Raw genomic sequence first — 108941 nt, forward strand, 5'->3', positions numbered from 1 at the left:
CGCCACGAACGCCGTCCCGGCGGCGGCGAGGGCCAGCCCGCCGTCCGACCGGGGGCCGACCCGTCCGCGCAGGCCCGCGTACACGAGGGCGAAGATCCCTCCTACGGCCAGCCCGTACAGGCCCGTGGCCAGGAAGAGCCCGGCCTTCTGTCCCGGCCTGCCGACGAGTGCCTCCTCGCCGTGGTCATGGCCGGGCGCTTCCTGGGCGGCATGGGCCTCCTCCAGCGCGATGGCGCTGTCCACCCCCGGTTCCCCGAAGGCGAAGGCGAAGCCGCCCGCGATCAATCCGGCCAGCAGGCCCAGAAGCAGGCCCCTGACCAGCAGGGTGCGTACCATGCGCGTGCCTAGTGGCAGGGAACGCCGAGCAGGTGGCGTCCGTCGTGCATGAGTTCGTGCAGGTAGGCACCGGTTTGCGAGATGGCCCCGTTGTCCATCAGCACCAGGTAGGCGACCAGCAGCAGCACCGGAACGGCGAGCAGCCACAGCCGCAGACGGGGGAAGGGGATTGCCGAAGGAGTGGACAGACCACTCATACATGCCTCCTCAGGGATGACGCGTCCCGACCAACGAGGTCACGGAAGTCCAAGCGACCTGGCTCCCGGGATCTACGTCCCGGATACAGTGGCGCGTCCGCACCGGCATCTCACCGGATTTCCCTTGGACAACCGTGAAATCTACCGGAATGTATCCCTTACTCCCGTTCGAGTCAATGACGCGAGCGCCGCGTAGGGTACGGGGGATGAGGCGGTTCCTGGATGGGCCGGCCGCGGCGATCGTGGTCGGGATGTTCTGGTTGCCGCCGACGTTCGCCTCCGCGGACCGGTCACGGCTGGTGGCCGGGCTGGTGCTGGCCTGCGTCACAGGCGCGGTGATGGCCCTGCGACGGCGACTGCCGACCGTGTCGCCGCTGCTCGCCGCGGGCGCGACCATCGCCGGGAGCGTCCTGGGGGTGTGCCAGGACCCGATGCTGGCCGCGGCGTGGTGCCTGTATCCGCTCGCGGTCGCGCGCGCCGGCCGCACCCGTACGATCGTCCTCGTCCTCGCCGGCCTCCTCACGGCGCTGGCGGCGGTGGCGGCGGTCCCGGGCGAGGACGCGAGCGGCGCCGGGCAGCGGCTGACGCTGGCCGTGGCCGCGTTGAGCGTGTCCTGGCTGCTCGGCACGGCGGCCGGCAGGCAGATCGCGGCCGCCCGGGAGGCGGAGCGGGCCCGGGTGCAACTGGCGGTGGCGCGTGACGTGCACGACGTCGTCGGCCACGCGCTCGGCGTGATCAGCGCGGAGGCGGGGGTGACCCGGAGCCTGGCCGACGCGAGCGAGCAGGAGTTACGCGACACGCTGGCCGGCGTCGAGTCGCACGCGAGGAGGGCGCTGGAGGAGATGCAGGCACTCGTACGCGGGCTGCGGTCCGAGCCCGGCGCGCCGGAGGGTGTCGCGGGGATCGCGCGGCTGGACGGACTCGTGGCGGCGACCCGCGCGGCGGGCGTGGGCGTCGAGGCGAGGATCGAGGTGAACGGCCCGGTCGATGACGTGGCCGGGGCGGTGGCGTACCGGATCGTCCAGGAGTCGCTGGGCAACGTGGTGCGGTACGCGGCGGGCGCGGCCTGCTCGGTGGACCTCCGGCAGGTCGGCGGGGAGATCGTCGTGCGGGTGCGCGACCACGGCCCCGGCGCCCGACCGGCGCGCGGCGGGGACGGGTCGGGGCGCGGCGGGGACGGGTCGGGGCTGCGGGGGATGCGTGAGCGGGCCCGGCTGGTGGGCGGCACGGTGACCTGGGGAAACCATCCGGAGGGCGGGTTCGAGGTGCGCGCCAGGCTGCCGGTCCGGAGCGCGTCTTGAGCGGGGCCGTCAGCGTCTTCCTGGCCGATGACGACGACCGTTTCCGGGCCGCGTACCGGAAGTTGTTCGACCGGACCGAGGGATTCCGGGTCGCCGGGGAGACGGGCGACGGGGAGACGGCCGCGCGGCTCGTCGGCGCGCTCAAGCCCGCGGTGGCGCTGCTCGACGTTCAGATGCCGGGCCTGAGCGGCCTGGAGGCGGCGCGCCGCATCCTCCCGGACGCGGCCACCCGGGTGATCATGCTGACCACCTTCGACCTGGACGAGTACGTCTATGAGGCGCTGACCCTCGGCGCGTCGGGGTTCCTGCTGAAGAACGCGTCCCCGCAGGAGGTGCTCCAGGCCGTCCGCACGGTCCACGCCGGCCACGCCATGCTGGCGCCGGAGGTCACCGCGCGGCTGATCCGCCGCTTCGCGCCGCAGCCGCCCGCGCGGCGGCACGCGTTCGCCGGGCAGGTCCTGTCCGAGCGCGAGGTGCAGGTCGTGCGGCTCGTCGCACGCGGGCACTCCAACCAGCAGATCGCCGACGAGCTGTTCCTGAGCGTGGAGACGGTCCGCACGTATCTGCGGCGCATGTTCGCCAAGCTCGGCGTGAACGACCGCACGCACCTGGCCGTGCTCGCCCACGAGGCGGGACTGCTGTACGAACCCCGGTAGGTGTCTCCTTTCGGGGGACGCGAGCAGGTGCCCTCCCGCCCCAGGCTGGCGACGTCCATCCGAGGCGAGGCAGGCGATGATCGAGATCTCACAACTCAGCAAGCGTTACGGGGCCAAGGCGGCCGTGGAGGAGGTCAGCTTCACCGCGCGTCCCGGCCGGGTCACCGGCTTCCTGGGCCCGAACGGCGCCGGCAAGTCCAGCACGCTGCGCGTCCTGCTGGGCCTGGACGCGGCGAGCGCGGGCACCGCGCTGGTCAACGGGATGCGGTACCGCGACCTGAGGCATCCCCTGCGCACGGTAGGGGCGCTGCTGGACGGAGCCGGCCCGGTGCCCGAGCGCCGCGGCGTCGATCACCTCACCTGGATCGCGCAGTCCAACCGGATCCCGCGGCGCAGGGTCCGGGAGGTGCTCGAACTCGTGGGGCTGGGCGAGGCGGCGCGGCGGCGGGTGAGGACGTACTCGCTGGGGATAGGGCAGCGGCTCGGCATGGCCGCGGCGCTGCTCGGCGAGCCCGAGATCCTGGTGCTCGACGAGCCGGTGAACGGGCTGGACCCGGAGGGCATCCGCTGGATCCGGCGCTTCCTGCGGGATTACGCGGCGGCCGGGCGTACGGTGCTGCTCTCCAGCCACCTGATGACGGAAATGTCCGGCACCGCGGATGACGTGGTCGTCATCAACCGCGGGCGCGTCGTCACCCACGGCTCGCTCGCCCAGGTCACCGCCGGGCACCGCTCGCTGGAGGAGGCGTTCTTCGCGCTGACCGGCGACCCCGCGAGGCCGGGGTGGTGAGCGCCGTGCGGGCCGAGCTGACCAAGATCCTCACCCTGCCGCGCGTGTGGATCGCCACGGGCGTCGTCCTCGGTCTCCACACGCTGGTCCTGATCCAGTCGGTCCGGCTGAACGCCGAGGCGGTCGCGGACATCACCCCCGACGGCGTCATCGAGATCTTCATCGGGACGCCGCAACCGGCCACCGAGGCGATCCTCGGTCTCCTCGCCGCGTCCTCGCTGCAGATGGGCCTGCTCGTACCGGTCCTCGCCGCGATGATCGCCGGGCAGGAGTTCCGCTCGAACCAGCTCGGGGTGACGGTGCTCGCCATGCCGCGGCGCGGGCGGCTGATCGCGGCCAAAGCCCTGGCGACCGCCACGTACCTGCTCCTCGTGGCGGTCCTGATCGCGGGGATCAGCACCGCCTTCATGTACGCCGCCGTCGAGGACTGGAACCCGGGCCTGCTCGTGACGGGCGCCGCGTTCCTCGGCCACGGGAAGTTCGTGGCCTTCGCGGTCCTGTCCGGGCTGACCGGCTTCGGCATTACCGTCATCGCGCGCAGCACGCTCGTCGGCGTCATCGTCACCATCGCCCAGATCGCCGTCACCATGACACAGGCACTGGCCGGGGCCGCTCCCGCCCTGGACGCGCTCCTCCCTGTCAGCGCCGCCCGGAACCTGCTGCTCGACCCCGGGATCAACCGGCTCACCGCCGGCCCCGTGCCCGCCCTCCTCGTGCTGGTCGCGTGGGCGGGGGTCACGACGGCGGCCGCCGGGATCACGCTCGGCAGGAGGGATGCGCGATGAGCGCCATCCGGCTCGCGGATCTGCTGCGCGCGGAGCTCACCAAGACCCGCACGCTCCCGGCGACCTGGGTCGCCCTGGGCGTCGCCTCCGCCGCGAACACCGTGCTCGGCCTCCTGGCGGCGACGGACTCCGTACGGCTCGCCGGGCCGGCCGGGCCGGTCTCGATCGGGCAGCTGGGCACCCTCATGGTCGCGCCGGTCTACGTCTTCGTCGCGATCGCCGTCTTCGCGGCGGGCAGCGAGTACCGCGCCGGGCAGTTGCGCGTCACCCTGGCCGCCGTCCCCGGCCGGCACCGGCTGGCCGCCGCCAAACTCGCCGCGGTCACGGCGGCCTGCCTCCTCGCGGCGGGCCCCGCGGTCCTGCCCGGCCACCTCGTCCAGCCGGTCGCCGATCCGGCCGCCCTCCTGACGGTGTATCTCCTGCTCAGCCTCATCGGATACGGCTTCGCCGTCGTCGCGAGGGGCGTCGTGACGCCGCTCGCCGTGCTGTTCGTCACGCCGGTCCTCATCTCGCCGGCGCTGCGCGGCAGCATGCCGGACGCGGTGCGGCTCCTCCCCCACGAGGCGGCCCTCAGCCTCCTCGGCCTGCCCGCGGACCCGGCCACCGCCCTGGACCGCACGGGCGGGCTGCTGACGCTGATCGCCTGGGCCGGCCTGTCCGTCGGCGCCGGCTGGGCGGCCCTCGTCAGGCGGGACGCCTGAGGTGTTACGTTACGTTCCTTGCTCTTTGATCGGTTGAGGACTGCTGATGAGACAGGACGTGCGCGTACCGCTGCCGGACGGCGGTTCGCTGGAGGCGACGGTGGCGCTGCCGCAGGGGACGGCGCCCGCGGCCGGGTGGCCGGGCGTGGTGGTCCTGCACGAGATCTACGGCATCGAACCGGACATGCTGGACGTGGTGGACCTGTTCGCCGAGCACGGGTACGCGGCCGTCTTACCGGACCTGTACAGCCACGGCACCAGGGTCGGGTGCCTGACGCGGGCCATGCACCAGTTCGTCACGGAGAAGCCGGGTCAGCCGGCCGCCGACATCGACGCCACCCGGCAGTGGCTGGCCGGCCGCGACGACGTCGACGGCGGCCGGCTCGGCGTGATCGGCTTCTGCATGGGCGGCGGGTTCGCCCTCGCGTACGCGGCGAGCGCGCCGCCCGGCGTACGGGCCGCGTCGGTCAACTACGGCGCGGTCCCCCGCGACCAGGAGCGGCTGCGGTCGGTGTGCCCGGTCGTGGGCTCCTACGGCGGCCGCGACCAGGGCTTCGGGCGGCACGGCACGCGGCTGCGCGAGCACATGCGGGCGCTCGGCCTCGAGCACGACGTCGAGATCTATCCGGACGCCGGGCACTCCTTCATGACCGACGGCCATCACCCCGTCGCCAAGCTCGCGCTGTTCCCGCTGCGTCACGGCCTCGTCCGCGCGGCGGCGGACGACGCGTGGCGGCGCACGTTCGCCTTCTTCGACAGGTACGTGGCAGGCGGCGCGTAGCGCATGACATGCGGGAGGCCGCACGGCCTCCCGCATGTGGGGTCAGACCAGCGGCAGGCGCCGCACGCCGGTCATGGTCGGCATGGGCATGAACACCACGGGGTCCTCCGGATCGGTGCGCAGGTGGTCGAACCGGTCGAGCAGGATGTTGAGGGCGACCCGGCCCTCCAGCCGGGCCAGGGGGGCGCCCAGGCAGAAGTGGATGCCGCGGCCGAAGGCGAGATGCGGGTTGGGGTCGCGGTCGGGGTCGAAGACGTCGGGGTCGGCGAACTGCCGGGCATCCCGGTTGGCCGCCCCGAGCCAGAGCAGGACCGTCTGATCGGCCGGTATCGTCACGCCGCCGAGCTCGGCCTCGCGGGTGGTGCCGCGGGCGATCAGGGCGAACGGGGTGAAGAAGCGCAGGGACTCCTCGATGATCGCCGGGATCGCCGCGCGGTCTGCCCGCGCCCTCTCCTGGTGCTCGGGGAAGGCGTCCAGGGCCAGGACCGTGTTGCCGAGCAGCATCGTCGTGGTGACGTGCCCGGCCAGCAGCAGGACGATCGCGAAGTTGACCACCTGCTCGTCGGGCAGGTGCTCGCCGTCCACCTCGGCCTCGACCAGCTTCGTGAGCAGGTCGGCGCGCGGCCGGCGCCGGCGTTCGGCGGCGTGGCCGGCGAGGTAGGCGGACATCTCCCACCACGACTTCATCGTGGTCTCCGTGTCCTGCTCCCGCCGTTCGAAGAGGTCGTCGAACGAGACCTTGGTGTCCTGCCGGAACAGCGTGTCGGCCCACTGCTTGAACAGCTCGCGATCGCTGCTGGGCACGCCCAGCAGCTCGGCGATGACGATGACCGGGAGCGGGTAGGCCAGGTCGCGCACCAGCTCGAACCCGCCGCGCTCGCGCGCCGCGTCGAGCAGTTCGTGGGTGACGGCGGCGATCCTCGGTTCGAGGTCCGCGACGACCTTGCGGGTGAAGGCGCTGCTGACCAGCTTGCGCAGCTTGCCGTGCTCCGGCGGGTCGATCTGGGTGATGAAGCCCTCCAGTGACAGCCCTTCCGGCTTCTGGTCCTCGGGGGCCAGGCGAAGGGTGTCGGAGGAGTACGTCGCGGGGTCGCCGAAGATCTCGTGCGTCTCGGGGTAACCGTAGACGTTCCACATTCCGGCGGCGGCGTTGTGCTCGACCGGCCCGCCCGGCCGCGGGCCGTGCAGCCAGAAGTGCTGTTCGGGGATGTTGTACCGCTCGACGATGTCAGACATCGTCACTCCCTTGATCGTTGGATGATTGTTCGGTTGAGCGGATCGCACGACCCGGCAGGGGACGCGGTGGCGTCGTGCCGGGATCCTGCGGTGAACGGCACGTGCTCCTCGACGATCATGTTCACCCGGAGCCCTGATCGTCGTCTTTCAGCCGTTTGCGATACTCCTCCCAGCGCTGGAGCGACTCGTCCGCGTCACGCATGAGGAACTCGAAGAAGTCCCTGGTGTCCTGCAACAGCGCCCGCTGCTCGGCGCGGTCGTCACCGATGATCGACAGTCCGAGGCTCAGCGCCTCGGCGATCGGCTCGACGCCGGCCAGCCGGCCCCGCATGATCTGGGCCCATCCTCCGCGAACGACCTGGTAGCGGTGCTCACGAGCCGACGTGGGGACACGCTCGACCATCCCGCCGGCCTCCAGCTGCCTGGCGACCGTGCTGACCATGGTCTTGCTGACGCCGAGCTCGGCGGCCAGATCGGTGAGCGACTGGTCCGGCGGGTCGCAGATCAGCAGCCACGCGTACAGGCGGCCCATCGTCCGGCCCCCGGCGATGCGCTCCATGACGAGCCCCATCCGGTCGACGAACTCGGTCTCCTTCTGATCCACCTTGCCAACTCCGTGAGCGTCGTAAAGCACGTACTTGATGAAGTCTACGTCGCTGACTCGTCCCTCGCGTTGCCGGGCGCTCGCAGATCGAGATACCGTGAACATCCAGATGATGTCATCATTCAATTCAGGGAGCGGATATGACCGATGTGCCCGAGGTCGACCTGACCGATCCCGCCGTCCTGGCGGACCCGTTCACCGCGTACACGAGCGCCAGGGAGCGGTCGCCCGTGGCGCGGCTGGTGGCGCCCGGGTTCGGCCCGTTCTGGGCGGTGACCCGGCACGAGGAGGCCAGGGCCATGCTGAGCGACCCCAGGCTGACGACCAACGAGCACAGCTACCAGCGGCCCGACGTGCCGGAGCACTGCCTGCCGTACCTGCGGACCATGTCGGAGATGAACGGCGCCGAGCACGCCCGGCTGCGCCGGCTGGTCGCGCCCGCGTTCACGCGGCGCAGGGCCGCCGAGTTCGGACCGCGCATCGAGGCGATCGTGGAGCGGCTGCTCGACGAGCTGCCCGCGGAGCCGGATCTGCTGGCGCACTTCGCCGCCCCGCTGCCGATCGAGGTGATCTGCGAGCTGGTCGGCATCCCCGTCGCCGACCGTCCCCGGTGGCGCGAGTACGGCGCCGCCATCGTGGCCGGGCACGGCGAGAGCTTCCGTGACGCCATCCCGCGGATCCTCGAGGGCGCCACCGCCGCGGTCGCCAGGGGCCGGGCGGAGCCGGGCGAGGACCTGATCTCCGACCTGGCCCGCGTCATGGAGGAGGACGGCGACCGGCTCTCCGAGACCGAGCTGATCACCATGGTCTGGACGCTCGTCATGGCCGGCCAGACGCCCACGAACCTCATCGCCAACTCCGTCGCAACCTTGCTGTCCCACCCCGGCCAGCTCGCCGCGCTTCGCGCCGACCCCGCCCTCATGCCGCGGGCGGTGGAGGAGCTGATGCGCTGGTGCGGGCCGCAGCTGCTGACCATCCCCCGCTTCACGGCGGAGGACGTCGAGATCGGCGGCGTGACCGTTCCCAAGGGCGTGCCGGTCACGGCCTCGATCGCCTCGGCGAACCGCGACCCGCGCGCCTTCGACGAGCCGGACCGGTTCGACCTGCGGCGCGAGGAGTCGGGGCATCTCGGGTTCGCGCACGGGCCGCACTTCTGCGTCGGGGCCTCGCTGGCCCGCGTACAGGCCGGGATCGCGATCGGGGCCCTGCTGCGCCGCTTCCCCGGCCTGGCGCTCGCCGGCGAGGTGCGGCACATGCCCGACCCCGGCACCTGGCGCCTGACGTCGCTGCCCGTGACCCTGTGAGACGGCGGTTCAGTAGCCGACCGTGAACCTGGCGCGGTGATGCCGGGGGCGCTCGGCCTCGTCGAGCAGCGCGACGGCGAAGTCCTCCATGGAGATCGCCGACCTGCCCTCGGCGTCCACCAGCAGCTCGTCGCCGCCGAGCCGGTAGCGACCGGTACGCTCCCCCGGCTCCAGCAGCGCGGGCGGGCTCACGTAAGCCCAGTCGACGCCCGGCTCGGCCCGGCAGACCTCAAGCTGGGCGTTGCAGGCCAGCGCGATGGGCCGCCACGAGGGCGGGAAGTCCGGAGTCTCGACGACGGTGAGGCCGCCGGTGCCCGGCACGGTCAGCCCGGCCGCGCCGCCGACGAGCAGCAGCCGCACGCCGGTCCTCACCACCCCGGCCAGCAGCGCCTTGGCGGTCGTGACCAGGTCGGCCTCGTGGCCGGGCGCGGGCCGGGTGGCGCTGACGACGAGGTCCTGCCCGGCGCTGAGCGCGGCCACGTCCCCGACGTCCGAGGCGTCGCCGGCGCGGGCGTGCGCGGCGGGAGGCAGCAGGGGGAAGCGGGCGGGGTCGCGGACGACGGCGGTGACCTCGTGACCGCGCGCCAGCGCCTCGGCCACGACCCTGCCGCCCACGGCTCCGGCGGCTCCGAAGACGGTGATGCGCATGTCAGGACTCCTTTCCAGCAAGGACGCGGGGCGTCTCGGCCGGCTTGCGGGCGGGCTGGCGCTGGGCCACGACCAGGGCGGCCAGGACGACGAGCGCCCCGAGCGCCTGGGCCGCGGTGAGCTCCTGGCCGAGGACGAGCCAGCCGAGCGCGGTGGCGACCACGGGGCTGAGCAGGCCCAGGAACGTGACCTTGGTCGCCGACAGCAGCCGCAGGCCCCGGAACCACAGGACGTAGGCGAGCGCGGATCCGATGATCGTGAGGTAGGCGTACCCGGCGAGGTTCGCGCTGGTCAGGGTGGCCGGCGGCGCGCCCTCGACGAGGAACGCCACCGGGAGCAGCAGCAGGCCGCCGGCCACGAGCTGCCAGCCGGTGGTGGCCAGCAGCGGCGCGGGCGACTGCCACCGCTTGCTCAGCACCACGCCCAAGGCCATCACGACGGCGCCGCCGAGCGCCGCGGCCACGCCGAGCGCGTCCAGCCGGGCGTCGGCCCGCAGCACGAGCAGGCTCACCCCGGCCACGCCCGCCACGGCGGCCAGCGTCGTACGCATGGACAGGCGTTCACCCAGGAGCCCGGCCGACAGCAACGCGACCAGCAGGGGCTGGATGGCGCCCACGGTGGCGGCCACCCCTCCGGGCAGCCGGTACGCCCCCACGAACAGCAGCGCGAAGAACACCCCGATGTTCAGCGCGCCGAGCACCAGCGCGCGCCACCACCAGATGCCCGCGGGCAGGCGGCGGGTGATGGCGACCAGGAGGAGACCGGCGGGCAGCGCGCGGATCACGGCGGCCAGCAGCGGGCGGCCGGGCGGCAGCAGTTCGGTCGTGACGAGGTACGTGGTCCCCCAGATGGCGGGGGTCAGCGCGGTCAGCAGGACGGTTCCCGATTGATTTCTTAGCACTAAGACAAAGTATCTCAGCGCTAAGTTACTTGGCGAGGTGATTTACCTCACCGCTAAGGCATCGTTAGGCTGGAGTGGTGGCTGATCACGTCGACCTGATACTCAAGCAATGGGACGCCCAGCGCCCTGACCTGGACGTCTCGCCGATGGCGGTGATCGGCCGGCTGTCGCGGCTGATCCGGCTGATCGACGTGGAGCTGGGCCGTACGTTCGCCGCGCACGGGCTCGACCGGGCCTCCTTCGACGTGCTGGCCACCTTGCGCCGCAGCGACCCGCCGCACCGGCTGACGCCGGCCGAGCTGATGCGGGCCTCCATGGTCACGTCGGGGGCGATCACGCAGCGGCTCGACCGCCTGGAGTCCAGGGGGCTGGTGACCCGCACGCCCAGCGAGGCCGACGGGCGGGTGGTCTACGTGACGCTCACCGGCGAGGGGTACGCCCTGATCGACCGGGCCCTGCCGGACCATGTCGCGACGGAGGACCGCGTGCTCTCGGCCCTGCCGAAGGAGCGCCGGGACGAGCTCGCCCACACGCTGCGCGACCTGCTGGAGTCCCTCGGGGACACCACCACGCTCACCTGACCAGGGGTGCCATCAGAACCGGCCTGCGAGGCGCCTCGCCCGCCTGTCCCGGGGCTCGGCTGTTATCGCATTGCGCGCCTGTGGGCCGGCCGACGAAGATCGCGCCATGGAACGAAATGGGATCAAAGCAGGCTGGCTTGCCCTGCGGCCGTTCAAACCGGCGGACATCCCGTGGGTCTATGAGGTGTCCCTGGATCCGGCCTTGCAGCACTTCGTGGAGTTGCCGGCGCCCTACCGCATGGAAGATGCGGCGTTCTTCGTGGAGCAGCTGGCCATCGCCGGCGCGCAGAGTGGACAGCGTCTGGAGTTCCTCGCCGAGGAGGCGTCCACGAGAGAACGCCTTGGCCGCGTGGGTCTGTGGTTGGGCGCACCGGGTACGGCCGAGATCGGATACTGGGTTGATCCGAAAGCCCGCGGACGTGGCGTTGCGACCAATGCGGTGCGAGCTGTGTGTCGGTGGGCCTTCCGCGTTCATGGTCTGGAACTGATCGAGTGGCGCGCCGAGGTAGGCAACTGGGCTTCCCGCCGAGTTGCGGAGAAGGCGGGCTTCACCGTGGAGGCCACGCTCCGGAAGCGACTTCTGCACCGAGGAATCCGGGTGGACGCATGGGTCGGCTCCCTGCTCAAGGGCGAGGCTCTGTGAACTCGGGCCGGCGGTTCCACCCGGTGCGCCTTGATGGCGTCTGGTTCCCGATCGGATCGTTCTCGTCCAGCACACGCGCCATGAGGCACCCGGCCTTCCTTCCCTTACGAAGATCATCAGCCTGTGCGGGCCGGCGTGCTCACCGCCACCACCAGTCGATCGCTGGAACGCTGGGAGCGCCCGTCGCGGCGGGGATGGCCGAGACGGTGGCCACGGTGCGGACGGCGCCAGGGTGGTCGCCGTCGGGATCGGTGTAGCGCTCGGCGATCAGGCCCCATTCGAAGTTGCCGCGTAACAGGCAGGTGAGGTTGTCCAGGTACCGGAACAGCGCGGGTGAGGCGGACGGCATGACCTGGTCTCGCACCTCGACGAAGCGGGCGACGATCCGGTCTCGGAGGACGGCGGCGGCATGCAGCGCCCGGTCGCGGGGCAGGGTGTGGTCGCGCATGTAGAGGTCGATGAGGTTGCTGATCACGGGCCGGCTTGAGAGAGTCCGCTGCTGGGCGAGCCATCGCTCCTTGCCGTGCGAGTAGAGGTCGTTGTCGAGGGCGGCGGCCATGCCGGCCATCTCGGTCAGTGCCCGTACGCGTGCGCTGGTGATCTCGCCTTCGCTGATCGTGTCCGGCTCGGCCAGTTGGAAGAACTGCAGGGTGGGTTCGGCGACGGAGTACATCAGCCGTAGGGCGAGGTACTCGTTCGCGTTCAGCGGGGCGGCGCGGGCGGCGGCGCAGAGCTCGCAGGCGGCGCCGAGCAGCCATTTGAGGTGACTGTCGGCGAGGCGGCGCACCTGTTCGGGGCCGGCTGCCTGGTGGATGCGGCGGGCGAGGTCGATGACGGGTGCCGTCATGGGGTGCCCGGGCGGCAGCAGGCCCGCGTCGGGGGTTTCCAGGGTGCGGATGATGCGTACGGCCATGTCAAGGAAGCCAGAGTCGGCCCCGGCGGTGGCGTCCCAGGGGACGTCGTCGAAGACGAACATGAGATAGCCCCAGTCGACGGCGATCTGGAGGCGGTCGGGGTCGGCCCGGGGACACAGGTAGCCGAAGAAGTGCGCGGTGCGGGTGCCGGTGATGCGGCGGGCCAGGGTCGGGTCGTCGCACAAGCCATGGCTTGCCATCCAGTCCAGGCCGCGCCGCTGCATCACCTCGATCTGCGGGTGCCGGCGCAGGGGAGCCGGGAAGTACATCGGGGGCAAGTGCACGGTGATGGCCGGATCGGCGGCGTTGGCCATTGCGGGTCCCTCGCGGTGGATGGTGAGCGTCAAGAGTGGGCGGGAGGTGGGTCGTCGCGGCGGATGGTGGGCGTCAGGGGCGGGCGGGAGGCGCGGCGTCGCGGCGGCTCAGCGGCAGGCTCAGGTGGCGGGGATGCAAGGTGGGGCGTCGCGGCGGCTCAGCCGCAGCCTCAGGTGGCGGGGATGCAAGGCGGTGCGCGCCAGCGGCCTGACCTGCTGTCCCGGGACCGGGTGCAGGTGCCAGCGGCCGGTGATGGTGGCCAGGGCGAGGATGAGCTCGATGGTGGCGAACTGGTCGCCGATGCATCGGCGGGCGCCGTCGCCGAAGGCGAGGAAGTTCTTCGGCGACGGGGGCTTGGGGGCGCCGGAAGGGGTGAGAAAGCGTTCCGGGCGGAAGGTGTCGGGGTCGGGATAGTGGGCCGGCAGCCGGTGGATCAGGTAGGGGCTGTAGATGATCGTGGTGCCTGCGGCCAGGCGGTGGCCGCCGAGGTGGGTGTCGGCGGTGGTGTGGCGGGTGAGCAACCAGGCCGGTGGATACAGCCGCAGGGTTTCGCTGACCACGGCACCGGCGTAGCGCAGCTGCGGCAGATCCTCGCCGGTGGCGGCGCGCCCGCCGAGGACGCGCCGGCTCTCGTCGGCCACCCGGTCCTGTACGTCGAGGTGCTCGGCCAGCAGGTGCAGGGCCCAGCTCAGGGCGGCGCTGGTGGTCTCGGCGCCGGCGAGGAACAGGCTGGCGACGAGTTCGCCCAGCTCCCTGTCGGTGCGTGGCCGGCCCGTGCCCGACGGGGTGGGCGAGTCGGCGGTGGGGCTGTTGGCCAGCAGCACCGAGAGCATGTCGCCGTGGTTGTGGCCGGCGCTGCGGTAGTCACGTACGGCTTGGGTGGTGATGTCGTGCAGCCGCCGCTCAGTACGGTGATAGGCGCGATTGGCCGGGGTGGGCAGCCGATCCAGCGGGGGCGGGGTGATCATGCGACGGAAGATGCCGCGCACCATCGCCGGAAGCGCCTGGCGGATCTCAGCAAGGGATCGACGGCTCGTGGAGGCGGGGAACAAGGTTCGCGTCATGGCCTCACAGCTGATCCGAAGAGCTGCCGTGGGGACATCGAGGATCTGGCCGTCGCGCCAGGAGTCGGCGACGTGGGCCAGATACCGCCCGAAGATGGTGGCGTAGCCGGGCAGGCGGGTGCGTTGAAAGGCGGGCTGGGCCAGGGCGCGGAGGTCGACGCGGAGGTCCGCGCGGTGGGGCACGTCGACGGCTTGGCGCGGCGACTCCAGCGCGGCGTGCAGGAGGGTGTGTTCCCGGGCTCCGCCGGCCTCGACCAGTTCGGCGGCGTGCCGCGCCTGGGTGGCGTTCAGGGGGTACGGGTCGGCGTACAGGTGGGCCAGTCGGCGGCCGAGCGGTCCGGGCGTGGACGGGGCCGCGATCACCGGTGCGGTCATCTTCCGTTCGAGAAGGTCCTGCTGGGCCGGTTTGCCGGTGTGGGCCGGATCCCCCCAAATTCCGACGGCGGCTCGTGTGGAGCATCCGCAGCCGGTGCTGCCGCACCCGGCTGTGGGCCGCGAAGAACTCGGACAGGCGATGCCGGCGGGTGAGCATTCCCCCGGAGAAATCACATCTTTTCTCTACCAATCCCTACGTACTGTAATCTCCCCTGCGTGACAGGTAATCATCGCTGGCAGTGCTGCCGTTCTCGCCTGTTGCGGCGTAACGCCGATCCGCTCGGTGAGGGCGACCGTTCCGCCTCGCCCAGGCACCGCTGACCAAGGAAAGGGCGACGGTGAGCTGGAGTTCGGCGGCTGGATGATGTCGTCGGCCACGATGACCATTGCCGGTCGAGAGCCACCCTGGTCGTCTGCGTTCACGTTCATTTCCCACTGATCTTGCCGTCGTGATGTCGAGACGGCCGGATCGGCTCCGACCTTCTCGTGACGGCACCGGGTGGCGGCGCCGCCGGATCGGAGGAAGGCGCGCGATGAGCAAGGTAGTGCTGGATGTGTCGATATCCCTGGACGGGTTCACGGCGGGACCGAACGTCCGGAAGGAGGAGCCCATGGGGGACGGCGGTGAACGGCTGCACGAATGGATGGCCGGGGAAGGGCCGGACGGCGGGGTCGACCTCGGCATCCGCCGGCAGGTGGACGCGGCGGTGGGAGCCGTCGTCATCGGACGGCGCACCTTCGACCTCGGTGTGGTCCCGTGGGGTGGCACGCCGTGGCCCGGCGTCCCGAGTTTCGTGGTCACCCACCGGACCAGGGAGGACCTCCTCGGCGACAACGGCGGGACGTTCGCCTTCGACGGGCTGGAGGCCGCAGTCCGACGTGCCAAGGATGCCGCCGGGGACAAGGACGTCCTGGTGCTGGGTGCGGACGTCGCCCGGCAGTTGCTCACGGCGGGGCTGCTCGACGAGGTGTGGCTCCACCTCGTCCCCCTGCTGATGGGGGCGGGCACGCCGCTGTTTGCCGGGGAGCGGGCCGAGCTGATCCCGGAGGGGGAGCCCGTCGCGGGAACCGGGTCCGTGACCCACCTGCGCTACCGCGTACTGAAGCCCTGACGCCCTTGACGCCCGCTGCCTCGCGGCGTGACGAGGAGGTGAGGTGTCCACGGCGGCTGAGCGCGGGCGAGGACGGACCCGGCCGGCGCATCGGTCTCCTGCGCGTCCAGATCGTCCGGAGCCGACGACGAGGACCTGGCAGGCGGCGGCCGGGCCAGGTCCGGGTGCAGCGTGGCCGGTTCAGCCCAGGTCGAGTTTGGCCAGTTCCGCCCAGTACCAGGGCACGACCTCGCGCCCGGCGTCGGAGCGGGGGTCGGACCAGTCTCGGATCCATTCGCCGAGAATGCCGAGGAAGGAGTTGGGGATGCTGCCCGCCTGGATCACGCGCTGGATGCCGGCTTCGTGCGCGGCCGGGCTGGTGCCGCCGACCGCGTCGGTGACGACCATGGTCCGATAGCCGTCGCGCTGGGCGTGCACGACGGGGAAGGCGAGGCAGATCTCGGTCCATAACGCGGCGAAGACGACGTTGCGGCGCCCGGTCGCCTTGATGGCACGGCGTACGGGTTCGTCCTCCCAGGCGTTCATGGTCATGCGGTCGTACTCGGTGAGGGTGGGCACCTCCTCACGCAGGGAGGGGATGGTGGGGTGGTTGACCCCCGCTTTGACGCCCACGGTGGTGAGCACGGTGGGGATCTTGAGCAACCGGGCGATCCGGGCCAGGGCCTTGACGTTGAGCTGGAGCAGGTCCTTGTTCATCGAGGTGACGCCGTTGACCATCTCGGGCTGGTAGTCGATCAGCACCAGCATGGAGTTCTCCTGGCTGAACAGCGGGTTGGACTCGCTCGTGCCGCTCTCGGCGGACGCGGTGCCGGCCAGGGCGGGGGCGATCGCCGCGGCGGCCCCGACAGCACCGACAGCGCCTGCGGTGAGTGCCTGCCTGCGGGTTGGATTGCTCATGCCGAAATCCTTTACTTGGGGAAGATTGAATCTTTAAGTAGAAGGTAATGCGCAGGCATCCAGAAGCCGTAGACGACACGTATACGTGCTTTCAGCCGACTCGTCGGTGATCTCGTCCTCGTTGCCGACCCCGAGGTAGGGCAGATCGAAGGGCTCGGGGTGGCCGAGCGCGGCCCGGCGCGCGCAAGCTGCATTCGCGGCGTCTGGCGTAATGGCCCGTGATCGGCCCGATCTCCTCGAACGGCACGCTGAGCATGCCGTGCAGCCGGGCGCCGGCCGCTCCGCTGGCCTCAGCGAGCCCGGCACCACGAGCAGCGCCAGGCCCACCGAGCCGGCCAGGAGCGGCTCCTCGTGTTCAGGCGGGCGCGGTGTTCAGGCGGGCGCGGTATTCAGCCGGGCGCGGGGTTCAGCCGCGGCGCCGGCGGCCGGTGCCGCGGCCCGAACGCCGCCCCGAGCCGGAATCGGAGCCGCGCCCCGAGCCGGAAGCGCGGTTGGAATCGGAGCCGGTCCCTCGTGCGGAGGCCGTGCCGCGTGCGGAGCCGGGGTCGCGGCGGGGGCCCGTGCCGCGGGACGGCCGTTCGTAGCGGGTGGCGGGCCAGTGGGCGGGACGGGTGAGCGCGGCCGGGAGGCGGGTGGCGGCGTCGCCGGTGGCGGCGTTGAGCTGGGGCTGGGTGAGGAAGAGCGCACCCGACAGGTCCGCGCCCGCCAGGTCGGCCCCCCGCAGGTCAGCCCCGATCAGATCCGACTCCCGGAGGTCCGCACCCCGCAGATCGGCGCCGATCAGGTACGCCCCGCGAAGGTTGGCACCCCGCAGGTCGGCGCCCGACAGCTTGGCCCCGATCAGATCCGCTCCCCTGCGCTCCTTGCCTTTGCGCCCGGCCCGGACCAGCTCACTCGTCCGCAGCAGCAGCACGTTGACCTCGGCCCGGTGCGCCGGCACGTCCAGCTCCTTCAGCGCGTCCGGACTTTCCCGGGTGAGCCGCTCCGTCGCGTCGAACGCGCCCTGCAGCTCGGCGTGGACGGGCCTGGCTGCCTCCAGCGTCAGCGCCTCCGCCAGATACCACAGCAGCTCGTGCAACTGCCGCACGACGGGGAAGATCGCGTACATCTCCCCGGCCGTGCCCGGCGCCTGCCGCCAGCTCGTGCCCTGGAAGGTGACCTGCGAGACCTTCTGGCCCGCCCCGAAGCAGTCGTACACGGTGCAGCCGGGAAAGCCGCGCTCCCTGAGCTCCGCGTGAATGGAGCAACGGAAGTCGTCACGCAGGTTGCGGCAGGGCTCCCCGGCCTTCTTGTCCACCGCGAAGTCGGCCGACGCCGCGAACGGCAGCGCGACGCAGCAGAGCCCGAAGCAGCTCTCGCAGTCGGCCAGCAGGCCGAGCTCGCGCGGGTTCGTTCCAGGCAACGTGCGGGCCTCCTCCGGCGGATACGGTCAGGCCATCAAGGGTACTCACTCGTGGACGTACGGCGTCGTCGTGGTGATCGCCTCGAACCCCAGCCGCAGCAGGATCGGACGGCTCTGGCTGGAGGCGTCCACCTGCAGATGGTCGTAGCCACGGGCGATCGCCTCGCGGGCCCGGTAGGCGACCAACGCCCGGTAGATGCCGCGCCCGCGCCACTCCGGCACGGTGCCGCCGCCCCACAGGCTCGCGAACCGGGTGCCCGGGTGCAGGTCCATGCGGGCCGCGCTCACCGGCACGTCACCGGCCATCGCGAGGAGGGCGACGACCTCGCCCCCCGCGAGCTGGTCGAGCAGCCGTTCCCGGAAGTGCGCGTCAGGGGTGCCGAAGGCGCTCTCGTGAACGTCGGCCATCAGCTCCACACCGTCGGAACCGGTCACCGGCACCAGCCGCACCCCCTCGGGCGGTTCCCCTCCGAGGGGCAGGCGCGGGATCTCGGCGATCATCAGCGTCTCGGCGGGCTCCGGGGTGAATCCGGCGGCCAGGAGGCGCCGGTCGAGGTCGCCGGGCCGGTCGTAGCCATACAGCTTCCACTCGAACGGCCGCCCCAGCTCCCCGAAGTAGCGCACCTGCTCGGCGATCTCCGCGTCCGCGTTCCGCTCGTCGAGGCCGGACCAGAGCACGCCGTTCCAGCCGTGCTCGGGCGCGACCTGCCGCACCACGTTGCCGGCCCGCTCCACTTTGGCGTCCGGCCCGTCGGCGCGGGCCTCCTGGCGCAGCTGCCGGTCGAAGAGTTCCAGCATCTCAGCCCCCGAACCGTCGCTGCCGGGCGGCGAAGCTGCGCAGCGCCCGCAGGAAGTCGATCTCGCGGAAGGCCGGCCAGTACGCCTCGCAGAAGTACAGCTCGGAGTAGGCGGACTGCCAGAGCAGGAAGTTCGACAGGCGCTGCTCGCCGCTGGTGCGGATCACCAGGTCGGGGTCGGGCTGACCGGCCGTGTAGAGGTGGGGCGCGATGTCGTCCACGCTCAACGTCGAGGCCAGCTCCACCATGGACTGCCCGGTCTCGGCCCGCTCGTACAGCAGCTCGCGCAGGGCGTCGATCACCTCCTGGCGGCCGCCGTACCCGATGGCCAGCGTGAGGTGGAAGCCGGTGGCACACGTACGGGTGGCCTCGACGGCGCTCTTGAGCGCGCGGGCCGTGGTGTCGGGCAACATGTCGAGCAGGCCCGCCACATGGACGCGCCAGCGCGCGTCCGGCCGGTCCAGCCGCTCGGCGACCATCTCCTCGATCACCCGCAACAGGTAGGCGACCTCCTCGTCACCGCGGCGCTGAAGGTTCTCCGTCGAGCACAGGAACACCGTCACGTGCTCGATCCCCAGCCCCTCACACCACGACAGCACGTGGTCGATGTGCTCGGCGCCGTACTTGTGGCCGATGCTCGGGCTGGCCAGACCCTGCTGCCTGGCCCAGCGCCGGTTTCCGTCCATGATCAAACCGACGTGGCGGGGCAGCGGACCCGCCGTGGCCTGACGGCGCAGCCGCCGGGCATAGAGGGAATGAAGAAGATCAGTCGTCCACATCCTCCAAGGATGGCCCACCCGCCGAACCGGAACCGCCCCCTTACCCATTTCCGTGACCGAGCCGCAAGCCGTCGTCGCCCCAGCCGTCCCCCCAGTCGGCGTCCCTGGCCGCGCGGTAGAGGTCGCCCTGCCGCTTGGACACGATCACGTCGCGGATCCCCTCCTCCCCGGCGCACAGGCGCAGGGACACCACGCCCTTGCGTTTGACCGGGTGGCGCAGGATCCGGGTGTCGGCCCGCTCCCCCGGGACCGTCGTGGCGGCCACGTAGGAGAACTTCTCGTCCTCGAAGCTGAGCGTGCCCGCCTTGATCCGGCGGTGCAGGGACGTCCTGGGCAGCCTGACGGAGAAGTGGCACCAGTCGCGTCCCTGCTCGATCGGGCAGCGCCCGTCGTGGGGGCAGGGGGCGGCGACGCTCAGCCCCTGGTCGACCAGGACCTCTCTGGCCTCGGCGACGGTGGCGTAACCCGCCGGGGTGCCGGGCTCGATGACGATCACCATGGCCGCGTCCGCGGCCAGCCAGCGGACGATCTCCCGGCGCTTGTCCTGGGGGAGCTCGCCCAGGGCGTACGACATGGTCACCAGGTCGGCCGCGGGCCGGTCGAGGCCGGGACGCACCGACGCCTGCCGCCAGGTGGCCCCGCGCAGGGACTCGGACGTACGGGCGAGGCGTTTGCCCAGGTCGATGATCTGCGGGTCGTGCTCGATGACCGTGACCCGCTCGATGGACGACCAGGTCTCGCCCGCCGCCCAGATCGCCGCCCCCGTGCCGCCGCCGACGTCGAGGTGGCTCCCCGGCCGGAAGTCCGGGGTCATGGCGGCCGCCTGGCGCATGGCCGTGGCCGCGGCGGCGTAGGTGGCGGGCATCCGGTACGCGGCATAGGCCGCCACGTCGGCCTGGGACCTGATGTGGGTGCCTCCGCCGGTGGCGGCGTTCGTACGGTAACGCTCGGTGAGCCGCGCCACGGAGTCGGACAGCTCCTGCGGCGCGTAGCCGGACAGGGCCTTGTCCAGGGCGGCTCTGAGTTCTTCTGGAAGCATGGATGGGTTCACCTGTGGTCCGTACGTGGCTTGCCTGCGTCAATGATGCTCGCGATTCGACGGTGCTCGGAACTCATGCGGCCCGTGTGGCTGCGCCCCTGGCGAACAGGCCGATCCTCCGGCCCGCACGGCTGCGCCGCTGGCGAACAGGCCGATTCCCGGCCCCGCGCGGCGGTAGCGTGCCGAGCATGCTGATCATCGACGACGTCAAGATCGCGTACGAGGAGGCCGGCCCCGCGACCCCCGTGGGCACCGTCGTGCTCGTGCACGGCGGGACGACCGACATGCGCCTCTGGGAGCACCAGTTCCGCGCCCTCTCGGAGCGCTACCGCGTGATCCGCTACGACTGGCGCGGCCGCGGCCGGTCGGGCGACGCCGAAGGCGAGGTGTGCCATCACGAGGACCTGCTCGCCGTCATGGACGCGCTGGGAGTCGAGCGGGCGGCGCTGGTCGGCAACTCGATGGGCGGCGCGTACGCGACCGAGGTCGCCCTGGCCGCCCCCTCCCGGGTGGCCGCGCTCGCCCTGATCAGCTCGGGTCTGGCCGGCCACCCATGGCCGCAGGAGATGCTGGACCAGGCGCGCGAGCGCGTCCACGGCTCGGTGCCCGCCGACCGCCTGGCCCGCTACCGCGCCGGCACCGCCGACCACGTGGATCCCGCCGACGTACGCGCGATGGCGGAGGCCCACACGCTCTGGCAGACCGCCGGGCCCGACCGTGGCCGCGACGCGCTCTCCGACGAGGTGTGGGAGTCGGCGGTGGAGATGTGCCGCCTGGTGTTCGAGCGCTCCTGGAGCGGCCCCCGATCCACGGAACGCCACCTGGTCCCGCCCGCCGTGACGCGCCTGCCCGAGATCACCGCGCCCACCCTGGTGATCAACGGCCTGTCGGACGTGCCCGGCATCCAGCAGATGTCCGACCTGCTCAGCGCCGGCATCCCCGCCGCCCGCCGCATCGACCTCCCCGAGACGGGCCACCTGCCGCCGCTCGAACGCCCCGCGGAGGTGACCGAGGCCCTGACGGCATTCCTCGCGACCGTCTTCACCTCCTGACCCACGCCCCCCCGCCCGACGCCCCCGCTTCCAGCTCGTCCCGGCCTTCCAGGGGCGCCACTTCCCCTGCCCCGATCGACGCCACCGCACTTCAACGGGCCCCTCTCGACCACCGCGGCATGGCGAGCGCGGGCGTCACCGGGTCGGCGACCGGCGGGCATGTCAGGTGGGCGAAGCCGGGGCGCCAGGCCGGTGACGGTGGAGGCGGAGGTCCAGCCAGTCACGACGGGGGCAGGGGCCAGGCCAGTGACGGCAAGGCGGGTCAGGGCCGTGACGGCGGGAGTCGGGCCGGGGATGGCGGGGGCGGGGCCAGGCCAGTGACGGCGAGGCAGGTCAGGGCCGTGACGGCGGGGGCCAGGCCAGTGACAGCGAGGCGGGTCAGGGCGGTGACGGCGAGGCGGGTCAGGGCGGTGACGGCGAGGCGGGTCAGGGCGGTGACGGCGAGGGTCAGGCCGGGGATGGCGGGGGTGAGGGTCAGGTCGGTGTAGCCGGGGTGCGATCGGGCTGGGGGCGGGGGCGGCCGGTCGTGGAGGCGTACTCGGCGAGGATCCCGTCGATGGCGGACGCCAGCAACTCCCGGTGCTCCGCCGGCAATTCCCCCGTCAACGCCTCCAGCCGCGCCTCGACCCCGTCGTGCGCCAGCGCCCCGACGCGCTCCCCTTCGGGGGTCAGCTCGACGAGCCAGGCCCGCCGATCCCGGGAATCACGCGTGCGGGCCACGAGCCCCCGCTTCTCCGCCCGGTCGACGAGCCCCGTCAGGCTCGACTTCTCCAGGTGCAGCGTACGCGTCAGCTCCGTCATCCCCACCGGCCCGCCGACCAGCAGGCACAGCAGCTGCGCCTGCTGCGGCGTAAGGTCCTGGTCCCTGCCGACGTCCCCGAACACCTGCTGCACCAGGTGCCCCAGACGTACGAGGGCGGTAGTGAACGTCGCGACCACGGCATCGAGTCTAGTTGACAATGGTTCATAATACGAACTAATTTAGTTCTTGTTACCAACTGTTCGCACTACCAACCAAAGTCCGGCGGCGAACGGCACATCCAAGGAGCCCCCATGCCCGACTACGGCCACGAGCTGCTCTTCAGCGTCAGCTTCGCGCCCTCCGCCCACCAGGCCGACACCGTCGTCGCCCTCTCCCAGCTCGCCGAGCGCGCCGGACTCGACCTCGTCACCTTCTCGGACCACCCGTACCAGCCCACCTTCCTCGACACCTGGACCCTGCTCGGCTACGTCGCGGCCGCCACCGAGAGCATCCGGCTGGCCGGCAACGTGCATCCGCTGCCGCTCCGGCCGCCCGCCATGCTCGCGCAGGCCGCCGCCAGCCTCGACATCCTCAGCCACGGACGCTTCGAGCTCGCCCTGGGCACCGGCGGATACCGGGACGCCATCGCCTCCATGGGCGCCCCGCGCCTGTCCCCCGGCCAGGCCGTGGACGCGCTCGAGGAGGCCATCCCGATCATCCGCGCCGCCTGGGACACCGACGCCCCCGGCGCCATCGACCACCACGGCGAGCACTACCAGGTCACCGCCCCGCGAGGCCCGCGCCCGGCCCACGACATCGGCATCTGGCTCGGCGCGTACAAGCCGCGCATGCTCCGCGTGACCGGCCGCCTCGCCGACGGCTGGCTCCCCTCCCTCCCCTACCTCCAGGACATCGGCAAGATCGGCGAGGGCAACGCCGTCATCGACGAGGCCGCCGCCGAGGCGGGCCGCTCGCCCCGCGACATCCGCCGCCTGCTCAACCTCGGCGAGGAACTGCCGGCCGCCCAGCTCGCCGAGATCGCCCTCACGTACGGCGTCAGCGTCTTCATCCTCGCGGCCGACGACCCCGGCCGTCTCCAGCGCTTCGCCCAGGAGACCGCCCCGGCCGTACGCGAACTCGTCGCCGCGGAACGCACCCAGGCCGCCCCGCCGCCACCCACCGCCGCGGCAAAAACCGCAAGCCCGACGACGGCCGCCTTGGGCGCCACCCCGACCCCCGACGACGGTGTACGGCTCACCGACGTACGCGTCTGGGACGAGACCACCCGCCCCACCGGCCCCGCCCCCGACCCCACCAGGCGCTACACCCCCGCCGAACAGGCCAACGGCCGGCACCTCATCGACGTGCACGACCACCTGCGCGCCGAACTCGCCCAGCTCCGCGACCTCATCGACCAGGTAGCCTCCGGAGCGATCGACGCAGGCGCCGCCCGCTCGCACATCAACACCATGACCATGCGCCAGAACAACTGGACCCTCGGCGCCTACTGCGAGTCCTACTGCCGCCTCGTCACCATGCACCACACCGCCGAGGACGCCATGGTCTTCCCGCATCTCCGCCGCACGGAGCCCGCCCTGGCGCCCGTGCTCGACCGCCTCCAGGAAGAGCACCACGCCATCCACAAGATCATCGAACGCGTCGACCGCGCCCTCGTCTCGTTCGTCGGCGACCCGGACGGCCTCGGCCACCTGCGCGAGACCGTGGACCTGCTCACCGACAGCCTCCTGTCCCACCTGTCGTACGAGGAGCGCGAACTCGTCGAACCCCTGGCCAGGAACGGCCTCTAGGCCCGGCGGGCGGGGAACGCGCGACGGCGCGCCGCGACCACGACCGCCAGGGCCACCGCCACCAGCGGCAACGAGGTCCACGGCAGCGCACCCGCCCCGGCGCCCTCCAGCACCAGCCCGCCGGCCAGCGACCCCGCGGCGATCCCCGCGTTGTACACGGTCGTCTGCATGGAGGTGGCCGCGTCCGCGTTCCCGGCTCCGGAGGCGTCCACCAGCGCCGACTGCAGCAACGTCGGCACCCCGCCGAAGGCCGCCCCCCACAGCGCGACCGCGCCCAGCGGCGCCCAGCCCGGCCCACCGGAGACGGCCAGCACCGCCATGGCCCCCGCCACCACGGCCAGCACCACCACGAGCGTCACCCGCGGGAACCTGTCGATCACCACCCCGGTCACCCAGATCCCCGCCACCGTCCCGACCCCGAACACGAGCAGCACGACACTCGTCCGCCCCAACCCGGCGAAGGCCACGAACGGCGCCAGATACGTGTACATCGCCTGATGCCCGACCAGCACCAGCACCGTCACCCCCAGGATCGTCCGGACACCGGGCAGCGCCGCCACCCGCCGCAACGGGACCCGCACCGTGGCCGCCTCACCGGGAAAGTCCGGCACCTTCCACAGCACCCACCCCACCAGCGCGACCGCCACGACCGCCAGCCCCAGAAAAGCGGTCCGCCACCCGAACGCCGAGGCCAGCGCCGCGCCCGCCGGAATCCCCGCGCACAGCGCCACCGTGATCCCCGCCGAGACGATCGCGATGGCCCGCCCCCGCCGCTCGACCGGCACCATCCGGGCCGCGTACCCGACCAGCATCGCCCACAGGATCCCGCCCATGACGCCGGCCAGGACCCGCGCCCCGAAGGTCACCGCATAGGACGACGAGAGCGCGGTCACCGTGTTGAACAGGGCGAACCCCGCCAGCGTCCCCACCAGTACGGGCCGCCGCGGCAGCCCGCGCAGCAACGCCGTCAGCGGGATCGCCGACAGGGTCGAGGCCACCGCGTACGCCGTCACCAGGAACCCGGCCCGCCCTTCCGGCACCCCCAGCGCCGCGCCGAGCTGCGGCAGCAGCCCCGCCGGAAGCAGCTCCGTCATCACCGCCGTGAACGCCGCCGAGAACAGCGCCAGTAGCCCCGACCAGGGCATTCTCCCGACGCGTACGGCGTCGGCGATCGTCGCACCTGACATGTCGAATATGCTGAAACGTTCACATCAATGTGAAGGCAAGCCGGGAGGCCCCGCCGTGAGAATCGGTGAACTGTCGCGACTGACGGGCGTGCCGACCCGCATGCTCCGCTACTACGAGGAGCAGGACCTCCTCCACCCGGAGCGCGCCGACAACGGCTACCGCCATTATCCGGAGCCGGCCGTCTACCGGGTTCAGCAGATCCGCGGCCTGCTCGACTCCGGACTCACCACGGAGATCATCCGCCGTATCCTGCCGTTCCTGAACAAGCCCGACGTGATCCACCTGCACCCGCAGTGCCTCACCCCGGAGCTGGCCGACCTCCTGGAGGCCGAGGCCGACCGCATCCAGCAGCGCATCGAGTGCCTCTCCCGCAACCGCGACGCGATCCACGCGTACCTGGCGGCCGTGCGATCTTCCTGAGCCCGGCGCCTTTACAATGTAGATCACTTGTACATCCGGGTTACTGATCAACGGCGGCCTGTTGATCGAAAACGGGGTGTGGCGCTGCACCTGCCCTCCAAGATCGCTACGTATAGTGATCTCCGATGTCACTTCGTGATTACAGGGGGAGATCATGAGGAATAGCCTCATCGCCGTCGGCGGTGCGCTACTCGCCGCGACCGCACTGTACGGAAGCGCCACGCCCGCCACGGCCGACGACGACGGCAAGCACCACAAGTCGAAGCACTGCGACCTCGGGGTGGGCGACGACATTACCTATCACCACGTCACCGACCACGGCGTGTTCGCCGGGACCCGCAAGACCAAGGCCTGCAAGGACGACGGCGGCGCCGGCTGGGACTGGTCGTGGGACCCCCACTGGCATCACCGCAACTGGCCCACCAGCGGCAACGGCAACTGGGCCGGCTCCTGGCCCGACCACGGCTTCCACCACGACGACTGATCAAGCCCCGCATCACGCGCTCGTCCCGGTGCCCGCCACGCAGGCACCGGGACGAGCGCGTTCAGGGCCCGCCGCCGTCCAGACCCCCGGCGCCGTTCAGACATCACCGCCGGAACGGGCGCGTTCAGGCGCTCGCCGCCGTGCCTTCCCCGGCCGGTTCGGTGTTCCGGGGACGTTGCCGCCATGCTGGGGCGATGGATGATCCACTGAGCTGGTTGGCCCAGGACGCCGCATCAGGGCCTCTCCCCGTCCGCGAGGGGCAGTTCCATCGGGTCGTGATGGGCTCGGACCGGGTCGTGTGCCTGCCCCGCACCGAGGCGGCGGCTGCCCGGCTGCCGCAGCGGGCGGCCATGCTGCGCGTGCTCGCCGGGCTCGGTTTCGGCTTCCGCATCCCCCGGCCGCTGTCCGAAGGCGCGGGCGAGGCGCCGTACCTGGTGCTCAGCCGCGTCCCCGGCGCGCCGCTGGAGGACGGAGCGCTCGACGACCCGGCGGTGGCCGGGGCGGCCGCGGAGCAGTACGCCGAGCTGCTGGCCGCGCTGGCCCGGGCGGGGGCCGACGAGCGGGCGCGGGCGGGGTTGCCGTGGACGCCGGAGGATCGGTGGCGGCGGTTCGAGGCGGATGTCCGCGCCGAGTTGTTCGGGCTCATGTCGGACGGCGGACGCCGGCGGGCCGAGCGGGAGCTCGCCGCGGCCGCGGGTCTCCCCCACGTCGCCACGGCGGTGGCGCACGGCGACCTCGGCGCCGAGAACGTGCTGTGGGAGATCGACGGCGGGCTGCCCCGGCTCAGCGGCGTGATCGACTGGGACGAGGCCACCATCGGCGACCCCGCCGAGGATCTCGCCGCCATCGGCGCCGGCCACGGCGACACGTTCCTGGGCCGGGTGCTCGCGCTGGGCGGCTGGGCCGGCGACGAGACGGCGGCCCGCATCGCCGCCATCCGCGGCACGTTCGCCCTGCAACAGGCCCTCGCCGCCCACCGGGACGGCGACGCGGAACAACTGGCGGACGGCCTGACCGCCTACCGCTGAGCACCACCGCACGGTCCATCCGAGGGGCCGCTACCCGACCCACCGCTCATCCCGCCCGCGGGCTGGCCGCCGCCTTCGCGCACCACAGCCGGGCAGGCGGCAAACCGCAGACGGCCGAGGCAGCCGAGGAGGCAGCTGAGAGCCGGAGGGCCGGGAGACCGGAGGGACAGGAGACCGGAGGGGCGGGAGACCGGAGGGGCGGGAGACCGGAGGGGCGGGGAAGGCAGAGGCGCGGAAGGCCGGAGGGGTGGGAGGGGAGGTCAGGGTCTGAGGCGGGAGGAGGGGGTGGCCGCGGAGGTCGGGCGGCCGACTCGGGCCACGTGGAGGAGGGTCCGGGGGTCCGTGACGCCCAGCCGGTCCGCGAGGACCTGCCTGGTCGGCCCGCAGTCGATGATCTGGCTCAGCGGGTGCGTGGCATAGCCGTGGGCGGACAGGGTGAGCCAGTGCCGCATCAGCACGCGCCCCAGCTCCAGCTCGTCCTCGACCGCCCCCACCAGCACCAGGACGTCCCCGTCGTAGTCGAGCAGATCACGCGAGGCCCCGGCCAGCACCCTCGGGAGGCCCAGGGGACGCAGGGCCGGGTAGAGGGCCAGCGAGGCGCGCAGGCCGATGGCCTCCGCCCTGCTGAGGGACAGGGCCCGGTCGGTGAGGCCGTCGAGCAGGTAGCGGCGGTGGCGGCGGGTGAGACGCAGCCAGGCGCGCAGCTCCCGCGTCACCCCCTGGTCGCCGAACTGGTGCAGGTCGGCCGCGTGCAGCAGGTCCGCGAGGTCGCGGCAGGCCAGCCGCCGCATCCCGGTGAGCTCGGCGACCAGCGGGTCCGGCAGGCGTCCCGGGTGGTACTCGCCGCGGTTGGCGCCGCGCGCCCGGACGTCCGCCGTCGTGAAGGGCGTCCGGTATGGCTGCGCGGCGGCGTACAGGACGCCCACCCGATGCGGACCCGGATCGGGACGGAAGCCGACCGGCAGGCCGGCGTCGGCGCAGACGATCAGGCAGCACTCCACGAACGCGCCCAGGCTCAGGCGCAGGTCGCGGCCCGTGGGGTCGCTGATGGGCAGGGCGCGTGACGGGTCCCAGCCGACCTCGGCCCGGTCGGCCGTGTAGGTGAGGGTCCAGGGCTGGGTGTTGTGGGCGCTGGGGGCACGCCAGAAGTCCGGCTCCAGCGGCAGCAGCCGGTCTTTCACGCCGTCAGGCCCTTCTCGTAGAACGTGTAGCCGTGCAGGGGTCGGCCGCCCATCGCGGTGTACTGGGCGGCGGAGCCGGGGTTCGTACGCTCGACGTACGTGCTGCGCAGTGCCCGGTAGCCGCCCCGGCGCAGCCCCTCGTGCAACTCCCTGGCCAGCAACCGCATGTAGCCGTGGCCCTGCTCGCCGGGGACCGTGCCCTTGATGATGAGCACGGCCTCGCTGCGGTAGCGGGACCGGGTGGCCAGCAGGCGGAGCTGGTTCAGGAGGTGGAGATTGCCACGAATTTTCGCGATAAATCGCGAAATGTCGGGCAAGCACAGCACGAACGCGATCGGCCGCTCCTCCTTCGTCAGGTACAGCAGCAACGACTCGTCCAGCAGGTACGCCAGCCCGTCCGTCTGCGCCGCGAGCTGCTCCGCCGAGATCTCCGTGTAGTAGCCGAGCTGCGCGAAACTGGCGTTCAGCATCTCCCGCAGGATCGGCAGCTGCTCCGCCACGCGCCGCCGGTCGCCCCGGTGCACGCGCAGCCCCTCGGCCGCGATCCGCCCGTCGTCGAACGCGAACACCGGCTCCTCCGGCACCGGGCAGATCCAGGTGTCGGACTCGAAGCGGCGGGCGAAGCCGCACGCCTCGTACGCGACCGGATAGTACGGGTGGTTCCAGGCGCTGTCGATGAAGCCGCGCTCGTCGAAACCGGAGGTGATGACCCCGCCCGCCTGGTTGGGCAGCAGCGACACCGGCCCGAACACCGCCTCCTTCCTGGCGTCGCGCCCGGCCGCGAGGATGCCGTCGAACAGCTCCTCCGCCGCCTCCTCCGCGAACTCGGTCAGCCCGAACAACTGGGTGGCCCGGCCCAGCTTGGCGTCCAGCGCGGCGTCGGTGTGCAGGGTGGTCCGCGCGATCACCCGCCCGCGCCGCCTGAGCAGGAACAGGCGTACCCCCTGCCGGTGCCACGTGCGTACCTGCGCGTGCAGCGGCGGGATGAAGCGCGGCTCGCCCGCGTAGACGCGGTCGGTCAGCGCGAGGAAGTCGCGCAGGTCGCGGCGGCTCTCGACGGGATGCAGCGTCACCCGCGCCTCACCCGGGGACCCTCGCCATCCCCCGTGGACAGCTCCGTGGACAGCGGCGTGAACGTCTCGATGTGCGCCATCGGCCCGCCCTCCGCGCGCCAGACCCCGTTGCTGTAGCCCTCCGGCTCGGCGTTGTAGAGCCGGATGTAGCCGCCGGTGGCGTTCCTGGTGCCGTCCGTCACCCACTGCATGAGCTTGCGGTGGTGGCGGCTGCGGGCGAAGCGCAGCAGCGCGTCGCGGTCCTCGAAGAACGCGAGCGTGCCCAGCGTGAACGGGAACTCCCAGTAGACCTTGTGCCAGCAGTAGCCGCGCATCCGCTTCATGTCCCGCACCATGCGGAACCAGGTCAGGGTGAGCGTGACTATCGACAGCGGCCCCCGGTAGCGGGTCGCGCCGACGAACATCGCCGTCGCCCGCCCCTGCGCCGGGGCCTTGCTGAAGTCCGTGGTCCTCATGCGTCCTTCACCAGGTAGACATTCTTCATCTTCGTGAGGCCGGCGAACGGCCCCTCGCCCGGGCCGAAGACCTTGACCCGAAGGTCGGCGGCCGTCGGGTCTTCCTTGAGCGACTCGGCGAAGTCGCGCGAGACGGCGCTCAGGTGGGCGACCACGCCCTTGCGGCAGATCTCGGCGAGTTCGTCGCGGTCGGCGGCGTCAGGGCCGCGCAGCTCAATGTTGATCACCGGTCGGTACTCCAGGCCCGGCAGCTCCTCCAGCGACAGGCAGAACCGGTTGATCGCGGCCGCGTACGGATTGCCCTGGTAGAGGCCGTACTCGACGTCCTGCGGATACAGGTTGGCCCCCATGTAGGAGATCGTCGAGTCCTTGCGGCCGAACAGGAACAGCAGCGGCAGGTTCATCCGCTCGTCGGTCCACGCGCGCTCGTATTCGGCGGCGCCGAGCGCCCGCCTGACGTCGGCGAGGGTGTGCAGCCTGGCCTCGTCGCCGACGTTGTAACGCAGCTTGGGCTGCAGGCAGCTCTTGGTGTTGATGGTGCACAGCAGCTCGCCCTCGCCGTTGACCTCCAGGAACGTCTCCAGCGGGTTGTAGTGGAAGATCATCGGCAGCCGCTGCTCCCCCGGTCCGAGTAACAGCTCGCGCAGCCGCTGGTCGGTGGCCAGGCGCTTGCGCAGCCACACGCTGAACCCGCTCTCCGCGCCCATCCCGATCGTCAGGTCGCTGGCGCCGTAACCGGAGCGGACCTCCTCGAAGCGCTCCTCCAGGTAGTCGCGCAGCGCCTCGGTCATGCCCTCGCCGCCGACCATGCCGCGGATGCGGTAGTCCCGCCACGGGAAACCGCTCTCGTCCAGGCGGTCGCGCAGATGCTTGAGGAACGGCGGGTACGCGGCCACCACGTAGTCGTAGCCGGGCCCGAAGTGCTCCAGCGTGTCGGCGATCTTCTCCAGGTCGGGGCCGGTGTTCTTGACCATCGCCACGCGCGCCATGGCGGTGCCCGTGGTGGTGCCGGTGGCCCAGGCGCCCATCGAGTACGCGTTGATCACGAACAGCCGCTTGCCGGGGAAGACCAGCTCGATGTAGCCGGCCGCGTTGCGGTAGATGCCCTTGAGCTCGCGCGGCCCGCGTACCCAGTTGTACGGCTTGCCGCTGGACCCCGACGACTCGTCCACGATCACGCCTGGCCGGTGCAGCCTGCCTTCCTGGCAGCGGCTCTCCTCGTCGTACACGGCGGCGTAGTTCTGCTTGCCGGTCTCGGGAAAGTCCGCCAGCCTCCTGGCGTGCCCGGCGCCGTTCGCCCCCAGGAAGTGCCGGTAGGCGGGCACGTCCACGGCGGCGAACTGGCAGGCCAGCCTGGCGTGCCGGGCCGCCAGCCAGTCGAAGGCCGGGTGGTAGCTCCGGGCGACGAGCCGCCAGATGGCGGGGTGCATCGCGCCCAGCCGGTACGCGCCGGTCAGGGACCAGGAGTAGGCCTGGAGGCGGACCCTCCGCCAGCGCTGGCGGGGGGTGAGCGGCCCGAGAGCCGGGCTGAGGCGGGTCATGAACGGTGAGACTAGTGGGCCGAATAGAAGATCGCTTTACGCCCACTTTCATCGGTTTTATCCACTCCCTATCCTTCCCTATTGTGTGCCATCATAGGGAGCGATATGGAGCATTACACCGTCGAACAGGTGGCGGCCCTGCTGGGGTTGCACGTCAAGACCGTCCGCAACTACGTACGCGACGGGCGGCTGCCGGCCGTGCGCATCGGCAAGCAGTACCGGATCGCCAAGGAGGACCTGGCGGCCTTCACCGGCACGCCGCTCGTCACGCCCCGCCGCGCGGAGGCGTCGAGCATCGTGCAGGTCGACGGCATCGCCAGGGGCGACATGGACCGGGTCAGCACGATGGTCCTGGGGTCGCTGGCGAGCCGCCCCCATGGCCTGCGCGTGGAGTTCGTCTACGACGAGGAACGCGAGCACCTGAAGGTCATCGTGCTGGGCGCGTTGGAGGAGAGCGCCCAGGTCCTGAGGATCATCGACGCGCTGGTGAGGGAGTGAGGCCCGTGGTCGCGATCTACGCCTCACCGGAGGGCGCGGGGGCCGTCGAGCGGCGCTACCGGGAGTTCCTCGAACGCTGGCCGGTGCCGTACGAGCATGTGCGGGTGCCGACCGGGCACGGGGAGACGTTCGTGGTGGCGTGCGGGCCCGCCGGCGCGCCGCCGCTGCTGCTCCTGCACGGGTCGGGCACCAACAGCGCCATGTGGCTGGCGGATGTCGCCACGTGGGCACGGCGGTTCCGGGTCCACGCGGTCGACCTCATCGGCGAGCCGGGGCTGAGCGCGCCGTCACGGCCGCCGCTGGAGCCCGGCGTCTACGCCGGCTGGCTGGCGGAGGTGCTGGCCGGGCTGGGCGTCGAACGGGTCTCGATCGCCGCGGTGTCGCTGGGCGGGTGGATGGCGCTCGACTACGCCACCTGCCGGCCTGACCGGGTCGAACGGCTCGCGCTGATGTGCCCGAGCGGCATCGGCCGGCAGCGGTGGCTGCCGCTGCTCGGGGCGCTGCCGCTGCTGGCGTTCGGCGGGGAACGGGGCCGCCGCCGGGCGATGCGCCTCGTCCTCGGCCCCGCCACCGGTCCCGCGCCCCCGGACGACGACTTCACCGAGTTCGCGCTGCTGATCCACCGGAGCTTCCGGCCCCGCCGCGGCAAGCTGCCGATCTTCCCCGACGCGGCCCTGAGCCGCCTCACGATGCCGCTGCTGGTCATCGCCGGAGGCCGCGACCGGATGCTCGACTCGTACGGCACCCACCGCCGCCTGCTGCGTGCCGCGCCGGACGCGGACGTACGGCTCCTGCCCGGCACCGGCCACCTGCTCCCCGCCCACACCCAAGAGATCATGGACTTCCTGGAGACCGCACATGCTTGACGACCGCGTATACGTCTGCGAGCCGCACGGCGAGCCGCTGCGCGAGACCCGCGACGCGCTCGACCTGCTCGGCGAGGCCTTCGGCAGGGGCGCGAGCTGGGTGGCCGTCCCCGCCGGGCGGCTGCACGACGACTTCTTCGCGCTGCGCACGGGCGTGGCGGGCGAGATCGCGCAGAAGTTCGTCAACTACCGCGTCGGCCTGGCCGTCGTGGGGGACATCTCCCGTTTCACCGCCGCCAGTTCGGCGCTGCGCGACTGGGTGTTCGAGTCGAACCGGGGCGAGCACATCTGGTTCGTCGGCGACCTGGAGGAGCTGGCGGCCCGGCTGCCGGCCCGCGAGGATCCCGCGAGCCGGCCCTGAGGCGAGCCTGCTCTGAGGCGCCTCAGGTGCGGCGGGCGGCCACGGCGGCGAGCATCTCCCAGGCCGCCTCGGGGTGCAGCGTCTCGTCCGGGTCCGAGTGGAACGGGTCGAGGACGACCGTCTCCGCGCCGAGCAGCCGCAGCTCCTCCAGGTCGGCCATGACCTGCTCGATCGTGCCCTCGCCCGCGCGCCGCTCCGCCGGCGGCGCGTCGGTGACGCGCAGCAGGATCCTGGGCGTCAGGGCGGGCACCGGCCGGCCCTCCTCGGCGGCGATCTCCTTCAGGCGCGACCAGTTCTCGCGCAGGGAGGGCAGGGTGTTCCTGAGCGGGTGCCACCCATCGCCGTAGCGCACCGCCCTGCGCAGCCCCGCCTCGCTGCCGCCGCCGACCCAGATCGGCACGCCGCCGGAACGGTAGTCGCCCTCGTCGGCCCAGGCGGCGCGGATGGCGGCGAGGTATTCGTCGGTCACCTTGCCGCGCCGCTCGTACACCGCTCCGAGCGCCTCGAACTCCTGCCGAGCCCACCCGATCCCCACGCCCAGCACCAGCCGCCCGCCGCTGAGGTCGTTGAGGTTGGCCGCCATGCGGGCGGTGAGCAGCGGGTGGCGGTACGGCACGATGAGCACCGTGGTGCCGAGCCCGATCCGGGTGGTGGAGCCGGCGAGCCAGGCCAGAGTCGTGAACGGCTCGTAGAACGGCGCGGGATACTGCTTGGCGACGTCCGAGGTGATGGCCACGTGGTCGGAGACCATGAGCAGGTCGTATCCGAGCCCCTCGACGGTCTGCGCCCAGCTGCGCAGCACGTCGGGGTTGGTGCCGGGGCCGAAATTGGGAACATTCACGCCTATTCGCACCGGGTCAGGTTATCCCAGCGATCATCGCGTCAGCCGCAGGCGGCACGCACGTCCGCCATGAGGCCCGCCGCGGCGTCGAGCGTACGGGCGATCTCCTCCGGGGTGCGCCCCACCTCCGCCAGCAGAGCCTGGGCCCGCTCGCCGAAGCCGGGCGGGGCCGAGGGGAGCCGGGCGGCCGCGGCGACCATGCCCTTCTCGTTGATCAGCCAGGCGCCGTCGGCGGCGTGCAGGGCGTGGCAGGCGACGCCGACGGCGCGGAAGAGCGCACCGGCCGCGTACGCCGGGTCCTGGCCCTTGGCGCCGTAACCGCCGATCGTCAGGGCGAAGTCGGCCTCCCACAACCCGCTGATCAGCGCCTGGCGCAGCGCGGGCGGGTATCCGTCCGCGACCTCCCGCCGCAGGGCGGCGAGCTCGCCGGTGGGGTCGGCGAGAACCTGGCACAGGGCGACCTCGCCGGCGTAGGCGTGGGAGTAGAAGCCGAGAGGGTGTCCGGGCTGGAAGCCGATCTCGTAACGGCCCTGGCGGCAGTCGTCCCAGACGCGGTGGACGCGGTCGAGGTCGCGGTAGATCCAGTCGACCCGCAGGCCGTCCACGGTGAGCCAGCCGCCGCCGTCCACCCACGGCCCCCAGCCGCCCGGCTCGGTCACCTCGGTCGACTCGCCCGTCACCTCCCGCGCCAGGGCGCGCAGGGCGGCCACGTCGAGCGGGCCCCGGTAGTAGAGGCCGAGGTCGATGTCGGAGTCCGGCCGGTGCGTGCCGCGTGCCCGGCTCCCACCCAGGACGACGGCCACCACCCCGCGCACTTCGACCAGTCGGGCGGCTATGGCGTGAATGTCCGGCTCCTGCACGGGTCGATCTTAGAGCGGGGCGAGGTACCGCGAGCGTGGAGCGGGCAGGGAAAGGTCGTGAGAGTCGTCGCGTTGTCGGACACGCACGCGCCCAGGCGCTGGCGTTCCTGCCCGCCCCGCGTCGCCGCGCACCTGCGCGGCGCGGACGTCATCCTGCACGCGGGCGACGTCTGCGTGGCCTCCGTGCTGGACGAACTGGCCGCGTACGCCCCCGTCCACGTCGTGAAGGGCAACAACGACGGCCCGGACGTGGTGGCGCCGGAGACGCTGGAGCTGACCCTGGACGGGCTGCGGATCGGCATGATCCACGACAGCGGCCCGGCCAAGGGGCGCCTCGACCGCCTGCGGCGCCGCTTCCCCCAGGCGGACCTGGTCGTCTTCGGCCACTCGCACATCCCGCTGGACGAGTCGGGCGACGGCCTGCGTATCTTCAACCCCGGCTCCCCCACCGACCGCCGCCGTCAGCCGCACGGCACGCTGGGCCTGCTCACCATCGAGGACGGCGTCCTGACCGGCGCCGAGATCGTACCCGTCACCTGACCGCTCCAAGGACGGCGGATCAGTCCGGCCGTACGACCGTCGGTGTAGTACGGGGGGCGGCGACGCGCGAGACCCTACGTCCCGTGGCGTACCGGAGACGGAGACGGCCGGCGGATTTTGTCACCGCCGCTTGCGAGGATCCTCGGGACTTAAGGGCCGCGGTAAGTCGACGGGAATGAAGCCGTAAGCGCCCTCCAGCACAGTGATCTCAGATCACAGGAGAGAAGGGCCGAGAGATGAGCCAGCCGTACACCATCCAGGACGAGATCACGCTCCCCGGGTTCGCCGGGGCCGTCCACCTGCCGGGCGAGGCCGGGTACGAGGAGCTGCGCCGCTCGCTCAACCCGCGCGTGGACGCCCACCCGGCCCTGGTGGCCGAGGCGTACGGCGTGGCCGACCTGCGCGGCGCGCTGCTGGCTGCGCGGCAGCACGGGGTGCCGTTCGCGGTGCAGGCGACCGGGCACGGCACGCACGAGGCGTGCGACGGCGGCGTCCTGGTCAGGACCTCCCCCATGGCCTCGGTCCTGGTGGACCCGGACCGGCGGATCGCCCGGGTGGGGCCGGGGGCGCTCTGGGGCGAGGTGGTCGCGGCCGCCGCGCCGTTCGGGCTGGCGCCGCTGTCGGGGTCGTCGCCGTCGGTCGGCGTCACCGGCTACACACTCGGCGGCGGGCTCGGGTGGCTGGCGCGCAAGCACGGGTTCGCGGCCGACAGCGTGGTGCGCGCCGAGGTGCTGCTGGCCGACGGCCGGCACGTCGTGGCGAGCGCGGACAGCCACCCCGAGCTGTTCTGGGCGCTGCGCGGCGGCGGTGGCGGGTTCGGCGTCGTCACCTCGCTGGAGTTCCGCCTCCACCCGGTCGAGCGGGTGTTCTCGGGGTTCGCGTACTTCCCGATCGAGGCGGCGGCCGAGACGCTGACCGCGTACCGGAGCTGGATCGAGGACGCCCCCGACGAGATCAGCACGGCGGTGGTGCTCAGGCGGATGCCCGAGGACGCGCCGGAGGCGGTGCGCGGCAGGCACGTCGTCATGGTCAAGGTGGTGCACGCCGGCGAGGCCGAGGAGGCCAGGCGGCTGCTCGCGCCGCTGTGGCGGGCGGCCGGCAGGGCGGCGGGCGGGGCGCTGCTGGACGAGACGCGCTCCAGCACGTACGCGGCCACCTCCATGGGCGGCACGCCCAACCGGCACATGGACATGTTCGAGTCGGTGCCCGACGAGGTGATCGGCACGCTGGTGCGGGCCGCGGAGCACGCGCAGACCGTGGAGATCCGCCACTGGGGCGGCGCGATGGCCCGCCCGGGTCAGGACGCCGGCCCGGTCAGCCACCGCGGCACGAAGCTGTCGGTCATCGTGGACACCGTCGTGCCGGGGCTGGCGGAGGAGCTGCGCCCGTACGCCAACGGCGGCACGTTCCTCAACTTCCTGGCCGACCCGGCAAGGACGGCGGCGGCGTACACGACCGGCGACTTCCGGCGGCTGCGCGAGGTCAAGCGGGCCTACGACCCGGACGGCTTCTTCCGCGTCGGTCACGTCACCCGTTGATCGAGCGGGTTCATGACCGCGCGGTGAGGCCGGACATGACGAGCGCGAAGAGGTGGTCGCGGCGCGAGGCGAGGGACGGCGCCTGGTCGGTGATCCAGCTGAGCGCGTTGGCCAGCGCGAACACGTCCGTCCCGTCGACGTCGGCCCGGATGCGCCCGGCCGCCTGGGCGCGTTCCAGGAGGTGGCCGGCCGCCGAGCGCATCGCCGCGCACGAGGCGTGCAGCGGGGACTCCTCGTCGTTGATCGTGGCCATCATGGACGCGGCCAGCCCCCGGTAGGCCGCCGCGCCCCCGATGAGGTCCTCCAGGAACGCCACCAGCGCCTCGTACGGCGCCTCGCTCTCGCCCAGGGCCTGCGCCCGCGCGGCGAGCCGGTCGAAGCTCTGCCGCAGCAGCGCCTCCAGCAGCGCCTCCCGGGTGGGGAAGTGCCGGTAGAGCGTCCCGAGCCCGACCTGCGCGCGCCGGGCGATGTCGCGCAGGGACGCCTCGGTCCCCTGCTCCTCGACGACGACCCGCGCCACGGCGAGGATGCGCTCCCGATTGCGCCGCGCGTCGGCGCGCAGCTCGGGGGAGGTTTTCGGCGCGGCGGTATCCGGTGATTCGCCCGGCATGCACGGTCCTTCCATTGACAAGCGGAGCAGTGCTCCAGTTATGATCCGGAGCACTGCTCCACATCATAGTGGGGCCGATTCCGTTGGGAGAAGCCATGCCCACGACCATGCATGCCGTGCGCCTCCACGCTCCGGGTGGCCCGGAGGTGCTCGTGTACGAGGAGATCGCCCGGCCCGAGCCGGGGCCCGGCGAGGTCCTGGTCCGCGTCCACGCCGCCGGACTGAACCCGCCGGACTGGTACGCCCGGAAGGGCTTCGCCAACATCCCCGAGGGCATGCGGCCGGAGCTGCCCCTGCCGTACACGCCGGGGACCGACGTGTCGGGCGTCGTGGCCGCGCTCGGGCCCGGCGTCACCGAATGGCAGGTGGGGGACGAGGTGTTCGGCCTGCTCCGCTTCCCGAGCCTGGGCGCCCGGGCGTACGCCGAGTACACCACCTCGCCCGCCGGGGACCTCGCCAGGAAGCCCGAGTCCGTCGATCACCTGCGGGCGGCGGGCGTGCCGATGGCGGGGCTCACGGCGTACCAGTTCCTGTTCGACTACATCAAGCTCGAGCCGGGCAGCCGGGTGCTCGTGAACGGCGCGGCCGGCGGCGTGGGACACTTCGCCGCGCAGCTCGCCGTCGACGCCGGCTGCCACGTGATCGGCGTCGCCTCCGGGCGCCATGAGGCATTCCTGAAGGATCTGGGGGTGACCGAGTTCGTCGACTACACGCGGGCCGCCGTCGGGGAGGTGGTCCGGGACGTGGACTACGTGCTCGACACCGTCGGCGGGCCCCAGGCGTACCGGCTGCTGCCCGCGATCAGGAACGGCGGCGTCTACAGCCCCGTCTTCCTCGGGGAGTACGGCGAGGAGGAGATGGCCCGGCGGGGCATCGAGAAGCGCGGGGGCCAGGTGCGCTCGGACGGGACCCAGATGGCGGAGCTGGCCCGGCTGATGGACGAGGGCCGCCTCCGGGTCGGCGTCGACTCCGTCTTCCCGCTCCGGGACGCGGCCAAGGCGCACGAACGGGCCGAACAGGGTCACATCCAGGGCAAGATCGTGTTGCAGGTGACCGCCTAGCCGGGCCTGCCTCTAGCATTTCGCAGGTGACCACCTTCGACGATCCTGACGCGTTCGAGTATCTGGACTTCTCGGCCCTGCCGCCGCGCCAGCAGCGGATCCTGGCCATGATCCGCGATTGGGTGGTCAGGTACGGCTATCCCCCGGGCACGCGCGAGATCGGCCACGCGGTCGGGCTGCGGTCGTCCTCCTCGGTGTCGAAGCACCTGAAGAGCCTGGAGGAGAAGGGGTTCCTGCGCCGGGGCGCGACCATGACCCGGCCGATCGACGTACGCCTGTTCCTGCGGGCCTCGGCGCCGGAGCCCGCCGGCGACGTGGTGAGCGTGCCCGTGGTCGGCGACATCGCCGCGGGCACCCCCATCCTGGCCGACGAGCACGTGGACGACACGCTGACCCTGCCCCGCGACCTCACCGGGCGCGGCACCGTGTTCGCCCTGCGCGTGCGGGGCGATTCGATGATCGACGCCGCGATCTGCGACGGCGACATGGTCGTGGTGCGGCAGCAGCCCGAGGCCCACTCGGGCCAGATCGTCGCCGCGATGATCGACGGCGAGGCCACGGTCAAGGTGTTCCGCCGGCGCGGCGGGCACGTGTTCCTCGAACCGCGCAACCCCGCCTACGACGTCATCGACGGCGACGGCGCCGTGGTGCTGGGCATCGTGGTCTCGGTCCTGCGCAGCGTGTGAGCACCCCCGTCAGGCGAGGACGACCGGCTTGAGCACCTCCTCGCACCACTGGCGGAAGCTGGTGGGGGTGCTCGTCCGAGGGGTGCGGACGGCGCCGTTGTCGAGGCCGGCGTCCTTGGCCAGCGCCATGTCGAGCATCCCCTGAGCCATGACTTCGGACATCCCCGACCCCACCAGCCCGGCCTTGAACGCTTCGCCCGACAACTGCTCGAAGCGGATCGGGCGGCCCAGCACCTCGGACATGATCCGCGCCATGTCCTCGAAGGAAAGGTCCTCGGGGCCGAGCACCGGGACCTCCTCGACACCGCTCCAGGTGTCGTCGAGCAGCAGGCCGGCGGCGACCGCGGCGATGTCGCGGGTGGCGCAACGCGGAGCCTTGTGGTCGCCGGAGATCGGCGAGGTGAACATGGACCGGTTCCTGATCAGCTCGGCCTGGCGCAGCAGGTTGTCCATGAACGAGGGCATCGCCAGCGCCCGGTAGCTCACGCCCGTGCTCGCGATCAGGTCGTCCATGGCGAGGGACGCCGTCACGTACCCGGCGTTCCCGGCCACCGCCGTCCCGCGGCCCAGGGCCGAGACTCCGACCACCCGCTCGACCCCCTGGGCCGTGATGGCCTCGCACGCGGGGCGGCTGAAGCCGGCGTAGGCGGCATCGACACTCGCGGAGCGAGGGTCGGACGGCACCAGCCAGAAGACGGTGCGGGCGCCGGCGAACGCCTTGGTGACCACGTCGAGCTCGCGATGCGAGCCCTCGACGACCTCGGCGTACGCGCGCACCGCGGCGGGCAGCCGGTCTGGCTCGCGCGCGATCACCCGCGTGGGTGCGCCGGCGGCCATGAGGCGGTCGAGGACCTGGCGGCCGATCTTACCGGTGGGCGTAGTGACGACGATCATGAAAACCCCTGGAGGGAAGTATGGACGGGAAGGACGAGAGCCCAGTCAACCCGGCGCCGCGCCAGACCTGAAGGACCGATTCGATCACCATTGATACTGTCGAGGTATGAATGACCTGGAGGTCCGGCAACTCCGCTACTTCGTGGCCGTCGCCGAGGAGCTGCACTTCGGGCGCGCGGCCGAGCGGCTCGGCATGGCGCAGCCGCCGCTGTCCCGCGCGATCCGGGCCCTGGAGCGGCAGCTGGGCGTGCCGCTGCTGGAGCGCACCACGCGCCACGTCGCGCTCACCCCCGCCGGCGAGACCCTGCTGCGCGACGCCCGGATCGCGCTCGACGCGGTGACCGCGGCCGCCCGGCGGGCCCGGCACGCCGGCCGGTCCGATCCCGGGCTGCGCCTGGCGCTGAAGGCCGACTACGACGGCGGGCTGCTGCCGCGGATCCTCGCCGCGTACCGGAGCGAGGCGGCCGCCCTCCCGGTGGAGCTCGTGCTGGGCGGGAAGGGGGAGCAACTGTCAGCGCTGCACGACGGCCGCGCGGACGTCGCCCTGGTGCCCGCTCCCCTTGACGAACCCCTTGACGCACGTGGCCTGGACGTCGAACTGCTGCTTACCGAGCCCCGGCTGGTCGCGCTGGCCGCCTCCGATCCGCTGGCCGCCCGCTCGCGCCTGCGCCTGGCCGACCTGACCGGCAGGGTCCTCCCCGACGGGACACCCGCCGACGGTCAGGAAGCCTGCCCGGCGACGGCAGGGACCCGGCCGAGACGCCTGGACCTGGCAGAGATCTTCAACCTGGTCGAGGTGGGCAGCATCGTCTGGTTCCCCCCGGCCTCGGTCGCGCCGCGCCACCCCCGGCCCGGCATCGCGTACCGGATCGTCAGCGACCTGGCGCCGCTCACTCTCACCCTGGCCTGGCCGCACCACAGCCGCTCACCGGCCGTCGCCGCCTTCGTCCGCACGGCCACCGCCACTGCCACTCACTCGGCGGACGCACCGGAGCCCCAGCCCGCCCCGAGCTGAACAACGCCCGCCGCTCCGCTACGCCGCCGGGCGGAGGCGGGCGGCGGTCGTGACGCTCAGGAGGGTGCGGGCCAGGGCGTCCGTCTGGCGGAACAGCGGGGCGTCGACGCCCGGGCGGGCGAATCCGGCCGTGCCGGGGCCGCCCGCCGTCCACGGGCCGAGGGCGAAGCGGCGGGGATGGACGGCGCCGGTGCGGGCGACGAGGCGGCGGTCCGGGAGGCGGACGTCCAGGAGGCCGGACTCCTCGCGGCACTCGCCCTGGGCGAAGAGCGCGCCGAGAAGCGGGTCGGTGCTGCGGGCCACGGTCGGCTCCGGTAACCGGGCCTCCACCAGCGCCCGCGCGTCCACCGCGCCGGGCACGCTCGTGCTGACCGCCCGCCAGACCCCCGCCCGCTCGTCCCGCCCGACCCGGATGCCCTCGCCCAGGAACGTGACCACCCCGGCCCGCGCCAGCGCCCGCAGCTCGGCCAGCCGGGACGCGGGCGGGCCGCTGGCGAGGTAGTTGTACAGGCCCTGGAACCAGGGATCCGCCGGCACCACCCCGCGCAGCGCGTTCAGGCCGTGGATCAGGGCCAGGTCCGCGCTGTGCGCCGGGTCGGCCCGGCGCTCCAGGTCGGCCGTCAGGTAGCCGCGCATCCAGCGCCCCAGCCCGGCCAGGTCGCCGAAGCGCATCCCATGCAGCGGCCGCTCCAGCCGGTCCAGCCGCAGCCGGTCGGCGAAGCGCGGCACCGACCTGGTGACGAGCGCGCGCATCTCCTTCCCGCCCCACTCGGCCTGCGCGAAGGCGGGCTCGAACGCGTCCCAGCCGATCCGGGTCCGCGACGGGTGCCCGTTGAACAGCTCGAAGTAGTACGCGTACGCCAGCTCCTTGGCCACCGCCCGCCGCAGCTCCCCGGCAGGCGTGCCCGGGGTGACGAACCCGGGCAGGCCGGGCGGCGGCGCGGCGAGCCGGTAGCCGGCCTTGGCGTGGTACGGCACCCCCCTGCGTGACCCCACGTACAGGCGCGGCTCGGACCCGCCGGGCACGTAGTGCAGTTCGCCGCCGTGTTCGGTGAAGCGCCCCCCGCGTCCGGACGTGAGCAGCGCCAGCAGGTCGGCGAACGCCAGCCCGGCACCCCGTACGAGCACCGGCTCCCCGGCCGGGATCACGCCCGGGTCGAGGTCGGCGGCGTACCCGGCGGGGAGGTAGGACAGGCCGTGCCGGGCGGCGAAGGCGAGCTCCTCCGCCTCCGGCGGCGAGGGCAGCGCGCCCTGGTGGCCCTGCGCGAGCACCACCGCGTCCACCTCCAGCGCTCCCCCGCCGGACAGCTCCACCCGCTGGCCCCCGCGCACGTCGGCCAGGCCGACGGCGGTGGCCCGGTGCAGGCGCACCCGTACGTTGGGCGGCGCGGTCCGCACCACCTGACCGAAGGCGAAGGAGAGATAGCGGCTGAGGACCGGGCGCGGCGCGAAGTACCCGGGCTCGCTCCCGAGCCACTCGGCCAGCGACGGCCCGGGACGGAGCGGGCCCTCGCAGCGCACCGACCCGTCGGTGAAGACCGTGATGTCGGCCGCCGCCGAGTTGGCCCACAGCAGGTCCGGCTGGCCCGCGCGCCAGACCCGGCCCGCGCCGTGCGGGTACGGGTCCACCACGTGCACGTCCAGCACGTGGTCTCCGAGCAGCTCGGGAGCGTTGGCGCAGATCCGCTCCACGACGGACGTCCCCGTGGGACCGGCCCCGATCACCGCGACAGCGCTCACCCCGCCCCGCTCTCCCGTGACAATACCTACATTAACAGTAGGAATTACGGGAAAGATCGTCAACCCGGCTGCCGCTCGTCCAGAGGCAGGCAGACCGTGAGCGCACCCGCGGCGGCCTCGGCCTTGAGCCGGCGGGTGGGCTCGCGTTCCCCGCCGTCGAGCTCGTACATCAGCGGCACCCCGAACCGGGCCGACACCTTCCTGGCCCGCGTGATCCGGACGAGCGGCGAGTCGTCGGAGCGCCCCGCGGCCATCCTGCCGATCACCCGAGCCCATTCGAGCGGCCCCTGAGCGGTCGAGACGCCGACCTCCAGCCAGCCGTCGTCCGGCCGCGCGTCGTCGAACGCCTGGACGCCGCCGGCGATCGTGCTCACGTTGCCCAGCAGCAGGCAGCTCGCCCGGCCCTCGAACCAGGTCGTCCTGTCGATCTTGATCTTCATCGGCACGAGCGGCTCGCCGACGTGCCGGACGGCCGCCTTGACATAGCTCAGCTTGCCGAGCCGCTTCTTGGCCCGCCCGCCGGCGTCGGCGACCATCTCGGCCTCGAACCCGGCCCCCGCCATCACCGCGAAGTGCTCGCCGTTGAGCACCCCCAGGTCCAGCTTCTCCCGCCTGCCGTGGAAGCCGATCCGCACCGCCTCGTCGAGGTCGGCGGGGATGCCGAGGTTGGCGGCGAACAGGTTCGCCGTCCCCGCGGGGAGCACGGCCATCGGCACGCCGGAGCCGGCCATCGCGTCGGCACAGCGCTGCACCATGCCGTCGCCGCCCCAGACGAACACCAGCTCGGCGCCCTGATCGAGGGCTTGCCGGACCTTCTTGGGGGCCTTCTTGCTCTTGGGCACCTCGTACCAGAGGAGCTCGGCGACGCCCTCCTCGGTGATGAGCACGCGTAGTCTGTCCAGACCCGCGCCGAGGGTCTTCTTGCGGTGCGCGACAACGGCCACGATGGGGGACATGCGTCCCGGACTACCCCGGGCGCCGGATTTCAGGCGGAGGAATCAATCCCGCGTGCCGGGGTAGCCGTGCGCGAATGAGTATCCACGGCGACCGCGCACTGGGACTGGGACTGCGACTGACGCTGGCCGGCCTGGCGGTGGCGCTCATCATGGTCCCGTTCACCCTGCTGCTCGTCGTGGCCAAGATGCCCGTCGACGGACTGGACGCGGGAGCCGCGCGATATCTGCACGTGTATGCGCTCACCCATCCCGAGGTGACGAGGTTCCTCATCGTGTGGACGGATCTGTTCGGGCCGTGGCCGTGGCGCGTCGCGGTCATCGCGTACGCCGTCTGGCTGCTGTACAAGGGCGCGCCGAGGCTGGCCGTCTGGGCGGTCACCACCATCACCGTGGGCGGGCTGCTCGGCCTGGCACTCAAGATCGTCGTGGCCCGGGCCAGGCCGCACCTTCCGGACCCCGTCGCACTGGCGCCGGGCGACTCCTTCCCCTCGGGCCACGCGGTGAACGTGACGCTCGGCGCGGGAGTGCTCGTCCTGCTCGTCCTGCCCATGCTGCCTCGGTGGGGACGGGTGGTGGCGTGGGCCGTCGCCTGCTTCCTGGTGTTGTCCGTCGGCTACACGAGGATCGCGCTCGGCGTGCACTGGGTGAGCGATGTGGTCGCCGGGATCGTGCTGGGCGTGGCCGTGATCGCCGCGACGGCGGCGGCGTTCGAGACGTGGCGGCGCGAGCAGGGACGCAGGCCCGCCTCGCCGCCGATCGAGGGAGTGGAACCCGAGTTCGTGAAAGCGGGCGATGAGAAGAAGTGAAGCGCTACGCGTTATCGATCGTGCTGCCGATGGTCCTGATGGCCGCGGTGACGTACGGCGTGGGCAGGGCGATCCTCGCCTGGCCCACCGGTGAGGCGTCGGTGAGCCGGAGCCTGGCCGCCGGCCGCACCTCGCTGTGGAACACGCTCACCGACTTCGGCAGCAGCCTGTCGGACACCCCGTACATCGTGGCGCTCACCGTGATCGCCGCGATCGTCTTCAGACTGGTCTACCGGCGCTGGCGCGAATCGATCTTCATCGTCGCGGCCGTCTGGAGCCAGTCCCTCATCTTCCTGGCCACCACCGAGGCCGTCGGCCGGCACCGGCCGCCCGTGCGGCACATCGACCCGGCCCCGCCCACCTCCAGCTTCCCGTCGGGGCACGTCAGCGCCGCCGTCGCGTTCTACTGCGGGATGGCGCTCGTCCTGACCACGCACGTCCGCAACAGAGCGCTCCAGGTGCTGATCTGGGTGCTCGGAATCGCCGCTCCGCTCGCCGTCGGCCTGTCGCGCCTGTACCGCGGCATGCACTTCCTCACCGACGTGGTCTGCGGCGCGCTGCTCGGCGTGGGCTGCGTCGTCATGGCCGCCCGGGCGATCCTGCACGCACGGAGGCGGCGGCGCTCAGAACTCGTTCGACCTGCGTAAACGCGAGGGCCGCCCGTCGGGGTCCACGACGATCCGGTACAGCGGCATGGCCAGCGCCCGGCGGACGCGGTCGAGCCCGGGCCGCGGATGCGGGCGCAGCCGGCCCGGCGGGCGGGGCCCCCGGCAGCCGTCCCGGTGCCAGGCCTCGAGCCGCGCGGCGGACTCGGCGAACGCCTCGTACGCGCTTTCCGGGTCGAGCAGATCCTCCAGGTCGCCGGGGTCGCGGTCCAGGTGCTCGGCGGCGAGCGTGAGCCGCAGCTCCCTGGCGAACCTGCGGGCTCCCGAGGGCGGACGCGGGTCGGGCTGCGCGTCGAGGACCGCGCAGCTCAGCTCGGAGTCGAACGTCCACGAGCGCAGGTTCACGTTGTCGGAGCCGACGCTCGCCCACACGTCGTCGACCACGCAGACCTTGGCGTGCACGTACACCGGCGTGCCCCGGTGGTTCTCCAGATCGTAGATCGCGACCCGGCCGTCGCCCGCGCGCATCAGCCGGGCCAGCGCTTCCGACCTGCCGATCAGGCTGGCAGGGCCGGCCAGCCAGCCGTCCTGGTCAGGATGGCGGGGCACCACGATGATCATGCGCAGGCCGGGCTCCCGCTCCAGCGCCTCGGCGAACGGCTCGATCACCTCCGTGGACCACAGGTACTGGTCCTCCAGGTAGACCAGCGAGCTCGCCCGCGTCAGAACCTTGCGGTACGCCCTGGCCACGCTGCGCTCCCCCTCCGGCGCGAACGGATAGGCGTGGCGCAGGTGGGGATAGGTCCTCAGGAGCTGCACGGCATGCGTCCCGGCCGCCGGCGGCGCGGGGCCGGCCGCCGGCAGCGGCGGCACGTCGGCCATCCGGGTCATGCGGTCACGCAGCCGCCTGAACGGCTGTCGGGTCTCCGGCGCCGGGTCCTCCCAGCGCTCGCAGAAGACCTTCTCCACCTCGGCCACCGCCGGGCCGCTGATCGCCACCTGGACGTCGTGCCACGGCGGGCGATCGCCGTACGCGCCGGGCATCGGCGCCGCCTGCGGGTCGCCCAGGTGCTCGGCGTCGTCGCGGCGGCTGTGGCACAGGTCGATGCCGCCGACGAACGCCACGTCCCGGCCCGGTCCCCGGTCATGGCGCAGGACGACGAACTTCTGGTGGTGCGAGCCCCCACGCCGCACCCGGGTGTCGAGCAGCGCCTGCCCGCCGGCCGCCTCGATGTCCTCGCCGAGGTGCCGGTTCTCGGCCGAGCTGAAGCGCAGGAAGTCCAGGTGCGAGCGCCAGATCAGCCCTCGGACCAGGGCTCCCCTCTCGGCCGCCCGCGCCATCGCGGCCGCCACCTCGGGGCCGTCCGGCGTGAGCCGCTCGTCGGGGTCGCCGCGCCAGTCGGAGAACAGCAGCAGGTCGTCCTCGCCGAGGCCGGCCAGCCGCGCGGCGAGCTCGGCGAAGTAGGTGGCGCCGTGGACGAGCGGGCGCACCAGGTTGCCCTCCGTCCAGGGCGCGAGCTTGGTCGCGTCGTTCCCGCGTTCGGGGCCGGTGAGGAACCAGTCGTCCAGCCTCATGTACGCCGCCAGCGGGCCTCTCCGAAGCAGTATCCGGCGAACAGCAGCAGCCCGAGGGCCACCACCGCCAGCAGCCAGGGCCCGGCCGGAGTGTCGGCGAACGCCCTGAGCGTGGCGTCGATGCCCCCGGCCTTGTCCGGGTCGAAGGTGACGGCCGCCTGGATCACGAAGACGCCGGCCAGCCCGGCGATCAGCCCGCGCGCGAGGTAGCCGGCGAGCCCGAGCCGGTCCATCACCGCGCCGGCCCGCCTCGGCATCGGCCTGAGCTCCTTGCGGAACTCCTTCTTGACGCCGAACCGCAGCCAATAGACGCCGAGCGCGACGAGACCGAGCCCGATCGCGCCCACGAGGACCTGCCCCGCGGGCAACTCGAGCAGCTTTCCCGTGAGGTCCTGGGTCCGCTGGTCGTCGGAGGCGGTCTTGTGCGTCAGCACCATGGTCAGCAGCGCGGAGCACACGAACACGTAGACCGCGACCCGGCCGGCCGGCTCCACCCGGTCCTTGAGCTGATGGGCGCCGAAGATCGCCTCCGACGCCTGCCACAGTGCCAGGGCGGCGAACCCCACGACCATGATCCACAAGATCACGGCCCCGAACGGCAGCGACGCGACCGTGCTGATCGCCCCGCTCTTGTCGGCCTCCCGCCCGCCGTCCCCGAACGCGATCTGCACCGCCAGTACCCCGATCAGGCCGTACAGCACGCCGCGGCAGACCAGCCCGACCCGCGCCAGCTTGTCCATGGCAGGGCTGTCGGCCGCCTGTCTCGCCTTGGCTTCGGCTTCGGTCATGACTTCTCCCAAGAGCTCGTCAAAACCGGCGAACTGCCCTGAATCGCGCGTCCTAGACCTTCACCCGGCGCGACCGGCGGATTTGAGCGTCGGGATCACTCGCCGAGGTCGAGATCGGCCGGGCAGTCGATGGGCTCGTAGGAGCCATCGGCCTGCTGCATCTCGCACTGGGTCTGCCGGTCGCCCAGTCGCTCGCTCTCTCCGAAGCCGGGGCCGGAGGAGGCGGAGAAGCTGGAGAAGGCCGCGAAGAAGGCCAGGCCGATGACGACGGCGACGCATCCGACGATGATCCCGCCGTAGCCTCCGCCGGGGTCGGCCGCGGGCACGGCCCTGGTCGGGTTCTGCGGGTCGTAGAGCACCTCGGTCTCGTTGCCGACGCCGAGGCCGGAGGTGGTCGCCGCTTCGGTGGTGATCTCCTGCCCCTCCAGGGTCGTGAAGGTCAGGACCGGCCGCTGCCTCGCCCTCAGGTGCTCCCCTTGCCCCGTGAACGTGGTCCGGACGTCGCTGACCACGCCCGGCACCCGCTGCGCCCGCCGGACGAACTGCCTGCTGTCGACGGTCCCCTTGATCGAGCCCAGAACGATCACTACGCCCACCGCCACGAACAGCAGCGGGAAGTACTGGAACAGATTTTCCACCGCGGATCTCCTTGGGTCGGCCTGCACTTTAGAACGTCCGGGCGAGCCACAGGTTCCCGGCGGGAGATCTCGGTGGGGGCGGCGCGGAGTACGGTTGATCGACGGGCCGAGTGGCCTGGCGGCGGGACTGACGGGGGCGGCATTGACCGAAGGCGAGCTCGAACAGCGCTTACGCGGGCATCCGGCGGTGACCGAGTGTGTCGTGGTCGAGGGCGAGCAGCTGATCGCCTACGTCGTGGCCGACGTGAAGGACCGGGAACGGGTCACCGAGTTCCTGACGGAGCTGGTGCCGCGGCGGCGGCTGCCCGAGGTGGTCGCGGTGGTACCCGCGTTGCCGCGCACGCCTGAGGGCGAGATCGACGTCGCGGCGCTGCCCCTGCCGGTGGCGGAGGGGCAGCGGCCCGCGGGCGGCAAGGGCGGCGGCGCGACGGCCGGGAGCGGGTCGATGGTGGTCGGGGGCACGCTCCTGTTCGGCTTCCTGGCTTTTTCGACCACCAACGTCTTCTGGCCCTATTCCACCGACCTGTCCGGTGTGCCGCTGCCGTGGGCGGCACTGTTCTTCGGGCTCTACCTTTTCGAGTGCGCCTCGTTCGGGCTGGGCGTGATGGTCCTGCTGCGGGGCCGCTCGGCGCTGGCCCGACGGGGCCGCTCCGCACCGCTGACCACGGCGGCCTGGCTGGCGCTCGCCTGGCTGCTGCTGGCGTGGTGGCCGCAGGACAACTTCTACCGCCTGGCCGCCAAGACCGACTGGCCGCAGCAGGCCGCCCTGGTCTACGGGTTCAACGTCACCCTGATGATCGCCGCGGCGGTGCTCGTCGCCTTCGTCACCAACGGACGGCGCTGAACATGGCGCGGAGCGCCTCGTTGGCGGCCCGCACGGCCCGCTCCGCCGCGTCGAGCTCCCGGATCGTCCGGGCGGCGAGCGCGATCCCCAGGTAGGGAAAGGGGTCGAACGCGGCGGTCGGGATGGTGACCAGGAGGATCGCGCCGAGCTCCCGGCAGTGCGCGGCCAGCCGCGTGACGTGCTCGCGCAGCGCGGTCGACGGCAGCCGGGCGCCCAGCGGCAGGCAGTCCAGGGTGCGCACCAGGTGCCCGGCGCCGTGCAGGCCGTCCAGCGCCGTCTGAATGGTGAACGCCGCGCAGGGTCCGGTGAGCCGCAGATTGATCTCGGTGGGCGCCAGCAGGCCCGCCCGGTCGGCCACGAAGTCCACGTCGTACCAGCCGCGGTAGCCGTGGCGGGCCAGTGCCGCGCCCACGTCGGCGCCGAACGCTTCCGCGGTCCGCGCCTGCTCGCCGGGCAGCGTGCCGGGGCCGACGGTGACGCCCTGGTAGCGGGTGCCGTCGATCGCCATCGCGCCCGTACCGACCGGGTGCACCCGCCCGTCGGCGGCGACGACGGCGTCGAACGTGGGGTTGGCGACGCCCGCGATGTACTCCTCCAGCAGCAGGCCGCGCACCCTGCGGGGCGGCGGGGACGTCGTCACGACCTGGGTGCCGGTGCCGCCCACTCCGTACTCGGTTTTCAGCACGTACGGCATGGCCGCCCCTCGCAGCTCCCGGCGTGCGGCGATCCGGCGCTGTGCCGCGATCCGGATCCCGCGATGGCCTGGAGCCAGCTCGCGGAAGAGCTCGTGGGAGCCGCGTTTGGACTCGAAGCGGCGGACGCACTCCAGCACCCCGGCGGGAGCGGGCCGGATCCGGTCGAACGCGGGCGTACGGCCCCAGGACAGCACCGCCATCCCGGGCGGGACGAGCTCGGGCAGGCCCGCCAGAGCCGCCGACACCTGCCCGTCCGCCGCGATCCCGCCGCGTACCCGCACCTCTCCCCAGCCCAGCGTCTCGGCCAGGTGCCGGACCCACCACTCCGGCACGGGCAGCGGCAGCACGACGAGGGCGGGCCGCGGACTGGCGAAGGCCGCCAGGCACGAGTAGTGGTCAGGCCCGGCCGGCATCCCGCCGAAGGCGGCGTTGAACTCGGCGGCGTTGCCGACATGAACGGCGGGCAGCCCACCCGTCCAGGCCTTCACCCACGACGGCTCGGCACTCATCCGGTCAGGAAATCCCATGCATCACCCGACGTGCAAGTGACCCGCAAGCGCGCGGAAACGGCTTGTGGGGATAGTCACGGTTCGTGAGCGCGATCGTCCTCGACCCCGGCCTCCCTGAGGGGCACCGCCGGCTGATGGCCACCCGGCCGGAGCTCCTGCCGCCTGCTCCCGAGCGGCCCGCCTGGGGCGGGCGGACGCTCGGTGACGTCCTGGCCGTCCTGCCTCAGTCGGCGCTGTGGGGTTTCCTCCCCCTCGTCGTCGGCCTGGCCCACCGTGGCCGGATCGTGCTCCTCACCGGGCTGCTGCTGCAGGGGGCCACGCTCGGCGTCTGGATCCGGTACGGCTTCACGACCTTCTTCCTCGCCGGATCGGCCGTGCAGGCATTGGCCTTCCTCGCGCTCCTGGCGCTGGCGGGCGAGTCGCCGGTGGCGGGGTACGGCCGCCGCCACCGCGGCAGGTACGTGACCGCCGCGATGCTGGAGCCGCTGGACGCCGCGCTGCTGGAGCGGACGGTGGCCGCCACCGCGACGGTCCTGCGGTCCAGGCTCGATCGGGACGGCCTGCTCGACGGCATCGCCAACCGGGTGATCCTGCCCCGCCAGGAGTGGGACATCGCCGAGACGCTGACCGAGCTGACCCGGCTGCGGCGCGAGCAGGCGGGCGCGCGGTCGGGACGTGTCACCGAGCGCATCTCCGCCATGCTCGAATCCCAGGAGGAGGCGCTCGACGTGGCGACCCGCGCGCTGGCCCGGCGGATCTCCTCCCTGGAGGAGTACGCGCGGCGTACCGAGGAGGCCGAGGAGGTGTACGCGGAGTGGCGGACCCTGCGGGACCTGGCGGATGACGGCGACGCCTACCGCGAGCTGCTCTCCAGGACCGTACGCGACGACCTGGCGGCCGGCGAGGTCGGCGAGCTGGCCGAGCGCGCCGAACGCCTCGAGGCGTCCCTGCGCGAGAGCGTCGAGCAGGCCCGGCTCGCCGGCCTCACCCTGATCCCCCGGGAGGGCTGACCCATGCCGAGCACCTCCGACCGCATGAAGCGGCTCCTGGCGCCGTTCCCGAGGTGGGTCCCGCTCCTCGGCTCCGCGGTCCTCCTCGCCGAGCTCGTCATCGGCCTCCCCATGGCGGTCGGCGGCGGATCCGCCCGGGAGCCCCGTTCGACGCCGAGCCCTCCCCCGAGCGTGACGGCCGTTCCGCCGAGTCCCGCGTCCGCCGAGCCGGCGCCCACCCCCACCCTCGCGACGGCCACCCCTTCGCCGAGCGGGCTCGCGGTCACGCGGATCCCCGAGGGGAGCGTCGTCAAGCTCCCCCGCCGGCCGGGCCAGGGCTCGCCCGTCATCGGCAGGGTGACCGACCCCAAGACCGGCCTGTCGTTCGCCGAGCTGGGCTCCCCGTGGCGGCCGAGCCGCCCGATCGGCGACGGCCCCATCCAGGACGGCCGCTACAACCTCCGCCAGACGCTGCTGACCGAGACCTACGGAACGGACGGCGATCGCGAGTGGTGGGCCGACATCGACTCCCAGCACCTGTGGTCCGACCTCGACGCCGGCGACAGCCTCTACGACGCTGCCCGGGCGATGCTGGACTACAAGCAGGGCAGCGCCTTCCCCTCCGGGACGACGGGCCGTGACATCGCCTCGCAGCCGGTACGGCGTGGCTGGCTGCTCGCCCGGATGATCCGGATGCCGCCGAGCCCGGACGGCCGCAAGGCCAGGCAGGAGCTGTCGGTCGTCATCGCGGTCGACACGGGACGCCCCCGGCCCGCGATCCTGTGGATCACCATTCCCGACACGCACCGGCGCCTGTGGCCGGACGTCGACACGCTGGTGAAGTCCCTCAAGATCGTTCCCCGGCGCTGAGCCGCCGGCCCGGCAGAAAGTCCGTTGAATGCCCTGCTGCTGCCCTGGTCGGCCCTGTTCCCCGTGCCGAGAATCAGTGCGGGAAACCTGAGGAGGCAGACATGGCACAGACCGGATCGCGATCGAAGAAGCCGACCATCGTCCTGAGCACGGCGGCAATGCTGAGCACGGCCATCGCGCTGCTCGCGGGCGGGACGGCGCGCGCCGACCAGACGTCATCGGGCGTGGCGCTCGCGGTCACCTGCGGAGACGGCTCGCTGTCGGCCGACTGGTACTTCGACTCCTCGCACAACAACCCCAACGCGTGCGCCAAGTGCCAGGAGGCGGGCGCCAGACTCGAGGCGACAGGTATCTGGCGCGCCTACTGCAAACGGCGGTACAACCCGGCCGGCACGCTCACCCGGGTGGACCTCTATCGCTACTGCGTGGGTTGCCGGAGCACCGAGGCGGCCCTCACCACGGAGCCGTCGCTCCAGCGGGCCAGCCGTCCGGTCCCCGCCTGACGAGAACGAGCACCAGGACCAGCACGGCCCGGCCCGCGACCTGCGCGAGCCACGTGCCGGCGGGCAGCGCCAAGAGCGCGCTGACCCCGCTGACCAGGTCCACCAGCGCGAGCCCCTCGCCGCGCCGCTCGGCCGGCACGAGCGCGCCGCCCGCCACGACCGTGACCGCGAAGCCGACGCCGCGCAGCGCGCCGACGGCGATGATGGCCGGGGCGTCCGAGGACGTCAGCAGCACGAGAGTGGGCCCGCCCAGGGCGACGAGGCCCGGGCCGAGCGCCCACCGGTAGCCGAGCCTGGCCACCAGGGCCGGTGCGGCAAGTTCGACGGCCACGGTGGTCACCGGCAGCGCGGCGTTCGCGGCGCCGGCGACGGTGGCGCCCGCCGACCGCTCGGCGTACTCGGGGACGACGGCGAACGGCAGGAAGAACCCGATCGACGAGGCCACCACGGTGGCCATCCGCGCCGGCAGCGCCCCGCTGACGATCGGCGTCCGCGCCGCCGCGCGAGTGCCGGCGATCACGGCCGCCGCTCCCCGCCGGGGAGGGGCCCGGCGGCGTCCCGCCGGGCGGCCGATGGCGCCGGCCCGCCAAGCAGGCTGGCGGCGTCCTGCCGGGCGACCGGTGGCGCCGGCCCGCCCAGCGGCCTGGCGGCGTCCCGCCCGGTGGCCGATGGTGCCTGCCCGCCCAGCTCCGCCTCCAGCGACTTCAGCGCCTCGCGCATCTGCTGCTCGAGCAGGGAGGTGTCGTCCTCGGTGAGGAAGGCGGCCTGCTCGGTGTGGACGAGCCTGGTGCCCGGCCCGTGCCGGGCGAACTCGATCGTGGCCAGCGAGACCAGGACGCGTACCTGGTCGAGCAGCACGTCGTAGCTGTAGACGATGCGTTTGCTCGGCACGATGTCGAGGTAGCGGGCCTGGACCGTGTGCGCGGGACCGCCGGCCCGGGTGCCGTGGTACCGCTCCACTCCGTCGACGCGGAAGTCCAGGTCGAGGCGCGGGTTCCAGCCGGGGGGACCGCCGGCCCAGCGGGCCTTGACGGCCGGGTCGGCCCAGGCGGAGAAGACCTCGACCGGCGGGACGGCGTACACGTGCTCGGCCACGAAGGTGGCGTGCCTGATCATGGGAGCCTCTCGTCGTCGGTTCGCTGCCTGCGACTCTGGCCTGCCACGACCGGCCGCGACATCCGTGGGGACCCCCTGATCGCCACGGAGGAGGTACGGATCCGCCGCGGAAAGAGCACGGAGCCACCGGTCCCCCGATGAGGAGGACTACTCGTCGATGATCCCCAGCTCGGTCAGCGCCGGCGTGCCCCTGCCTGCCCTCTGAGCCTCGTCCCCGAGCTCGGCCCGTACGAGGTCCCGCTCAGCGCTGATGCCTGGTGGCAGCGACGTGGACAAGATCCTCAACCCCGGTGCGGACGCGGGCCTCGGCCATCCTGGCCAGCGCCGCGCGGGCCTCGGACCGCCTGCCTTCCGGCCGCACGGGCAGTACGGGGGCGGACAGCGTCACCTCGACGACCAGGTCGCGGGTCCCGGCCACCCGGACCATGGAGGCGAGCAGCGAGTCGTCACCGACGTAGCAGGCGCGGGTCGAGGTCACCGTCCCTTCGCGGTAGCGCAGCGTGGCCGGGCGGACCGGGGCGCCCGTGTCGACGGCCGCCTGGAACACCGCGGGCCGGAACCGGCCCATCCCCCGCCCGCACCATGTGGTGCCCTCAGGGAAGGCGACGACGGTGTCGCCTTCCCTGAGCGCGTCCGCGACGGCCGCGACGGCCGCGGGCAGCGCGGAGAGCCGTTCCCGGTCGATGAACAGCGCCCCCGAGCCCCTCGCCAGCGTGCGGATGACCGGCCACTCGCCGATCTCGCGCTTGGCCAGCGGCCTGGACGGCAGCGTGGCCGCGACGACCAGCGGGTCGAGCCAGGACACGTGGTTGGCCACGACCAGGGCGCCCCCGTCCGAGACGGCCGGGGCGCCGGTGACCTCGAGCCGGATCCCGAGCGCGCGCAGGAGCAGCCGCGCCCAGGCCATGGTCAGCTTCGCCCGCCACGCCGTCCGTACCCGCCCCACGAGGGACACCGGCACCCCGGCGAGCACCACGAGGAGCGCGGCGCACAGGCGGGCGACCAGGAGGAAGAGCCTGGTCGCGCGGGCGGCGGGCGCGAGGCAGGCCTGCGCGGTGCACGGGGCGAACGGGTGCCAGGGGCCGGGGGCGGCCGCCGGAGCCGGCGCCGAAGCGGGGGCCGAAGCGGGGGCCGAAGCGGGGGCCGAAGCGGGGGCCGGGGCCAGGATGTCGACGGCCGTGTTCACAGCGGCTCTCCCAGGAAGTGGCGCAGGTAGCGGGTGTTCACGTTGGCCATCGAGAGCAGGACGAAGAAGTCGGCGGTGCCGAAGTCCCGGTCGTGCGCGGGGGCCCCGCACACCCACGACCCCAGCCGCAGGTAGCCGCGCAGGAGGGCGGGCGGCACGAACCGGTCGGAGCGCACCGCGCCCCGGGGACGCCACGGCACGCGCGGCGTGACCCGGTACTCCTCCGGCCCGAGCGGCACCCGCTCCACCACGGCGGCGGCCACCGCGCCCCCGTCGTCGAGCGGCACCGAGCAGCAGCCCGCCAGCCACTGGTGACCGCCGGAGACCATGTAGCGCGCGATGCCCGCCCACATCAGCGCGACGACCGCGCCGCCCCGGTGGTCGGGGTGCACGCACGTGCGGCCCGCCTCGACCAGCCCCTTCCTGATGGGCGCGAGGTTGGCCAGGTCGAACTCCCCGTCGGAGTAGAGCCGCTCCGTGCGCCCCGGGGGAAGCAGCCGGTAGGTGCCGACGACCTCGCGGCCGTCGCGCACGAGGAGGTGGTCGCAGTACGCGTCGAACCTGTCCACGTCGAGGCCGGAGACCGGGCTGTCGAGCCGCGCCCCCATCTCCTCGGCGAAGACCTCGTGCCGCAGCCGCTGCGCGGCCTGGACGTCGGCGGGGCCGGTGGCCATGCCGATCGTGTAGCGACCGGTGTCAAGAGAGATCGTCATGGGCGCGGGTCCTTCCCTGAAAGCGTCTCACGCCTATGTCGACATGCGGAAATGACGGCTGAGCCGCACATCGGGGTCAGCGAGGCGACCGCGTGGTGAACCTCGCACGCACGCGATAAATCGCTTTCTCCACCCGCCGCCGGTTCACTACACTCGCCACTGATCATCGACGAGGGAGAGGAGTACGGCCGTGCGCAACAGCACCGCTGCCGTCATTCCCCCGTCGCGCTACGAGGTGATCCTGGTGTCTCCGTCGTCCCGGTGCCGGCTGCGCGGCCGCCACTGGACGACGCCCTGACGACACCCGCCTCCTGGCCTTTCGTCAGGGGAATCGCGCTGTCCCGCTGAAGAATCCTCCCGAAAGGGTCTTGGGCCGTGCGTCCCCGAATACCTGACAATTCCCTTGCCATCGTCCGCAACCTCGGCATCCTCGCCCACGTCGATGCCGGCAAGACCACCGTCACCGAGCGCATGCTGTTCCTGGGCGGCGCCACGTACAAGCGCGGTGAGGTGCACGACGGCACGACCGTCACCGACTTCGACCCCCTGGAGCGCGACCGCGGCATCACGATCTTCGCCGCCGCGGTGAGCTTCGCCTGGGACGGGCACCGCGTCAACCTGATCGACACCCCCGGCCACGTCGACTTCTCCGACGAGGTGGAGCGCTCGCTGCGGGTGCTGGACGGGGCGATCGCGGTGTTCGACGCCGTCGCGGGCGTCGAGCCGCAGAGCGAGTCCGTGTGGCGGCTGGCCGACCGGTACGGCGTGCCGCGCATCGCGTTCGTCAACAAGCTCGACCGGGCCGGCGCCGACCTTTACACGGCCGTCGAGTCGATCCGCCGCCGGCTGCACAGGGCCCCGCTGGTGGTCCAGCTGCCGATCGGGCAGGAGGGCCGGTTCACCGGGGTCGTCGACCTGGTGCGGATGCGTTCGCTGGTGTGGGCGGGCGGGGGCTGCTCCGCCGGGCCGGTGCCGGAGGACCTGCTGGCGGAGGCGCGGCGGCGACGCCGGCTGCTCGAGGAGTCGGTGGCCGAGCTGCACGCCGGCGCGCTGGAGGAGTTCTGCGTGCGGCCGTCGATCTCCGACGAGACGCTGGCCGGCGCGCTGCGCGACCTCACGCGCAGCGGTGCGGGCCTGGTGGTGCTCTGCGGGTCGGCCTACCGCGACCGCGGGATCGAGCCGCTGCTCGACGCCGTGGTGGCGTACCTGCCGTCGCCGCTGGACGTGCCGCCGGTGCGCGGCGAGGACGGCGCGGAACGGGCCGCCGACCCGGAGGCGCCGCTGGCGGCGCTGGCGTTCAAGGTGAACGCCACCGCCACCGGGCGGCTGACCTACGTGCGGATCTACTCGGGAACGATGCGGAAGGGGGACACGGTACTGGTCACTGGGCCGGCCACCGGCGCGGGGCGCACCGAGCGCGTCAGCCGCATCCTGCGCGTGCAGGCCGACCGGCACACCGAGGTGGACCTGGCGGCGGCCGGGGACATCGTCGCGGTCGTCGGCCTCAAGTCGGCCCGCCTCGGGACCACGCTGTGCGCGCCCGGCGCGCCGCTGGTGCTCGAACCGCCGAGCACGGCCGAGCCGGTGGTGTCCGTGGCGGTCGAGGCCCGCAGGAGCACCGACGCCGAGCGGCTGGTCTCCGGGCTGGCGCGGATGGCCGAGGAGGATCCGTCGCTGGCGGTCCGTACGGACGCCGAGACCGGGCAGACGCTGCTGTCCGGGATGGGCGAGCTGCACCTGGAGGTCGCGGTGGACAAGCTCCGGCGCGAGCATGTCCTGGACGTCGCCGTGGGCCGGCCGCAGGTGGCCCACCGGGAGACGGTCGTGCGCGGCGTGTCCGGGCTGCTGTACCGGCACGTCAAGCAGGACGGCGGCGCCGGGCAGTTCGCCCACGTCGTGCTGGACGTGGAGCCGCTGGACGGCACCTTGGACGGTGCCTTGGACGGAGGCGGTTTCGCGTTCGCCTCGACCGTCGTCGGCGGCCGGGTGCCGCGCGAGTACGTGCGCGCGGTGGAGGCCGGTTGCCGGGACGCCCTGGCCGACGGCCCGCTCGGCGGCCACCCGGTGACCGGCCTGCGGGTCACGCTGACCGACGGGGCCACCCATCCGAAGGACTCCTCGGACCTGGCGTTCCGCACGGCCGGGCGGCTCGCGCTGCGCGAGGCGCTGCGGGCGAGCGCCATGGAGCTGCTGGAGCCGGTGGTGGAGGTCACGGTCACCGTGCCCGACGACGCGGCCGGCGCCGTGCTCGGCGACCTGGCCGCCAGGCGCGGCCGGATCTCGGGCTCGTCGGCACGGGCCGGGACCGCGGTGATCAGCGCCGTGGTGCCGCTGGCCGAGGTGTTCGGGTACGCGACCCGGCTGCGCAGCCGTACGCAGGGCCGTGGCACGTTCACCACCCGGCCCGCCGGTTACGCCCCCGCCAGGTAAGAGGTGGCCCCGCCCCAACGCGGGGCGGGGCCACGCGCCGGGCAGGGCGATCGGATCGGCCATAGTGTGACCCATGAGGGTGCTGGCCGGGGTCGACGTGGGGACCACGCATGTCAAGGTGGGCTTCTTCGACGAAGGGGGCGGCTGCGTCGCGGCCGTGCGGCAGCCGACCCCGCGCGAGTTGCCCGCCCTCGTCGCCGCGGTGACGGGGGCGCTCGGCGAGTGCGCCGCGCGGGCCGGGCGGGGGCCGGAGGCGATCGGGGTCGCGGGCATGGCCGAGACCGGCGTGCCCCTCGACCGCGCGGGGCGGCCGCTCACCCCGCTGCTGTGGTGGAACGACCCCCGGGCCGCGCACGAGGCCGCCGAGCTGGCCCGGGACGCCGTGCGGTTGTACGCGCTGACCGGCCGCCGCGCCGACCCCAAATCGCCGCTGGCCAAGTGGCTGTGGCTGCGGGCCCACTCGCCCGAGGTGCTGGAGTCGATGCGGTGGTGGGCGCACGTGCCGGACGCCGTGGCGTACGCGCTCACGGGGCGCCTGCGGACGCACGGGACGCTGGCCGCCCGCACCCTGGCCTACGACCTGGAGGCCGGAGACTACGACCCGGAGCTGCTCGCGCGGGCCGGGCTGCGCGGCGGGCAGCTGCCGGCTCCGGCCGGGTCCGTGGAGCCGGTCGGGCCGCTGACCGCGGAGGTGAGCGGGGTGACGGCCGGGGTCCCCGTGGTGATCGCGGGCCACGACCACGCGGTGGGGTCGTGGGCAGCGGGGGTGCGGCGGCCCGGCGACGTGGCCGACTCCCTCGGCACGGCGGAGGCGGTGATGGTGCTGTCGGACTCCCGCCCGGACGCGCGTACGGGACTGGCCCTCGGCATCACGACCGACCCGTCGCTGGACGGGACCCGCAAGGTGGTGGTCGGCGGCCTGCCCACCAGCGGGGCCATGCTCGACTGGCTGCTCTCCCTCACGGGGAACGGCGAGAGCGGGTACGCGGCGCTGCCCGGGCTGCTGGGCGGGGTGCGGTTGCCGACGGGGATCGTGGTGGAGCCGTACCTGCGGGGCCGGGTCGCGCCCGCGCCCGACCCGGCCCGGCGCGTGACGGTGTCGGGGCTCGGGCCCGAGCACACCCCGGGCGACCTGCTGGCGGCGGCCGTCGAGGGCACCTGCCTGCACGCCCGCTGGATGCTCGACGAGCTCGCCGCCGTCACCGGCACCGCCCCCGAGCGCCTCGTGGTCCTCGGCGGGCAGGTCAGGATCCCGCTGTGGATGCGGGTCAAGGCCGCGGTCTCGCCTGTCCCGGTCGAGGTGGTGCGATCCGATGACGCGGTCTGCGCGGGAGCGGCGCTCGTCGCCGGGCAGGCGGGCGGCTCGCTCGACGACGTACCCGTGCTCCCCCGCGATCGCCTGCCGCCCGAACCCGAGCTCGCCGCCGCCTACGTCCCCCTTTACGAGCGCTTCCTGGCCTCGGCCCGCACACCCCGATGACGGACCGCGCCTCACACCCTGATGACGGACCGGCGCCTCAGGTGACGCGCAGGACGATCCGGCCGCCGGCCGCGCCCGCCGCCTGGCGCCGCCAGGCCGCTCCCGCCGCCTCCAGCGGCACCACCTCGCGGGCCACCGACAGCCGCCCCCGCGCCGCGTGTTCCGCGATCAGCGTGATGGCCTGGGCGCGTTGCTCCCGGGTCAGCTCGTTGTTGGTGTAGCCGAGCACCCGCAGCGACCGGCCGCGCAGGGTGGAGGAGTCGAGCGGGCACGTCTCGGAGGCCGAGCCGCCGAGGTTGACGAGCCGGCCGCCCGGCCGGAGGGTGCGGGCCGCCGCGGCGGCCGGGGCGCCGAAGAGCGGGTCGAGCACCAGGTCCACCGGCCCGTCGCAGGCGGCCGAGAGGCGGGCGGCGAGGCCGGCCACGTCCTGAGTGCCGAGCTCCACCACCGCGTCAGCGCCCGCCCGCTTCGCCCGTTCCCGGCCCTCGGGAGAGCGGGCGGCCGCGACGACCCGGCGCGCTCCGGCGAGGCGGGCGAGCTGAACGGCCGCCTGGCCCACCACGCCCCCGGCGCCCAGCACCACCACCTGCTCCCCCGCCGCGAGCTCGCCGCGCCAGGTCAGGGCCATGTGGGCGGCCACGGCCGACAGTCCGAGCGCGGCGACGGCGTACGGGTCGGCGCCGGCGGGCAGCTCCACCAGGTCCTCCGAACGCACCACCGCCAGCCCGGCCATGCTCCCGTCGCCGGGCGCCATCCCCGCCGAGGTCGGGAACCACACGGCCGTCTCCCCGACGGCCCCCACGCCCTGGACGCCGGGCACGTAGGGGACGGCGGGCGTGCCGAAGTAGGAGGCGCCGCCCGCGCACAGCAGGTCCAGCGGCGTGACCGGGGCGGCACGTACGCGCACCAGGCTCTCCCCCGGCCCGGCCACCGGCACGGGGACGTCGCCGACCACGGGAGGCCGGCCGCACGTCTCGACCCGGGCCGCGCGCATCCGGCCGTGCTCGCCGGTCATCAGGTCGCGATGTCCGGGTACGGAAGCCGAAAACCCGCCAGCCGCCGCGCGTACTCCGTCTGGAAGCCCAGCGGCGGGTGGTCGCGCTCGAACATCGCGATGAACAGGGTCAGCGTGAGGAACGGGTGCGCCCCCAGCTCGAACAGCTTCGGGTAGTCGTGCGCGGCCAGCGCCTCGCGCTCGGCGTCGTCGAGGCGCAACCAGGTGGAGGACTCGCCGGTGTGGCAGCCGAGGATGCGGTTGGCGTACTCGGACTCCCACCACTCGACGGTGGCGCGCGGCTCCTCGCGGTAACGCTCGACCAGCTCGGGGTCGCGGTCGACGGTGAAGAGGAACTTGTTCACGAGGTACTTGCTCACGAAGAACCCCCGCTCGGATACCAGGTGAAGTACGCCTCCATCGTGTGGAACAGGTCGTACGTGTCCACGTAGTCGGCCTTGCGGCCCTCCCCCGCCACCCCCATCATCAGCATGAAGTCCATGAACCCGTGCGTGGCGTTCCCCGGCTGGTGGAGGCTGTCCAGGGTGACCTCCGACAGGCAGCCCTCGATGTCCCCGGTGGAGATCCACTCGACGGCCTTGCGGTCGAACTCCGGGTCGGGCCCGTGCGGCCCGAACTGGCGCGGCCCGCCGAGCTCCAGCGACAGGTGCCCGGTGCCGATGACCGCCACCCGCCGGTCCGCCGGCCAGGACTCCACGAGCTGCCTGATCGTCCGCCCGAGCTGCACGAACCGCTGGGGACGCGGCAGCGGCGGGGCGAAGATGTTGGTGTAGACGGGCACGATCGGCAGGTCGGCCTCGGGGCGCAGGGTGATGATCGGGCACGTGATCGAGTGATCGATGCGCAGCTCGTTGCTGAAGGCGAGGTCGAAGCCGGCGTCCAGGCCCTCGCGCAGGATGTACGCCGACAGGTCCTCCTGGCCCTTCAGCACCATCCGCGGCAACCCGAACTCGCGTTCCTCGTTGTAGAAGTTCGCGTCGTAGAAGGGCGCCTTGCCGACCAGGAACTGCGGCATGTTGTCCAGCCACAGCTGGTGGAAGTGGTCGGAGCCGACCATCACCAGCACGTCGGGCCGCGCCTTCGTGAGGGTCTCCCTGAACGCCTCCACCTTGCGCACCCACTCGTCGGCGAACGGCGGGCGGTCCTCGCCGGTGGAGGTGCTGGCGCGGTAGTAGAAGGGGTGGTGGGTGGATGCGATGACCGCGACGAGTTCAGCCATGCGTACCTCCGTTGGCGGCATACGGCTCGGGCGGGACGGGACGGTTGTTGAGGTCCACCGAGAGGAAGATGTCGTTGGCCACGGGACGGCGCAGCTCCTCGGCGAGCTGCCCGATCAGCCCGGCCGTCCTGGCCAGCAGCGCGAAGCCGCGCAGCAGCTCCAGCGGCAGCCCCAGGTCGGCCAGCGCCGCGCCGCACGCGCCCGCGCCGTTCAGCGGCAGCGTCCGGCCCAGGATCTGGGGGTGCACGCGGCCGACGGCGGCGAAGAGCGACAGGTGCGGCCCGAACAGGCCCTCCTCGGCCGCGATCTCGAACAGCCGGGCCGTGCGCGGGTCGCCGTCCTTGTGCACGTGGTGGCCGAGGCCGGGAATGCGCCCGCCCGCCTCGCGCCGGGCCCGAACGGTCTCCAGCGCCAGGGCGTCCCAGCCGGCGTCGTCGGCCGGGAGAGGGCCCTGGTCCCGCAGCACGTCGTTGAGGAAGCGGCCGCAGTCCTCGGTGACGCCGAGGAAGCGGGAGCCGCCGCCGAGCAGCCCGGCCGCCAGCGCTCCCTGGACGGAGTCGGGCGCCGACAGGTACGTCAGCCGCGTCACGATCGCGGTGGGCGTGAACCCGTGATCGGCCAGCGCGGCCAGCACGGCCTCGAACACGCGCACCTCACCGCGGGCCGGGCGGCGCTGCGTGGCCAGCCAGAACGCCAGCTCCCCGAAGCCCACCTCGCCCATGACGTCGGCGGCCAGGTCATGGCCGAGCAGGGTGATCGTCTTCAGCGAGGACGCCCCGAGCGCGGTCGGATACTCCTTCGGCTCCCCGCCACGACCGCCGATCCCGACGACCGCCTCCTCCGCGTTCCCGCCGGTGCCGACCCCGTCGCCGCCGCTCACGACCGCGCCTCTTCGGAGGATCCCGAGGCCGGCTCGGTGGGGGTGAGCCACTTGCGCAGCTCCGTGCCGTGCTCGTCGAGCTCCGGCGGCGGCAGCTGGTAGCCCGCGGGCGTCTCCGATAACCGGATCGGATGCCGCGTCGTCGGCACGGCCCGCTCCCCCTCCCCCACCACGACCACCGGTTCGAGCCCGAACCGCTCGGCCACCGCGAACCCGCCGTCGATCGTGTTGATCGGCCCGCTCGGCACCCCCGCCTCCACCAGCAGGTCGAACCACTCCTCCGCCCGCCGGGTCACGAGCCGCTCCACGAGGATCGGCCTCAGCTCCTCCCGCCGCGCGGTCCGGTCGGCGTTGCGGGCGAAGCGCGGGTCGCCGGCCACCTCGGGGATGCCCAGCACCTCGCACAGCTTGCGGAACTGCCCGTCGTTGGCGGCCGCGACGATCAGCTCGTGATCCGCCGTCGGCAACGGCTCGTACGGGAACACGCTCGGATGCGCGTTGCCCATCCGGTACGGCACCACACCCCCGGCCACGTACGCCGAGCTCTGGTTGACCAGCCCCGTCAGCGCCGACGACAGCAGGTTGACCTCGACGTGCTGCCCCTGCCCGGTGGCCTCCCGGTGCCGCAGCGCGGCGAGGATGCCGATGACGGCGTGGTTGCCCGCCATCACGTCGAACACCGAGATCCCGGCCCGGTACGGCGGCCCGCCGGGATCGCCGGTCAGGCTCATCAGCCCCGACATGGCCTGCACCATCAGGTCGTACCCCGGCACCAGCGCGCCCGCCCCGGCGCCGAACCCGCTGATGGAGGCGTACACGACGCCGGGGTTCAGGGCCCGCACGGCCGGGAAGTCCAGCCCGTACTTGGCGAGCCCGCCCGGCCGGAAGTTCTCCACCAGCACGTCCGCGCGCCGGGCCAGCTCCCTGGCCGCCTCCGCGTCGGCCGGGTCGCGCAGGTCGAGGGCGATCGACCGCTTCCCCCGGTTGACCCCGAGGTAGTACGTGGACACCTCGCCCCGCGCGGGCGGCGTCCACGACCGGGTGTCGTCCCCGCCGGGAGACTCGACCTTGACGACGTCGGCCCCCAGGTCGGCCAGGAGCATCGTGGCGTACGGCCCCGCCAGGACCCTGGAGAAGTCGGCCACCAGCAGGCCGGACAGCGGCCCCTCAGGCACGATGGAACTCCCCTTCCCGCGTCCGTTCAACGGACAGATGTCCGCTGAGCCCGATCACATCACCGACGCGAGCCCGCGTCAACCGCCTTGACACGTAGGCGAGCGCTCATCACAGTGGCTGTGACCGTATAGCGGACAATCGTTCGCAAGGAGCGTGTGCCATGAACGAGTTCGAGGCCGGACGGCCCGTGGTGCTGCGCGGCGGCACCGTGCTGCCCATGTCACCCAGTGGGAGCAGGCGGGTTCTGCCCCGTACGGACGTCCTCGTGACCGGGGACAGGATCGCCGCCGTCGGCCCCGAGCTGGAGGCGCCCGAGGACGCGGTCGTGATCGACGCGTCCGGCGGCCTGGTCATGCCGGGCATGATCGACACCCACCGGCACATGTGGCAAACGGCGCTGCGCGGCTACGGCGCCGACTGGACGCTCACCCAGTACTTCGTCTGGTTCTACCTGGAGCACGGCAAGCTGTTCCGGCCCGAGGACATCCACGCGGGCAACACCCTGGCCGCGATCGAGGCGCTGGACGCCGGCGTCACCACCGTCGTGGACTGGTCGCACGGCCTGCGGACCGTCGACCACGCCGACGCCGCGGCCGACGCGCTGGAGTCCGTGCCCGGCCGGTACGTGCTCGCCTACGGCAACATCCAGCAGCCGCCCGCCGAGTGGACGGCCGCGCCCGAGTTCCGCGACTTCGTGCGCCGGCGTGTCTCCGGCGGCGGCATGCTCGGCTTCCAGATCGCCTTCGACGTGCTCGGCGACCCCTCCTTCCCGGAGAGGCCCGCCTTCGAGGTCGCCCGCGAGCTCGGCGCCGCCGTCACCACGCACGCCGGTGTGTGGGGCGCCACCAGCGACGACGGCATCCGCCTGATGCACGAGCACGGCTTCATGACGCCGGAGACGATCTACGTGCACGCCGCCTCGCTGTCGGCCGACTCCTACCACCGCATCGCGGCCACCGGCGGCTCGATCTCGGTCTCCACGGAGAGCGAGCAGAGCGCCGGCCAGGGTTACCCGCCCACCTGGGCCGTCCGCGCCCACGGCATCCCGGTGTCGCTGTCCATGGACACCAGCGTGTGGTGGAGCGGCGACCTGTTCTCGGCCATGCGCACCACGCTCGGCGCCGACCGCTCGCGCGAGCACCTGGAGGCGCACGCCAAGGGCGAGACGGTCACGCACTGCGGCCTGCGCGCCGACCAGGTCGTGGAGTGGGCGACCCGGGGCGGCGCCCGGGCGCTGGGCCGCGACGACCTGGGCGTCATCGAGCCCGGCAAGAAGGCCGACCTCGTGCTCGTCAAGAACGAGCACTCGCCGGTGTCGTTCCCGATCCTCAACCCGTTCGGGCACGTCGCGTTCCAGGCCCAGCGCGGCGACGTGCACACCGTGATGGTCAACGGGCGCGTGGTCAAGCACGAGCACCGCCTGCTCGGCGTCGACCTCGCCGGGGCCCGTGCGCAGGTCGAGCGCACGGTCGAGCACCTGCGCTCGACGATGGGCGACGAGGCCTGGGAGAAGGGCATGAACCCGGACATCCCCTCGGCGAAGGTCCTCGACAACCCGTACACGTACACCGACTACCGCAGTGATGCCACCCACCGCCTCTGATCGGCCGCTCTGCGGACGGGCGACCGTCTAGAGTCGGATCGAACGGATTCCGAGCGAGGCGAGGGCGTAGATGGCACGTGGTGACACCGGACCTGACTTCATCGAGGCGCTGGCCCGCGGCCTCGATGTCATCAGGGCATTCCAGCCGGGGCGCCCGGTCATGTCCCTGACGGAGGTGGCGACGGCCGCCGGCCTGGCCCGGCCGACGGCCCGCCGCATCCTGCTCACCCTCCAGGAGCTGGGGTACGCCAGGTCGGAGCAGGGCGGGTTCGCGCTCACGCCGAGGGTGCTGGAGCTGGGCGTCACCTACGTCCGCTCGATGGGGCTGTGGGAGGTGGCCAGGCCGCACCTGGAGCGGCTCGTCACCCAGACCAACGAGTCGTCCTCGATCGCCCAGCTCGACGGCTCCGACATCGTCTACGTCGCCCGGGTCGCGGTGCCGAAGATCGTGTCGCTCCAGGTGCAGATCGGCACCCGCTTCCCCGCGCTCCAGACGTCGCTGGGCAAGGTGCTGCTGGCCGCGCTGCCACCGGCCGAGGTGGAGCGGGTGCTGGCCGAGCCGGGCCGCTCGGGCATCGAGCCGCGCTGGCGCCCGGACGCCAAGGAGCGCGAGGCGGCGCTGCGCGCGGTCCGCGCCAAGGGGTGGGCCGCCACGGACGAGCAGCTCGCGCTGGGGATCCGGTCGGTGGCGGCGCCACTCAGGGACGGGCTCGGCAACGTCATCGCGGCCGTCAACGTCAACGCCCACGCCGCCGAGACGTCCATGGAGAAGCTGACCGAGGAATACCTGCCGCTGCTGCTGACGACGGCCGGCGCGATCAGCGCCGACTGGGCGCTCTACCAGGCGGTCCCGCACGTCACGGCCTCCTGAGATCCATCCCCGCGCCGCCTGGGTCTTGCCGGTTGGGGCAACTCCGCCTTGAATGTGCCCCATACGGGTGATCCAGGAGGGGCCGATGCGTGGTTTACGGGCGTCCGCAGTCGTTCTGTTGATCGTTCTCACGACGTTCGTGGCCGCGGAGCCATCCGTCCCGGCGGTCGCCGGGCCGGGTGACCCGGAGCCGGCCTCGCTGGTCACGCTCTCCGTGCCCGACCGCGCCGCGATGGAGCGGCTGGTGGCCTCGGGAGCCGACCTCACCGAGCGGGTGCGCCCGCAGGCGGACGGCAGCGTCCAGGTGGACGCGGTGGCCACGCCCAGCCAGCTCACCTCCTACGCCGCGCTCGGCGCGACCCTGGCGCCGGGCACGCCGCCCCAGGCGAAGGCCAAGGCCACCACCGCCCAGGACCAGCTCGTTGTCGAACGGGCCGTCTGGATGAAGTCCCGCGACGGCTACTTCCTGTCGGTGGAGGCGTCCAGCAGCGCGGGCGAGGCGGCCACGCTCACCGTGACGTGGAAGGGCAAGGGCGGCTCGACCGGGCAGGCGCCGATGGTCGCGTACGTGGACGCGGGCGCGTACCTGGGCCACCAGTTCAGCACCCCGGTGCCCGCCGAAGCCCGGCCGCAGTGGGTCACCGTGACCTCCGCCGGCGGCGGCACGGCCGAGGCGAGGGTCAAGGAGTGGCCCGACGGCGACCAGCCGGACCGCGCCGGCCCCGGCTACCAGAAGGACTTCGTCACCCAGTACATGCCGCCCGCGCAGCTCAACGAGCGGATCAAGGCGCTGCACCAGCGCTACCCCAAGCTCACCGAGCTGATCACGCTGCCGTACCCGACCAACGGCTATCGGCGGCACGCCCAGGCACTGATCGGCACGCCGCCCGCCGCCGCCGTCGTGATCACCTCGGACGCGTACGGCTCCGAAGGCGGCAACGACCTGGCCGCCGAGCTGGTGAACCCCGGCGCGCCCGGCCGCCCGCTGCAGGTCACCGTGAACGGCAAGCTCATCACCGTCAGCCTGGCCACCGACGGCTCAGGCGCGCCCACCAGCACCGCCGCCCAGGTCACCGCCGCGATCAACGCCACCGCGCCGAACTCCACTGGCGGCACCGGCGTCAAGGCCACGACCTACCGCGGCAACGCGGGCGACGGCGTCATGGCAACCGCGCCGCTCACCCAGCTCAGCGACTTCCTCAACGCGCCCGCGAGCGTCTCCCGCGCGCCCGCCCGGGTGCTGGCCCTGCGGATCGGCGCGCACCGCGACGGCAGCCGCACCGGAGTGCTGGCCTACGCCCAGGAGCACGCCCGCGAGTGGGTGGCGCCGCTCGTCGTGGTCGAGGCGGCCGAGCGGATGCTGCGCAACTACGCCCGCGACAAGGCCACCCGCAGGCTGCTGGAGCGCACCGACGTCTTCATCGTGCCGACCGTCAACCCGGACGGCGCCAACTACAGCTTCTACGACTTCAACGGCCAGCGGAAGAACATGACGAACCACTGCCCGGCACAGCAGTCCGACCCGGCGCTGCGCAACACCTGGGGTGTGGACGTCAACCGCAACTACGCCGTCGGCTCGCTGTCCGACGGGTACTTCGGCGCCTCGGCCAACTGCCAGAGCGGCACGTACGCGGGCCCCGCCGAGCACTCCGAGCCCGAGAGCCGCAACGTCATGTGGCTGGCCGAGAAGCACCGCAACATCAGGTTCGCCATGAACGTGCACAGCTACGGCGGCTACTTCATGTGGCCGCCCGGCGCGTACCGGCTCGACGGCCGCGTCACCCTGCCCAGGCCCACGGCGCAGCAGGAGGCGTACTTCCTGCGCTCGGCCCGCACCATCGAGCAGGCCATCGCCGCCGAGCGCGGCACCGTCATCTGGCCCCAGCAGACCGGGCCCGTGACGGACGTGCTCTACTCCGCGGCCGGCAACTCCGCCGACGAGCTCTGGTACGACCACGGCGTCTACGGGTGGGACTTCGAGGTGGGCGCCGACCTGTGGGACCCCGGCACGCGAACGTGGCAGGCCGTGGGCTTCCAGCCGCCCTTCGCGGAGGGGCACGCGGAGGCGCTGGAGTTCGCGTCCGGGCTGATCTCCCTGGTGGGGGTCGCCGCCGACTACCGGGAACCCTGATCCGCACCCTCTGGAGGACTCCCTTGCGCCTGCCCCCTGCCCTGCTCCCGGCTCTGCTCCCGGCTCTGCTCACTGGGCTCCTCGTGATCCCGCTCGTCCCGCACGCGGTGTCGGCCGACCCGGTCGCGCCGCCTACCCCGGCCGTGCGCGACTTCGGCAACGGCCCGGAGCGGAACGAGGTCGCCGCCGACGTGCCCGAGCGGGCCGAGGCGCGCGCGGCCGCACAGTCCGAGCAGGCCGAGCAGCCCGGCATCCTGTCGCACGACCGGGGCTACCCCCGCCGGACCCGGCTGCCGCTGCCCCCCGAGAACCCGGCCGACGCCTCGATCAAGCTGGGCCTGGTGCCCCACCACGGCATCGCGCCCCGGCTGAACGACCTGCAGCAGCGCGGCGACCGGGTCAGCGCGCAGGTCATCGGCCGCTCGTACGGGGGCCGTGACCTCTACCTGGTGACCGTCACCGCGCCGGAGAGCGCCGCCGAGACGCGCGAGCAGGAGCGCATCCGCGACCGCATCGAGAACGACCCGGCCGCCGCCGCCCGCGACCGGAAGCTGGTCACGAGGTACAAGGCGCCGGTGTTCGTCAACGCCAACATCCACGGCAACGAGTGGGAGGGCACCGACGCCGCCCTGCGCGTCATCGAGGAGCTCGCCACCAGCAAGGATCCCAAGGTCGCCGACCTGCTGGCGCGCACCCGCCTGTACTTCAACATCACCGCCAACCCCGACGGCCGCGTCACCGGCGTACGCCAGAACGGCGCCGGCTTCGACCTGAACCGCGACTTCGTCACCGCCTCCCAGCCCGAGGTGCGGGCGATGCGCCAGATCATGATCGACGCCCAGCCGGTTACCATGATCGACCTGCACGGCTACGTCAACGGCACGCTCATCGAGCCGACCACGCCGCCGCACGGCGCCAACTACGAGTACGACCTGTTCATCCAGAACACCTACGCCAACGGCCTCGGCATGGAGGCCGCCGTGAACGGGCTGGGCTACACCGTCGAGAAGGACGGCGTGTACCCGGCGCAGATCCCGTTCCGCGACTCCGCGGAGGGCTGGGACGACTGGCCGCCGATCTTCACCCCGCAGTACGCGCCCTTCCACGGCGCGGTGGCCGCGCACACCGTCGAGATCCCGCTGCGGGTCAACGGCTCCGACTACACCCAGCTGCCGGTCGAGGAGCTGCGCCGCCGCTCCGCGATCAACACCGACGTGGCCGCCGCCGCCATCCGGTCCACCTACGCCTTCGTGCGCGACCGGCACGACCGGCTGATCGCCGACCAGATCGAGGTGTTCCGGCGCGGCGCGGCCGGGGAGCCGTCGAAGTCGGTGCCGCTCGGCATCGTGCCGGGGTTCGGGCCGGAGGACGTCTACACCACCACCTTCCCCCGGGCGTACGTCATCACCGGCCGGCGCTCGGAGGCGGCCGCCGCGCGCCTGGTGGACCACCTGATCGCGAACGACGTGCGGGTCGAACGGGCCAGGCACGCGTTCCGGGCGGACGGCAGGACGTATCCGGCCGGTTCGTACGTGGTGGACATGCGCCAGCCGAAGCGCGGGCTGGCCAACGTCATGCTGGAGGCGGGAGCGGACATCTCGCCCAGGGTGGACGCCATGTACGACATCTCCGGCTGGAGCCACGGCCTGCTCTGGGGCGCCGGCGTGGACGGCGTCACGTCCCTGCGGGTGCAGGCCGACCCGGTCAAGGCCGCCGCGCCGACCGGGTCCGTGCCGCGCACGCCCGGGGCGCTCGCGCTCAAGGTGACCGACCCCAAGGACGTCCTCGCCCTGAACGACCTCCTGGCTCAGGGCACGGCGGTGACCTGGGCGGACGGCGCGGCCATCGTGCCCGCGTCGGCGCGACAGGCCGCCCGCGCGGTCTCCGAGCGCTACGGCGTCGCCTTCACTCCCGCAGGGACGGCGTCCGGCGCGCCGCTCTCGCAGGTCAGGATCGCCGCCGCCGCCTCGGCCGACGAGCTGTTCACGCTGCGCGAGCTGGGCTTCGCCGTCACCCCCGTCTCCACGGCGGCCCTCAACGCGGGCTACGACTGGAGCGGGACCGACGTGCTGTTCGTCTCCAGCGGGCTGAGCTACACCGCGCTCAACCCGGCGGCCAGGACGGCGCTCGACGCGTTCCTGACCACCGGCGGCGTGATCACCCGTGGCGGCACCGGAGCGGCCTTCAACGCCGCCGCCGGGCTGCTCACCGCGACCGCCGTCGCGGGCCGCGGCGACGCCAACGGCGTCGTACGCGTGCTCTCCACGGGCGGGCAGGTGGGCGGCGGATCGCCGGACCACTCGTTCGTGTACTCGCCGCGCTGGTTCACCGGCCTCGGGCCGGAGGTCACGGTCGAGCAGTCGTACGCGGCCGAGGGCCCGCTGGTCTCCGGCCACTGGCGGCCCGACGCCGACGGCACCGGCGGTCAGGACGCCGCCAGGGGCCAGGCGGCCGTGGTGAGCGGCAGGGACGAGCGGGGCGCGGCCGTGGTGCTGTTCGGCACGGAGCCGATGTTCCGCAACCACCCCAAGGGGCTGTTCCCGCAGGTGGCCAAGGCCCTGTACTGGGCCTCCTCGGTCACCGGCGCGGCCGTCAAGGGGTAGTGACCCGGTCCAGGAGCTCCAGGAGGTGGTGGTACGGCTTGCCGGTGGCGCGGGTCAGGCCGAGCTCGCACGTGCGGTTGACCGAGGCGTGGGCGGCGAAGTCCTCCCGCGCCACGGCGGCGGCCTCCGCCCGGGTGGCGGAGGCGGTCAGCTCGGGGTGGAGCAGGCCGCGGTCGCCGGCGAAGGCGCAGCACTGCCAGCCGTCCGGCACGACGACCCGTTCGGCGACGGTCTCGGCGACGCGGGTGATGGCGGCGTCGAGGCCGAGCCGGGTCGAGGAGCAGGTCGGGTGCAGGGCCAGTGAGGGCAGCCGGCGGGCGGCGGGCAGGCGCGGCAGGAGGTGCTCGGCGGTGAAAGCGACCGCGTCGAGCACCCGGATGGCGGGCGAGGCCGCGGCGGTGAGGCGTTCGAAGCCCTCGGTGCAGGAGGCGGCGTCGCTGACGACCGGGATCCGGCCGCCGTCCGTGGCCGCCGCCAGCGCGTCCCGGACCCGGTGGCGCATCACCTCGTAGCCGTCCGCGAGGCCCTTGGACGACCAGGGCGTGCCGCAGCACAGGCTGCCGATCCCATCGGGCACGCGCAGCCGCACGCCCGCCCGCTCGGCCAGGCTGAGCAGGGCGGCCATCGCGCCGGGGCCGCCCTCGGCCGGGGCGAACAGGGTGTTCAGGCAGGACGGGACGAAGACGGCGTCGGCGTCCTCGGCCGGGGCCGGGCGGCGGGGCGTCCCGCCCCGGGGCAGGTCGCGGCTCCACTGCGGGACGGCGTCCTGGCCCGCCACGGCGCGGGCGGCCTTGCTCGCGCCCTCGGCGAGCGGGGCCGGTGTCGCGGCGGCGGCGTCGAGGGCCAGGTTCATGGCCCGGGTGACGCCGTTCCAGTGCTTGGCGGCGGACTTCCAGCCCGCGCGGGCGGCGCGGCCGTGGCGCTCTTCGCGCAGGCGTTTGGTCAGGTCGCCGGTGTTGATGAGGACGGGGCAGGCGGTGGCGCACATGCCGTCCACGGCGCAGGTGTCCACGGCGTCGTAGCCGTACTCCTCCTCCAGCCGTTTCGCCAGCGCGTGGTCGCCCGCCTCCTGTGCGGCGGCCAGCTCCCGCCGGAGCACGATGCGCTGGCGCGGCGTGGTGGTGAGGTCGCGGCTGGGGCAGACGGGCTCGCAGTAGCCGCACTCCACGCACCGGTCGACCTCGGGCTCGACGGTGACGACGTTCTTGAGGTCGCGCAGGTGGGCATGCGGGTCGTCGGTGAGGACGACGCCGGGGTTGAGCGTGCCCGCGGGGTCGCACAGGCGCTTGACCTCGCGCATCACCTCGAACAGCTCGTCACCGTACTGGCGGCGGACGAAGGGGGCCATGACGCGGCCGGTGCCGTGCTCGGCCTTGAGCGTGCCGCCCCGGTCGAGGACGGCGGCGACCATGTCCTCGGTGAAGTCGGCATAGCGCTCCAGGTCGGTGTCGAAGCGCTCGTTGAGCATGAAGTGCAGGTTGCCGTCCTTGGCGTGGCCGAAGATCACGCTGCGCTCGTACCTGTGCTTGGCGAACAGGCCGGCCAGGTCGTCGCAGAGGTCGGCCAGGACGGGCACCGGGACGGCGACGTCCTCCAGGAGCGCGGTGGTGCCGCTGGGGCGGGCACCGGCGACGGAGGCGTACAGGCCCTTGCGGATGTGCCACAGAGCGGCCCGGCCGCCCGCGTCCCTGCTCAGCCGCGCCGGGGCGGCCAGGTCGAGCGTGGCGAACAGCCGCTCCGCCGTGCGCTCGTGCTCGGCGAGCGGTTCGGGGTCCGACTCCTGCCACTCGACCAGGAGCGCGGCGTGGTCCCGTACGGTCAGCGTGCGCAGGACGTCGTCGGCCCTGGGGTCCCGCTGGGCCACCCGCAGGGACTCGGCGTCCAGCAGCTCGACGGCGGCGGGGCCGGCGGTGACGAGCTGCGGCATCGCCGCCATCGCCCGGCGCAGCGTGGGGAAGACGAGCAGGCCGGTCGCGGCCAGGCGGTGCGCCGGGACCGTGCGCAGGACCGCCTGCGCGACGAAGCCCAGGGTCCCCTCGCTGCCGATCGCGAGATGGGCGAGGATCTGCGCGGGCGTGTCGTGGTCGAGGAAGCTGTTGAGCCCGTACCCCATGGTGTTCTTCAGGGAGAACTGGGCGGTGACGCGCCGCACCGACTCGGGGTTGCCGCGGACCCGGTCGCGCAGCCGTTCCAGGCCCCGCGCCAGCTCGGGCTCCAGCGCGCGCAGCCGCGCGTCGGCGTCGGGGGCGGCGGTGTCGACGACGGTGCCGCTGGGCAGCACCAGGACCAGCGACTCCAGCGTCTGGTACGTGTTGGCGTGGGTGCCGCAGGTCATGCCGCTGGAGTTGTTGGCGACGACGCCGCCGATCGTGCAGGCCGACTCGCTGGCCGGGTCCGGGCCGAGCTTGCGGCCGTGGGCGGCCAGCCGGGCGTTGACCTGGCGCAGCACGGCGCCCGGCTGCACGCGGACCCGGTCGCCGCCGTCGAGCACCTCGATGCTGCGGAAGTGCCGCCGGGTGTCGACCAGCAGGTGCTCGCTCACGCCCTGCCCGCTCAGGCTGGTGCCCCCGGAGCGGAACGTCAGCGGCAGCCCGGTTCGCATGAGCGCCGCCACCTGCTCGGCGCTCTCCGGCACCAGGACCGCCTGCGGGGTGAGCAGGTAGTGGGAGGCGTCATGGGCCATGCCGAGCCGGTCGGTGGCCCGCGTACGGGTGATCCCGGGCACGGCGGCCTCGACCGCCGCCAGGACGGCGGGGTCCGGGGCGGTCAGCCGCCGCTTCTCGGAATGGGTGACGCTCATATCTGTCCTTACCGCTCTGTCCTTAGCGCGGGCCCAGGACCTGCTGGCGCTGGCTGCCGAGCCTGTCGATGCCCAGCTCGATGACGTCGCCGGGCTGGAGCCAGATGGGCGGGTTGTGGCCCATGCCGACGCCGGGCGGGGTGCCGGTGTTGATCAGGTCGCCGGGCTCCAGCACCATGAACTGGCTCAGGTAGTGCACGATGACGTACGGGTCGAAGATCATCGTCTTGGTGGTGCCGGTCTGCCGGCGTACGCCGTTGACGTCGAGCCACATGCCCAGGTTCTTGACGTCGGGGATCTCGTCCGGGGTGACCAGCCACGAGCCGGCCGGGTTGAAGGTCTCGGCGGACTTGCCCTTGGACCACTGGCCGCCGCGCTCCATCTGGAAGGCGCGCTCGCTGACGTCGTTGACCACGCAGTACCCCGCGATGGCGGCGGCGGCCTCCTCGACCGAGTCCAGGTAGGAGGTGCGCCTGCCGATCACGATGCCGAGCTCGACCTCCCAGTCGGGCTTGGTGGAGCCGCGCGGGATGCGCACCTCGTCGTACGGGCCGATCAGGGTGTTGGGCGACTTGGTGAACAGGATCGGCTCATCCGGCACCGCCTGGCCGGTCTCGGCGGGATGGTCGCTGTAGTTCAGGCCGATACAAAGGATCTGGTGCGGCCGGGCGATCGGCGCGCCGACCCGCTCACCCGCGAACGCCCGCACCTCGCCCCCGGCGACCCGGTCGGCCAGCAACGCGGCGCCGCCCGCGGCGAAGAAACGCTCGTCGAAATCGGGCGTGACGTCCGAGACGTCGATGTAGTGGGACTCGTCCACGCGGACGACGGGCTTCTCGGCGCCGGGCGCGCCGATGCGCATCAGGTACAACGCTTTCTCCGTGTTCGGCTCGGAAGGGTACGGGCGGCGGTGACGTTCACGAGATCTCCCGCCCGGCGACGATGCGGCGAATGGCGGCCAGGTCGTCGACGAGCGACTTCAGCGGCGTCCGGTAGGCCAGCCCGCTGACGCTGACGGCGCCGCTGGGAACGGTGGGCGAGGTCAGGTAGGCCAGGACCGCCACGCAGTTGACGCCCGGCTCGTTCTCCTGGTCGTCGACGGCGTAGCCCAGCTCGCGGATGCGCACCAGCTCGGCGTGCAGCTGCTCCACCGTGCCGATCGAGCGCTTGGTCGGCAGCTCCAGCCGCCGCTCCCCCACCCACTCGCGCACCGCGTCCTCGGTGCGCAGGCCGTCGGCGAGCAGCGCCTTGCCGACGGCGGTGCAGTGTGCCGGGTTCCGGCCCCCGACGACGGAGGTCAGCCGGACGGCCCCGTCGGACGGGTCGAGCTTGGAGCGGTAGACGACCGAGGTCCCCTCCAGCACCGCGTAGTGCACGGTCTCGCCGTAGCGGTCGCACAGGGCCCGCAGGATCGGCGTGACCCGCACGTGGTCCGGCCGGGCCTCGTGGTGGGCGAAGGCCATCCGCAGGAACTCGTCGCCGAGCACGTACCGCCCATGGCCGTGCTGCGCCGCGAATCCGGCGCGGCGCAGCGACGCCAGGGCACGGTGGACCGTCGGCTTGGGGCTGGCCACCGCTCGGGCCATCTCCTCCAAGCCGATACCGTCGGGGTGGCGAGCCAGCTCGGCAAGGACCGCGAGCACGCGGTCGGATCCGACGAGCTTGGACTCGGCAGCCATCTCGGACATGTTCCGAACGTTAGACTATCGTTCCGAAAAGTGAAAGTTGGCCCCCCTCCCCGGGCCCTTCACCTCAGCCGGTTTGCCCATCGCCACGACGAGGCGCCGCCCCCGAATCGCATTGCCCCGCCAGGCGCCACACCCAGAGCTCCCAACCTTCAGGGCGGCTGAAGCTTGCGCTAGGCTTCAGTCACCCTGAAGGTTGGAGGTTGAGGAATGCTGGAGCATGTCCTGCTGTCGGTGCACGTCCTGGCCGGCATCGTGTTCGTGGGAGGCTCGGCCGTGGCGACGAGCCTGTTCCCCCGCTACGTGCCGGTCGCGACCGGCGGGCAGGGCGAGCCGCCGCCGGATCCGGGCGAGCGCAACCGGAGTGTCGCGGTCGCGCTGCACCGCATCACCGGGGGCTACGCCGCCTTCGGGCTCATCGTCCCCTTGGCCGGGATCATCCTGGCGAGCGTGCAGGGCCGGATGGGCGAGATCTGGATCACCGCCTCCATGATCCTCACGGCCGTCGCGGGCGCCCTGCTGGCCACGCAGATCTACCCGCGCCAGCGCGCCGCGCTCAGCGAGCCCGGCGACGAACGGCCGCTGCGCGTGATGTCCATGCTGGCCGGCTTCTACAACCTGGCCTGGGCGGTCGTCGTGGTCCTGATGATCGTACGGCCCGGCGCGGGGGACTGACCCGCCATGCGCCTGCTCCGGATCGCGGCCGCCGTCGAGGCCGCCTCCCTCGTGCTCCTGCTCGGCAACCTGTTCACCGTGCACGCCAAGGTGATCACGACGTTCTGCGGCCCGCTGCACGGCACCGCCTACCTCGCCGTGATCGCGGCCACCTGGACGGTCCGGCCCGCCGCCCGCCTGCTCGCGTTCGTCCCGGGGATCGGCGGGCTGCTCGTCCTGCGGACCGCGCGCGCCCGCGCCGGAGGCTGAACTCGGCCTTATCCGGCCTTCTTTATCGTTCCACCATGAGGTCGAACAGAGCGGGGTTCCCGGTACCGGTCTCCGTGGCGCTCCTCGTTCTCGGCACGGTGATGGGCTTCGCCGCCCGTACGCCCGCGTGGACCGCCGTGGACGCCGCCGTGAGCGACGGGGTCCAGTCGCTCCGGAGCCCGTGGCCGACCGCGGTGGCGCAGGTCCTGAACGTGGGGTTCGGCACGGTCATGGGCCCGCTCCTCGCCGCCGCCCTCGTCGTGGGGGTGGCCGTCTCGGGCCGGCCGCGGGCCGCCGGGCGCGTGCTGGTGATGATCGCCGCCGGGTGGGGCGTCAGCTGGGTGCTCAAGACCGTCGTCGCCCGTTCCCGGCCCCCGGTCTCCGACTCCCTGGTGTACGGCCTCGGCTCCGGCAGCTTCCCCAGCGGCCACGTGTGCCTGACCCTGTCGATCGTGATCGCCGTCGCGACCCTGGTCAGGCACACCCGCTTCCACCGGCCGGTGCTGGCGGCGGGCTTCGTGCTCGTGGCCGTCCAGATGCTGGCGCGGGTCTACCTGGGAGCGCATTACGCCACCGACACGCTGGGCTCGATCGTCGTGGCCCCCGCCGCGATCCACGTGGCGTTGAACGCGCGCCGGCTGGGTCTGCTCGATCCGCCGGGGAGACGCCGGCCGGCCCGCCCCGCGGTGGCGGAGCAGGGCGGTGGCGACGCCGCCTCCCCGGCGTCGGACACGAACTCCAGCCGGTAGCCGGCGCCCAGATGCGCCGCCGCGTGCGGCCGCACCCGTCCCGGGAGCACCGGACGGATCAGGCACTCGTGCCGAGTTCCCACCGTTTGCCCGTCGGCAGGTCCACCACGCGCAGCTCCGGACCCGCCAGGGCCACGGCGTCGGAGGCGGTGCCGCCGGTGCGGAACAGCCGCGACAGCGGGTCGTGCCCATGGGCGTCGTGCACGGGGACCAGGACCTCGGCGCCGAGCGCGGACGCCCCCGCGACGGCCTGTTCCGGCCCCATCACCAGGCGGGGCCCGAACAGGGGGCGCAGCCCGTTCACGGGCAGCAGGGCCAGATCGGCCCGGTGTCGCTCCAGCGGCGCGACCTCCCCCGCCTCCCCTCCGAAGAAGACGACCCGGCCGCCCGCCGTGGTGAAGACATAGGCGTTGTTGGGCCATACGAGGGTCCGCCCGGACGGCACGACCGTCATGGACAGGCCGGGCGCGAGGTCGAGTGTCCGCCCCCACGTCAGGCGCTCCGCCCGCCGGAATCCGAGGGCTCGGGCCCGGCGGGCCATGCCGCGCGTGGGCACGTACAGCGGTGTGGTGTCCTTGGCCGGGAAGCGGCGCAGCGCGCGCAGGTCCCAGTGGTTGGTGGCCAGGTTGGTGACCACGACGGCGGTGAGCGGGGGAAGGTCGCGAACGCGCAGGCCCAGCGGCTCGCCACGGCGCAGCCACCACCGTTCGGTGAACCAGGGGTCGGTGAGGACGGCGTGGCCGTCGAGTTCGAGCAGGACGCAGGAGTTGACCACCCGCGTCATCGCAACGGTCGGCTTGATCATGCCGCAACCGTGCCGGTTAATGTACACATGAAGTCAAGCGAGGGGATGGCCATCGGAGAGCTGGCGGAGCGGTTCGGCCTGGACACGCATGTCCTGCGCCATTGGGAGAGCATGGGCCTGCTGGCACCCGCGCGGCGCGCGGGTGGTCAGCGTGCCTACGGGCAGCGCGATCTCGAGCGGGTGGCGCTGATCCTGATGGGCAAGGAGGCCGGCTTCACGCTGGGCGAGTTGCGCGTGCTGCTGTCCGCCGCCGATCCGATGGACCACCGTGATCTGCTGCGCCACCACGTTCAGGAGCTGGAACGGCGCATCTCGCGGGCCCGGGCCGCCAAGGAGCTCGTCGAGCACGCCCTCGCCTGCCCGCACAGCTTCGCCGAGTGCGAGCACGCCCGCGAGCAGATCGCCACCCGCATCCCGGAAACCATGGATAAGTGATCAACATGACCAGACTCCCCGAGCACGTCCTCGTGACCGGAGCCGCCGGAAACATCGGCCAGGTGCTGCGGCCCACCCTGCTGCCGAAGATCGCGCGGGTGCGCCTGTCCGACCTCCGCGACGTCGGCCCGCTCGCCGCGCACGAGGAGTTCGCGCCGGCCGACCTCCTGGACCTCGACCAGGTGCGGGCGGCCGTGCGGGGCACCGAGGCGGTGATCCACCTCGGGGGCGTCTCCGACGAGGCCGGCTTCGACGCGATCAAGGGCCCCAATCTGGAGGGTGTCTACAACGTCTTCGAGGCGTGCCGCAGGGAGGGCGTCCGGCTCGTCGTCAACACCAGCTCCAACCGCATCACCGGCTTCCACCCGGCGGGGGCGACCCTCGACGGGGAGGAGGCGGTGCGGCCCGACGGCCTGTACGGCGCGGCCAAGGCGTTCGGGGAGGCGCTGGGCAGCCTGTACGCCGACCGCTTCGGCCTCGACGTGATCTCCGTACGCGTCGGCTCCTTCGAGGAGCGGCCCACCGAACCGCGCCACCTGCACACCTGGCTGAGCCACGACGACGCGGCGCGGCTCTACGGCGCCTGCCTGACCGCGCCGCCCGGCTCGGGACACGTGGTCGTCTACGGCGTCTCGCGCAACACGCGGTCGTGGTGGACGCAGAACGCGGCGGCGAGCGCGCTCGGATACCGGCCGATGGACGACGCGGAGGACTTCGCGGCCGAGCTGGGCGCCTACACCGAGCCCCATCAGGGAGGCCGGTACACGCGCTACGAGTACGGCGGATGGGCGACCCCGCCCGGCGACACCCGCTGACTGGAGCGGTTCCGCGATACGCGATAGCCTTCCATGAAGCGGAACAGGGAGGCGAAGGTAGTGGCGGACGGGCAGTCCCCGGTGGGAAGCGTCGATCGCGCGCTGCTGATCTTGCAGGAGATCGGCAAACACAGCAGAGGCGTTACGCTCGACGAGCTCGCCACCAGGCTCGGCCTGCCCAAGAGCTCGTTGCACCGGCTGCTGGGGGCCCTGAAGCACCGGAGGTTCGCCGCGCAGCCGGAGCCCGGCGGGCCGTACTTCCTCGGCACGGAGATGCTGGCCACGGCCTTCAGGTTCTACGAGACGATGGACCTGCGCAGCCTGGTGCGGCCGCTGCTCCTGCGGCTGAGCGACGAGTTCGCCGAGACGGTGCACATGGCCATGCTGGACGGCGGCGAGGTCGTCTACCTGGACAAGGTGGAGGCGGTGCGGACGATCACGATGACGTCCGTGGTGGGCGGCCGCAACGCCGCCCACTGCACGGGCGTCGGCAAGGCGCTGCTGGCCTGGACGTACCCGACGGACGAGGCCGTCAAGGCGTGGGCCGCCCGGTACGGCCCGCTGGCCACCAGGACCCGTAACACCATGACCAACCCCGCCAAGCTGGCCACCCACCTGGACCAGGTGCGCACACGCGGCTACGCGCTCGACCTGGAGGAGAACGAGCCGGGCGTGCGCTGCGTGGCGGTCCCCGTCTTCCTGGGCAGGACCGCGCCGGTCGCGGCGGTGAGCGTGACGGCGCTCAAGGACCGGATGTCGCCGGCCAGGATGGAGGAGATCGGCGAGAAGCTGCGGCAGGCGGTCGCCGAGCAGGCCTGACGCGCGCGGGCGCGGCGGTCCCGACAGCCTTCACCGGGCTCCCCGCTGGCCCGTACCGGGGCCTCAGCCCTTGACCGCGCCGGTCAGCGCCTGGACGAAACGGCGCTGGCCGAACAGGAACACGGCCAGCACCGGCAGCGTGGTCAGCACCGTGCCCGCCATGATGGCCGGCCAGTCGGCCCGGTGCTGGCCCTGGAAGGTCGTCAGGCCGGCCTGCACCGTGTAGTTGGCCTCGGAGTTGATCGCCACCAGCGGCCAGAACAGGTCGTTCCAGGCCGTGATGAACGTGATCACGGCCAGTGCCGCCATCGCCGGCCTGGCCACCGGCAGCACGACCCGGAAGAACACGCCGAAGCGCGAGCAGCCGTCGATCCGCGCGGCCTCCTCCAGCTCCTTGGGGAACGACTGGAAGAACGAGGTCATCAGGTAGATGCCCACGGCGGAGGCCAGCGACGGCACGATCAGCGCGCCGAGCGTGTCGGTCAGCCCGGCCTCGCTGAAGATCAGGAACGTCGGGATGACCGTGAGCTGGAACGGGATCAGCGCGGTCGCGATGACCAGGATCAGCACCGTCTTGGAGCCGGCGAACCTGATCCTGGCGAAGGCGTACCCGGCCATGCTGCACAGCACGAGCTGGGCCGCCACGATGGCGCCCGAGACGATCACGCTGTTGAGGAACCAGCGCGGGAAGTTCGAGCGCTCGACGACCGTGCGGTAGCCGCCCAGGTCCACAGCCTCGGGCCAGATCGCCGGCGGGAACCGGTTGAGCTCGGCCTGGGTCATGACGGAGCTGAGCAGCAGCCACACGAACGGCAGCACGACCACCGCCGACATCGGCACCAGCACCAGGTGCCACTTGCTGGGCCATCTCATCCGGTCGCTCCCCTCCGCCGCGCGATCAGCAGGCCCGTGACGATCAGCACCAGGGTGCCGGCGAACAGCACGTACGCCACGGCCGCGCCGTACCCGGCGGTGTTGAAGGTGAAGGCGAGCTGCCAGACGTAGTAGACGATGGTCACGGTCGCGTTGGCCGGGCCGCCCTTGGTGGTGGTCATGACCAGGTCGAAGAACTGCAGCGCGTCGATCATGCCCCACACCGTCAGGAAGATCGTCATCGGCCGTACCGACGGGACGATGACGTGCCTGAAGGTGGTCCACGACCCCGCTCCGTCGATCGCGGCGGCCTCCAGCACCTCCTTGCTGATCTCCTGGATGGCCGCCAGGTAGATGACCACGGCGAATCCGAACCGCGTCCAGAAGAAGATCAGCGTGAGCACCGGCATGGCCTGCGACGGGTCGCTCAGCAGCCCCTGCACCGGCAGCCCGAGCTTGACGAGCAGGCCGTTCATCAACCCGAAGTCGCGGTCGAAGATGTAACCCATGAGCAGCCCGGTGGCGGTGGCCGAGACGATGTACGGCACCAGGAAACAGGTCCGGTAGAACCCGATCCCGCGGACCTTCCGGTTCAGGAGCACGGCCACGACCAGCCCGGTGACCAGGGAGGCCGGGATGTAGAGCACCAGCAGCAGCCCGGTGTTGGCCACCGCCTGGAGGAACACGGGGTCGTCGAGCAGCGCCCGGTAGTTGGCGAGCCCCACGTTCGTGCCCGGTGTCATCAGGTCGGAGTCGGTGAACGACAACGCCAGCGCCCAGGCCATGGGCACGAGCGAGAAGCCGAGGATGACCAGCGAGGCGGGGCCCGCGAACGACCAGCCGGCGACGCTGTCGCCGAGCCTGCGCCGGTCGCGGGGCTGCCGGTGCCCGGTGCGGGCGGCGCTGAGCGCGGTGCTGCTCATGATCCCGGTACGGCCAGCGCGGCGTCCGCCTTGCCGGCCGCCTGGTCCAGGGCGGTCTTGGCGTCGCTCTTGCCGAGCAGCGCCTGGGCGATGGCCTCGGCCACGAAGGCGGAGACCCGGGGGTATCGGGTGGTGGGCGGCCGGACCCGTTTGGCGTTGGCCAGGTTCGCCGAGATCACCTCAATGCCCGGATATTTCGCGACATAGTCCTTATAGCCGGGCAGCTTGGTGATCGACTCGCGGATCGGCAGCGAGCCGGTGTCGCCCATCCACTCCAGCTGCTGCTCGGCCGCCGTCAGCCAGGCCAGGAACGTGGCCGCGGCCTTGACCCGGCGCTCGTCGTGCTCGAACACCACCCAGTTGTCCGGCCCCGAGATCGTCTCGTGGTTGCCGTCGGTGCCGGGCAGCTGCGCGACGCCGTAGTCGACCTTGGCCGCCTGCAGGTCGGGCAGCACCCACGGACCGGTCATGAACATGCCGAGCCGCCCCGACTCGAACAGCTTCTGGCCCTTCTCCGCCGGGCTGGAGTCGAGGTAGACCGACTTGTCGACCACGGCCATGTCACGCAGCCTGCCGAGCGCCTGCCGGCCGGCGGCGGAGTTGAAGGCGGCCTTCTTGTGGTCGGGCGTGAGGATGTCCCCGCCGGCCTGCCAGAGCATCGGCCACAGGCCCCAGACCGCCTCCTCGCCGCCGCTGATCGGCCAGGTGGCGCCGAAGACGCCGTCCTTGGCGCTGGTGACCTGCTTGGCCTTGGCACGGAAGTCGTCCCAGGTCCAGTCCGGTCCAGGCGCCTCCACGCCGGCCTTGGCCAGCAGTTTCCTGTTGTAGAGGACCACCATGTTGTCGACCACGGCGGGGAAGGCGATGACCTTGCCGTTGACGGTGACGGACTCCCGCTCACTGGCCCAGAAGTCCTGCCAGTTGATCGCCGGGTCCTTGACGACCTCGGTGAGGTCGGCCGTCTTGGGGTTCCTGGCGATGTTGGGGGCCCAGGAGCCGTACAGGTAGGCGATGTCGGGATAGGCGTCGGAGGCCAGCGCGGCGGTGAGCTTGGGCAGCATCCCGTCGGCGGTGGCCCCGCCGGACTCGGTCTTCACCTTGACGTCGGGGTGGCTCTGGTTGAACCGCGCGACCAGCTTCTCGATCGACTTGGCCGAGTTGTCCTCCTGGCCGTGCCAGATCGTGATCTCCACGGGGCCGCCGGCCGCCTGCTCCTGGCCGCCGCCCGAGCAGCCGGTGACCGCCAGGGCGAGGAGCACGGCGGCGACGGGCGCGCGCCTCATCGGACGCCCTCGGGGAGCAGGTCGCCGTGGGCGGCGATCATGTCGTCCACGAGGTCGTGGATCTGCTGGAGCGTCAGCGTGGCCGAGGCGTTCGGGTCGAGCATGACGGCGTGGTAGACGTGGTCGCGGCGGCCCTCCAGCGCCGCGCGCACGGTCAGCTCGCCGACGTTGAGGATCGTCCGGTTCAGCGCGGCGAGCTGGGGCGGCAGCGCGCCGATGCGGGTGGGACGCATCCCGGCCCGGTCCACCAGGCACGGCACCTCGACGCAGGCGTCGTCGGGCAGGTTGGAGATCAGGCCGCCGTTGCGCACGTTGCCGTGCACGACCCTGGGGGTGCCGGTCTCGATGGAGTGGATGACGTCCGAGGCCAGCTCCCCGGCGGGGGCGATCTCGACACCCTCCCCGGCGGCCAGCCGCCGCCTGGTCTCCTCGTACGTGCCGAGGTTCTCCGCCGACCACCGCAGGTAGATCTCGACGGGGATGCGGAAGTGCTCCACCTGGTCGTCGTGGTGCAGGAACCAGGGCAGGTACTCCGAGCCGTGCTCGCTGCTCTCGGTGGGGAAGTGACCGAACCGGCGGTACATCTCCACCCGCACGGTACGGCGCAGCTCCGGGTCACGGGCGATGACCTCGTCCAGCACCGGATACAGGTTCCTGCCCTTGTGCTCGAACTTCAGCACGAACGCCTGGTGGTTGGCCCCGGCGGTGACGAACGACACCTCTTCCTCCGGCACCTCGACGAGCGAGGCCAGCCGGGCCTGGGTGTCGCGTACGGAATGGCAGAGCCCGATGACGTTCCTGAACGCGGTCCCCTCATAGACGGCGCGGGGGATCATCGCCATCGGGTTGGTGTAGTTGAGCAGCAGCGCGTGCGGCGCCAGTTCGGCCAGGTCCGTGCCCAGGGCCACCATCACCGGGATCGTCCGCAGCGCGCGGAAGACGCCGCCGACGCCGAGGGTGTCGGCGATCGTCTGCCGCAGCCCGTAGCCGCGGGGGATCTCGAAGTCGACGCGGGTGGCCGCGTACCCGCCGACCGCGATCTCGTTGATCACGTAGTCGGCGCCGTCCACGGCGGCCCGCCGGTCGAGGTGCGCCTCCACCTTGGCGCCCAGGCCGAGCTCGGCGACCATCCAGTTCGCCATGGCCTCGGCCGTGGCCAGCCGCTCGGCGTCGATGTCGTGCAGGACAAGGGTGGACTCTCCCAGCTCGGGGAAGGTCAGGATGTCGGAGAGGACGTTCTTGGTGAACTCGACGCTGCCCGCGCCGACGAACACGATGCGTGCCATGGGGCTGTTTCCCTCCATTGAGCACGGCGGGCATGGGCCCGCTGCGTGCGGGTGAGTATAACCACGCATCCACCATGCAGACCAGGATTCCATCATTCGGAAAACGATGGTTTGGCGGATATCGCTGGCGAGGTGTCTGCTCTTATGGGATTCTCAACATCAAGATCGGATCGATCGCCTCGTTAGCCATGGATTTCCCTTATTACGGAATAGCATTCCGTATCGCGGAAGGACCAATGCATTGAACCTCCGGACACTCTTAACCCGGCTCGCCGTGGCCACGGCCCTGATACCGGCCTCCGCGACACTCCTCGCGCCCCCCGCCCAGGCGGCGTCGGCGACGATCTGGCGTCCGCCGGTGGACAGCCGCTGGCAGTACCAGCTCCAGGGCAGCAAGGCCTACGCCGCCACCGGCGGCGTCAACGTCGACATCTGCGGGGTCCCGCAGAGCGGCGGCGCCTGCGTGCGGCCGACCGTCTTCGACATCGACCTGTACGCCGCCGAGGAGGTCGCCGGCGACAACAGGACGCTCAACACGGCGGCCGTCAAGGCCATCCACGCCCGCGGGGCCAAGGCGATCTGCTACATCGACGCCGGCTCGATCGAGGATTTCCGGCCCGACTACCAGCAGTTCGTGGACTTCCACAAGAAGAACGGCAACTCCCTGCTGGGCAAGCCCTTCAGCGCCGAGTTCCCGAACGAGCGCTGGGCGAACATCAACAACGACAAGGGCCAGCGCGACTTCCTGCTGAAGATGATGGCGGCCCGCGTCGACAAGTGCGTCCAGGCGGGCTTCGACGGGGTCGAGTTCGACGTCGTCAACGCCCACGAGGAGGGCAAGTCGGTCACCGGCTGGACCGTCTCCCCCGCCACCCAGCTCGTCTACAACCGCGCGCTGGCCGGCCTGGCCCACGACCGGGGCCTGTCGGTGGCGCTGAAGAACGACCTCAGCCAGGCCGAGGAGCTGGTGCCGTCCTTCGACTACGCGGTCAACGAGGAGTGCTTCCAGTTCGACGAGTGCTCCGAGCTGAGCGTCTTCGTCAAGGCGGGCAAGCCCGTCTTCCACGTGGAGTACGGGACCGCGCCGGCGAGCTTCTGCGCCGAGTCGAAGACGCTGAAGTTCAACTCCCTCAAGAAGCCCGAGGACTACTCGCTCTTCGACAAGCCGTACAAGCCGTGCAGGTAACGGCGACCCACCGCCACATCCCGACCCGCACGCCGTAACGGCGGCCCGCGAGGACCGGCCCGGCTCATCAGCGGCCACGCCACGCAGCCGCACCGACGACCGGCCGACCACCACACCGCACCACCGACCACCGCCGACCGCGTGAGCCGGCCGCCCACCGGAGCCCGACCACCTGCCGCAGCCACGCCGCCCACCGGATCCTGCTCGCCCACCACAGGACGTCCATCCGACGCAAGCCGGCCGCTCGTCGCAGCCCCGCGCGGCGGCGTGTGACCCGTCGGCGTGGCGGAGGGCGGCGAACCGGGCGGCGTCGTAACGTTCCAGGTCCGCCGCCGGCCCGCCGAGCCGGTGGCCGGGCGCCCCCGGCCGGGGCCGCCGCCCCCACGGGACGCCGACTCTCATGCCTCGCTCCTCATTCTGTGATGCGGAATGAAGTTCCAAATCTGTGCCAGAACACCAGGAAGCGAGATCGCTGTCAAGAGGGAGCGCAGTTTCATATCTCGGAACGCTGGTGCACGATTCGGAATCAGTGCTATTTTCGGGGAAATCTCCCGAAGGGGCGGTCCACCGATGTACCCCGAACTCGACACTCCGGCGCTCGTCATCGACCTCGACGCGGTCAGGGCCAACATCATGGAGATGGCCAAGGCGGCCGCCAAGCACGGCGTCAGGCTGCGGCCCCATGTCAAGACGCACAAGATGCCCGAGCTGGCGCGGATGCAGCTCGACGCCGGGGCCGGCGGCATCACCTGCGCCAAGCTGGGCGAGGCCGAGGTGATGGCCGACGCCGGGATCGACGACATCCTGCTGGCCTTTCCCGTCTGGGGAGAGCCCAAGCTGCGCCGCCTGGCCGCGCTGCGCGAGCGCGCCAGGATACGGGTCAGCCTCGACTCCCCCGAGGTGGCCGCCGGGCTCGGCCGGTTGGGCGGCCCGCCGGTGGAAGTGCTGGTGGAGGTGGACACGGGTCAGCACCGGCTGGGCCGCCCGCCCGGCCGTCCCACCGCCGACCTGGTCGCCGAGATCGCCGCCGTCCCCGGCGTCGAGAACGGGCAGGTCACCACCGAACTCCGCGTCGCGGCCCGCGGCGCGGTCCGCTGACGAAGGAAGGGACATCATGCGGGGACTGGCCGGCAAGCGGGTGCTGATCAGCGGCGGGAGCAGCGGCATCGGCGCCGCCACGGCCCGCAGGTTCCTGGAGGAAGGGGCCAGGGTCGTGCTCGGCGGGCTTCAGCGGGAAGAGGTGGACGGCGCGGTGGCGGAGCTGTCCGCGCTGGGCGAGGTGCACGGGCTCGCCGGCGACGTCAGCGCGGAGGCCGACGTGACCCGGCTGGTGGCGGGCGCGATCGCGGCGCTGGGCGGCCTCGACGTCCTGATCAACAACGCCGGTACGGCCTGGCGCGAGCCGTTCCTGGAGATCACGCCCGGCCACTGGGACAGGATCATCGCGGTCAACCTGCGCGGCATGTTCCTCGTCGCCCAGGCCGTGGCCCGCCACCTGGTGGAGCAGGGCACGGGCGGGGTCATCCTCAACATGTCCTCCACCAACGGGCTGGGCGGCGAGGCCGACTACGCCCACTACAACGCCTCCAAGGGCGGCGTGCTGCTGCTCACCAAGACGATGGCCGTCGAGCTGGGCACGCACGGCATCCGCGTCAACGCGCTGTGCCCCGGCTACATCCAGACCCCGCTCAACGCCTCGATCTCGGCCGGGCTCGCGGGCGACTTCGTCACCTCGTACGAGCGCGAGCACATCCCCCTCGGCAGGGCGGGGCTGCCGGAGGAGGTCGCCGCCGGCTACGCCTTCCTGGCCTCCGACGACGCCGCCTTCATCCACGGCACGGAGCTGGTCATCGACGGGGGCCAGCTCGCGATCATGTGACTCACGGGGCGCTCGCGGCTACCGCTGGTCGCTCTCCTCCAGGTTCGCGATCATGCGGTCGAGCGTGCGCATGAACGCGTCGAACTCCTCCTGGTCGATCCCCCGCAGCGCGCGGGCGTTGGCCTCCCGCGCGCCCCGGGTGAGCTCGGGCTGGATCTGGCGGGCCCGCTCGGTCAGCCGGTAGTGGGAGCGCCGCCGGTCCTGCGGGTCGGCGGTCCGGACGACCAGCCCGTCACGCTGCATGCGTTTGAGCGTGTGGGCCATCGTCGACTGGTCGATCCTCACCCGTTCGCACAGCTCCTGCTGGGTGAGCCCGTCCTCCTCGAACAGGGCCAGCAACTGCGCGAACTGCCCCGGCGTCACTCCCGTGTCGGCGATGTTGACCCGCAACCCGTTGCCGAGCAGCCTGGCCAGGTGGTTGATCTGGTAGCCGAGGGACGACTGCCGGGGCAACGAGGTCACACACGTTCCTTTGCGCGGATCAGCCGGCGGATGCGCGGCCACTGCCACATGGCCACGCCCGAGGCGAGCAGGACGGGCAGGATGACCCAGCGTATCGCCACATGGGCAGGCGAGTCGGCGGGCGGCGCCAGGTAGACGTAAGCGATGATCGCCAGCCCGGCGATCAGGTGGACGGCGCGCTGAATCGTACGGATCTGCCTGGCCTTCATGGCGACTCCTCGACGACGGATTACATGGCTTGCCATCTATTGTATATGGCAAGCCATGTAATCGCGCGGGGGGCCACCAGTCGGGGTGGCCGGTGGCGGTCTGTTGCTGGCCGACCCGGGTTACTCCGCCGACGCTCCCGGGCTGTGCGAGAGCCTGGGTGTGGCCAAGAGCAGCATGAGCGGCGCGCTGGGGCAGCTCGAGCGGGGCGGGCTCGTCGCCGGGCCCGGCTGGAGCTGATGCGCGACATGTACGCCTTCATGGGCCGCGAGCTCCCCAAGCTCCTCGACCAATGGGACCGGGAACGCCGCCAGTGACGTAGGGACTGCCCGCGACGTGGGAGCGGCGGAGTCGCGGCAGCGCTTCGAGGAGATCGCCGGCATGCCGCACGCGCGCAGCGACCGCCGTCAGCGCAGCCGGAGGGTGGCGGCGGCGGTCTCGACCCAGGCCGCGAGGAACCGCTCCGGGTCGAGACCGCCCGGAGTGTGGCCGATCATGGCCCGGAGCAGCGGATAGTAGGTCAGGGACGCCAGGAGCACGGCCCCGGCCGCCTCCGGATCGTCGACGTCGGCCCGGCCCAGCTCCTTCTGCGCGGCGATCCAGGCGGCCCCCTGGGCGTACACGCCGGCCAGCACCCCCTCCCACATGCGCTCGAACAGATCGGGAAACCCGTCGTACTCGCGCAGCATGATGCGGATGAGATCGCGGTCGCTCTCCAGCGACTCCCAGACCACCCGCGCCATGCGCTCCAGCGCCGCGCGCCCGTCCGCGTCCGCCGGCCGCTCGGCCGTGGCCGCGGCGGCGCGCCGGGCGACGGCCTCCATGTTCTGCCGCACGGCCTCCTCCAGCAGCGCCCGTTTCGACGGGAAGTGCTTGTAGAGCGCGCCCGAGCCGGTGGTCAGCCCGCACGCCGCCTGGATGTCGGCGACCGAGGTCTCGGCGTATCCGCGGGTGGAGAACAGCCGCACCGCCTCGTCGATGAGCCGCTGCCGGGTGACCCCCGGGGTCGATCTCGCCATAGTGAGAGAGTACTCTCTTTCTATGCGAGTGTTCATCACGGGCGGCACCGGCGCGATCGGCCGCCACACGGTCCCTGCCCTGCTCGCCGCGGGGCACACGGTGACCGCTCTTGCCCGCACGCCGGGGAAGGCGGCCGACCTCAGCAGCCAGGGAGCCGCCCCCGTCACGGTGTCACTGTTCGACCGCGAGGCGCTGGCCTCGGCCTTCGCCGGGCACGACGCGGTGGTCAACCTGGCCAGCGCGATCCCGCCGATGAGCAAGTTCATGAGCGTCACCGCGCACCGCCAGAACAACCGGGTGCGCGCCGAGGGCTCGGCCGCCGTCGTGGACGCCGCGCTGGCCGCCGGGGTCGGCCGGGTCGTCCAGGAATCGGTCAGCATGGTCTACCGCGACCAGGGCGCGCGCTGGATCGACGAGGACGCGCCCGTCGATCACTACCCGATGACCCGGGGCAACTTCGCCGCCGAGTCGAGCGCGCACCGCTTCGGCCGGGAGGGCGGCGGCGCGGGCGTGGTGCTGCGGTTCGGCTGGTTCTACGGGCCGGGGGCCGCGCACAGCGAGGAGATGTACGCCCAGGCACGCCACCACGTCGGCATGGTGCTCGGTCACCCCGACGGCTACGTGTCCTCCATCCATCTGACCGACGCCGCCGAAGCCGTCGTCGCCGCGCTCGGGGCGCCCGCGGGCACGTACAACGTCGTCGACGACGAGCCGCTGACCAAGCGGGAGTACGCTCACACGCTGGCCCGCGCCGCCGACACCCGCCTGTGGCTCAGCGTCCCCGGCCGCGCCGCCTACCTCTTCGGCCACCGCCTCACCTCGCTGACCCGCTCACTCCGGGTCAGCAACGCCCGCTTCCGCGCGGCCACGGGCTGGGCCCCGCGCTACCCCAGTGCCCGCGAGGGCTGGCCGGCCACCGCCGCCGTCCTCGCCTCATGACGCCGACGGGGACCGACGAGGCCTATCAGTGGTCCGGGGGCGGTTCCACCAGAGGGACAGGGACAGGGCCGCGGTGATGAGGACGGCGCCGCCGGCCGCGAAGGCGGCGGCCGTGTCCACCCGCTGGTGGATGACGGTGAAGGTGCCGGGCAGGGCGTCGAGGGCGCTCTGGAGCTGGCCGGCGTTCTCGGCGCGGTGGTAGGAGCCGCCGGTGGTCTGGGCGATCTGCTTGAGTGCGGGCTCGTCGATCATGCGGACGTTGCGGCCGCGGTCGAATCCGCCGCGGCCACCGAAGCCGCCGCCCCAGCCGCCGAAGCCGCGGCCGTCGAACTGGGAGTTGTCGCAGACCATCGGGGCCGGGTTCGTGGTGCCGAAGCCGATGGTGAAGACGCGGACGCGGCGCAGGGCCGCCTCCTGGGCGGCGGTCTGCGGGTCGACGCCCTGGGTGTTGGCGCCGTCGGTGAGCACGACGATCGCGGCCCCGGCATAGCCTGCCCCGCCGCCGTCGGTGGGGTTCGCGCCGGTGGGGGCGACCGACGGGTCGACCTCCGCGATCGCGTCGATCGAGGTGAGCATGGCCTGCCCGATCGCGGTGCCGCGGGACACGGTGAGGCCGTCCAGCGCCTTGATCAGCGAGTCGGTGTCGTCGGTGGGAGGCACGAGCAGCCCCGCGTTGCCCGCGAAGGTGACCAGGCCGATGCGCGGCCCGCCCCGCTGCGACTCGATGAAGTCGGCGGCGGCCTTCCTCGCGGCGGTGATGCGGTTGGGGTCGACGTCCGTGGAACACATGGAGCCGGAGGTGTCGAGCGCGAGCAGGATCGTCGCCGACGTCATCGGCACCGGCACCGACGCCTGCGGTCGCGCGGCCCCGACCGCGAGCAGCGCGAGTCCGGCGATGAAGAGGGCCGCGGGGATCTTCCGCGTCCAGCGCGTACGGCCGGGCAGGGCGCTGCGTACGAGCGCGATCGAGGTGACCCGCACGGCGGCCCGCCGTCGGCGGCGCCCCGCCCACCAGCGGATGGCGAAGATCAGCGGGATGATCAGGACGGACAGCAGCGCCCACGGCCATGACAACGACATTCAGATCACCCGTCCAGACCGGAGCACGGTGAGCGCCGCTCCGGCGGTGAGCAGCGCGAGGGCGAGCCCGATCAGGGCGCCGGCGAGGGGCAGCGGCTCGTCGGAGACGGTGAGCCGCAGATCGATCGTGTCGGCGATCCCGTCGAGCCGCGCGGTGTCGGAGGCGGGGTGGTAGGCGCCGCCGGTGGCCTGCGCGATCGAGGTGAGGGCGTCCTCGTCCAGCGAGGTCTGCAGGCGGTAGCCGTCGACCTGCACCGTCGCCCCGGCCGTGGTGCCGACCCCGACGGTGTGGATGTGGACGCCCGCCTTCTGGGCCACGGCGGCGGCCTGTTCGACGGCCGGATCGCCGGCCCCGCCCTGGTTCTGGCCGTCGGAGAACAACACGATCGTCGCCGACGGCCAGTAGCCGACGTCGGGCGCGGCGCCGTCGCGGCCGATGGCCACCTGCTTGCCGGTGATCAGCGTCAGCGAGGCCGTGATGGCCGTCCCCAGCGAGGTGCTGCCGGTGATCTTCAGCCGGTCGATGGCCTTGAGCGCGATGGAGTGGTCGGCATCGGGACGGGCGGCGGTGAGCCCGCCCCGCGCGAACGCGACGACTCCGATGTCGACGCTGTCCGGCTGCGCCGCCACGAACGCGCGGGCCGCCCGCTGCGCTCCCGCCAGCCGGGTGGGCGTGACGTCGTCGGCGCCCATGCTGTTGGAGACGTCGATGGCGAGGATGACGGTGCCCGCGGTCCGCGGGACCGGCACCATGGCCGCCGGTCCGGCGGTGGCGACCGCGAGTACGGCGACGCCGGCGATCGTCAGGCCGCTGCCGAGGTACGCCCGCCGGGCGCCCGGTACGGCGACGCCGGCGGCGGCGAGCGCGGCCGTCCGGCGGCGCGCCGAGACGACGGCCGCCCAGGCGAGCGCCGCCGTGACGATCAGTCCGACGGCCAGCAGCAGCGGGGAGGACAGGGTCATGAGGGTGCCGTGCTCGACAGGCTCGGTCATGGCGATCGGTCCCGGGTTCGGGCGACGACCTCGACGAGCGCCTCGGCCAGGTCGCGGTCGGTGTCGACGCGGTGTACGGGCACCCCGGCCCGGCGCATGCCCGCCGCGAGCCGGGCGTCGCGGGCGTCGACGGCCTCCCGGAAGCGCACCCGCAACAGCGGGTCGGCGGAGTCGACGACGAGCTGCTCGCCGGTCTCGGCGTCCTCGACCACGATCAGCCCGGCCTCGGGCAGCACGTCGTCGGCCGTGTCCACGATGCGCAGCGCGACGACCTCGTGCCGCCGGGCCAGGCGCTGGAGCGAGCGCTCCCAGTCGCCCTCGCCGATGAAGTCCGACAGCACGACGACGAGCGCGCGGCGGCGCGCGAGCCGTCCGGCCGCATCGAGCATCTCCGCCAGGTCGGTGGTGGTGCCACCACGCGCCGTTCCGGCGGTGCGTTCCAGCTCGGCGCCGATCCGCAGCGCGTGCCGCCGGGAGGTGCCAGGCGGCACGACGCGCAGCATCCCCGTGTCGAACAGCAGGGCGCCGACGCGGTTGCCGCCCCGGCCGAACAGCCGGGCCAGGACGAGCGCGAGCTCGGCCAGCACGTCGTGCTTGCCGCGCCCCGGCCGGCCCGCCAGCATCGACGCCGACCGGTCGAGCACGAGCCACACCGTCAGCTCGCGGTCCTCGGTGAACACGCGCAGGTGCGGCTCGTCCAGCCGTGCGGTCACGTTCCAGTCGATGTGCCGGGCGTCGTCGCCGTCGCCGTAGGGGCGCAACCCGGTGAAGTCGATCCCGGAGCCGCGGTGCGCGGTGCGGTGGGCGCCCTGGAGCCGGCCGTCCAGCCTGCGGACGACCTTCCACTCCAGGCGGAGCAGCAGCTTTTCGGGGGCGGTGGCCATGGCGGCTCAGCGGTTCTGCAGGACGACGTCGGGCGCGCGGACGGCCCCGAGCACCCTGGTGATGATCGTGTCGGCGTCGACGTCGTCCGCGAGGGCCTCGTACGACAGCACGAGGCGGTGGCGCAGCACGTCGAGCGCGAGCTCGGACAGGTCGTGCGGCAGGACGTAGTCGCGGCCGCGCAGGAACGCCAGCGCCCGGGCGCCCGTGACCAGCGCGATCGACGCCCGCGGGCTCGCCCCGTAGGTGACGTACCGCTCCAGCTCGCCGAGCCCGGCCGTCGCGGGCGAACGCGTCACGGCGACCAGCCGGACCGCGTAGTCGACGATCGCCGGATCGACGTACACCTGCTGAGCGCGGGCCCGCATCGCGATCAGATCCTCGGCGGTCACCATCGCCTGCGGCGGCTCCGGCGGACGCAGCGCGCGTTCGACGATCGCCTGCTCCTCGGACTGCGTCGGATAGTCGACGACCACCTTCATCATGAACCGGTCGACCTGCGCTTCGGGCAGCGGGTAGGTGCCCTCCGACTCGATCGGGTTCTCCGTCGCCATGACCAGGAACGGCTCGGGCACCCGGAACGTCTCACGGCCGATCGTCACCTGATGTTCCTGCATCACCTCCAGCAGGGCGCTCTGCACCTTGGCGGGGGCGCGGTTGATCTCGTCGGCCAGCAGCAGGTTGGCGAACACCGGGCCGAGCTCGGTCCTGAACTCCCCGGAGTGCTGGTGGTAGACCCGCGTGCCCACGAGGTCGGCGGGCACCAGGTCGGGGGTGAACTGGACGCGCTGGAAGCTCCCGGCGATCGCGGCGGCCAGCGACCTCACCGCGAGCGTCTTGGCCAGGCCCGGCACGCCCTCGACGAGCAGGTGGCCGTCGGCGATCAACGCGACGGCCATGCGCTCCAGCAGCACGTCCTGCCCGACGATCGTGCGTTTGACCTCGAACAGCACCTGTTCGAGCGGATGAGCCGACTCGGGGGACTTGGTCGAGGTCATCGTCTTCCTTCTCGAGATGTGTCCGGTCAGATCTGGGGTCCTTCGCCCAGCGGTCCGTCACCGTCACCGCCGCCCAGGGCCACGCCGATCGGCACCGCGAACGCGATGCCGGCGAACGCCTCGTCGCCGCCCGGGTCGGCGATCGAGACCACGATCCCGATGACCAGCCCGCGAGCGTCCAGGAGCGGACCGCCGGAGCTGCCCGGGTTGACGGAGGCGTCGAACTGGATGAGCCCGCCCAGGTCGCGGTCGCCTTCTTCGGTGGTCCGGTTCAGGCCCGACACGACGCCGGTGGAGACGCTGTAGGTCAGGCCGAGCGGGTTGCCGATCGCCACGACGGGCGCGCCCACGGCCACGGCGCCGCCGAGCGTCGCCGGGACGACGATCTCCGGCAGCTTCGCGGGCTTGAGGGCCGCGACGTCGCGCTTGGGGTTCGACGACACGACCACGGCCTTCGCCTTGGTGCCGTCGGCGAACGTCAGGTTGACGTCCTTCGTGCCCTTGATGACGTGGTGCGCGGTCAGGATCGTCCCGTCCTCGGCCGCGATCACGCCGGTTCCGAGCGACTTCCCGGCCTGGATGACCACCACCGACGGCCCTACCCTCTCGAAGACCTCCGCCGTCGTGAGCGTCGCGCTGGGGGTCGGCGTCGGGCTCGGCCTGGGCGCGGCTGCTTCGCCGTTCCCGCCGCTGCTGCCCAGCCAGTACGCCAGCGCCGCCACGAGGACGAGCACGCCGCCCCCGACGACGAACCGCCGAGCCCTCCCGGCCCCGGCTCCCCGAGCCTCGGCCGCATCGGCCTCCTGCGGCACGTGCTCCATCGCCCCATAGTCATAAAACTGAGCTCAAAGTGCCACAAAATCCACCTGAGAACTCCATGAGAACCGGTGGAGCCTGCCGCGCGGACGCCGGCACGGATCCGGCGTCCGCGTGCTGCCCCGCGACCGGGTCGTCGCGCCTGCCGTGATCAACGGGCAGGCCGCGCCTGTCAGCCCAGCTTTTTCAGGTTGACGGCCTGCTTGAGGAAGACGACGCCGTCGATCGTGTCGAGCTGGGCCGGGTCCAGCGGGAAATAGGCGAAATCATCGGAGACGCGCTTGGCGGGCTTCGTGACGGCCTCGGCCAGGCGGCGGGCGTCGATGAGAGAGTGGCCCCACGGGAGCGTGGACAGCATGCCCTCGACGGTGTCCGGGGACGGAATGTCGTCGCCGACCGTACCGAAGGCCGAGGCCAGGAAGGCGAACCGGCCTCCCAGGTGCGTCTCGGCGATCGCCCCCGCGCTCCACCACTCCAGCTGCTGGTCGCCGAACGGCATGAAGGTCTTGTTCCGCTGCAGGTGGAGGTTGGAGGCGAAGACCAGGGCCGGGCCGTTCTCGGCGATGGCGCGCAGGTTGGCGGCCATCGTCGCGTCCCGCAGCGCCGACAGCCGGGCCCACCGTTCCGGGGAGGCGTCGGCCATCCAGTAGTGGTAGCGGAGCAGGCCGATGGCGGTGCGCCCGTACAGTTCCGCCCGCTCCCTGTCCTCCGCGCTCAGCTGCGGCGCCTGCGTGTCGAGCGCCGCCAGCAGGTCGTCGGCGATCAGCCGCAGCCGCTGGGCGTCGGCGGACTGGCCGATCGACTGGGACGGGTCCATGGCGGTGGCCTCGTTCGACCACCGCTCGTCCGGGCCCAGCAGCGTGTCGAGGGTTTCCCTGCCGCACAGGAGCGGGCCGTCGAGGAGGTCGTGGAGGCCGGTGAGCGCCTGGCGGGGGCTCGCCGCCCAGTATTCCAGAGGGCCGTCGAACCCGAAGAACCGGAGCTTCTCATCATGCTCCTCGTTGTAGGCCCGCATCCAGCGTACGAGCTCGCGGTTGGCCGGTGACGTGCCGAAGGCGTGGCTGAAGCCGCGTTCCATGACGTCGTCGAGCGTGCCCGCGCCCGTCGTCACGTAGTCGTCCACCACGAGGCCCATGAGGCAGTCGCTCTCGATGGCGAACGACCGGTAGCCCTCGTGCTCGACCAGATGCCGGAAGATCTCGTTGCGCAACTCGCCGAGCTCCCCCACGAAGTGCCTGGCCTCGCCCAGACCGAGCAGCAGGGGCTGGGCGGGAAGCGACCGGAGGAACGCCGAGATGTTCGCGCCATCGACCGGCCGGGCTGTGTCCTTGATGTCCATGCCTTCAACCGTATCGTTGAACACTCGATGTAAACTTTTTCCCGGATATCCTCGCCATCGTCGCGATGGACCTTCAATCGAGGATGCATCCGCGAGGCGAGTGGACCCGGCATGCATGCCTCAGCCCGCGGCCTGCCCGTCGCAGAACACCTCGCTGACGAGCCTCCGCGTCGCCTTCTGGAACGCCTCCGCCAGGGACAGCTCGGCGTCGTCCACATAGTTCAGCGCGGCGGTCAGGGTCCTGCCGCCGTCGGGCGTGCTGTACATCAGCGCCCCGTGGCCGGCGATGCCGCCGTTGTGGGAGATGACGGTGCCGCCGCACTCCGTGTCCTGCACGAACACCCCCAGCCCGTAGCCGGCCTTCGGCTCCGGCGTGCACATCTCGGCCAGCAGCTCGGCCGGCAGGAGCTTGCCGCCCATCAGCGCGGAGATGAACGTGTGCAGGTCCTGGGTGGTCGAGATCATGTCACCACCGGTGGAGATCCAGGAGGGGTTCTGGCGGGTGACGTCGACCGTCTCCTGCCGGCCGGGCTCCCCGTACCGGTAGTAGGCGTGGGCGTGCGGCTCGGGGATCTCCGGCGAGGTGTCCGGCACCACGGTGCCCGTCAGGCCGAGCGGCCCCAGGATCAGCCGCCGCATCTCCTCGGCCAGCGAGCGGCCGGTGACCTTCTCGATCAGCAGCCTGGCCAGCACGTAGTTGGTGTTGGAGTAGCTCCAGTCGGTCCCCGGCTCGAACCGCGCCGGCTTGGACAGCGCCAGCCGTACCAGCTCCTCGGGCCGGTACGTCCTGAACCGGTTGTCCACCCACTCCTGGCCCGACCAGACGATCCCCGGCACGTGCTCGGGGTAGTAATCGCCGGTGAAGTTGAACACCCCGCTGGTGTGCTGCAGCAGCATCCGCACCGTGATCCGCCGGTCCAGCCCGAACTCGGGCAGGTAGTCATCCACCGGAGTGTCCAGCCCGATCCTGCCCTCGCCCACCAGCTGCAGCACCACGGTCGCGGTGAAGGTCTTGGTGTTGCTGCCGATCCGGACGTGCCCGTTCACCGGCGGCTCGGCACTCTGGCCCAGCTTGCGCCGGCCGGCACTGCCGACCCACTCGCCTCGCTCATCGTGCACGCGCAGCGTCACCCCGGTGAAACCGGAATCGACGATCTCCTGGATGGCCTTCTGCAGCTCCGGGCGATCCACCCCGGACGGCAGGGTGACCGAAGCGGCGTCGAGGGCTGCGGTGATCTTGCGGACCATCTCCGCCACGGCGGGGCTCGGCCCGCCCTGGTGGGTGGCTGCTTCGAGGGCGACGACGACGGTGCTGCGGAAGTTGCCGGCCTCGGCCGGGTCCTGCTCGTTGAGCAGGCTCATGGCGGCGGTCAGGGCGGGCAGCACGTGGTCGGCGAGTTCGGCCACGGACTTGCCGTTCAGCTTGATGTCTCTGGTCTTCGCGGCGAGCACGTGGCCGACCAGGCCGGTCGCGGAGGCCAGGGCGATGGAGCCCTCGGTGGCGATCCTGTGGGGCGAGCCCGCGGCGCCGGCGGCGGCCAGCAGCGAGACGGCACCGTACGCGGCGGTCCGCAGGGTGATCTTGTCCTGGTCGGTGAGGGTGACGGACATGGGGAGGCTCCTTCAGTACTGTGGCAGCTGAACGGACAGGCGCTGAACCGTTCATGGCGTCCACCATCTCCGACCGCTCTGATACCGGACCGTCGCCGCCCTGACGCGGCCGCTGACGCGAGACGGCGAGCGCGCCGGTGGCCCCTCAGGCGACGTGTCCCAGGGCCAGGGCGGCGATCACCGGACCCAGGTAGAGCAGGGGAAAGACGACGGTCGAGTACGAGCGCGCCCGGAGCACGGTGACCACGGCCCCGGCGAAGTACAGCACCAGGCCGATCCCGGCCAGGATGCCGACGACCGGCACGAACAGGCCGTCCAGCAGGCCGGCCGACCCCGCGGCCTTGGCCGCGCCGAGCCAGGTCCACCACGAGCGGGGGACGCCGTAGTCCGTCAACGGCTTCACGACCCACTCGGCGCGGCGGAGGAGGGAGAAGGCGGAGAAGCCCACCCAGAGGGCGGCCAGGACGGTGACGACGGTTGCGGTGGCGGACATGGTGACGCTCCTCAGCTGGTGCCTTCTTACGACACCGATCCTGCGGGCCCCGGTTGATGGATCCGCGATACGTTCACGATGCGCGAGGGACCCGGCGGACCCCCAACTCCCGGCGACCGCCGATCATCGGTACGCGGCCAAGCGGGGCTGGTGGATCGCCGGGACGACTCCGCCGTCATCGCGGCGTCCCTGGACGTACCGGAGTGCTTCGCGGTGCTCTTCGACCGGCATGCCACCGCGCTGCACCGCTACGCCAAAGCGGGAAGGTGATCTCGCCGACGACGGGCGACCGCGTTCCGTCGGCGATCGTGCGATAGGTCGAACCCGCGTCCCACTCGACCCGCCGCCCGCTCGCGAGCGAGTCGCGCGCGTCCGCGGCCAGCTCGGGCTCCACGCCGACCACGCGGGTCCGCGGGGGCAGCGACGCGACCACGACTCCCACCCCCGAGATCAGCCCGCCGCCGCCGATCGGCACGAGCACCGTGTCGATGTCGTCCAGCTCTTCGAGCATCTCCAGGGCGAGCGTTCCCTGCCCGGCGATGACGTCGGCATGGTCGTACGGCGGGATCAGCGTCATCCCCCGCTCCGCCCGCACGGCGTCGGCGACGAGCTCGCGCCGGGCGCCGGGCGCGATGATGACCTCGGCGCCCAGCGCCCTGGTCGCCTCCACCTTGACCGGCATCGCCGCGTCCGGCATGACGATCACGGCGGGAATGCCCGCCGCGCGTGCGGCCCATGCGACCGCCTGGCCGTGGTTGCCGCTCGAGTGCGTGACGACGCCGCGTGCGCGGGTGCCCGGCTGGAGCCGCCCGATCGCGTTCACGGCTCCGCGGAGCTTGAAGGCCCCGATCGGCTGCAGGCTCTCGGCCTTCAGCCAGAGCTCGCCTTGTGCCCAGGAGGCCGACAGCAGGAGCGTCCGTACGACGTCGCCGGCGCTCCGGGCGTGCGCCGCGACGACGTCAGCGATCTTCACGGGAAGCGCGGACCCCATTCAGGCTCCGTCCCGCACGGCGATGGCGTCCAGCTCGACCCGGGCGCGATAGGGCAGCTCCGCGACGGCGACGCAGGTACGGGCCGGCAGCGGCTCGGGAAGGGTCTCCTGATAGACGGCGTCCATGGCGTTGCGGTCGTCCATCGACACCAGATAGACGGTGATCTTCACGACGTGGCGGAACTCCAGACCGGCCGACGCCAGTTTGCTCCGCAGGTTCGCCAGGGTCTGCCGCGTCTCCTCGGCGATGCCGCCCGCCACGCGGATGGGCTGACGCGATCGGTGTGCCGTCCGAACCGTGACCACCCCGGCTGGTACGGCGATACAGGAGGAAGTCGTGAGGATACCCCCATCAGTCCCGGTGAACTGTCCGACGAGCAACGCCCGCTCGACGAACGGGTTCGGCAGATCATGAGCGGGCTGCGGACGCCGTTCACCTCGACCGACGAGAGCGGTGCGTTGATCGGGCCGTTTCCCGTGATGCTGCGCTTTCCCGGCCTCGCCCGGCCGCTGCTGGAGTGGTTCACGACGGTCACGAACGGCAGCGTGCTTCCGGCGCGGGTGCGTGAGGTCGCCATCCTCACCACGGGTTCACGGTACGGCGCCGCGTACGAGCTCTACTCTCACAGCAGGATCGCGGTGGAGACGGGGCTGCCGGACGGCGTCGTCGCGGGGCTGGTCACCGGGCAACGGCCCCCGGAGCTGACGCGGGAGGAGTCGGTCGCGCACGATGTGGCCGCTTGCCTCTATGCCGGCGCGCCACTTCCTGGAGCGCTCTATCGCTGCGCCGTCGGCGCCTTCGGCGAGTTGGGCACGGCGGAACTCGTCTTCCTGATCGCGCAGTACGCCGCCATCTCGATGGTGCTCAACGCCTATGACGTCCCGCTGCCACCGGACGCGGAGTGACACCGGGCGTCGTCGAGTGAGCGCCGGCTTCCTGGACCGGCGGTCTAGTCCCGCGGGCGGAAGGGGCAGGTCAGCGGCGGCCGAAATTCGGATCGCCGGTGGATGGCGGCGGCGACGCGTTCGAGAACACTGGCCAGGCCGGTTCCCCGAAGGAAGGTCTGCCTGTGTTCGAACGGCTCTCTGATCGCGCTACGTCGATCGTCTTCATCGTCCTCGTGCTCACGATCTCGCTGGGCACCGCCGGCATCGCCGGAGGGCTCGTCCTCGCCCTCTCGCCGCTGCTCGTCGTGATGGCCATGCTGCTCGTCATCACCCGAGAGGGGTATTACAGAGACGGGTGGCGCCGACTCGGTATGGGACGGCTCGGCCTGCGGACCTGGCCGCTCGCGCTCGCCACCACCGCCGGCGTCTGCCTGCTCGCCACCGCGGGTGCGGTCGCGCTCGGCTTCGGCCGGTTCACCGCGCCGCAGGGCGACTGGCTTCAGTCGGTGATCGCCGTGTCCGTCACCGGGCCGATCCTGTCGTTCGCGGAAGAGATCGGCTGGCGGGGCTACCTGCAGCCGCGGCTCGCGTTCCTGGGCGAGCGCTCGGCGATGCTCGTGGTCGGGCTGGTCTGGATCGCCTGGCACCTGCCGTACATCCTGTTCACGCCGTACTACCACAGCGAAGGAGACCGAAGCCTGGTGCTCCTGCTGTTCGGCGGCTCGGTGATCGCGTTCTCGTTCCTCTTCGGGTATCTGCGCGTCATGTCCGGCAGCGTGTGGCCGGTCGTGCTGGCCCACTTCGCACACAACGCCACCTTCGCCCTGTTGCTGGAGCACGCGATCTCGACCGGGCAGCCCGTGGTGGTGCGCGAGTACCTGGCCGGCGACACCGGGCTGTTCGTGCTCGCCGGCACGGCGATCTGCGCCCTCGCGATCGGGATCAGCCGGTCAGCCCCTGTGTCTGCGCGAGGATGACCGCCTGCACACGGTCGCGTAGCTCGAGCTTGCGCAGCACCGAGCCGAGATGCGTCTTGACGGTCGACTCCGCCAGCTGAAGCCGCGCGGCGATCTCGGCGTTGGTGAGTCCCAGGCCGACGGAGGCGAGGATCTCGCGTTCGCGGGTGGTGAGACGCTCCAGTCTGGACGCGGCGGCGGGCGGGGGCTCGGCGGGTGTGGTCACGGGCGGTGCGAGGACGAACGAGTCGATCAGGCGACGTACGAGCCTCGGCGCGACAGGCGCCTCCCCGGCGGCGGCCGCCCGGATCGCCGCCAGCAGCTCCGCCGCGCCCGCGTCCTTGAGCAGGAACCCGGCCGCCCCGGCTCGAAGGGCGGCCAGGACGAGCTCATCGTCGTCGAACGTGGTCAGCATGACGACGTGTGGCGGGTCGGGTGTGGCCAGCAGCCGCCGGGTGGTCTCCACACCGTCGAGCCCCGGCATGCGGATGTCCATCAGGACGACGTCCGCACGGTGCTCCGGCCGCCGCAGCTCGTCAAGGGCCGTCTGCCCGTCGGCGGCCGATCCGACGACCCGCAGGTCCGGGGTGGCGTCGAGGATCATCTCGAACCCCGTCCGTACCAGCTCCTGGTCGTCCACCAGGAAGACGCGGGTAACGCGGCCGAGGCTCATCGCTCGCCACTTCGCCCGGTGCCGCCCGGCGCGGCGGCAGAGCCCGCGGGTCGCGCGGAAGGCGGCAGAACGGCGACGGGGATCGCGGCATCGACCACGAACCCGCCGCCGGGGCATGGACCTGCCTCCAGGGCCCCGCCCAGAGCGCGCAGACGCTCCCGCATGCCGTCGAGGCCGTAGCCGGGCCTGGAGCCGTGGTCCGTGATCGCGTCGGCGACACCGACTCCGTCGTCCTCGACTCGTACCATGATCCCTCCCTGCGTCCTCGCGACCACCACATGCGCTGCCGCGTACGGGCCGGCGTGCTTCAACACGTTCGTCAGTGACTCCCGGACGACACGGAGCACAGCAAACCGTATCGCGGTGGGAACGTCGTCGAACGCGGCCGGCCCGGCTTCGACCTCCACGGCGAGTCCCGCCGCCCGTACCGAGTCGACGAGCTGCCGCAGCTCGGCGAGTCCGAGCCCGGCCCCGCGCAGTTCGTCCGGTCCGTCGGCGTCGGCCTCACGGAGAACCTCGATGACGCCACGCACCTCGGTGAGGGCCGACCGCGCGGTACGCCCGATGGTGGCGAAGACCCTTCCCGCGTCCCCGCGGTCCCAGGGTTGCGCGTGCTCGGCGGCGTACTCCGCGCCGTCGGCCTGCACGATCACGACGGTGAGAGAGTGGGCCACGATGTCGTGGATCTCCCGTGCCGCGGCGACACGCTGCTGCTGCACGACGAACCGTTCGCGGTGCAACCGGCTCTCCTCGAGCCGGGCACTGGCCTCACGCAGCGCACTCATGTTGGCCTGGCGGCCGCGGACGAGATTGCCGATGACCCAGACCAGCACCGACAGAATCCCCAGAACCACCGCGTTCTTGAACACGTTGACCAGGTATTCCGGCGGTGTGCTCCATCGGAGACCGGCGAGCACGCTCCCGGCCAGCGCGGCACCGAGGGCGAGCAGGCGGATCGGCAGAGAGACGACGTGCGCGGCAACGGTGTAGACGACGACCGCCTGCGCGATGTCGGCCGGCAACGGAATCGGCACCACCATGAGCTGGACGCCGAAGACCGCGGCCGACCAGAGGAGTACCGCGGCCGGGAAGCGTCGCCGCACGACGAGCGGGAGAATGGCCGCCGTCGCGACGAGGAAGGCGGGCAGCCCCGCAAGAGCGCTCGGCAGGCCGGAAACCAGCCACATCAAACCGGTCAGTGCCAGATCCAGCCGCCTGGGGTGCTCGCGTGACCACTGGTCGATGCGTGCGGCGAGGAAAGTCCGCTGTCTCAAAGGGCTCCCGATCCTTCGTGACCGTCCCGCCGAAGCGGCCGCCCCAGGATAGAGGCCCGGCCGCCGGCGCGGACACCTGGCACAATGCCCGACATGCAGACATCGGACCCGAAAGCGGACCTCCATCACTATCTCAAGACCGTCCGCGCGTCCCTCCTGTGGAAGCTCGACGGCCTCTCCGAGTACGACGTCCGCCGCCCCCTGACTCCGACCGGCACCAATCTCCTCGGTCTGGTCAAACACCTGGCCGGCGTCGAGCTCGGCTATTTCGGCGACACCTTCGGCCGCCCGTCCGGCGAGCCGCTGCCCTGGCTCGAGCAGGACGCCGAGGCGAACGCGGACATGTGGGCGACGCCCGACGAGTCCCGCGAGCAGATCATCGCCCTCTACCGTCGCGCCTGGGCCCACGCGGACGCCACGATCGAGGAGCTGCCCCTGGACGCGACCGGTGAGGTCGCCTGGTGGCCGGCCGAGCGCAACCCCGTCTCCCTGCACCGCGTCCTCGTCCACGTGCTCGCCGAGACCAACCGCCACGCCGGTCACGCCGACATCGTCCGCGAGCTGATCGACGGCGCCGTCGGCCGCCAGGACAACGACCTCCTGCCGGGCGCCGACGAGACGTGGTGGACGGACTACCGCGAACGCCTCGAACAGGCCGCCCAGAAGCAGGCCGGCCACCGATGAGTTCGGCGGCCGGGCCTGGTCTCTACCGATGTACCTGCAAACTCCGCACGTGATCAGTGAGGGACCATGAGCACGAACGCACTACCGCCCGTCGTCGACGCCGACACCTGGCAGCGTCAGCTCGAAGCACTGCGTGCCCGGGAGAAGGCCGCGACCCGGGAACTCGACGCCGTCGCCGCCCAGCGCCGCCGCCTGCCGATGGTGAGGATGCCGGACTACACCCTCGAGGGCGAGGACGGACCGGTTCGGCTGGCGGACGTCTTCGAAGGCAAGAGGCAGCTGATCGTCTACAACCACATGTGGTTCCCGGGCAAGGAGTGGCAGTGCCCGGGCTGCACGGGGTTCACCTCGCAGTTCACCCGGCTGGAGTTCCTGGACAGCTACGATGCCCGCTTCGTCGTCGTCACCCAGGGCCCGATCGACGAGGCGCTCGCCTACAAGCGGCGGGTCGGGAACAGGATGACCTGGTACTCCACCGCGAACAGCCCGTTCGGCGCCGACGTCGGCGCACCGCCCGGAGAGGGCTTCGCCGTCAACGTGTTCCTGCGTGACGACGACACCGTCTATCGCACCTGGCACACCAACGGCCGGGGCACCGAGCAGCTCACCCACACCTTCGCGCTGATCGACCTGCTGCCGTACGGGCGGCAGGAGGAGTGGCAGGACTCGCCCGACGGCTGGCCGCAGTCGCCCACCTACAGCCGGTGGTCTGCCTCCGAGGACCTGGCCGCGCTCTACGGCCCGGACACCGCCTAGGCCGCAGGGGGGACGAGCTCGTAGTCCGGGATCGTGGCTTTCCGCCGCTGGTACGCCTGCTCGTCCGCCTCCCCCGCCGCCGCCTCGGGGATCTCGACGCTGCCGAGGTAAGGCCCCTTCAGGCAGTGGTCGCACCAGAAGTGGGCCTCACCGACGAGCAGGTGAGGGATCCGGAGCCGGTACACCAGGCGGAGGCAGGCCCGTCCGCAGTTCGGGCAAGGCCCGGAGATCGGTCCGGGCAGCTCGTCACGGGCCTGCTCGTAGGCGTGCAGCCAGCTCTCCCATCGGAGCGCCTCGTCATGGGTGTTCGGCAACGGGTCCGCCTCGGTGCTGTCCTCTGCGTACACGTCCATATTCCGTCACTGGTTACGTGGATGGTTGGCCCACCACTCGTCCTCGAAGGCGTAGGCCCGGTCCTCATACGGTCCCGCTTCTTCCATGGACCTCGGATAGACGCCGCCCTGGCGCAGGTCCCCCACGTGGTACCGCTCGTGGGCGAGGGTGCGGGCCAGCAGTTCCTCGCTGCGGAAGGCCGCTCGCCGGAGCAGGACCGTCTGGTCGGGATAGGTCACCCCGGCCAGCCCGTCCATCCTCTTGTCGATCTTGATGGTCAGGTCGTCGATCCGGATGTCCCAGTCCTGGGCCACCCGCCGGACCGTGTCCATGTTCATCGGGAGCCTGGCGGCCCAGCGCGGCCGGTCGCCGGCGCGTGCCAGCACGAAGGGGTCGTCGGCGGCGAGCGGCCCGCGCGCCCCCGTGCCGGATCCGTCGCCGGCGCTCGCGGTCCCGAGCGGACCGGGTGTGGAGAGGCAGGAGGAGCCGGCGCCCGTCACGCCGCGGCAGGGGTCCAGCCGCACCGCCGGGTCCTGCGGGACGCCCGGGCCCGGATCGACGCGGCAGTCCTGCATCGCGTCCGCGCCGAACACCCCCGAGCACTGGCCGACGACGTGCGGGGCAGGGGCGAACCCGCCGTTGGGCTGCCCGTCACCCGCCCCGGCCTCGGTCGGCGTGAAGGCCACGCCGACCTTGTCCAGGATCTTGTCGATGGCGTTGTCGACCCTGTGCGTGAGCCCCTTGTCGAGCGCGTCGGCCAGCGAGGTGCCCGCCGGACCGGGCAGCCGGTCGTGGTCGATGGGGCCCGGCCTGGTCGCGCGCGTCTTCGCGGCGATGTCGGCGAGCTCCTGGGGCGTGGGCGGCGGAGGCGGTGGCGGAGGATCCGTCTTGGGTGTCTTGTGCGGCCCCTTCCCGCCCGTGCCGGGGGTGTCCTCGCCCGGGCCGCCGCCGGTCTTGCCCTTGCCCGGCGAGCTGCCGCCGTCCGGATACTCGATGTACGGCCCGCTGCCGTCCGGCCAGCCCTTCCACCAGTTGTTCTTCCACCACTTGCCCGCGAAGTAGCCCAGGCCCGCGCCGACGCCGACCGCCGCGAGACAGTAGAGCCAGACCGGACCGCAGACCCGTGAGCCGCGCGCGGCCGCGCCGACCTCCCCGCCGCCGACGAGGATGTAGTCGGCCGCGTTCCAGATCGGCCGGGCGATGTCCACCTTGACGACCTTGATCACTTCTTTGGCCGTGCCGCACACGAAGGCGGGGCAGCCGAAGTGGCCGGTCGGGTCCACCCGGTTGAGCGGGTCGCCGTCCGCGTAGGTGAAGCGGTTGCCCTTCATCGACGGCACCGGATCCACCTCGAGCGTGTCCCTGCTGGGGAACGCGCCCGTGCCGGGGTCGTACCAGCGGGCGGCCATGTTGACCTTGCCGCTGGCCGGGTCGGTCCAGCCGCCCTGGTAGCCGACGCCTCGCTTGGTGCCCGAACTGGCGACGACCTTCCCGTACGGGTCATAGGCCACCGAATCGGTCAGCGCGCCCGCGCCGGAGAAGGTGGCGGTGAGGTCGCCGTGCCGGTCGGTGTAGGCGTACAGGCCCGCGACGGAGACGAGGTCGCCGGCCGGGTCCCTGCCGTAGAGCTCGGCGCCGGCCGCGGCCGGGGTGTTGCCCAGCCCGGAGTAGCTGAACGCGACGCCCGCGGTGGAGGCGAGCCGGTCCAGCCCGTCGTAGGCGTAGGTCGTGGCGCCGTCGCTGATCATCCGGTCGAACGCGTCGTAGCTCGTCGCGCTCGCGCTCCCGCCGGTCGGCGTCCTGGATCTGAGGGTGCCGCGCGCCGTGTAGGCGTAGCCGGCCGATCCGTCGGAGACCAGTTGGTTGCGCGCGTCGTAGACGGCGGCGGCCGGGCCGGCCTTGGTCCGGTTGCCCGCGTCGTCGTACTCGTAGGCGACCGAGTTCCACGAGGTCAGCCTGCCCGCCAGGTCGTAGCCGTAGGTGTTGGCCCCGGCGCCCGCCGTACCGGTCGTGGTCTTGCTGGTGAGCCGGTCGGCGTCGTCGTAGCCGTAGCCGATGGCGGCCAGCGTCGCGCCCGCGGTGGTCTTGAGCGTGTCGGAGGTGGGCCGGTGCAGCGCGTCGTACTCGAAGGAGCGCTTGGCGCCGCCGTAGTCCACGCCCTTGAGCTGGTCCATCGAGTCGTAGGTGTAGGTCGCGGTCCCGCCGGTGAGCGGGTCGCGGACCGTGGCGAGGCGGCTGCCCGCGTCGTAGTCGTAGGTGGCGGTGCCCGCCTTGTCGGTGCGGGTCTTCATGCGGCCGTCGGCGTCGTAGGTGAAGGACGCCGTGCCGGACGGCCCCGCCGTGCTGACGAGGTGATCGCGATCGTCGTAGCCGAAGGTGTCGCCCCCGGCCGAGGTGAGCCGGCTCACGGCGTCGTAGCCGAAGCTGTGGGCGGTCGTGGCGCTCTCGGCGCCCGCGCCGGTCTCCGCGGTGAGCCGGTCCAGCGCGTCGAAGGTGCGGGCGACGGTGACCCCGCCCGGCTTGGTGACCTGGAACGGGCGGCCGGCCGCGTCGTAGTCGGTGATCGTCTGGCGCTGGGCGGGCGTGGTGTACGCCGTGGTCGCCGGGACGAGCATCGCCGTCTGGAGGTTCCACGGATTGTAGGCGTACGAGGTCGCGTTGCCGTTGCCGTCGGTGAAGCGGGTCCGGTTGCCCACCGCGTCGTAGCCGAAGGTCGTGGTGACGGTGTGCGTGGACGTGGTCTTCTCGTGCTGGCCGGTCATCCGGTTCAGCGCGTCGTAGTCGTAGGTGGCGACCCCGCCGCCGGGTCGGTCGACGGTGACGGGGTTGCCCCCCGCGTCGTAGCCGATCGTCATCGACCGCAGCCGGCCGCCCGACGCGTCGAGGTCGGCCATCGCGGTCGCCCGGCCTGCGCCGTCGTACGCGAGGGTGCTGCCGGTGCCGTCCGGGTTGACGACCTTGGTCACCCGGCCGGCGTGGTCGCGGGTGTACCAGTGGGCCTGGTTCAGCGGGTTGACGTCGACCACGACCTCGCCCGCCGCGTTGTAGCCGAACTGGCTGCGCGCGCCCGACGGCGTGTTGACGTAGGTCAGGTTGCCCGCGTCGTCGTACTCGTAGGTCGTGGTGTACCCGGCCGCGGCCGGTGTGCGTTCGACGGCGGTGGTGGAGATCCGGCGGCCGAGGTCGTCGTACGTCGCCCCGGTCACCCGGCCCGCCTGGTCGCGCGTCCAGAGCCACTCGCCGGCCGCGTCGAAGCCCGACCGCGACCGGTTGCCCGCCGCGTCCGTGGTGGCGACCACGTTGCCCAGCTGGTTGTAGGTGTAGGTGTCGCCGTGGCCGAGCGCGTCCACGACGCTCGTCATGCGGCCCAGCGCGTCGTACGTCCTGGTGGTGCTCCCGGTCACCGTGGCTCCGGCGCCGAGCTGCGTGTAGGCGGGCAGGGTGAGGACGAGCGGCCGGCTCATGGCGTCGTAGGTGATCGTGGTCCGGTAGCCCTCGGCGTCCTCGCTCGTCACGACGTCGCCGAAGCTGTTGAAGCCGGTCCGCGTCGTCGGCCTGACGTTGTACGGCGCGCCGCCGAAGTGCTCGATGGCGACCGTCGGCGCCTTGGTCGCGGTGAGCCGGCCCGCCTCGTCATAGGTGTAGTCGGTCACCGCGCCGCGCGGGTCGGTCATCGTCCGCGGCAGGCCCCGCTGGTCCCTGGTCCAGGCGGTCGTGAGCCATTTGTCACCGTCCCAGACCTTCTGGGAGAGAGGCCGGCCCAGCGCGTCGAGATCGTACGTGGTCCAGGTGTAGGCGCTGTTCTGGGCCTGGACCAGGGTGATCAGGTGATCGTCGTCGTCGTAGCCGTACGTGGTCTTGCGCTTGATGCCGGTGGGGTCCAGCAGGGCCTCGGTGGTGCGGTTGGCGGCGTCCACGGTGTACGCGGTCGTGCTCTTGCCGTTGCCGGTGATCCGCTGGATGAGGTTGCCCGCGCTGTCGTAGGTGTTCTGCTGGAGCGGGATGTCCCGGGTGGACCCGTCGGCGTTGCGGAAGCCCTCGGCCCAGACCGATTCGAGCAGGTTGTCGTCAAAGTAGCGGTAGCGGGTGGTACGGCCCATGGCGTCGGTGACCGTGGCCAGGCGCCCCGCCGGGTCGTAGGCGCGGGATTCGAGGACGAGCTCCTTGGGGGCGTCGTTGTCCAGCGGGTCGCCGACCCAGTTGGCGATGCTGGTGGTCAGCAGCAGGCCGGTCGGCCCGTAGG

General features: G+C 72.4%; 112 protein-coding genes, 1 pseudogene and 1 riboswitch (2 of these 114 running past the window's edge). Of the genes and pseudogenes, 50 read left to right on the plus strand and 63 right to left on the minus strand.

From position 1 onward, the window contains the following. Positions 1–336: the beginning of a CbtA family protein gene (locus AB0J87_RS32755; RefSeq protein WP_350727422.1), read on the minus strand. It extends 396 nt beyond the left edge of the window; only the first 336 of its 732 coding nucleotides appear in the window; its start codon is at positions 334–336; its stop codon lies off the left edge, out of view. 8 nt (positions 337–344) lie between these two features. Then, positions 345–533, minus strand: coding sequence for a CbtB-domain containing protein (locus AB0J87_RS32760; protein WP_192784851.1), 189 nt, complete (start codon positions 531–533; stop codon positions 345–347). 34 nt (positions 534–567) lie between these two features. Further along, a riboswitch (cobalamin riboswitch) is annotated at positions 568–697 on the minus strand. Positions 698–739: 42 nt separating this feature from the next. Here AB0J87_RS32760 and AB0J87_RS32765 point away from each other — a divergent pair. From AB0J87_RS32765 to AB0J87_RS32790, 6 genes are all read left to right on the plus strand, one after another. Beyond that, positions 740–1834 carry an ATP-binding protein gene (locus AB0J87_RS32765; protein WP_363971343.1) on the plus strand — a complete coding sequence of 365 codons (1095 nt, stop codon included), beginning with the start codon at positions 740–742 and terminating at the stop codon, positions 1832–1834. Then, entirely contained in the window at positions 1831–2490 is a 660-nt protein-coding gene (locus AB0J87_RS32770; RefSeq protein WP_363971345.1) for a response regulator transcription factor, read from the plus strand. Before AB0J87_RS32765 ends, AB0J87_RS32770 begins: the two co-directional genes overlap by 4 nt. 76 nt (positions 2491–2566) lie before the next feature. Further along, entirely contained in the window at positions 2567–3280 is a 714-nt protein-coding gene (locus tag AB0J87_RS32775) for an ATP-binding cassette domain-containing protein (protein WP_363971347.1), read from the plus strand. Further along, a complete protein-coding gene (locus AB0J87_RS32780) occupies positions 3277–4065 on the plus strand; it encodes an ABC transporter permease (RefSeq protein ID WP_363971349.1) in 789 nt (262 codons plus the stop codon). The genes AB0J87_RS32775 and AB0J87_RS32780 overlap by 4 nt, the downstream gene beginning before the upstream one ends. Beyond that, complete coding sequence (locus AB0J87_RS32785) at positions 4062–4766, plus strand: hypothetical protein (RefSeq protein WP_363971351.1); 705 nt, start codon at positions 4062–4064, stop codon at positions 4764–4766. The genes AB0J87_RS32780 and AB0J87_RS32785 overlap by 4 nt, the downstream gene beginning before the upstream one ends. 46 nt (positions 4767–4812) lie before the next feature. Continuing rightward, on the plus strand, positions 4813–5547 hold the full coding sequence (locus tag AB0J87_RS32790; protein WP_363971353.1) for a dienelactone hydrolase family protein: 735 nt from the start codon (positions 4813–4815) through the stop codon (positions 5545–5547). A 42-nt stretch (positions 5548–5589) separates the two neighbouring features. On the opposite strand, the gene AB0J87_RS32795 is transcribed toward AB0J87_RS32790, so the two are convergent. Further along, positions 5590–6783: a cytochrome P450 gene (locus AB0J87_RS32795; RefSeq protein ID WP_363971355.1), complete on the minus strand. Its 1194-nt coding sequence runs from the start codon at positions 6781–6783 to the stop codon at positions 5590–5592. Between the two features lie 121 nt (positions 6784–6904). Then, positions 6905–7387, minus strand: a complete 483-nt coding sequence (locus AB0J87_RS32800) for a MarR family transcriptional regulator (RefSeq protein ID WP_350727413.1) — start codon at positions 7385–7387, stop codon at positions 6905–6907. A gap of 140 nt (positions 7388–7527) precedes the next feature. On the opposite strand from AB0J87_RS32800, the gene AB0J87_RS32805 reads away from it, so the two are divergent. Continuing rightward, positions 7528–8691, plus strand: a complete 1164-nt coding sequence (locus tag AB0J87_RS32805; protein WP_363971357.1) for a cytochrome P450 — start codon at positions 7528–7530, stop codon at positions 8689–8691. 9 nt (positions 8692–8700) lie between these two features. On the opposite strand, the gene AB0J87_RS32810 is transcribed toward AB0J87_RS32805, so the two are convergent. Together AB0J87_RS32810 and AB0J87_RS32815 are read right to left on the minus strand one after the other, a co-directional pair. Continuing rightward, the gene (locus tag AB0J87_RS32810; protein WP_363971359.1) at positions 8701–9339 is read right to left on the minus strand and encodes an NAD(P)H-binding protein; all 639 of its coding nucleotides are present in this window, start codon (positions 9337–9339) and stop codon (positions 8701–8703) included. Between the two features lies 1 nt (position 9340). Then, positions 9341–10240, minus strand: a complete 900-nt coding sequence (locus AB0J87_RS32815; RefSeq protein ID WP_363971361.1) for an EamA family transporter — start codon at positions 10238–10240, stop codon at positions 9341–9343. 77 nt (positions 10241–10317) lie between these two features. Between AB0J87_RS32815 and AB0J87_RS32820 the strand changes: the two genes are divergently transcribed. Both AB0J87_RS32820 and AB0J87_RS32825 read left to right on the plus strand, forming a co-directional pair. Next, positions 10318–10821, plus strand: a complete 504-nt coding sequence (locus AB0J87_RS32820) for a MarR family transcriptional regulator (protein ID WP_363971363.1) — start codon at positions 10318–10320, stop codon at positions 10819–10821. Positions 10822–10927: 106 nt separating this feature from the next. Further along, complete coding sequence (locus AB0J87_RS32825; protein WP_363971365.1) at positions 10928–11464, plus strand: GNAT family N-acetyltransferase; 537 nt, start codon at positions 10928–10930, stop codon at positions 11462–11464. A 139-nt stretch (positions 11465–11603) separates the two neighbouring features. On the opposite strand, the gene AB0J87_RS32830 is transcribed toward AB0J87_RS32825, so the two are convergent. Both AB0J87_RS32830 and AB0J87_RS32835 read right to left on the minus strand, forming a co-directional pair. Then, the gene (locus AB0J87_RS32830; protein WP_363971367.1) at positions 11604–12692 is read right to left on the minus strand and encodes a hypothetical protein; all 1089 of its coding nucleotides are present in this window, start codon (positions 12690–12692) and stop codon (positions 11604–11606) included. Between the two features lie 120 nt (positions 12693–12812). Further along, a complete protein-coding gene (locus AB0J87_RS32835) occupies positions 12813–14132 on the minus strand; it encodes a cytochrome P450 (protein ID WP_363971369.1) in 1320 nt (439 codons plus the stop codon). A 533-nt stretch (positions 14133–14665) separates the two neighbouring features. On the opposite strand from AB0J87_RS32835, the gene AB0J87_RS32840 reads away from it, so the two are divergent. Continuing rightward, positions 14666–15244, plus strand: a complete 579-nt coding sequence (locus AB0J87_RS32840; protein WP_363971371.1) for a dihydrofolate reductase family protein — start codon at positions 14666–14668, stop codon at positions 15242–15244. A gap of 180 nt (positions 15245–15424) precedes the next feature. Here AB0J87_RS32840 and AB0J87_RS32845 read toward each other — a convergent pair whose 3' ends face one another. From AB0J87_RS32845 to AB0J87_RS32865, 5 genes and pseudogenes are all read right to left on the minus strand, one after another. Further along, the gene (locus AB0J87_RS32845) at positions 15425–16141 is read right to left on the minus strand and encodes an isochorismatase family protein (protein WP_363971373.1); all 717 of its coding nucleotides are present in this window, start codon (positions 16139–16141) and stop codon (positions 15425–15427) included. A 595-nt stretch (positions 16142–16736) separates the two neighbouring features. Next, positions 16737–17513, minus strand: a pseudogene (locus AB0J87_RS32850) (pentapeptide repeat-containing protein); the annotation flags it as partial. A gap of 75 nt (positions 17514–17588) precedes the next feature. Further along, complete coding sequence (locus AB0J87_RS32855) at positions 17589–18341, minus strand: GNAT family N-acetyltransferase (RefSeq protein WP_363971375.1); 753 nt, start codon at positions 18339–18341, stop codon at positions 17589–17591. A gap of 1 nt (position 18342) precedes the next feature. Beyond that, positions 18343–19119 carry a polyprenyl diphosphate synthase gene (gene uppS, locus AB0J87_RS32860; protein ID WP_350727398.1) on the minus strand — a complete coding sequence of 259 codons (777 nt, stop codon included), beginning with the start codon at positions 19117–19119 and terminating at the stop codon, positions 18343–18345. Positions 19120–19159: 40 nt separating this feature from the next. Further along, complete coding sequence (locus AB0J87_RS32865; RefSeq protein ID WP_363971378.1) at positions 19160–20158, minus strand: small ribosomal subunit Rsm22 family protein; 999 nt, start codon at positions 20156–20158, stop codon at positions 19160–19162. Positions 20159–20346: 188 nt separating this feature from the next. On the opposite strand from AB0J87_RS32865, the gene AB0J87_RS32870 reads away from it, so the two are divergent. Then, a complete protein-coding gene (locus tag AB0J87_RS32870) occupies positions 20347–21210 on the plus strand; it encodes an alpha/beta hydrolase (RefSeq protein ID WP_363971380.1) in 864 nt (287 codons plus the stop codon). Between the two features lie 474 nt (positions 21211–21684). Here the strand turns inward: AB0J87_RS32870 and AB0J87_RS32875 are convergent, their stop codons facing one another. Then, positions 21685–22149 (minus strand): MarR family transcriptional regulator, encoded by a 465-nt coding sequence (locus AB0J87_RS32875; RefSeq protein WP_363971382.1) that lies wholly within the window; start codon positions 22147–22149, stop codon positions 21685–21687. 114 nt (positions 22150–22263) lie between these two features. Between AB0J87_RS32875 and AB0J87_RS32880 the strand changes: the two genes are divergently transcribed. After that, positions 22264–23760, plus strand: coding sequence for an LLM class flavin-dependent oxidoreductase (locus AB0J87_RS32880; protein ID WP_363971384.1), 1497 nt, complete (start codon positions 22264–22266; stop codon positions 23758–23760). Here AB0J87_RS32880 and AB0J87_RS32885 read toward each other — a convergent pair. After that, the gene (locus AB0J87_RS32885; RefSeq protein WP_363971386.1) at positions 23757–24947 is read right to left on the minus strand and encodes an MFS transporter; all 1191 of its coding nucleotides are present in this window, start codon (positions 24945–24947) and stop codon (positions 23757–23759) included. The two genes, AB0J87_RS32880 and AB0J87_RS32885, sit on opposite strands and share 4 nt — an antisense overlap. Before the next feature lie 55 nt (positions 24948–25002). Here AB0J87_RS32885 and AB0J87_RS32890 point away from each other — a divergent pair, with 55 nt between their 5' ends. The 3 genes from AB0J87_RS32890 to AB0J87_RS32900 all read left to right on the plus strand — a co-directional run bounded on the left by AB0J87_RS32890 (position 25003) and on the right by AB0J87_RS32900 (position 26880). Further along, complete coding sequence (locus AB0J87_RS32890) at positions 25003–25368, plus strand: MerR family transcriptional regulator (RefSeq protein ID WP_363971388.1); 366 nt, start codon at positions 25003–25005, stop codon at positions 25366–25368. 154 nt (positions 25369–25522) lie between these two features. After that, entirely contained in the window at positions 25523–25852 is a 330-nt protein-coding gene (locus AB0J87_RS32895; RefSeq protein WP_363971390.1) for a hypothetical protein, read from the plus strand. A gap of 194 nt (positions 25853–26046) precedes the next feature. Continuing rightward, positions 26047–26880, plus strand: coding sequence for an aminoglycoside phosphotransferase family protein (locus tag AB0J87_RS32900; protein WP_363971392.1), 834 nt, complete (start codon positions 26047–26049; stop codon positions 26878–26880). Between the two features lie 260 nt (positions 26881–27140). On the opposite strand, the gene AB0J87_RS32905 is transcribed toward AB0J87_RS32900, so the two are convergent. Genes AB0J87_RS32905 through AB0J87_RS32920 form a run of 4 tightly spaced genes read right to left on the minus strand, consistent with a single transcriptional unit; the run spans position 27141 to position 31130 of the window. Then, positions 27141–28061, minus strand: a complete 921-nt coding sequence (locus tag AB0J87_RS32905) for a hypothetical protein (protein ID WP_363971394.1) — start codon at positions 28059–28061, stop codon at positions 27141–27143. Continuing rightward, the gene (locus tag AB0J87_RS32910; RefSeq protein WP_363971396.1) at positions 28058–29134 is read right to left on the minus strand and encodes a hypothetical protein; all 1077 of its coding nucleotides are present in this window, start codon (positions 29132–29134) and stop codon (positions 28058–28060) included. The genes AB0J87_RS32905 and AB0J87_RS32910 overlap by 4 nt, the downstream gene beginning before the upstream one ends. Beyond that, positions 29131–29589 (minus strand): DUF4188 domain-containing protein, encoded by a 459-nt coding sequence (locus AB0J87_RS32915; RefSeq protein ID WP_363971398.1) that lies wholly within the window; start codon positions 29587–29589, stop codon positions 29131–29133. Before AB0J87_RS32915 ends, AB0J87_RS32910 begins: the two co-directional genes overlap by 4 nt. Continuing rightward, positions 29586–31130: a phenylacetate--CoA ligase family protein gene (locus tag AB0J87_RS32920; RefSeq protein ID WP_363971400.1), complete on the minus strand. Its 1545-nt coding sequence runs from the start codon at positions 31128–31130 to the stop codon at positions 29586–29588. Before AB0J87_RS32920 ends, AB0J87_RS32915 begins: the two co-directional genes overlap by 4 nt. Before the next feature lie 105 nt (positions 31131–31235). On the opposite strand from AB0J87_RS32920, the gene AB0J87_RS32925 reads away from it, so the two are divergent. From AB0J87_RS32925 to AB0J87_RS32935, 3 genes are read left to right on the plus strand one after another with little or no spacing between them, the layout of a single operon-like run. Beyond that, a complete protein-coding gene (locus AB0J87_RS32925) occupies positions 31236–31628 on the plus strand; it encodes a helix-turn-helix domain-containing protein (RefSeq protein WP_363971402.1) in 393 nt (130 codons plus the stop codon). 5 nt (positions 31629–31633) lie between these two features. Further along, positions 31634–32494 carry an alpha/beta hydrolase gene (locus AB0J87_RS32930; protein ID WP_363971404.1) on the plus strand — a complete coding sequence of 287 codons (861 nt, stop codon included), beginning with the start codon at positions 31634–31636 and terminating at the stop codon, positions 32492–32494. Continuing rightward, the gene (locus AB0J87_RS32935) at positions 32487–32855 is read left to right on the plus strand and encodes a DUF4180 domain-containing protein (protein WP_363971406.1); all 369 of its coding nucleotides are present in this window, start codon (positions 32487–32489) and stop codon (positions 32853–32855) included. The genes AB0J87_RS32930 and AB0J87_RS32935 overlap by 8 nt, the downstream gene beginning before the upstream one ends. Positions 32856–32877: 22 nt before the next feature. On the opposite strand, the gene AB0J87_RS32940 is transcribed toward AB0J87_RS32935, so the two are convergent. Together AB0J87_RS32940 and AB0J87_RS32945 are read right to left on the minus strand one after the other, a co-directional pair. After that, positions 32878–33696 carry an LLM class flavin-dependent oxidoreductase gene (locus tag AB0J87_RS32940; RefSeq protein WP_363971408.1) on the minus strand — a complete coding sequence of 273 codons (819 nt, stop codon included), beginning with the start codon at positions 33694–33696 and terminating at the stop codon, positions 32878–32880. A 41-nt stretch (positions 33697–33737) separates the two neighbouring features. After that, entirely contained in the window at positions 33738–34556 is an 819-nt protein-coding gene (locus AB0J87_RS32945; RefSeq protein ID WP_363971410.1) for a nucleotidyltransferase domain-containing protein, read from the minus strand. 57 nt (positions 34557–34613) lie between these two features. Here AB0J87_RS32945 and AB0J87_RS32950 point away from each other — a divergent pair, with 57 nt between their 5' ends. Next, positions 34614–35096: a metallophosphoesterase family protein gene (locus tag AB0J87_RS32950; RefSeq protein WP_363971412.1), complete on the plus strand. Its 483-nt coding sequence runs from the start codon at positions 34614–34616 to the stop codon at positions 35094–35096. A 236-nt stretch (positions 35097–35332) separates the two neighbouring features. Continuing rightward, on the plus strand, positions 35333–36634 hold the full coding sequence (locus tag AB0J87_RS32955) for an FAD-binding protein (RefSeq protein WP_363971414.1): 1302 nt from the start codon (positions 35333–35335) through the stop codon (positions 36632–36634). Between the two features lie 10 nt (positions 36635–36644). Here the strand turns inward: AB0J87_RS32955 and AB0J87_RS32960 are convergent, their stop codons facing one another. Continuing rightward, positions 36645–37244: a helix-turn-helix domain-containing protein gene (locus AB0J87_RS32960; RefSeq protein ID WP_350727378.1), complete on the minus strand. Its 600-nt coding sequence runs from the start codon at positions 37242–37244 to the stop codon at positions 36645–36647. A gap of 95 nt (positions 37245–37339) precedes the next feature. On the opposite strand from AB0J87_RS32960, the gene AB0J87_RS32965 reads away from it, so the two are divergent. Together AB0J87_RS32965 and lexA are read left to right on the plus strand one after the other, a co-directional pair. Further along, a complete protein-coding gene (locus AB0J87_RS32965; RefSeq protein WP_363971417.1) occupies positions 37340–38305 on the plus strand; it encodes an NADP-dependent oxidoreductase in 966 nt (321 codons plus the stop codon). Positions 38306–38331: 26 nt separating this feature from the next. Beyond that, positions 38332–38991, plus strand: coding sequence for a transcriptional repressor LexA (gene lexA, locus AB0J87_RS32970; RefSeq protein ID WP_363971419.1), 660 nt, complete (start codon positions 38332–38334; stop codon positions 38989–38991). A gap of 9 nt (positions 38992–39000) precedes the next feature. Here the strand turns inward: lexA and AB0J87_RS32975 are convergent, their stop codons facing one another. Beyond that, entirely contained in the window at positions 39001–39885 is an 885-nt protein-coding gene (locus AB0J87_RS32975; RefSeq protein WP_363971421.1) for an NAD(P)H-binding protein, read from the minus strand. 106 nt (positions 39886–39991) lie between these two features. Between AB0J87_RS32975 and AB0J87_RS32980 the strand changes: the two genes are divergently transcribed. Continuing rightward, entirely contained in the window at positions 39992–40900 is a 909-nt protein-coding gene (locus AB0J87_RS32980; protein WP_363971423.1) for a LysR family transcriptional regulator, read from the plus strand. An 18-nt stretch (positions 40901–40918) separates the two neighbouring features. Here AB0J87_RS32980 and AB0J87_RS32985 read toward each other — a convergent pair whose 3' ends face one another. Both AB0J87_RS32985 and AB0J87_RS32990 read right to left on the minus strand, forming a co-directional pair. Then, positions 40919–42640 carry an FAD/NAD(P)-binding protein gene (locus tag AB0J87_RS32985; protein WP_363971425.1) on the minus strand — a complete coding sequence of 574 codons (1722 nt, stop codon included), beginning with the start codon at positions 42638–42640 and terminating at the stop codon, positions 40919–40921. Positions 42641–42699: 59 nt separating this feature from the next. Next, on the minus strand, positions 42700–43596 hold the full coding sequence (locus AB0J87_RS32990) for a diacylglycerol kinase family protein (RefSeq protein ID WP_363971427.1): 897 nt from the start codon (positions 43594–43596) through the stop codon (positions 42700–42702). A 74-nt stretch (positions 43597–43670) separates the two neighbouring features. Here AB0J87_RS32990 and AB0J87_RS32995 point away from each other — a divergent pair, with 74 nt between their 5' ends. Both AB0J87_RS32995 and AB0J87_RS33000 read left to right on the plus strand, forming a co-directional pair. After that, on the plus strand, positions 43671–44402 hold the full coding sequence (locus AB0J87_RS32995; protein ID WP_363971429.1) for a phosphatase PAP2 family protein: 732 nt from the start codon (positions 43671–43673) through the stop codon (positions 44400–44402). Next, on the plus strand, positions 44399–45049 hold the full coding sequence (locus AB0J87_RS33000; protein WP_363971431.1) for a phosphatase PAP2 family protein: 651 nt from the start codon (positions 44399–44401) through the stop codon (positions 45047–45049). Before AB0J87_RS32995 ends, AB0J87_RS33000 begins: the two co-directional genes overlap by 4 nt. Here the strand turns inward: AB0J87_RS33000 and AB0J87_RS33005 are convergent. The 3 genes from AB0J87_RS33005 to AB0J87_RS33015 form a co-directional block, all read right to left on the minus strand. Beyond that, entirely contained in the window at positions 45026–46582 is a 1557-nt protein-coding gene (locus AB0J87_RS33005) for a phospholipase D-like domain-containing protein (protein WP_363971433.1), read from the minus strand. The two genes, AB0J87_RS33000 and AB0J87_RS33005, sit on opposite strands and share 24 nt — an antisense overlap. Continuing rightward, positions 46579–47370, minus strand: coding sequence for a DUF1206 domain-containing protein (locus AB0J87_RS33010; RefSeq protein ID WP_363971435.1), 792 nt, complete (start codon positions 47368–47370; stop codon positions 46579–46581). The genes AB0J87_RS33005 and AB0J87_RS33010 overlap by 4 nt, the downstream gene beginning before the upstream one ends. A gap of 95 nt (positions 47371–47465) precedes the next feature. Beyond that, positions 47466–48008 (minus strand): DUF3592 domain-containing protein, encoded by a 543-nt coding sequence (locus AB0J87_RS33015; RefSeq protein ID WP_363971437.1) that lies wholly within the window; start codon positions 48006–48008, stop codon positions 47466–47468. A 94-nt stretch (positions 48009–48102) separates the two neighbouring features. On the opposite strand from AB0J87_RS33015, the gene AB0J87_RS33020 reads away from it, so the two are divergent. Then, on the plus strand, positions 48103–48852 hold the full coding sequence (locus AB0J87_RS33020; RefSeq protein ID WP_363971439.1) for a hypothetical protein: 750 nt from the start codon (positions 48103–48105) through the stop codon (positions 48850–48852). Here the strand turns inward: AB0J87_RS33020 and AB0J87_RS33025 are convergent. Next, on the minus strand, positions 48833–50056 hold the full coding sequence (locus AB0J87_RS33025) for a hypothetical protein (RefSeq protein ID WP_363971441.1): 1224 nt from the start codon (positions 50054–50056) through the stop codon (positions 48833–48835). The genes AB0J87_RS33020 and AB0J87_RS33025 overlap by 20 nt on opposite strands. A gap of 83 nt (positions 50057–50139) precedes the next feature. Here AB0J87_RS33025 and AB0J87_RS33030 point away from each other — a divergent pair, with 83 nt between their 5' ends. The 3 genes from AB0J87_RS33030 to AB0J87_RS33040 all read left to right on the plus strand — a co-directional run bounded on the left by AB0J87_RS33030 (position 50140) and on the right by AB0J87_RS33040 (position 52418). Beyond that, a complete protein-coding gene (locus tag AB0J87_RS33030; protein WP_363971443.1) occupies positions 50140–51066 on the plus strand; it encodes a hypothetical protein in 927 nt (308 codons plus the stop codon). A gap of 3 nt (positions 51067–51069) precedes the next feature. Then, the gene (locus tag AB0J87_RS33035; protein ID WP_363971445.1) at positions 51070–51915 is read left to right on the plus strand and encodes a hypothetical protein; all 846 of its coding nucleotides are present in this window, start codon (positions 51070–51072) and stop codon (positions 51913–51915) included. A 101-nt stretch (positions 51916–52016) separates the two neighbouring features. Beyond that, on the plus strand, positions 52017–52418 hold the full coding sequence (locus AB0J87_RS33040) for a hypothetical protein (protein ID WP_363971447.1): 402 nt from the start codon (positions 52017–52019) through the stop codon (positions 52416–52418). Here AB0J87_RS33040 and AB0J87_RS33045 read toward each other — a convergent pair. The 4 genes from AB0J87_RS33045 to AB0J87_RS33060 all read right to left on the minus strand — a co-directional run bounded on the left by AB0J87_RS33045 (position 52369) and on the right by AB0J87_RS33060 (position 55433). Beyond that, positions 52369–52938 carry a hypothetical protein gene (locus AB0J87_RS33045; protein ID WP_363971449.1) on the minus strand — a complete coding sequence of 190 codons (570 nt, stop codon included), beginning with the start codon at positions 52936–52938 and terminating at the stop codon, positions 52369–52371. The genes AB0J87_RS33040 and AB0J87_RS33045 overlap by 50 nt on opposite strands. Further along, a complete protein-coding gene (locus AB0J87_RS33050) occupies positions 52935–53534 on the minus strand; it encodes an SRPBCC domain-containing protein (RefSeq protein ID WP_363971451.1) in 600 nt (199 codons plus the stop codon). The genes AB0J87_RS33045 and AB0J87_RS33050 overlap by 4 nt, the downstream gene beginning before the upstream one ends. A 241-nt stretch (positions 53535–53775) precedes the next feature. Further along, on the minus strand, positions 53776–54720 hold the full coding sequence (locus tag AB0J87_RS33055) for a lysophospholipid acyltransferase family protein (RefSeq protein ID WP_363971453.1): 945 nt from the start codon (positions 54718–54720) through the stop codon (positions 53776–53778). Next, positions 54717–55433, minus strand: coding sequence for a GNAT family N-acyltransferase (locus AB0J87_RS33060; RefSeq protein ID WP_350727356.1), 717 nt, complete (start codon positions 55431–55433; stop codon positions 54717–54719). Before AB0J87_RS33060 ends, AB0J87_RS33055 begins: the two co-directional genes overlap by 4 nt. A 375-nt stretch (positions 55434–55808) precedes the next feature. On the opposite strand from AB0J87_RS33060, the gene fusA reads away from it, so the two are divergent. Together fusA and AB0J87_RS33070 are read left to right on the plus strand one after the other, a co-directional pair. Continuing rightward, positions 55809–57863: an elongation factor G gene (fusA, locus tag AB0J87_RS33065; RefSeq protein WP_363971456.1), complete on the plus strand. Its 2055-nt coding sequence runs from the start codon at positions 55809–55811 to the stop codon at positions 57861–57863. A gap of 73 nt (positions 57864–57936) precedes the next feature. Next, positions 57937–59343 (plus strand): FGGY family carbohydrate kinase, encoded by a 1407-nt coding sequence (locus AB0J87_RS33070; RefSeq protein ID WP_363971457.1) that lies wholly within the window; start codon positions 57937–57939, stop codon positions 59341–59343. A gap of 37 nt (positions 59344–59380) precedes the next feature. Here AB0J87_RS33070 and AB0J87_RS33075 read toward each other — a convergent pair whose 3' ends face one another. The 5 genes from AB0J87_RS33075 to AB0J87_RS33095 are packed head-to-tail and all read right to left on the minus strand — an operon-like array spanning position 59381 to position 63632. Continuing rightward, a complete protein-coding gene (locus AB0J87_RS33075) occupies positions 59381–60358 on the minus strand; it encodes a zinc-binding dehydrogenase (RefSeq protein ID WP_363971459.1) in 978 nt (325 codons plus the stop codon). Beyond that, complete coding sequence (locus AB0J87_RS33080; protein WP_363971461.1) at positions 60358–60717, minus strand: hypothetical protein; 360 nt, start codon at positions 60715–60717, stop codon at positions 60358–60360. Before AB0J87_RS33080 ends, AB0J87_RS33075 begins: the two co-directional genes overlap by 1 nt. Then, positions 60714–61577: an extradiol ring-cleavage dioxygenase gene (locus tag AB0J87_RS33085; protein ID WP_363971463.1), complete on the minus strand. Its 864-nt coding sequence runs from the start codon at positions 61575–61577 to the stop codon at positions 60714–60716. The genes AB0J87_RS33080 and AB0J87_RS33085 overlap by 4 nt, the downstream gene beginning before the upstream one ends. Beyond that, on the minus strand, positions 61570–62457 hold the full coding sequence (locus AB0J87_RS33090; RefSeq protein WP_363971465.1) for a citryl-CoA lyase: 888 nt from the start codon (positions 62455–62457) through the stop codon (positions 61570–61572). The genes AB0J87_RS33085 and AB0J87_RS33090 overlap by 8 nt, the downstream gene beginning before the upstream one ends. After that, positions 62454–63632: a CoA transferase gene (locus AB0J87_RS33095; RefSeq protein WP_363971467.1), complete on the minus strand. Its 1179-nt coding sequence runs from the start codon at positions 63630–63632 to the stop codon at positions 62454–62456. Before AB0J87_RS33095 ends, AB0J87_RS33090 begins: the two co-directional genes overlap by 4 nt. 161 nt (positions 63633–63793) lie before the next feature. Between AB0J87_RS33095 and AB0J87_RS33100 the strand changes: the two genes are divergently transcribed. From AB0J87_RS33100 to AB0J87_RS33115, 4 genes are all read left to right on the plus strand, one after another. Next, a complete protein-coding gene (locus AB0J87_RS33100; RefSeq protein WP_363971469.1) occupies positions 63794–65236 on the plus strand; it encodes an amidohydrolase family protein in 1443 nt (480 codons plus the stop codon). A 70-nt stretch (positions 65237–65306) separates the two neighbouring features. After that, a complete protein-coding gene (locus AB0J87_RS33105; RefSeq protein WP_350727347.1) occupies positions 65307–66107 on the plus strand; it encodes an IclR family transcriptional regulator C-terminal domain-containing protein in 801 nt (266 codons plus the stop codon). 118 nt (positions 66108–66225) lie between these two features. Next, positions 66226–68238 carry a M14 family metallopeptidase gene (locus AB0J87_RS33110; RefSeq protein WP_363971471.1) on the plus strand — a complete coding sequence of 671 codons (2013 nt, stop codon included), beginning with the start codon at positions 66226–66228 and terminating at the stop codon, positions 68236–68238. 23 nt (positions 68239–68261) lie between these two features. Beyond that, complete coding sequence (locus AB0J87_RS33115; protein ID WP_363971473.1) at positions 68262–70841, plus strand: M14 family zinc carboxypeptidase; 2580 nt, start codon at positions 68262–68264, stop codon at positions 70839–70841. Here AB0J87_RS33115 and AB0J87_RS33120 read toward each other — a convergent pair. From AB0J87_RS33120 to AB0J87_RS33130, 3 genes are read right to left on the minus strand one after another with little or no spacing between them, the layout of a single operon-like run. Continuing rightward, complete coding sequence (locus tag AB0J87_RS33120) at positions 70831–73641, minus strand: FAD-binding and (Fe-S)-binding domain-containing protein (protein ID WP_363971475.1); 2811 nt, start codon at positions 73639–73641, stop codon at positions 70831–70833. The two genes, AB0J87_RS33115 and AB0J87_RS33120, sit on opposite strands and share 11 nt — an antisense overlap. Positions 73642–73663: 22 nt before the next feature. Then, the gene (locus AB0J87_RS33125) at positions 73664–74512 is read right to left on the minus strand and encodes a fumarylacetoacetate hydrolase family protein (protein WP_363971477.1); all 849 of its coding nucleotides are present in this window, start codon (positions 74510–74512) and stop codon (positions 73664–73666) included. A 46-nt stretch (positions 74513–74558) separates the two neighbouring features. Next, entirely contained in the window at positions 74559–75329 is a 771-nt protein-coding gene (locus AB0J87_RS33130; protein WP_363971479.1) for an IclR family transcriptional regulator, read from the minus strand. 207 nt (positions 75330–75536) lie between these two features. On the opposite strand from AB0J87_RS33130, the gene AB0J87_RS33135 reads away from it, so the two are divergent. The 3 genes from AB0J87_RS33135 to AB0J87_RS33145 are packed head-to-tail and all read left to right on the plus strand — an operon-like array spanning position 75537 to position 76999. Continuing rightward, positions 75537–76001 carry a hypothetical protein gene (locus AB0J87_RS33135; protein ID WP_363971481.1) on the plus strand — a complete coding sequence of 155 codons (465 nt, stop codon included), beginning with the start codon at positions 75537–75539 and terminating at the stop codon, positions 75999–76001. A 6-nt stretch (positions 76002–76007) separates the two neighbouring features. Continuing rightward, positions 76008–76250 carry a hypothetical protein gene (locus AB0J87_RS33140; RefSeq protein ID WP_355200383.1) on the plus strand — a complete coding sequence of 81 codons (243 nt, stop codon included), beginning with the start codon at positions 76008–76010 and terminating at the stop codon, positions 76248–76250. A gap of 35 nt (positions 76251–76285) precedes the next feature. Beyond that, positions 76286–76999 (plus strand): phosphatase PAP2 family protein, encoded by a 714-nt coding sequence (locus AB0J87_RS33145; RefSeq protein WP_363971484.1) that lies wholly within the window; start codon positions 76286–76288, stop codon positions 76997–76999. Between the two features lie 58 nt (positions 77000–77057). On the opposite strand, the gene AB0J87_RS33150 is transcribed toward AB0J87_RS33145, so the two are convergent. Then, positions 77058–77804 (minus strand): MBL fold metallo-hydrolase, encoded by a 747-nt coding sequence (locus tag AB0J87_RS33150; RefSeq protein ID WP_363971486.1) that lies wholly within the window; start codon positions 77802–77804, stop codon positions 77058–77060. Positions 77805–77831: 27 nt separating this feature from the next. Here AB0J87_RS33150 and AB0J87_RS33155 point away from each other — a divergent pair, with 27 nt between their 5' ends. The 3 genes from AB0J87_RS33155 to AB0J87_RS33165 are packed head-to-tail and all read left to right on the plus strand — an operon-like array spanning position 77832 to position 79873. Continuing rightward, positions 77832–78239, plus strand: a complete 408-nt coding sequence (locus tag AB0J87_RS33155; protein WP_363971488.1) for a MerR family transcriptional regulator — start codon at positions 77832–77834, stop codon at positions 78237–78239. 5 nt (positions 78240–78244) lie between these two features. Beyond that, a complete protein-coding gene (locus AB0J87_RS33160; protein WP_363971490.1) occupies positions 78245–79054 on the plus strand; it encodes an NAD(P)-dependent oxidoreductase in 810 nt (269 codons plus the stop codon). A 33-nt stretch (positions 79055–79087) separates the two neighbouring features. After that, complete coding sequence (locus AB0J87_RS33165) at positions 79088–79873, plus strand: IclR family transcriptional regulator (RefSeq protein ID WP_363971492.1); 786 nt, start codon at positions 79088–79090, stop codon at positions 79871–79873. Positions 79874–79936: 63 nt separating this feature from the next. On the opposite strand, the gene AB0J87_RS33170 is transcribed toward AB0J87_RS33165, so the two are convergent. The 4 genes from AB0J87_RS33170 to AB0J87_RS33185 are packed head-to-tail and all read right to left on the minus strand — an operon-like array spanning position 79937 to position 84238. Further along, positions 79937–80746, minus strand: coding sequence for a carbohydrate ABC transporter permease (locus AB0J87_RS33170; protein WP_350727334.1), 810 nt, complete (start codon positions 80744–80746; stop codon positions 79937–79939). Continuing rightward, positions 80743–81669, minus strand: a complete 927-nt coding sequence (locus AB0J87_RS33175) for a sugar ABC transporter permease (RefSeq protein ID WP_363971495.1) — start codon at positions 81667–81669, stop codon at positions 80743–80745. Before AB0J87_RS33175 ends, AB0J87_RS33170 begins: the two co-directional genes overlap by 4 nt. After that, positions 81666–82952, minus strand: coding sequence for an ABC transporter substrate-binding protein (locus AB0J87_RS33180; RefSeq protein ID WP_363971497.1), 1287 nt, complete (start codon positions 82950–82952; stop codon positions 81666–81668). The genes AB0J87_RS33175 and AB0J87_RS33180 overlap by 4 nt, the downstream gene beginning before the upstream one ends. Then, entirely contained in the window at positions 82949–84238 is a 1290-nt protein-coding gene (locus AB0J87_RS33185) for an alpha-glucosidase/alpha-galactosidase (RefSeq protein WP_363971499.1), read from the minus strand. The genes AB0J87_RS33180 and AB0J87_RS33185 overlap by 4 nt, the downstream gene beginning before the upstream one ends. A gap of 241 nt (positions 84239–84479) precedes the next feature. Between AB0J87_RS33185 and AB0J87_RS33190 the strand changes: the two genes are divergently transcribed. From AB0J87_RS33190 to AB0J87_RS33200, 3 genes are all read left to right on the plus strand, one after another. Then, positions 84480–85424, plus strand: coding sequence for an endo alpha-1,4 polygalactosaminidase (locus tag AB0J87_RS33190; RefSeq protein ID WP_363971501.1), 945 nt, complete (start codon positions 84480–84482; stop codon positions 85422–85424). Between the two features lie 570 nt (positions 85425–85994). Beyond that, entirely contained in the window at positions 85995–86522 is a 528-nt protein-coding gene (locus tag AB0J87_RS33195) for an alanine racemase (RefSeq protein ID WP_363971503.1), read from the plus strand. Between the two features lie 16 nt (positions 86523–86538). Next, a complete protein-coding gene (locus AB0J87_RS33200) occupies positions 86539–87303 on the plus strand; it encodes an SDR family oxidoreductase (RefSeq protein WP_363971505.1) in 765 nt (254 codons plus the stop codon). 18 nt (positions 87304–87321) lie between these two features. On the opposite strand, the gene AB0J87_RS33205 is transcribed toward AB0J87_RS33200, so the two are convergent. Next, positions 87322–87765, minus strand: coding sequence for a MarR family transcriptional regulator (locus AB0J87_RS33205; protein WP_363971507.1), 444 nt, complete (start codon positions 87763–87765; stop codon positions 87322–87324). Then, complete coding sequence (locus AB0J87_RS33210; RefSeq protein ID WP_350727326.1) at positions 87762–87974, minus strand: hypothetical protein; 213 nt, start codon at positions 87972–87974, stop codon at positions 87762–87764. Before AB0J87_RS33210 ends, AB0J87_RS33205 begins: the two co-directional genes overlap by 4 nt. 103 nt (positions 87975–88077) lie before the next feature. Here AB0J87_RS33210 and AB0J87_RS33215 point away from each other — a divergent pair, with 103 nt between their 5' ends. Then, positions 88078–88212: a helix-turn-helix domain-containing protein gene (locus AB0J87_RS33215; RefSeq protein ID WP_363971509.1), complete on the plus strand. Its 135-nt coding sequence runs from the start codon at positions 88078–88080 to the stop codon at positions 88210–88212. A gap of 167 nt (positions 88213–88379) precedes the next feature. Here AB0J87_RS33215 and AB0J87_RS33220 read toward each other — a convergent pair whose 3' ends face one another. Continuing rightward, positions 88380–88991 carry a TetR/AcrR family transcriptional regulator gene (locus AB0J87_RS33220; protein WP_350727325.1) on the minus strand — a complete coding sequence of 204 codons (612 nt, stop codon included), beginning with the start codon at positions 88989–88991 and terminating at the stop codon, positions 88380–88382. Positions 88992–89013: 22 nt separating this feature from the next. Between AB0J87_RS33220 and AB0J87_RS33225 the strand changes: the two genes are divergently transcribed. Then, on the plus strand, positions 89014–89931 hold the full coding sequence (locus AB0J87_RS33225) for an NAD(P)-dependent oxidoreductase (protein WP_363971512.1): 918 nt from the start codon (positions 89014–89016) through the stop codon (positions 89929–89931). Here AB0J87_RS33225 and AB0J87_RS33230 read toward each other — a convergent pair. From AB0J87_RS33230 to AB0J87_RS33275, 10 genes are all read right to left on the minus strand, one after another. Continuing rightward, positions 89926–91011, minus strand: coding sequence for a VWA domain-containing protein (locus tag AB0J87_RS33230; protein WP_363971514.1), 1086 nt, complete (start codon positions 91009–91011; stop codon positions 89926–89928). The two genes, AB0J87_RS33225 and AB0J87_RS33230, sit on opposite strands and share 6 nt — an antisense overlap. Beyond that, entirely contained in the window at positions 91012–92004 is a 993-nt protein-coding gene (locus AB0J87_RS33235) for a VWA domain-containing protein (RefSeq protein WP_363971516.1), read from the minus strand. It lies immediately after the preceding gene. Next, a complete protein-coding gene (locus AB0J87_RS33240) occupies positions 92001–92888 on the minus strand; it encodes a DUF58 domain-containing protein (RefSeq protein ID WP_363971518.1) in 888 nt (295 codons plus the stop codon). Before AB0J87_RS33240 ends, AB0J87_RS33235 begins: the two co-directional genes overlap by 4 nt. A gap of 6 nt (positions 92889–92894) precedes the next feature. Continuing rightward, on the minus strand, positions 92895–93884 hold the full coding sequence (locus tag AB0J87_RS33245; RefSeq protein WP_363971520.1) for a MoxR family ATPase: 990 nt from the start codon (positions 93882–93884) through the stop codon (positions 92895–92897). Positions 93885–93910: 26 nt separating this feature from the next. Beyond that, positions 93911–94705, minus strand: coding sequence for a trypsin-like peptidase domain-containing protein (locus AB0J87_RS33250; RefSeq protein ID WP_363971522.1), 795 nt, complete (start codon positions 94703–94705; stop codon positions 93911–93913). Positions 94706–94872: 167 nt separating this feature from the next. Continuing rightward, complete coding sequence (locus AB0J87_RS33255; RefSeq protein WP_363971524.1) at positions 94873–96039, minus strand: erythromycin esterase family protein; 1167 nt, start codon at positions 96037–96039, stop codon at positions 94873–94875. Between the two features lie 120 nt (positions 96040–96159). Then, complete coding sequence (locus AB0J87_RS33260; protein ID WP_363971526.1) at positions 96160–97650, minus strand: serine hydrolase domain-containing protein; 1491 nt, start codon at positions 97648–97650, stop codon at positions 96160–96162. A 145-nt stretch (positions 97651–97795) separates the two neighbouring features. Further along, complete coding sequence (locus AB0J87_RS33265) at positions 97796–98143, minus strand: DoxX family protein (RefSeq protein WP_363971528.1); 348 nt, start codon at positions 98141–98143, stop codon at positions 97796–97798. A 175-nt stretch (positions 98144–98318) separates the two neighbouring features. Next, positions 98319–99116 carry a pyridoxal-phosphate dependent enzyme gene (locus AB0J87_RS33270; RefSeq protein ID WP_363971530.1) on the minus strand — a complete coding sequence of 266 codons (798 nt, stop codon included), beginning with the start codon at positions 99114–99116 and terminating at the stop codon, positions 98319–98321. A gap of 18 nt (positions 99117–99134) precedes the next feature. Then, positions 99135–99395 (minus strand): RidA family protein, encoded by a 261-nt coding sequence (locus tag AB0J87_RS33275; protein WP_363971532.1) that lies wholly within the window; start codon positions 99393–99395, stop codon positions 99135–99137. Positions 99396–99545: 150 nt separating this feature from the next. Here AB0J87_RS33275 and AB0J87_RS33280 point away from each other — a divergent pair, with 150 nt between their 5' ends. After that, positions 99546–100040 (plus strand): hypothetical protein, encoded by a 495-nt coding sequence (locus tag AB0J87_RS33280; protein WP_363971534.1) that lies wholly within the window; start codon positions 99546–99548, stop codon positions 100038–100040. 164 nt (positions 100041–100204) lie between these two features. Next, entirely contained in the window at positions 100205–100999 is a 795-nt protein-coding gene (locus AB0J87_RS33285; protein WP_363971536.1) for a CPBP family intramembrane glutamic endopeptidase, read from the plus strand. Here AB0J87_RS33285 and AB0J87_RS33290 read toward each other — a convergent pair. Both AB0J87_RS33290 and AB0J87_RS33295 read right to left on the minus strand, forming a co-directional pair. Next, complete coding sequence (locus AB0J87_RS33290) at positions 100965–101651, minus strand: response regulator transcription factor (RefSeq protein ID WP_363971538.1); 687 nt, start codon at positions 101649–101651, stop codon at positions 100965–100967. The genes AB0J87_RS33285 and AB0J87_RS33290 overlap by 35 nt on opposite strands. After that, positions 101648–102925 (minus strand): histidine kinase, encoded by a 1278-nt coding sequence (locus AB0J87_RS33295; protein ID WP_363971540.1) that lies wholly within the window; start codon positions 102923–102925, stop codon positions 101648–101650. The genes AB0J87_RS33290 and AB0J87_RS33295 overlap by 4 nt, the downstream gene beginning before the upstream one ends. A gap of 93 nt (positions 102926–103018) precedes the next feature. Here AB0J87_RS33295 and AB0J87_RS33300 point away from each other — a divergent pair, with 93 nt between their 5' ends. Together AB0J87_RS33300 and AB0J87_RS33305 are read left to right on the plus strand one after the other, a co-directional pair. Beyond that, a complete protein-coding gene (locus AB0J87_RS33300) occupies positions 103019–103609 on the plus strand; it encodes a DinB family protein (protein ID WP_363971542.1) in 591 nt (196 codons plus the stop codon). A 66-nt stretch (positions 103610–103675) separates the two neighbouring features. After that, positions 103676–104365: a DUF899 family protein gene (locus AB0J87_RS33305; protein ID WP_363971544.1), complete on the plus strand. Its 690-nt coding sequence runs from the start codon at positions 103676–103678 to the stop codon at positions 104363–104365. Here the strand turns inward: AB0J87_RS33305 and AB0J87_RS33310 are convergent. Both AB0J87_RS33310 and AB0J87_RS33315 read right to left on the minus strand, forming a co-directional pair. Then, positions 104362–104718: a hypothetical protein gene (locus AB0J87_RS33310; RefSeq protein ID WP_363971547.1), complete on the minus strand. Its 357-nt coding sequence runs from the start codon at positions 104716–104718 to the stop codon at positions 104362–104364. The two genes, AB0J87_RS33305 and AB0J87_RS33310, sit on opposite strands and share 4 nt — an antisense overlap. 6 nt (positions 104719–104724) lie before the next feature. After that, positions 104725–108941, minus strand: the end of a protein-coding gene (locus AB0J87_RS33315) for a LamG-like jellyroll fold domain-containing protein (protein WP_363971549.1). Its footprint extends 5389 nt past the window's final position; only the last 4217 of its 9606 coding nucleotides appear in the window; the start codon falls outside the window, past its right edge; its stop codon occupies positions 104725–104727.

This window comes from Nonomuraea sp. NPDC049625 (genome assembly GCF_040675285.1).
Lineage (GTDB): Bacteria > Actinomycetota > Actinomycetes > Streptosporangiales > Streptosporangiaceae > Nonomuraea > Nonomuraea angiospora_A.

What these genes read in the sequence shown, in the direction of transcription:
- AB0J87_RS33070 (WP_363971457.1), top strand. Translation starts at nt 57,937, where the DNA reads ATGAGGGTGCTGGCCGGGGTCGACGTGGGGACCACGCATGTCAAGGTG.
- AB0J87_RS33165 (WP_363971492.1), top strand. Translation starts at nt 79,088, where the DNA reads ATGAAGCGGAACAGGGAGGCGAAGGTAGTGGCGGACGGGCAGTCCCCG.
- AB0J87_RS33155 (WP_363971488.1), top strand. Translation starts at nt 77,832, where the DNA reads ATGAAGTCAAGCGAGGGGATGGCCATCGGAGAGCTGGCGGAGCGGTTC.
- AB0J87_RS33035 (WP_363971445.1), top strand. Translation starts at nt 51,070, where the DNA reads ATGCCGAGCACCTCCGACCGCATGAAGCGGCTCCTGGCGCCGTTCCCG.
- AB0J87_RS32790 (WP_363971353.1), top strand. Translation starts at nt 4,813, where the DNA reads ATGAGACAGGACGTGCGCGTACCGCTGCCGGACGGCGGTTCGCTGGAG.
- AB0J87_RS32760 (WP_192784851.1), bottom strand. Translation starts at nt 533, where the DNA reads ATGAGTGGTCTGTCCACTCCTTCGGCAATCCCCTTCCCCCGTCTGCGG.
- AB0J87_RS32845 (WP_363971373.1), bottom strand. Translation starts at nt 16,141, where the DNA reads ATGAGCAATCCAACCCGCAGGCAGGCACTCACCGCAGGCGCTGTCGGT.
- AB0J87_RS33100 (WP_363971469.1), top strand. Translation starts at nt 63,794, where the DNA reads ATGAACGAGTTCGAGGCCGGACGGCCCGTGGTGCTGCGCGGCGGCACC.
- AB0J87_RS33250 (WP_363971522.1), bottom strand. Translation starts at nt 94,705, where the DNA reads ATGGAGCACGTGCCGCAGGAGGCCGATGCGGCCGAGGCTCGGGGAGCC.
- AB0J87_RS32830 (WP_363971367.1), bottom strand. Translation starts at nt 12,692, where the DNA reads ATGGCCAACGCCGCCGATCCGGCCATCACCGTGCACTTGCCCCCGATG.
- AB0J87_RS32785 (WP_363971351.1), top strand. Translation starts at nt 4,062, where the DNA reads ATGAGCGCCATCCGGCTCGCGGATCTGCTGCGCGCGGAGCTCACCAAG.
- AB0J87_RS33160 (WP_363971490.1), top strand. Translation starts at nt 78,245, where the DNA reads ATGACCAGACTCCCCGAGCACGTCCTCGTGACCGGAGCCGCCGGAAAC.
- AB0J87_RS32975 (WP_363971421.1), bottom strand. Translation starts at nt 39,885, where the DNA reads ATGATCGTCGTCACTACGCCCACCGGTAAGATCGGCCGCCAGGTCCTC.
- AB0J87_RS32795 (WP_363971355.1), bottom strand. Translation starts at nt 6,783, where the DNA reads ATGTCTGACATCGTCGAGCGGTACAACATCCCCGAACAGCACTTCTGG.
- AB0J87_RS32895 (WP_363971390.1), top strand. Translation starts at nt 25,523, where the DNA reads ATGAGGAATAGCCTCATCGCCGTCGGCGGTGCGCTACTCGCCGCGACC.
- AB0J87_RS32955 (WP_363971414.1), top strand. Translation starts at nt 35,333, where the DNA reads ATGAGCCAGCCGTACACCATCCAGGACGAGATCACGCTCCCCGGGTTC.
- AB0J87_RS33220 (WP_350727325.1), bottom strand. Translation starts at nt 88,991, where the DNA reads ATGGCGAGATCGACCCCGGGGGTCACCCGGCAGCGGCTCATCGACGAG.
- AB0J87_RS33150 (WP_363971486.1), bottom strand. Translation starts at nt 77,804, where the DNA reads ATGATCAAGCCGACCGTTGCGATGACGCGGGTGGTCAACTCCTGCGTC.
- AB0J87_RS33170 (WP_350727334.1), bottom strand. Translation starts at nt 80,746, where the DNA reads ATGAGATGGCCCAGCAAGTGGCACCTGGTGCTGGTGCCGATGTCGGCG.
- AB0J87_RS33225 (WP_363971512.1), top strand. Translation starts at nt 89,014, where the DNA reads ATGCGAGTGTTCATCACGGGCGGCACCGGCGCGATCGGCCGCCACACG.
- AB0J87_RS33310 (WP_363971547.1), bottom strand. Translation starts at nt 104,718, where the DNA reads ATGGACGTGTACGCAGAGGACAGCACCGAGGCGGACCCGTTGCCGAAC.
- AB0J87_RS33210 (WP_350727326.1), bottom strand. Translation starts at nt 87,974, where the DNA reads ATGAAGGCCAGGCAGATCCGTACGATTCAGCGCGCCGTCCACCTGATC.
- AB0J87_RS32840 (WP_363971371.1), top strand. Translation starts at nt 14,666, where the DNA reads ATGAGCAAGGTAGTGCTGGATGTGTCGATATCCCTGGACGGGTTCACG.
- AB0J87_RS32920 (WP_363971400.1), bottom strand. Translation starts at nt 31,130, where the DNA reads ATGACCCGCCTCAGCCCGGCTCTCGGGCCGCTCACCCCCCGCCAGCGC.
- AB0J87_RS32865 (WP_363971378.1), bottom strand. Translation starts at nt 20,158, where the DNA reads ATGCTTCCAGAAGAACTCAGAGCCGCCCTGGACAAGGCCCTGTCCGGC.
- AB0J87_RS33260 (WP_363971526.1), bottom strand. Translation starts at nt 97,650, where the DNA reads ATGTCCGTCACCCTCACCGACCAGGACAAGATCACCCTGCGGACCGCC.
- AB0J87_RS33050 (WP_363971451.1), bottom strand. Translation starts at nt 53,534, where the DNA reads ATGATCAGGCACGCCACCTTCGTGGCCGAGCACGTGTACGCCGTCCCG.
- AB0J87_RS32990 (WP_363971427.1), bottom strand. Translation starts at nt 43,596, where the DNA reads ATGTCCCCCATCGTGGCCGTTGTCGCGCACCGCAAGAAGACCCTCGGC.
- AB0J87_RS33140 (WP_355200383.1), top strand. Translation starts at nt 76,008, where the DNA reads ATGCGCCTGCTCCGGATCGCGGCCGCCGTCGAGGCCGCCTCCCTCGTG.
- AB0J87_RS33130 (WP_363971479.1), bottom strand. Translation starts at nt 75,329, where the DNA reads ATGTCCGAGATGGCTGCCGAGTCCAAGCTCGTCGGATCCGACCGCGTG.
- AB0J87_RS33010 (WP_363971435.1), bottom strand. Translation starts at nt 47,370, where the DNA reads ATGACCGAAGCCGAAGCCAAGGCGAGACAGGCGGCCGACAGCCCTGCC.
- uppS (WP_350727398.1), bottom strand. Translation starts at nt 19,119, where the DNA reads ATGTGGACGACTGATCTTCTTCATTCCCTCTATGCCCGGCGGCTGCGC.
- AB0J87_RS33280 (WP_363971534.1), top strand. Translation starts at nt 99,546, where the DNA reads ATGAGCGGGCTGCGGACGCCGTTCACCTCGACCGACGAGAGCGGTGCG.
- AB0J87_RS32825 (WP_363971365.1), top strand. Translation starts at nt 10,928, where the DNA reads ATGGAACGAAATGGGATCAAAGCAGGCTGGCTTGCCCTGCGGCCGTTC.
- AB0J87_RS33040 (WP_363971447.1), top strand. Translation starts at nt 52,017, where the DNA reads ATGGCACAGACCGGATCGCGATCGAAGAAGCCGACCATCGTCCTGAGC.
- AB0J87_RS32885 (WP_363971386.1), bottom strand. Translation starts at nt 24,947, where the DNA reads ATGTCAGGTGCGACGATCGCCGACGCCGTACGCGTCGGGAGAATGCCC.
- AB0J87_RS33200 (WP_363971505.1), top strand. Translation starts at nt 86,539, where the DNA reads ATGCGGGGACTGGCCGGCAAGCGGGTGCTGATCAGCGGCGGGAGCAGC.
- AB0J87_RS33135 (WP_363971481.1), top strand. Translation starts at nt 75,537, where the DNA reads ATGCTGGAGCATGTCCTGCTGTCGGTGCACGTCCTGGCCGGCATCGTG.
- AB0J87_RS32900 (WP_363971392.1), top strand. Translation starts at nt 26,047, where the DNA reads ATGGATGATCCACTGAGCTGGTTGGCCCAGGACGCCGCATCAGGGCCT.
- AB0J87_RS33195 (WP_363971503.1), top strand. Translation starts at nt 85,995, where the DNA reads ATGTACCCCGAACTCGACACTCCGGCGCTCGTCATCGACCTCGACGCG.
- AB0J87_RS33235 (WP_363971516.1), bottom strand. Translation starts at nt 92,004, where the DNA reads ATGACCGAGCCTGTCGAGCACGGCACCCTCATGACCCTGTCCTCCCCG.
- AB0J87_RS33120 (WP_363971475.1), bottom strand. Translation starts at nt 73,641, where the DNA reads ATGAGCGTCACCCATTCCGAGAAGCGGCGGCTGACCGCCCCGGACCCC.
- AB0J87_RS32855 (WP_363971375.1), bottom strand. Translation starts at nt 18,341, where the DNA reads ATGCTGGAACTCTTCGACCGGCAGCTGCGCCAGGAGGCCCGCGCCGAC.
- AB0J87_RS32835 (WP_363971369.1), bottom strand. Translation starts at nt 14,132, where the DNA reads ATGACCGCACCGGTGATCGCGGCCCCGTCCACGCCCGGACCGCTCGGC.
- AB0J87_RS32965 (WP_363971417.1), top strand. Translation starts at nt 37,340, where the DNA reads ATGCCCACGACCATGCATGCCGTGCGCCTCCACGCTCCGGGTGGCCCG.
- AB0J87_RS32870 (WP_363971380.1), top strand. Translation starts at nt 20,347, where the DNA reads ATGCTGATCATCGACGACGTCAAGATCGCGTACGAGGAGGCCGGCCCC.
- AB0J87_RS32915 (WP_363971398.1), bottom strand. Translation starts at nt 29,589, where the DNA reads ATGAGGACCACGGACTTCAGCAAGGCCCCGGCGCAGGGGCGGGCGACG.
- AB0J87_RS33085 (WP_363971463.1), bottom strand. Translation starts at nt 61,577, where the DNA reads ATGGCTGAACTCGTCGCGGTCATCGCATCCACCCACCACCCCTTCTAC.
- AB0J87_RS33105 (WP_350727347.1), top strand. Translation starts at nt 65,307, where the DNA reads ATGGCACGTGGTGACACCGGACCTGACTTCATCGAGGCGCTGGCCCGC.
- AB0J87_RS33025 (WP_363971441.1), bottom strand. Translation starts at nt 50,056, where the DNA reads ATGAGTGCCGAGCCGTCGTGGGTGAAGGCCTGGACGGGTGGGCTGCCC.
- AB0J87_RS32995 (WP_363971429.1), top strand. Translation starts at nt 43,671, where the DNA reads ATGAGTATCCACGGCGACCGCGCACTGGGACTGGGACTGCGACTGACG.
- AB0J87_RS33255 (WP_363971524.1), bottom strand. Translation starts at nt 96,039, where the DNA reads ATGGACATCAAGGACACAGCCCGGCCGGTCGATGGCGCGAACATCTCG.
- AB0J87_RS33300 (WP_363971542.1), top strand. Translation starts at nt 103,019, where the DNA reads ATGCAGACATCGGACCCGAAAGCGGACCTCCATCACTATCTCAAGACC.
- AB0J87_RS32880 (WP_363971384.1), top strand. Translation starts at nt 22,264, where the DNA reads ATGCCCGACTACGGCCACGAGCTGCTCTTCAGCGTCAGCTTCGCGCCC.
- AB0J87_RS33265 (WP_363971528.1), bottom strand. Translation starts at nt 98,143, where the DNA reads ATGTCCGCCACCGCAACCGTCGTCACCGTCCTGGCCGCCCTCTGGGTG.
- AB0J87_RS32775 (WP_363971347.1), top strand. Translation starts at nt 2,567, where the DNA reads ATGATCGAGATCTCACAACTCAGCAAGCGTTACGGGGCCAAGGCGGCC.
- AB0J87_RS33145 (WP_363971484.1), top strand. Translation starts at nt 76,286, where the DNA reads ATGAGGTCGAACAGAGCGGGGTTCCCGGTACCGGTCTCCGTGGCGCTC.
- AB0J87_RS33175 (WP_363971495.1), bottom strand. Translation starts at nt 81,669, where the DNA reads ATGAGCAGCACCGCGCTCAGCGCCGCCCGCACCGGGCACCGGCAGCCC.
- AB0J87_RS32925 (WP_363971402.1), top strand. Translation starts at nt 31,236, where the DNA reads ATGGAGCATTACACCGTCGAACAGGTGGCGGCCCTGCTGGGGTTGCAC.
- AB0J87_RS32960 (WP_350727378.1), bottom strand. Translation starts at nt 37,244, where the DNA reads ATGCCGGGCGAATCACCGGATACCGCCGCGCCGAAAACCTCCCCCGAG.
- AB0J87_RS32810 (WP_363971359.1), bottom strand. Translation starts at nt 9,339, where the DNA reads ATGCGCATCACCGTCTTCGGAGCCGCCGGAGCCGTGGGCGGCAGGGTC.
- AB0J87_RS32980 (WP_363971423.1), top strand. Translation starts at nt 39,992, where the DNA reads ATGAATGACCTGGAGGTCCGGCAACTCCGCTACTTCGTGGCCGTCGCC.
- AB0J87_RS32765 (WP_363971343.1), top strand. Translation starts at nt 740, where the DNA reads ATGAGGCGGTTCCTGGATGGGCCGGCCGCGGCGATCGTGGTCGGGATG.
- AB0J87_RS33245 (WP_363971520.1), bottom strand. Translation starts at nt 93,884, where the DNA reads ATGACCTCGACCAAGTCCCCCGAGTCGGCTCATCCGCTCGAACAGGTG.
- AB0J87_RS32935 (WP_363971406.1), top strand. Translation starts at nt 32,487, where the DNA reads ATGCTTGACGACCGCGTATACGTCTGCGAGCCGCACGGCGAGCCGCTG.
- AB0J87_RS33305 (WP_363971544.1), top strand. Translation starts at nt 103,676, where the DNA reads ATGAGCACGAACGCACTACCGCCCGTCGTCGACGCCGACACCTGGCAG.
- AB0J87_RS33240 (WP_363971518.1), bottom strand. Translation starts at nt 92,888, where the DNA reads ATGGCCACCGCCCCCGAAAAGCTGCTGCTCCGCCTGGAGTGGAAGGTC.
- AB0J87_RS33230 (WP_363971514.1), bottom strand. Translation starts at nt 91,011, where the DNA reads ATGTCGTTGTCATGGCCGTGGGCGCTGCTGTCCGTCCTGATCATCCCG.
- AB0J87_RS32805 (WP_363971357.1), top strand. Translation starts at nt 7,528, where the DNA reads ATGACCGATGTGCCCGAGGTCGACCTGACCGATCCCGCCGTCCTGGCG.
- AB0J87_RS33185 (WP_363971499.1), bottom strand. Translation starts at nt 84,238, where the DNA reads ATGGCACGCATCGTGTTCGTCGGCGCGGGCAGCGTCGAGTTCACCAAG.
- AB0J87_RS33180 (WP_363971497.1), bottom strand. Translation starts at nt 82,952, where the DNA reads ATGAGGCGCGCGCCCGTCGCCGCCGTGCTCCTCGCCCTGGCGGTCACC.
- AB0J87_RS33290 (WP_363971538.1), bottom strand. Translation starts at nt 101,651, where the DNA reads ATGAGCCTCGGCCGCGTTACCCGCGTCTTCCTGGTGGACGACCAGGAG.
- AB0J87_RS33060 (WP_350727356.1), bottom strand. Translation starts at nt 55,433, where the DNA reads ATGACGATCTCTCTTGACACCGGTCGCTACACGATCGGCATGGCCACC.
- AB0J87_RS33005 (WP_363971433.1), bottom strand. Translation starts at nt 46,582, where the DNA reads ATGAGGCTGGACGACTGGTTCCTCACCGGCCCCGAACGCGGGAACGAC.
- AB0J87_RS33075 (WP_363971459.1), bottom strand. Translation starts at nt 60,358, where the DNA reads ATGACCGGCGAGCACGGCCGGATGCGCGCGGCCCGGGTCGAGACGTGC.